The sequence below is a fragment of the Dyella sp. genome, assembly GCF_035685805.1.
Lineage (GTDB): Bacteria > Pseudomonadota > Gammaproteobacteria > Xanthomonadales > Rhodanobacteraceae > Dyella_A.
On record NZ_DASSAB010000050.1, the window covers coordinates 1 to 92,010 of the forward strand.

Sequence of the window (92,010 nt, forward strand, 5' to 3'; positions counted from 1 at the left end):
TGCTGGACCCGCTGTTCCGGCCCAATCCGGAGATGCCGAACCTGGCCGCGGAGCCGCTGGAGCCGCTGCCGTACATCGTGATCATCATCGACGAGTTCGCCGACATGATGATGATCGTCGGCAAGAAGGTCGAAGAGCTGATCGCCCGCCTGGCGCAGAAGGCGCGTGCCGCCGGCGTGCACCTGGTGCTGGCCACCCAGCGCCCGTCGGTGGACGTGATCACCGGCCTGATCAAGGCCAACATCCCCACCCGCATCGCGTTCCAGGTGTCGAGCAAGATCGACTCGCGCACGATTCTCGATCAATCCGGCGCTGAAGCGCTGCTCGGCCACGGCGACATGCTCTACCTGCCGCCGGGCACCGCCACGCCCGAGCGCGTGCACGGCGCGTTCGTCGACGATCACGAGGTGCACCAGGTGGTGGGGTGGCTCAAGTCGCAGGGCGCGCCGCAATACATCGAGGGCGTGCTGGAGGAAGTGCAGGCGACCAGCGACGGCAAGTTCATCAACGACTCCGGGCTGCCGCAGGACGGCGAGGAGGGCGGCGATGCCGATACCCAGCTGTACGACAAGGCCGTGGCCATCGTCACGCAGACGCGGCGCGCCTCGATCTCCGGCGTGCAGCGCCATCTGCGCATCGGCTACAACCGGGCCGCGCGGCTGATCGAGCAGATGGAGGCCGACGGCGTGGTGAGCGGGCCGCAGCACAACGGCAACCGCGAGGTGCTGGCCCCGCCGCCGCCGAAGTGACGGTCGCGCCATCTTGCGTCGCGATTAAGCCGCCGCTCCGCACACTTTCCCGCATTGCCTCCCACGCCTTAGGTTTACCATGAAGCGTCTTGTCTCCACTGTTGTCGCGGTTGTGGCGTTCTCGCTGGCCAGCCTCGTCCACGCGGCCACCGGCCCGGGCCGGGCGCGGCTGGACGCGTTCGCGCACGACCTGCACTCGCTGACCGGCCATTTTTCGCAGAGCCTGACCGACCCCAACGGGCGCAGCGGCAAAGGCAGCGCGGGCACCCTGGCGCTGGAGGCGCCGCGGCAGTTCCGCTGGGAGACGACCACGCCGTACCGTCAGACGATCGTCGCCGACGGCAGTCGCGTGTGGCTGTACGACCCCGAGCTGGAGCAGGTCACGGTGCGCATACAGAGCACCGCCGAGTCGCACAGCCCGCTCACCGTGCTGACCGATCTGAAACAGATGGATCGCGACTTCACCGTGACCGAGCAGGGCGAGCATGACGGCTTGGCCTGGCTGCGGCTGACCTCGAAGGAAAAGGACGCGCAGTTCGACTACGCCGAACTCGGGTTCAACGACCAGGGGCTGGCACGCATGGTGTTTCGCGACCAGCTCGGCTCGACCACCGACATCCGCTTCTCGGACTGGCAGCGCAACCCGTCGATCGCTCCGGATACCTTCAACTTCGTTCCGCCAGAGGGCGCCGACGTGATCGGCGACCTGCCCGTGCTCAGCACCCGGCCGTTGCAGAACTGACCGGCCGATGCTGCGCAAGCTGCCGCCGTGGGCCTGGGTCGGCGGTGGCGTGCTGTCGTTCATTGCCGGCAGCATCAACGCCGTGGGCTTCCTCGGTTTCCGGCACCAGCCGATCACGCACCTGACCGGCACCACCACTGCGCTGGGAGTGGCGGTGGCACAGGGCGATCTGGCCGAGGCGTGGCACTGGCTGGCCGCCATCCTTTCGTTCGTCGCCGGGGCCGTCATCAGCGGGTTCATCGTGCGTCACGAGGTGCTCCGGCTCGGCCGCCGCTACGGCGTGGTGCTGGTGCTGGAATCGCTGCTGCTGCTGACAGCGGTACCGCTGCTGCACGGGCAGAGCGATCTGGGCCTGTACCTGGCCGCCATGGCCTGCGGTCTGCAGAACGCCATGGTCAGTACCTACAGCGGCGCGGTGTTCCGCACCACCCACGTCACCGGCATCTTCACCGACCTGGGCATCTATCTGGGCCAGCGGCTGCGCGGCGAGGCGCTGGATCCGCTGCGTTTGCACCTGTACTTGCTGGTGTCCGGCAGTTTCCTGGCCGGCGTGGTCGCCGGCTCGTTTGGCTACGCGCGCTGGAGCGAACGGACGCTGCTGGGGCCGGCGGTGCTCACCGGCATGGCCGGGCTGGCCTACGCGCTGTACCAGCATCACCGGCTGGTCAGCGCCCGCCGCGAGGCGGCGCAGGCGGACTGAGCCGCTCAGTCAGGGCGCCAGCACCGAACAGTTGCGCCCGCGCCGTTTCGCCTCGTACAGCGCCTCGTCGGCGCGCGTCAGCCATTGTTCGGTGGCCTCGCCGCGGCGGATCGCCGCCACCCCGATGCTGGTCGTCACGCGGATCGCATGGTCGCCGAAGCGCACTTCGGCGACGGCCAGCGCATCGCGGATGCGCTCGGCCGCCTGCTGGCCCTGCGGCGCGGTGCAGTCGGGCATGCAGATCACCAGCTCCTCGCCGCCGTAGCGGCCGACGATGTCGCCGGGGGAGCAGTGGCCGACGATGATGTCGGTGACCGTGCGGATCACCGCGTCGCCGGCCAGGTGCCCGTGGCCGTCGTTGATCAGCTTGAACCGGTCCAGGTCCAGTACCGCCAGGCACGCGTCACCGTCCTCGCTCAGCTCGCGCACGCCCTCGAGCATCTGCAGGAAGCGCCGGCGGTTGTAGACGCCGGTGAGCTCGTCGGTACCGGCAAGCTGGTCCAGGCGGGCGTTCGCGTCCTGCAGGTCCCGCGTACGCTCGTCCACCTGCTGCTGCAGACGCAGCGCCTGGCGGCGCAGGTACAGCGTGCGCAGATGGATCACCGCGGCAAGCACTGCCGCGCCCAGCAACAGCATGAGCGCACGCAGCCAGAGCGACTCGTACCAGCGCGGCTCCACCAGAACCGGCAGCGCAGCCTCGCTGCGAGAGGCGTGCATGCCGCTGGTGCTGGCGCGCAGGCGCAGCGTGTACTGCCCGTGCGGCAGGTTGGTGTACACGGCGCTGGGCGGCGTGCCGGCGGGCACCTCGGTCCAGGCGTCGTCGAAGCCTTCCAGCCGGTAGCTGTAGCGTGTTTCGCTGGCGGCGCGGTAGTCGAGCACGGCGAAACCCAGCCGCAGGCTGCGGCTGCCGCGCTGCAGCCGGATCGTCGTATCGCTGTCGGGCAGGTCGCCGAACGGCTGCGCGACACCGTCGATCCGCGCTTCGGTGACGGTGGGGGCGGGCACCGCCACGGCAGGTGCGCTGGCGCGCGGGTCGCGCACGATCGTGAGGCCGCCGAGGCCGCCGAACAGCAGTGCGCCGTCGGGCGCCCGTGCAGCGGCCACGTAGATGTAGCTGGGGATGTGCAGGCCGTCGCGCGCGCCGAGGTTGTAGACCGTGCCGGTGGCGCTGTCGACCATGGCCACGCCGGTGGACATGCTCACCCAGACGTGGCCGTACGGATCGGGCTGGACGGCATTGATCTTGTCGCTGGCCAGTCCGCTCTCGGTGCCGAACACGCGGAAGCGGTATGGCGGCTCGAGCCGGTGGTTCTCCAGCATCGCCAGCCCGCCGAAGGTCGCCAGCCACAGGCGCCCCTGCGCGTCGGCGGCGATCGAGCCGATAAAGTCCTGCGGCAACGGGGTGCGCTCGGCATCGCGATGGCTGATGTGCTCGAAGCCGGTGTCGTCCTGGGCGCTCCGCGCCACGCTCATGCCGCGCGTGGTGCCGTACCAGATGCGGTCGTCCAGCCGCGCGATCTGGCGCACCGTGTCGCTGGCCAGCGAGCCGGGATCCGTGGCGCTGTGGCTGAAATGCTCCAGCCGGCCGCTGTCGGGGTAGTAGCGGTAGACGCCGTCGTAGGTGCCGGCGAGCAGCATGTCGTCGACCTGCAGCAGGCTCAGCACCGGGTGCGCGAGCAGGCGTGGCTCGACATTGGCGGTGATCGCCAGGGTGTCCGGATCGATGCGCGCCAGCCCCTGCGTGCCTACCCAGATGGTGCCGTCCTCGGCTTCGAGCAGCGCCTGCACGTCGCGCCGACGTTGCGCTCCCTCGATCTGCAGGTGAGTCATGCGGCCGCTGCCCAGATCGATGAGATCGATCCGGCCGTTGCCCAGGCCGAGCCAGATGCGACCGCGGCGATCGACCAGCACGGCATGCACATTGCTGTCGGACAGGCCGTGCGAACGGGTCGGCGAGGGCAGCAGCGAGCACACGGTGCGGGCCAGCGGGTTGGTGTGAGCGATGCCCAGGTTGGTGGCGACCCACAGGTTGCCGGTGGCGTCGTGCAGCAGGCCGCGCACCGAATCGCCCGGCAGCGAGGAGGGCACCGCGGCATCGTGCGTGATGGAGTGCACGTCGCTGTCGCCGGCGCGGTAGGACAGCACGCCGTTGCCATCGGTGCCGATCCACTCCGTGCCGTCGCCGTTCTCGGTCAATGCACGCACCGTGGCGAAGCCGTCCTCGCGCGGCGATCCGCTGTAGCCGGGGACCGCGTGCCAGCGGCCGTCGGTGTCGCGGTAGGCCGCGCCGGCCTGACCACTGCCGATCCAGATCCGGCCGGCCGAATCCTCGTGCAGCGCCCATATCTGGTTGCGCAGCACGATCTGGGCATTGCGGTCGGCGGGCGCGCTCGCGCGCACGAACGTGTGCTGCCCTGCCGCCCGGCGGAACAGGCCGCGATCGTTGCCCAGCCACAGGGTGCCGTGGCGATCCTGCAACACGCTGAAGTTGCGGGCGGCGATCTCTCCGGAGCCGGTGTCCACCCGGGTCAGCACGTCGCTGGCGAAATCGAGGTAGTCCAGCCCCCGGTCGGAGGCCACCCATGCACCACGTTCGCCGTCGGCCGCCAGCGTGTAGATCTTGCCGTCGGCGGTGCCGCCCCGTCCGATCGCGTAGGTATGGAAGCGGTTGGTGCGGGGGTCCAGCCTTGCCAGGCCGCCGGCGTTGGTTCCCACCAGCACGCCGCCGTCGGGCAGGGCCAGCAGGGTGCGCACGTAGGCGTCCGGCAGCTCGCCGGCCGCGCCCTGTGCCTCGAACACCTGCACGCGGTAGCCGTCGAAGCGGGTCAGCCCGCCCATGGTGCCGATCCATACCAGCCCGCGCCGGTCCTGCGCGACGGCCGTGGTGACCGAGTGGGGCAAGCCGTCGGTGGTGCCCACGCGCTCGAACCACGGCGACAGGAACGGCGCCCACGGATCGTAGGACTGGGCCCGCGCTGCGCCGGCACCCAGCATGATCCCGATCACGAGCAGCGCCAGCAGGCAGTGCAGGGCGCGTTGCGTGCCTGCCTTCATGCGGTCGACATGGCCCGGCCCGGCGGCGTGCGCGGGCCCCGTGCGAAAGGCCCGCGGATTGTGGCGTCGTTACGAGCCATGGCGCTCTGAAGAGAGTGGAAAAACGCAAGGCTGACGATCGCCCCCAGCCGTCATCATAGCGGTAGCGACCGGCGCCGGGACCGGCCGGCGCTGCTGCCGCGATGCCTTATCATGGCGGCATGTCCCGTTCCCCCATGACGCCAGGCGGCGGCCTTTTCGCCGAGCCGCAGGCCCTCAAGCCGCTGGCAGAACGCATGCGGCCCCGTACCCTGGATGAAATTGTCGGCCAGCAACGCATCGTCGGTCCCGACAAGGCGCTGCGGCGTGCGCTGGAGGCAGGCAAGATCCACTCGATGGTGCTGTGGGGCCCGCCCGGTTGCGGCAAGACCACGCTGGCGTTGCTGGTGGCGCACTATGCCGACGCCGACTTCAAGGCCATCTCCGCGGTGCTCTCGGGTCTGCCGGATGTGCGCAAGGCGCTGGCCGAGGCCGAAGGCAACTTCGCCCAGGGCCGGCGCACCGTGCTGTTCGTGGACGAGGTGCATCGCTTCAACAAGGCCCAGCAGGATGCGTTCCTGCCGCACATCGAACGGGGCGCGATCATCTTCATCGGTGCCACCACCGAGAACCCCTCGTTCGAGCTGAACTCGGCGCTGCTCTCGCGCTGCCGCGTGCACGTGCTCGAGTCGCTGTCGATCGAGGACATCGTGCAGGCCCTGCGCCGCGCGCTGGCCGATCGCGAGCGGGGGCTGGGCGATCTGCAGCTGGAGGTGCCCGAAGCCTCGCTGCGGATGATCGCCCAGGCTGCCGATGGCGACGTACGCCGCGCGCTGACCCTGCTGGAGATCGCCGCCGAGCTGGCCGACGGTGGCAGCATTGGGGAGGCCACGCTGGAACAGGTGCTGGCCGACCGCACCCGCCGCTTCGACAAGAACGGCGAGCAGTTCTACGACCAGATCTCGGCGCTGCACAAATCCGTGCGCTCGTCCGATCCGGACGCGGCCGTGTACTGGCTGACCCGCATGCTCGATGGCGGAGTTGACCCGCTGTATCTGGCACGCCGGATGACCCGCATGGCGGTGGAGGACATCGGCCTGGCCGAGCCGCGCGCATGGCGCATGGCGCTGGATGCTTGGGATACCTACGAACGCCTGGGCAGCCCCGAGGGCGAGCTGGGCCTGGCGCAGCTGGCGATCTGGCTGGCCATCGCGCCCAAGAGCAACGCCGCCTACATGGCCTACAACAAGGCGCGCGCCGCGGTACGCGAGGGCGGCACGCTGGACGTGCCGATGCACCTTCGCAACGCGCCGACCAAGCTCATGAAAGGCCTGGGCTACGGCAAGAACTACCAGTACGACCACGATGCCGAGGGCGGCGTGGCGCTGGATCAGCAGTGCCTGCCCGACGAGCTCGCCGGTACCGTGTTCTATGACCCGGTCGATCGGGGACTGGAGACCCGGCTGCGCGAGAAGCTGCTGGCGCTGCGCGAGGCGCGCCGCAGGGCACGGGACGATCGCGCCGACTGACCCCTTGCTTGCCGTGACCAGGCGGCAGGCATAGCCTCCGCGAAACGAACGGGAGGGTGGCCATGCGCGTGCTCGTGGCGGGACTGATCGGCGGTCTGGTGATGTTCGTCTGGGGCGTCGCGGCCCACATGGCATTGCCGCTGGGGCAGGTCGGCATGCGCCAGCCGGTGGCGGAGAACGCCGTGCTGGCGGCGCTGCCGCAGGCGCTCGGCGAGCAGCCGGGTATTTTCCTGCTGCCCTCGATCGATCCGGATCGCGCCGGGGATCCGGAAGTTGCCAAGGCATATTCGGCCAAGAGCCTGGCCTCGCCTTTCGCCTTCATCGTCTACCAGCCGCGGGGTACCGATCTGATGGCGATGGGCCCGCAGATCGCGGGCCAGTGGCTGTCCGATACGCTCGCCGCGCTCGCCGCGCTCGCCGCGCTCGCCGCGCTCGCCGCGCTCGCCCTCGCGTTCGTGTTCTCGCTGGCGGGCGGCGGCATGCGCCGCCGGCTCGCGCTGGCCGCGGCCGTGGCGGGGTTCGGCTGGCTCAGCCTGCTGGTGCCTTACTGGAACTGGTATCGGTTTCCGCTGGATTTCACGCTCGCCGCCCTGATCGAGCAGGTGCTCGGCTGGCTGCTCGCGGGCGCCGCGATGGCATGGTGGATCGGGCGGCACGAGCGCGCGCCCGGCCGCTGAGCGCGGCTGCGCCGATGGTGGTGCATTGCGGGTGCTGCATCGCGACAGCGATAATCCGGTGTTTACGCTGATCCCGGACGTCCGCCCATGCTCGATCCCGCCCTGCTGCGCTCGCGCCTCGCCGAAACTGCCGCCGTCCTGCACGACACCCGTGGCTACACTCTCGATGTTGCCGCCGTGGAGTCGCTCGAGAGTGAGCGCAAGCGCCTGGCGACCGAGACCCAGGAGCTGCAGAACCTGCGCAACACCCGCTCCAAGGCCATTGGCCAGGCCAAGGCCAAGGGTGAGGACGTGGCGTCGCTGATGGCCGAGGTCGCCGGTATCGGCGACAAGCTCAAGGCCAACGAAACCGCGCTGGCAGAGGTGCAGGCCAAGCTGGCCGACATCGCGCTGGGTATTCCCAACATTCCTCATGAGTCCGTGCCTCGGGGCAAGGACGAGCACGACAACCGCGAGATCCTGCGCTGGGGCACCCCGCGCAGTTTCGATTTCGCCATCAAGGATCACGTCGACCTCGGTGCCCGTCACGGCTGGCTCGATGCCGACGCCGGCGCCAAACTCTCCGGCGCGCGCTTCACCGTGATGCGCGGCCAGCTGGCGCACCTGCACCGCGCGCTGGCCCAGTTCATGCTCGACCTGCAGACCGGCGAGCACGGCTACCTCGAGTGCAACGTGCCGCTGATCGTCAACGCCGACGCCATGCAGGGCACCGGCCAGTTGCCCAAGTTCGAGGAGGACCTGTTCTCCACGAACGTGGCCGAGACGAAGCGCTACCTGATTCCCACCGCCGAAGTGGCGCTCACCAATCTGGTTCGCGACTCCATCGTCGAGGCCACCGAGCTGCCGATGCGCCTCACCGCGCACTCCATGTGCTTCCGCGCCGAAGCCGGCAGCTACGGCCGCGACACCCGCGGCATGATTCGCCAGCACCAGTTCGAGAAGGTGGAGATGGTGCAGTTGGCTACGCCGGAGCAGTCGTTCGACCAGCTCGAGGAGATGGTCGGCCACGCCGAGGCGGTGCTGCAGAAGCTCGGCCTGCCTTATCGCAAGGTGCTGCTGTGCACCGGCGACATGGGCTTTTCCGCGGTGAAGACCTACGACCTCGAAGTGTGGCTGCCCAGCCAGAACACCTACCGCGAGATCTCCAGCTGCTCCAACTGCGGCGACTTCCAGGCCCGCCGCATGCAGGCGCGCTGGCGCAACCCGGCCACCGGCAAGCCCGAGCTGCTGCACACGCTCAATGGCTCCGGCCTGGCGGTGGGGCGGACGCTGGTCGCGGTGATGGAAAACGGCCAGAACGCCGACGGTTCGATCACGGTGCCCGAGGCGCTGCGCCCCTACCTGCGCGGGCTGGATCTGCTGTCGTGACCACACCGCTCGTCGCAGGCGGCAAGTGGAGCCGGGTCGAGCTGTTCGCCAGTTTCAGTGCGCTGGTGCTGCTGGCCACGGTTCTGGTGACCCGGCTGAGCTTCGCTGGCGTCTGGCAGCTGCCGACCGCCGACCTGGTGCTCAGCTGGGTTGCACTGGCGTGGGTTGGGCTGGCCGTCATGTTCGGCCTGCGCCGTCGCTGGTTGCGTTTCAGCGCGGTTGCTTTTGCCAGCGCGACGCAACTGGTGCCGATGGTGGTGCGCCAGCCCGCACTGCTGGTCCCGCTGGCAGGCGCGGTGGTGCCGGTGGCGATCCTGGTGGTGGCGCTCGCCGCGCTGTCGCGCAAGCAACGCGAGGCCCCGCCACCGCGATCCTGATACCATCGCGCCGCCGCGTCGGAGGGACCAGACCGCATCCACCGCGTCATGACGGTTCACAGCGTGCGGCGACGTTGCAACAACAAGATCTGGAGAGATGGCCGAGTGGTTTAAGGCAGCAGTCTTGAAAACTGCCGTAGGTGCAAGCCTACCGTGGGTTCGAATCCCACTCTCTCCGCCACCTTGCCGAGGCGCCCCAGGGGCGCCTCGTGCTTTTCACGGCCCGAGCCGGTAGCCGCGGGCAGCAGCACGGCCCCCGCGGTCGCGGCGACCACCGTTTTGCTATCCCGCAGATGCGGGCGGACAGGTACACTGGCGGGTGGCGGCAGGGTCCCACGCGCCGCAAACCTGGGGAGAGAACCATGGGCGCCGAAAAGGTGGTCCTGATTGTCGATGACGATCCGTCGGTGCTTGAAACCATGCGCATCCTGCTCGAAGGCAAGGGCGGATTCCGCGTCCACGGCGCGCTTGGTTCCCACAGCGCCCAGCGATTGCTTGGGCTGGTCGCGCCGGATGTACTGATTGCCGATGTGGTGCTGGCGGGCGAGACCACCGGCATCGACGTGTGCGAGGAAGCGCTGCGGATGCAGCCGGAGCTGGCGCTGGTGGTGATTTCGGCCGACTCGCGCGCGGACGCGGCGGTCATGCCCAGAGGCAGCGTCTACCTGCGCAAGCCGTTCGGCGGCGTGGAACTGCTGGGCGCCATCGATGCGGCCGTGCAGCGCGCCCGCGCCCGCAGCGCGAGCGACAGCACCATCTAGCCGCCTGCGAGCTCCGCCGCCAGCGCCACGCAAAGGGCGACGCGGGCGGCGCGCGTCAGTTGGGCGCAGTGGCGGTCACTGGCGCGCGATCCACGTACCCTGTGCCCTTTGCCGGGTGAACTGAACTTCATGTCCCTCGCCATCGTATGGCTGCGCCGCGACCTGCGGCTGGCCGACAACCCCGCACTGCACGCGGCCTGCGCCGCCCACGACCGGATCGTGCCGGTCTACATCCATGCTCCGGACGAGGAGGGCGACTGGCCGCCCGGTGCCGCCAGCCGCTGGTGGCTGCATCATTCGCTCGCGTCGCTCGCGGCGTCGCTGCACGGCCATCACGCCACGCTGCACCTGCGCGCCGGCGACAGCCTCGGCGAGCTGACCACGCTGATCCGCGCTACCGGTGCCGAGGCGGTGTACTGGAACCGCTTGTACGAGCCGGCCGTGATCGAGCGGGACAAACGGGTCAAACAGGCGCTGCGCGAACAAGGGGTGGCCGCCCACAGCTTCAACGCCGCGCTATGGCGCGAACCATGGCAGATCGCCACCAAGACCGGCGACCCGTACCGCGTGTTCACCCCGTACTGGCGCAACCTGCGCACGCAGATCGACGACGCCGACCCGTTGCCGGTGCCGCAGCCGCTGCGCGGGGCGACCGCCGATGGCGGCGTATCGATCGAGTCACTCGAGCTGCTGCCGCGGATCGGCTGGGATGCCGGCATGGCCGCGGCGTGGACGCCCGGGGAGCGTGGTGCGCAGGAATTGCTCGAGCTGTTTGCCGACGATGCGGTGAACGACTACGCCGAGGGCCGCGACATCCCCTCGCGCCACGGCACCTCGCGGCTGTCGCCGCACCTGCACTTCGGCGAAATCTCGCCACGGCAGGCGCAGGCCGGGCTGAAGGCGCTGCTGGACAGGCGCGGCGGCAAGCGGCCGGACGTGGAGCCGTTCCTGCGCGAGCTGGGGTGGCGGGAGTTCGCCCATCACCTGTTGTTCCACTTTCCGGACACGCCCACGGGCAACTTCAACGCCAAGTTCGACCGGTTTCCGTGGGCCGAAGCGGACCAGGCGCTGCTGGAGCGCTGGCAGCGCGGCCGTACCGGCATACCGCTGGTGGATGCCGGCATGCGCGAGTTGTGGCACACCGGCTGGATGCACAACCGCGTGCGCATGGTAGTGGCCAGTTTTCTCACCAAGAACCTGCGCCAGCACTGGCATCACGGCGCGCGCTGGTTCTGGGACACCCTGGTGGATGCCGACCTGGCGAACAACTCCCTGGGCTGGCAATGGGTGGCCGGCTGCGGCGCCGACGCCGCGCCTTACTTCCGCGTATTCAACCCGGTCAGCCAGTCGCACAAGTTCGACGCGAAGGGCGAGTACCTGGCGCGCTGGATTCCCGAGCTGGCGAGCGCCGCACCGGCGCTGCGCCACGAGCCGTGGAAGGATCCCTCGCTGCTGCGACGCTCGGGCTACCCGGCGCCGATGGTCGATCTGGGCGAATCGCGGGCGGCGGCGCTGCAGGCGTACCAGGCGGTGAAGGGCTGAGCGCTGCGCACTGCGGGTAATTGCCCCAACCGCCGTCACGCGGCCGGCGGATCCCGCTTGAGCAGCATGGCCAGCACCGGCGGCGTGACCATCGCGGTCAACAGCGACATCGCCACGATGATCGCGTAGACGCGCTCGTTGAACACGCCCGCGGTCAGGCCCAGTGCCGCAATCACCACGCCCACCTCGCCGCGCGGCACCATGCCGAATCCGACGATGGCGGCACTGCGCCGGCCCAGCGACAGCGCTCCGAGGAAGCCGCCGGCGAACTTGGAGATGATCGCGATGACGGTGACCACGGCCAGCATCACCAGCGCGTCCACGCTGGCCAGCTCGGACAGGTTCACCTTGGCGCCGGTCACCACGAAGAAGAACGGCGTCAGGAACGACAGCAGCGGCATCGTCTGGTGTTCCAGGTCCTCGCGCTGGCGGGTCTCGGAGGCGATCATGCCGGCCAGGAATGCGCCGATGATGGCCGCCAGCCCGAACCGGGTGGACAGCCACGCCAGCCCGAGGCAGATCGCCAGCACCAGGGTCAGCGGCGAGTGCGGGCTGATCGGCTTGTCCAGCCAGGGCGAGCCGCGGCGCATGACCTTGGTGCCGGCCCAGCCGAACACGGCGACGAAGCCGACCGCCCCGGCCAGCGTGAGCAGCAGCGACTGCAGGTTCAATTCGCCGCCGCCCTGCAACGAGGAGACCACGCCGAGCAGCAGCATCGCGAGGATGTCGTCGATCACGGCGGCGCCGAGGATCACCCGGCTTTCCACCCGCGACAGCACGCCCAGCTCCTGCAACACCCGTGCGGTGATACCCGCCGAGGTGGCGACGAAGGCCGCCGCCACGAACAGCGACTTGATCCAGTCGTAGCCTTCGCCATGGGCCCACAGTGCGCCTAGGCCGAACGGCACCACCACGCCCAGCACGCCAACCAGGAAAGCGCTCTTGCCGACTTTCTTCAGGTCGTCCAGGCGGGTCTCCAGGCCGACCGAAAACAGCAGCATCACCACGCCGATCTCGGCCATCACATCCAGCGGCGTGCCCGGCAGGATCTCCGCCGGCGTGAGCCAGCCCAGCAGCGACGGGCCCACCACGCAGCCAGCGGCGATCTCGCCGACCACGCCGGGCAGTTTCATCCGCTGCGCGACCTCCGCGCCGATCTGCGCGGCGATGAAGATGATGAACAGGGTGAGCAGGATGTCGGCGGCGTGGTGCATGCGTCGGTCGCTCTTGCGGGTCGGTCCCGCATGCTACATGGCACGCACGCGGCGCATCAGCCGTTGAACACGTGACTGGCCAGCCAAAGGTGCAGCGCGATGCTGGCGACGTAGCCCAGCGCAATCGCCCAACTCCAGCGCAGGTGGCTCATGAACGTGTAGCGTCCACGCGAGGCGCCCATCAGCGCCACGCCCGCGGCCGAACCGACCGAAAGCAGGCTGCCGCCCACGCCCGCGGTGAGCGTGATCAGCAGCCACTGGGCCTGATCCATCGGCGGATCCATTTTCAGCACCGCGAACATGATCGGGATGTTGTCCACCACCGCCGAGGCCACGCCCATGATCGCGTTGGCGATGGTGAAGCCGAGGTTGCCGTAGAGCTGGTGCGAGGCCAGCTCGAGGTACCCCAGCGCCGCAAGGCCGCCGACGCAGGCGAACACGCCGTAGAAGAACAGCAGCGTGTCCCATTCGGCGTTGGCAATGATCTTGAAGATCGAGTAGCCCTTTTCCTCGGCCCCCTGCGCCAGCGCGTAACTGCGCTCGCGCCGGTCGATGCGGGTGGCGACCATGTTGAGCAACGCCAGCCCGGTCAGCATGCCGTAGGTGGCCGGCATGCCCAGCAGCTGACGCCCGGCGACGGTGATCGCGATGGTCACGCCGAACGTCAGCACGATGCCGATGCCGCCGGCCTTGATCCGGGTGTCGCCGGTGGCGCACTCGGGTTCGCCGCGGGGCAGGGCGAACGCCATCGCGATCGCCGGCACCAGCCAGTTCACCAGCGACGGCGCGAACAGGCGGAAAAAGTCGAAGAAGCCGCTCTTGCCGGCCTGCCACACCATCAGCGTGGTGATGTCGCCAAACGCACTCCACGCACCCCCGGCGTTCGCCGCCACCACCAGGTTGATCATCGCCAGCGTGATGAAACGCTGGTTGCCGCCGCCCACGGCCAGGATCACCGCCGACATCACCAGCGCGGTGGTGAGGTTGTCCAGTACCGGCGACAGGAAGAACGCGATCAGTCCGGTGATCCAGAACAGCGCGCGGAAGCTGTAGCCGCGCCGCGTGAGCACGCCGCGCAAGGCCTCGAAGACGTTGCGCTCGCCCATGGCCGTGACGTAGGTCATCGCCACCACCAGAAAGAAGAAGATCTCCGCGTACTCGAGGAACATCGACTCGAACGCCGCCGCGGCGGGCGATTCACCACCGCCTCCGCCGCCGGTGGCCCACGCGATCAGACCCCAGATCAGGCCGGCCGCCAGCATCACCGGCTTGGACTTGGCCACGTTCAGGCGCTCTTCGAAGATCACCGCCACGTAGGCCAGCACGAACAGCACCAGCGCGCACCAGCCGATCGGGTGGCTGGCCAGGTGGAAGTTCATGTCGGCCGGTTCGGCGACAGCCGGTGCGCTGGCGAGCAGCGCAGCCACAGCAATGATCCAGCGCATCGATAAACCCTTGGCATCCACGTCTTGGCGACTCAAGCGCCGAAGCGTATCAGGCCCTCGCGGCACCCGGCACGCACAGACAGCACGGTGATGAAGTACCAGCGGTGTCGCCTGCGCGCGTCTTGCTGCCGGGTGTGGTCGGGCCGATCAGCGCGCAGCGCGAGCCGGCGCGCGTTCCTGGTTGCGGTCCGGCCGCAGCCGCAGGAACACCAGTGACGCCAGCGCTGTGGTCCCCGCCAGCAGCAGCACCGCGCCATGGAATGCGCCCACATAGGCGCGGGCGACGTGCGGGTCGTCGCCCAGGAACAGCTCCATCAGCAGCGACGCCAGCGCGATGCCAAAACTCATCGACAGGTACTGTGCGGTAGACGCCATCGACGAGGCCATCGACGCGTGACGGATGTCCAGGTCGGTGTAGACCAAGGTGTTCATGGCGGTGTACTGCAGGCCCATGAAGCTCCCGTATACGAACACCAGCACGGCGATCAGCCAGATCGGCGTGGCGTGGTCCAGCAGCGAGAACGAGGCGATCAGCAGCGCCACCATCAGGGTGTTGCCCAGCAGCAACCGGCGATAGCCCAGCCGCGCGAGCAGGCGGTTGATCACCCACTTGGCGCAGATCGAGCCCAGCGCCTGGGGCACCATCATCAGGCCGGCCATGGTCGGCGACCAGCCGCAGCCGACCTGCAGGAACAGCACCAGCAGCAGGAACATGCCGGACACGCCCAGCCGGGTGAACAGGTTGCCGCTTAGGGCCACCCATACGCTGCGCACCCGCAGCAGGGTGAGGTCCGCCACCGGGTACGTCACGCGGCGGCTGTGCCGCACGTACAGCACGGCCAGCACGGCAGCCGCAGTGGCGCATGCCGCGATCAGCCCCCACCGGTGTTGCGGCCCGCCCGCCTGTTCCGACGCCACCAGCAGCAGCGCGGAGGCGGCGGCGAACATCGCGAAGCCGCCGGCATCGAAGCGGCGGGCGTGGTCGAGCCGGTAGTCGGGCATCTCGCGCCGGTTGAGCCACAGCCCGATCAGGCCCACCGGCACGTTGATCAGGAAGATCAGGCGCCAGGTAGTGAACTCCACCAGTGCACCGCCCAGCAGCGGCCCCAGTACTGAGCCGAGCAATCCGAACGTGGCCACCGTGCTCATGGCGCGGATGTAGTCGCGCTTGTCGATCGATCGCACCAGCACGTAGCGCCCCACCGGCATCAGCGAGGCGCCGCCGATGCCCTGCAGCACCCGCGCCGCGACCAGTTGCGGCAGGCTCTGCGCGAGCCCGCACAGCAGCGAGCCGACCCCGAAGGTGGCGATGGCCGCGGCAAACACCCGCCGCGTGCCGAAGCGGTCGCACAGCCACGGACTGGCGGGAATCAGAATCGCCAGCGTCAGCACGTAGCTGGTCAGGGCGCTGCGCATGCCCAACGGTGTCACCGCGAGCGCCCCGGCCATCGCCGGGACGGCGGTATTGACGATGGTGGAGTCAAGCGCCTGCATGAAGAACGCCGCGGCCACCAGCCACAGCAGCCCGCGGTAGCGCGCCCGGGAGGAGACGGTGGCCGCATCGGCGCCTTCGGTCGGGGGCGCCGACGGCGTGGCGGGAAGGGGAGACATCGCCCGCCATGATACTTGCTGCGGCAGCTATCGCATCGGGCCGCGTTACCGCGGGTCAGTGCGCTTTCATCCCGGCACGCGTGTGCCGGGCGCGGTTCGCTAGACTTGCGTGACCCGAAACGCCGGTGACACACGCCCCATGACTTCGCCCCCGGACATCGCCGCCCGCGCCGACACGCTGCGCGCGCAGATCGAACAGGCCAATTACCAGTACCACGTGCTCGACGACCCGCGCATTCCCGACGCCGAATATGACCGGCTGATGCGCGAACTCGAGGCGCTGGAAGCCGCACACCCCGCGCTGGCGACCAGCGACTCGCCCACCCGCACCGTCGGTGCCCGGGCCCAGGGCGGTTTCGCCGAGGTCCGCCACGCGATGCCGATGCTGTCGCTGGGCAATGCGTTCGGCGAGGAGGGCGAGAGCGATCGCGAACGCTTTCGCGAGGTCGCCGAGTTCGAGCGCCGCATCGAGCAGACGCTGGACCGGCGCGGGGCCGACGGCGGCCCGGTGTTTTCGGTGGAGCCGAAGCTGGACGGGCTGGCGATCAGCCTGCGCTACGAACACGGAGTGTTCGTGCAGGGCGCCACCCGCGGCGACGGCGAAACCGGCGAGGACGTCACCGCCAACCTGCGCACCGTGCGTGCGATCCCGCTGCGGCTGCGCGGCACCGGCTGGCCCGAGGTGCTGGAGGTGCGCGGCGAGGTGATCATGCTGCGCAAGGATTTCGAGGCGTTCAACGCCCATGCCCGCGAGCACGACGAGAAGCCCTTGGCCAACCCGCGCAATGGCGCCGCGGGTTCCCTGCGCCAGCTCGACCCGGCCATCACGGCCCGGCGCAAGTTGAGTTTCTTTGCCTATGCGGTAGGCGTGGTGGAGGGCGGCGAGCTTCCGCCCACGCACTCGCAGACGCTGAAGAAGCTGCGCGACTGGGGCTTCCCTGTCTCGCCGGAGGTGTCCACGGCGCAGGGCTTCGACGGCCTGATCGCCTACTACCGGCGCATCGGCGACAAGCGCGACCGCCTGCCGTACGACATCGACGGGGTGGTCTACAAGCTGGACGACTACGAGGGCCAGCGCGCGATGGGCTTCGTCTCGCGCGCGCCGCGCTGGGCGATCGCGCACAAGTTTCCGGCGCAGGAGCAGATGACCCGGCTGCTGGACATCGAGATACAGATCGGCCGCACCGGCGCGGCGACTCCACGCGCACGCATGGAGCCGGTGCAGGTGGCCGGCGTCACGGTGACCTACGCCACGCTGCACAACGCAGACCAGATCGCCCGTCTGGACGTGCGCATCGGCGACACCGTGATCGTGCGCCGGGCCGGCGACGTGATCCCGGAGGTGGTGCGCGTGGTCGAGGAGCAGCGGCCCGCCGGCACCGTCCCGTGGCAGATGCCGGCGCGCTGTCCGATCTGCGATTCGGCGCTGGTGCGCGAGGAAGGGGCCGCGGCGTATCGCTGTTCCGGCGGATTGATCTGCCCGGCGCAGCGCAAGGAGGCGCTGATCCACTTCGCCTCGCGCCGGGCGATGGACATCGACGGGCTGGGCGAGCGCTATGTGGATGCGCTGGTCGAGTTCGACATGGTGCAGACGCCGGCGGATCTTTACCGGCTTGGCGTGGATGACTTTATCGCCATGAAGCGCCGCGCCGACGAGCGCAGCGGCACCACGCCGGAAACCGTCAGGCAGGGCAAGGTCGCCACCAAGTGGGCCGAGAACCTGGTCGAAGCGATCGATGCCAGCAAGCGCACCACGCTGGCCCGTTTCCTCTTCGCGCTCGGCATCATGCACATCGGCGAGAGCACCGCGAAGACGCTGGCGGCGTGGCTGGGGCGGCTGGAGCTGGTCCGCAGCGTGCCGGCGGCGTTGCTGCGCGTATTGCCGGACATCGGCGGCGAAGTGGCCAGCTCGATCGCCGCGTTCTTCGCCCAGCGCGGCAACCAGCAGGTGGTCGACGCGCTGCTGACGGCCGGTATCGTCTTCAGCGACGAGGGCGACCCGTCACCGAGGCTGCGCGAGAAACTCGGGCTCGGCGTGCTGCTGGACATGGCGAACGTCGGCAAGCTCGGGCCCAAGAGCACCGCGTTGCTGGCCTCCCACTACGCCGACCTGAAGGCGCTGCGGGCTGCCGGCGAAGCGCACTGGATCGTCGCCGGGGTGCCACAGGTCGCGGCCAGCAATCTCGCCGCCTACCTCGCCGACGATGCCTTGCGCGAGGAGCTGACGCAGACCGAAGCGGCCATGCGCACACTGCTCGATGCACTGCCCGCGGGCGCGCCGGCGGACGCGGCGCCCCTGGCCGGCTGCACCATCGTGCTTACCGGCACGTTGCAGTCGCTCAGTCGTGACGAGGCCAAGGACAGGCTCGAGGCGCTGGGTGCGAAGGTGTCCGGGTCGGTATCGAAGAAGACCAGCTTCGTGGTGGCCGGCGAGGCGGCCGGTTCCAAGCTGGAGAAGGCCGCCGAGCTCGGGGTGGAAGTGTGGGACGAGGCGCGCCTGCAGGCACTGCTGGCCGCGCATGGAGCGACGCCGTGACGGCGGATCGGCCGCCACCATCGCTGCGTGATCGCCTCGTGCTGCGGGCGCAGCTGTACGCGCTGATTCGCCGCTTCTTCGCCGAACGCGACGTGCTGGAGGTGGAGACGCCCGTGCTCTCCGCCGCCGGCAACACCGATCCTAATATCGAAAGCTTCCATACCCGCTTCAGCGGCCACGTCGACGCTGGCGCAGCGCAGCGCTGGCTGCGCACCTCGCCGGAATTCCCGCTCAAGCGCCTGCTCGCCGCTGGCGTGGGCGATTGCTACGAGCTGGGCCGTGTCTTCCGCAACGGCGAGGCGGGCGGTCGCCACAATCCCGAATTCACCATGCTGGAGTGGTATCGCGTCGGCTGGGACGATCGCCGCCTGACGGACGAGACGGTGGCACTGGTGCAGCGGGCGCTGGCGCTGGTCGATCGCCGCGCCGAGGTGGCCGTGACCAGCTACCGCCAGCTGTTCCTGGACGCTCTGGGCATCGATCCGCTGCGAGATCCGCTCGCCGTGCTGCAGGCACCGCTGGAGGAGTTCGGCATCGGGCCGGCCGGGCTGGAGCGCGACGACTGGCTCGATCTGCTGATGACCCATCGGCTGCAGCCGCACTTTCCGCGCGACCGCATCACGGTGGTCCGCGATTACCCGGCAAGCCAGTGCGCGCTGGCGAAAATCCGGCCCGGCATGGTGCAGGTGGCCGAGCGCTTCGAGCTGTACCTGGGCCGTCACGAGCTGGCCAACGGCTACCACGAGCTCAACGACGCCGCCGAGCAGCGCCGGCGCTTCGAGCACGACAACGCCCGCCGGCGCGCCCGCGGGCTGCCCGAGGTGCCGCTGGACACGCGCCTGCTCGACACGCTCGCGGCACTGCCCGACTGCGCCGGCGTGGCGCTGGGCATCGAGCGCCTGCTGATGTGCCTGGCCGATACCGACGCCATTGCCGACGTGCTGGCCTTCGCCTTCGCCGAAGCCTGAGTAGCCGCAGCCGCGCATGCAGGGCCGCCCGAGGGCGCGGGTATACTCGACGGCGAGGCGTCGCTGCGGTGGCGCCGGGGAATGCCACGCAGCCAGCGTGTGCAGCGTCTGATGACCATCAGGGGGACATCGTGAGCAACACTTTCGTCAAAACGGCATGCCGCATCGGCACGCTGGTCGCATTGTTCTGGGCACCGTGGATGACGACGCAGGCAGCGGACGCCGCGGCCGCCACGCTGCCGGTGACCGACTTCGCCAGGAACGGCTCGTTGAGCCATCCGGCGCTGTCGCCGGACGGGCAGTATCTCGCCCTGTCGCTGCACAACGACCAGGCCAAGTGGGGCGAGCCGGACTATCAACTGGTGGTGCTGCACATGCCGGACCTGGCCTACGTCAGCCGGCTCGACATGGTGCGCAGCTACCAGCCGGCGCAGATCGTGTGGGTGAACAACACCCGCATGGTGGTGCCACTGGCCTACACCAGCAGCGCACTCGAGGCGCCGCAGTCCACTGGCGACATCATCGCGGTGAACTTCGATGGCAGCCAGAAGCAGACGCTCTACAGCCTGCGCCACCGCGGCACGCTGCAGGCGGGCCCGCACTCGATGGACATGCCCAAGGGGTTCCCGTCGATCGCGGGGATGCCGTTTCCGCGCAATGGTCACGTCTACGTGCAGATGAGCGTGCTGCCGGAACGCAACGCGAACGGCGATTGGGACGCCCATCAGAGCCAGATCTACGACGTCGACAGCCTCAACGGCAAGCCTGCGCTGATCGGCAGCATCGACCGGGGCAGCATGTCCTTCGTGGTTCATGACGGAGTGGCCCGGGTTGCCTACGGCTCGAGCGATGCTCTGACAACCGATGTGTTCACCCGCGCCGACGCGTCGTCGCCATGGATCCGTCTCAGCGACGCAATTACCGGCAAGCACCTTACCCCGCTGGCGATCAGCCGCGACGGCCTGACGCTGTGGTCGCTCTTCAGCGATGACGGCGGCCCTGCGTCGCTGATGGAAAGCCGTCTCGACGGCACCGACCTGGTGACCCTGTCCAGCGACAAGTTCGGCTCGGTAAGCGACGTGCTGTGGGATACGCAGACGGGCAAGCCGTACGCCACCATATTCGAGGACGGCAAGCCGCACTTCGACTATCTCGACGACGGTGTGCACGCCAAGGTGCTCAAGGCGCTGAACGACAAGTTCGCCGACCATGTGGTGACCATCGGCGGCATGACCGAGAACGGCAACCGCATGCTGGTGGTGGCGCAGAGCGACCGCGATCCCGGCAGCCTGGCGCTGTTCGACACCGACACCATGAGCCTGCGCCCGCTGTTCCAGTTCGAGCCGTGGATCCACCCGGAGAAGATGGCCTCGCGCAAGCCGTTCCGCTTCAAGGCGAGCGACGGCCTGGAGCTGGACGGATATCTCACGCTCCCCAACGGCACCGACGGCAAGGCGCTGCCCACGATACTGCTGCCGCATGGCGGTCCGATCGGCCCTCGCGACGGCTGGACCTACGACACCGATGCACAGTTCCTGGCCAGCCGCGGCTATGCCGTGGTGCAGGTCAACTACCGCGGCTCGGGCGGGCGCGGGCCCGGGTTCGAGAAGGCCGGCTACACCCACTTCGGCGACCGCATCCAGCAAGACCTGCGGGAGGGCCTGGAGTGGGCGATCGCGCAGGGCTACGCGGACAAGAGCCGGCTGTGCGTCTACGGCGGCAGCTTCGGCGGATATTCCGCGCTGATGCAGCCGATCCTGGCGCCCGGGCTGTACAAGTGTGCGATCGACTATGCCGGCGTTTCCGACTGGAGCATCGGCTTCGAGCGCAGCGACACCTCGCACATGAAGCTCGGGCGCACGTACTTCGCCCAGGCCGTCGGCACCGAGGCCACCGCCAGGGCGATCTCGCCGCTCTACCAGCTGGACAAGTTCAACGTGCCGGTGCTGATCGCCCACGGCGAGGACGACCCGCGCGTGCCGTACCAGAACGCGACGCGCCTGCGCAGCGCGCTGGACAAGGCGAACAAGCCGTACGAGTGGTTGAGCAAGCCAAAGGAAGGACACGGCTTCTACGCGGAGGAAAACCGCGAGGACATGTACCGCCACATGGAAGCGTTCCTGGGCAAGTACCTGGGCAAGTAGCCGCGTCCTGGCGAGGCAAAGCCGGCCGCCCCGCGGGGCGGCCGGCTGATTCCTACGGCTGGGCGAAACGCAGCGCCAGCGCCCTGCGCTCCACCGTGCTCACGGCCGGCTGGTCCTGCAGGCGCAGGTCGCGCAGCTCGTACGGTGCGCTGATACCGGCCAGGCTGGCGGGATCGAAATGCAGCACCAGCGCGCCGTCGCCCGGGGCGACCCAGGCAGCGGACTGCGCATACGCACCCGCAACCAGATGGCCATCGCCCCCGCGTCCGTAAAGCACGCCGGAGACGGCGAACCGGCTGCCGCTGGCGGCGATCAGTCCGAGCGTGATGTCGATGCCGCGATCGGCCGCGCGTCGGGTGCTCGCCAACCCGCTCAGGCGGGCGTCGGGCACTGCCACCGCAAACACGCTGGTGGTGTCGCGTCGCACGGCATGGCCCTGGCCGTCATCACCAACCGTGAAGCTGTGCAGCTCCCACAGGCCAGGCACGCCGCTGGCGTGCAGCGGAACCGCATCCACGCTGAAGTGGCCGGCCCCGTCGTCGCGGTAGTCGAGCACGGTGGTGGTGCCATCGGGCGAACGCAGGAAGCCGCCGGCCGCCTGCAGTGGCCGCGTCCGGTCGCCCTCGCGCAGGCTCACCTCCACGTGCAGGCGCTGGCCGAGCAGCAGGTCGTCCCGATCGGCCAGGGCGGTCACCGTCAGCGCACTGCGAGGCTCGAACACGTGCACCACGTAACGGCCGCTGGCGCCGGCGGCCTGCAGCCGCACGGGACCGGCGCCCAGCTCGGGCCGCAACTGCATCACCAGCGAAGCTTCCGGCACGGTCATGCCAGTGGCGGCGAGCGTCCGCGCGCCGGCGACGGTGCGCGATGCGCGGGTGCCACTGAGCGTGTGGCCGCCGATGCGCAGCTGCACGCCGTCGGCCTGCAGGCGGCCACCGCGCACGTCACTCGGGCTGAGCCGGATCACCGCGCCGGGTGCCGTCAGCGGCAGCTCCACGCCGCGCTGAAGTTCGGTGGCCGAGACATCCGTCCAGTACTCGCGGCTGGGACGGGCGAACGGTTGCGGCACCGGCTGCAGCGCCGAGCCGGCGGGCAGGGCCCAGCTGACGTGCACAGGGCGGCGCTCGATGCGCATGCGCGGCGCGCGTGCGTCCAGGCGACCTGCCGCCGCCGGCTCGCTGGCTAGCAGGTGCGTCGGCACCAGGTCACCGGCGGTCGCCGGAAGCATGGCGCGGTCATCGGCCCGGACTGGACCGGCAACCAGCAGGGCGAGCAGGCTGGCGAGAAGAATCTGCTTTTTCATGGTCATCATTCCCTGATGTCGTTGGCGAGGATCGACGACAGCCCGAAGCAGGCCCGGCGACTCTGGTTGTGGTTCAGTACCGCGCCGCCGCTGGTGCGGCTCCTGTCCTTGAACCACAACGTGCCGGCGGCTTGCGCGCTGGAGCACTCGATGAATCCGTCGGAGCAGCTGCTCAGCCAGTTCTGCGTGATCTCCAGGCCGACACTCTGGGTATAACCGCCGCAGTACGCCTGGCTGCTCCAGATCGCCGACACCACGTCGCTGCCGACCACATCCCGGAAGGCCACCGGCAGGGCGGGGCGACCGCCGGTGCCGAGCAGGTACTGCTGGTTGTATGTGGCCATCCAACCGAGCTGCTGCTGTCGCACCGCGTCGCTCTTGTAGCCGAGCAGCCAGCCCAGCGAGGTCTCGAAGACGTTGCCGGCGATCGCCGCGTCCGCCAGCGGCGTACCGGCACTGGAGGGAGCGATCGCGTCGACCTTGACGATCCGCCGGATGATCTCCGGATAGCGCGCGTCCCAGGTCGGGTTGGACAGGATCCAGCGCATCACGTTGCCGCCGTTGGAGTGCGTGATGACGATCAGCCGATCGATGTTCCGGTTCTGGATGAAGTTGGTGAGCTGCCCGGCGAGGCATCCGGCTGCCCGGTCGTCCCACATGTACTGCTCGAAATCACAGTTCACCACCAGCAGGTTGTTGCGGTCGGCGAGCCCGTTGCGGATGCCCTCGACCATGTCTGCCTGCCAGTAATCGCCATAGGCGTTGGTCTGTTTGCCGGTGCCATGAACCAGCGCCACTCCCGTGGCGGCGTGCACCGTCGCGCTGGCTGCAGCCAGCATCCCCATCAGCATCATGCGTTGCATGGTGTGTCTCCCTCGTGGCGGCCGCGGCCGCGTGCGGGGTCCGCCGGCAGCGCACGAGGCGTTCCACCCTCCATGGCATGGCAGCGTGACCTTCCCTGAGTGCCGCCCCCTCGGCACGGCGTGCACCGCCCGGCTCCCCTCGACCATGCGGTGGCGGATGGAATGTAGCAGCGCCTCCGGCGCGGGTCTTGACGCGCTGCAGCTGGCGCGGCGTCGCGGCGGACGTGGCCGTGGGCTATCGTGTCGCCCCCTGTTCTGCTGGCGTTGTCACCGCATGACCACCACGGCCCCCGCAGCCGCCACACGCACCGACAGGCTCGGCCGGCGTGACGTGCGCACGCTCATGCTCGCCGCGCTGGGCGGCGCGCTCGAGTTTTACGACTTCGTCGTGTTCGTGTTCTTCGCGCTGCCGCTGAGCGAGCTGTTCTTCCCGCCCGGCACCGCCCCTTGGCTGGCGCAGTTGCAGGTCTACGGCATCTTCGCGGCCGGCTATCTGGCGAGGCCGCTCGGCGGCATCGTGATGGCGCACTACGGCGACACGCTGGGGCGCAAGCGCATGTTCACGCTCAGCGTGTTCCTGATGGCGCTGCCCACCCTGTGCATCGGCCTGCTGCCGGTGTATGCGCAAGTGGGCGTGCTGGCGCCCTGCTTGTTGCTCGCGCTGCGCGTGCTGCAGGGCATCGCAGTGGGCGGCGAGGTGCCGGGTGCGTGGGTGTTCGTGGCCGAGCACGTGCCGCCACAACGCATCGGTGTGGCCTGCGCGAGCCTGACCTCCGGGCTCACCATCGGCATCCTGATCGGCTCACTGGTGGCCTCGGCGCTGAACCAGCGGCTGCCGCCTGACGCGTTCATGGCGTGGGGCTGGCGGGTGCCGTTCCTGGCCGGCGGCGCGTTCGGTTTCATCGCTGTGTGGCTGCGGCGCTGGCTCAGCGAGACGCCGGTGTTCCAGGCAATGCATGCGCGCCGGGAGTTGACGGCGGACCTGCCGTTGCGGCGGGTGCTGGTGGCGCATCGTCCGGCCGTGCTGCGCTGCATGCTGGTGACGTGGATGCTGACCGCGGCGATCGTGGTGGTGATCCTGATGACGCCCAGCCTGGTGCAGTCGGTGTTCCACCTGCCCAGGGCGAGGGCGTTGCACGGCAACAATCTGGCGTCGCTGGCGCTGGCGGTCGGATGCCTGGCCTTCGGCTGGCTGGCCGACCGGGCAGGGTATGCGCGCGCATTGATGCTGGGCGCGTTGGGAGTGGCCGCGAGCGTGCTGGTGCTGTACCTCGATCTGCGTGCGGGGGCGGCCTATTTCGACATGCTTTACACGCTGGCCGGGTTCGCGGTGGGCGCCGTCGCGGTGGTGCCTGCGGTGATGGTGACGGCGTTCCCGCCAGCGGTGCGTTTTTCCGGCCTGTCGTTCTCGTACAACGTGGCCTACGCCGTGTTCGGCGGCCTCACCCCGCCATTGATCGCGGCGATGATCCGGGGGATGGGCGTGCTCGCGCCGGCCTACTACGTGGCGTTCACCGGTGCGATTGCGATGGGTGTTGCGCTGCGGCTGCTCCTGACGGGCCGGCGCGCCGACCCGGCCTGAGCCCGGGCCGGGTGTTCAGAACTCCAGCTCCTGCGCAGCGCACAGATAGTCGACCAGCGGCGCGACGCGACGGTAGGTCTCCACCAAGGTCGGCAGCAGGCGCGGGGAGCAAGCCATCGCTTCGTCGAAGTGCTCGCCCACGGCGAAGTCCTTGCGCTTGAGGTCGTCGATCAGTTCGTGCGCCGGGTCGTAGCCCCGCGGCGGGCGCGTCAGTGATTCGCCCCAGAAGGTGAAGCGCTCGCGGAACGCCTTGCTCTGCACCGCTTTCTTCCATGCGGCGGGATTGTCGGCGATGAAGGCGCGGATGCGCTTGAGGTCGTCCGGCTCCGGGTGCCACATGCCACCGCCGGCGAAGCATTCGCCCGGCTGGATCTGCACATAGAACGAGGGCGCGGCGATTTCGTGCCGCCGCTCGTGGAAGAAGCGCGCGCCCTGCCACGACTTGTACGGCTGCTTGTTGTGCGAGAAACGCGTGTCGCGGTGGATGCGGAACAGCGAGCCGCCGGTCTTGCGCGGGTCGGCCCGGTAGTGCGGGCTGATCTTCGCCAGCGGGGCCTGCAGGTCGCCGATCAAGGCAAGGAATGGCTCGCGCACGTGCTGCTCGTAGTCGTGCTTGTGCTCGTGGAACCACTCGCGGCTGTTGTTGCGCTCCAGTGCGCGCAGGAAACGGAACGTGGCGGGCGTGAAGTAGGCGGTGGGCATGTCGGCTCGGAACACTGGGGCGATGGGAAGTGGAAAAGATGCGGGTGCGCGCTGGGCGCGCAAGGCCGGATCGACTTGGTCGGCCTGGTGCAGGCGCCCAGGTTGCGTCAGGCAAGTGGGGTGAGCTCGGCCTGGAGCTCGCGGCCCCATGCCTCCAGCTGGTCGAGCAGCGCCCGCCGGTCGGCCAGCGATGGATCGCTGCGCAACGTGTCGAGCCGGGCGAAATAGTCGTCGAGCGTCAGCCCGGTGAGCGTGGTCGGGCGGGTCAGCCGGTCGCGGCGGAAGGCGTCCCAGCGTTCGCGCTCCGGCGCGTCGAGCGTGTGCGGCCAGTTGCGCGCCCGGTAGCGGAACAGCAACGTGGCGTAGCGCGGATCGCGGAAGACAAACGGGCGACTGGCGAGCCCTTCGGGCGGCGTGCCGCGCACGTCCGCCAGCAGGCGCTTGTCGGCATCGGGCAGAAACCCGTCATACAACGCCAGCTCCGGATCCTCGGCCGGTGGCATGGCGGCGGCATGGCGGAATATTCGCTGCACTTTCTCGCGCAGGCCGGGCGCCTCGCGCAGCGTGTCGGCATGAGCGAGGCAGCGCCCGGGATCAAGCTGGAGTCGCGCCAGGTCGGCGCCGCCGAGCACCGAGAGCGGCGCCAGCGCGGGGGCGCGGTTCGCCCGCACGGTACGCAGCGCGATGCGCTCGATGCCTTCGGGGAGATCGGCGCGGGCGGTGAACACGCGATCGGCGATATCGTCCTCGTCCAGCGCGAGCAGTTCGGACGGGTCGAAGCGCAGGTCGTAGACGATCACTTCGCCGGGCCGCGCGGGATGCAGCGCCAGCGGCGCGACCAGCGTCAGGCAGTGCTGGCTGGCGGGATAACGCGATGACACATGCACCAGCGGCGTCATCGCCGCCACGTCGAGCAATTCGAACACGCGCTGCTTGCGTCGCAGCGCGAAGTGCCAGTCCCACAGCCGCGGCTGCCGCACGCGGATCAACCGGGCCAGGTCGATCAGTGCGTGCACGTCCGACAGCGCATCGTGCGCGCGCTCCTGTTGCAGATGGTTGGCACGGGCCAGGTGCTCCAGCTTGAAGCTCGGCGCGCCGTCTTCGCGCAGTGGCCATGTGATGCCCTCTGGTCGCAGTGCCTCGCACATGCGTACCAGGTCGATCAGATCCCAACGGGAGTTGCCGTTTTCCCACTCGCGCGCGTAAGGGTCGTGGAAGTTGCGGTAGAGCATCTGCCGGGTGAACTCGTCATCGAAGCGCAGCGAGTTGTAGCCCACGCCGCAGGTGCCCGGCTCGGCCAGCTGCTCGTGAACGCGCGCGGCGAACTCGGCTTCTATCAGCCCTTCGCGCTCGGCCTGCTGCGGCGTGATGCCGGTGACCAGGCAGGCTTCCGGGTGCGGCGGCATCTCGCGCGGCGGCCGGCCGAAAAACATCACCGGCTCGCCGATGATCTCCAGCTCCATCGTGGTGCGGATGCCGGCGAACTGCACCGGCCGGTCGCGCCGGGAGTCGGCGCCGAAGGTTTCGTAGTCGTGCCAGAAAAAGGTCTGCATCACCGGATGATCGCATGGTGCTCATCGGCCCTGCTGGTAGACTCCGCCGGCCCAGGAGGACGCATGAGCCAAGCCAACGACAACAACCTGATCTGGATCGATCTGGAGATGACCGGCCTCGACACGGACGCCGATTCCATCCTGGAGATCGCCACCGTCGTCACCGACAGGGACCTCAACATCCTGGCCGAAGGCCCGGTGTTCGCGATCCGCCACGAGCTCGACCGGCTGGAGGCGATGGACAGCTGGAACCGCAACCAGCACAGCCGCTCGGGACTGTGGCAGCAGGTGCTCGACTCGACCACCGACCACGCCGCCGCCGAGCAGGCGACGGTGGAGTTCCTCAAGGCGTGGGTGCCGTCGGGCAAGTCGCCGATGTGCGGCAACTCGATCTGCCAGGACCGGCGCTTCATGCATCGGCAGATGCCGCGGCTGGAGCGCTACTTCCATTACCGCAACCTGGACGTCTCCACCCTCAAGGAACTCGCGCGCCGCTGGGCGCCGCAGGTGGGCAAGGGCTTCAACAAGGACTCGGCCCACACCGCGCTGTCGGACATTCGCGACTCCATCGAGGAGTTGCGTTACTACCGCCAGCACATGGGCGCGCTTGGCGGGCTCGCCTGAGGAGGCACGCATGACCGCTGCGGATCTGTTTGCCACCGTGCTCGACTGCAACGGGCGGCCGCTGACGCTGGACCGGCCGCGCGTGGTCGGCATCCTCAACGTTACCCCCGACTCGTTCTCCGACGGTGGCCGGCACGCCACGCCGGACGCGGCGGTGGCGCGTGCCGTGGAGATGCTGGAGCAGGGTGCCGACATGCTCGACATCGGCGGGGAGTCGACCCGGCCGGGTGCGGCCGATGTCTCCGTCGACGAGGAGTTGTCGCGGGTGATCCCGGTGCTCGAGGCGCTGGCCGCACGCACCGACAAGCCGCTCTCGATCGACACCTCCAAGCCGGAGGTGATGCGTGCCGCGGTGGCTGCCGGCGCCGGCATGATCAACGACGTCTATGCGCTGCGCCGGGACGGCGCGCTGGATGCGGCGGCGGCGCTGGGCGTGCCGGTGTGCCTCATGCACATGCAGGGCGAGCCGCGCAGCATGCAGGACGCACCGGCTTACGACGACGTGGTCGGCGAGGTGCACCGCTTCCTTGCCGATCGCCTGTTCGCCTGCGAGCTGGCCGGCATGGATCGGCGCAAGGTGCTGGTCGACCCGGGCTTCGGCTTCGGCAAGACGCTGGAGCACAACCTGCAGCTGCTGCGCGAGCTGGGGCGCTTTGCCGGTCTCGGCAGTGGCGTCTACGCGGGCCTGTCGCGCAAGTCCATGATCAGCGCCATCACCGGCCGCACGCAGCCGCACGAGCGCACGGCCGGCTCGGTCGCAGCCGCGATGATCGCGGTGCAGAACGGTGCCAGGCTGGTGCGCGTGCACGACGTCGCGGCCACCGTCGACGCGCTTGCGGTGTGGCATGCGGTCGATTCGCAGCGTCCGGCGCGGCGGGTCGAGGCTGCACCGGCCGCGCCGCGCTGGCCCGACGACGATTGATCGCCGGTGCCCGCCGGACCGGCGGGTACGGCATTCGAATGAAGGAATCATCCATGACACAACGCAAGTACTTCGGTACCGACGGCATTCGCGGCCGCGTCGGCCAGTGGCCGATCAGCGCCGACTTCATGTTGCGCCTGGGACGCGCCGCCGGCGCCGTGCTGGCCGGCCAGAGCACGCAGCGGCGTCCCGCCGTGGTGATCGGCAAGGACACGCGGATCTCCGGCTACATGTTCGAATCCGCGCTGGAAGCCGGGCTGGTGGCGGCGGGCGTCGACGTGCGTCTGCTCGGCCCGATCCCGACGCCGGCCGTCGCCTTCCTGACCCGGTCGCTGCGGGCACAGGCGGGGATCGTCATCAGCGCCTCGCACAACCCGTACGACGACAACGGCATCAAGTTCTTCTCCGCCACGGGAGAGAAACTCTCCGACGAAATCGAATCAGCGATCGAGGCCGAGCTGGAACGCGATTTCGCAACCGTACCCTCCGAGCGTCTGGGCAAGGCCAGCCGCGTGGACAACGCCGTGGCCCGCTATGCCGAATCGTGCAAGGCCACCCTGGCGGAGGACTTCAGCCTGCGCGGCATGAAGATCGTGCTCGATTGCGCACACGGCGCCACCTACCAGGTGGCTCCCCAGGTGTTCGCCGAGCTGGGCGCCGACGTGAGCGCCATCGGCGACGAGCCGGACGGCTTCAACATCAATCGTGAGGTCGGCTCGACCCACCCGCAGGCGTTGTGCAAGGCGGTGGTGGAGCAGGGGGCGGATATTGGCATCGCCTTCGACGGTGACGGTGATCGCGTGTTGCTGGTCGATCGCTACGGCGTGCTCGCCGACGGCGACGACATTCTCTACGTGCTGGCGCAGAGCTGGCGTTCGCGCGGATTGCTCAAGGGCCCGGTAGTCGGCACGTTGATGAGCAATTACGGTCTGGAGCAGGCGCTGGAATCGATCCAGGTGCCGCTGATCCGCGCCAACGTGGGCGACCGGTTCGTGCTGCAGCAACTGCGCGCCCACGACGGCGTGCTGGGCGGCGAAACGTCCGGCCACATCCTGTGCCTCGATCGTGGCACCACCGGCGACGGCATCGTCGCTGCCCTGGCCGTGCTGGAGGCGCTGGCGCATGCCGGGCAGGATCTGTCGGAAGCGCGCCGGGAGCTGGCCAAGCTGCCGCAGGTGATGCTGAACGTGTGCGTCAGCGGCAATGCGCGCGAGGTGCTCGAGCATGGTTCGGTCACCGCGGCGTTGAGCGAGGGCCAGCGCCAGCTCGAAGGGCGGGGGCGGGTGTTCCTGCGCGCGTCCGGTACCGAGCCGGTGGTGCGCGTGACGGTCGAATCCGCCGACGCCGCCGAGGTGCAGGCGTTGGCGCAGGCGCTGGCGGACGTCGTAAAATCCGCAGCCGAACGCTCGTGAGCCTGCTGTTGCCGTAACCCAGGTCGCCAAGGATTGGCCCGACGTGCCCCGCCCGCTGCGGTGGCGGATCAAATCGACCGCACGCCAACCTGGAGTTGCCTCATGAAAAACGTTCCCACCCTCGATATCCGTCGCTACGACACCGATCGCGAAGCCTTCGTGGCCGAGCTCGGCGCGGCGTACCGGGAGTTCGGCTTCTGCTGCATCAGCGGGCACGGTATCGACCGGGCGCTGATCGACGGCGCCTACGAGGTGTTCCAGCGCTTCTTCGCGCTGCCGACCGAGACCAAGATGAAGTACCACGTGGCCGGCTCCGGTGGCGCCCGCGGGTATACGCCATTCAAGGTCGAGACCGCCAAGGACAGTGCGCACCCCGACCTGAAGGAGTTCTGGCACATCGGGCGGGAGATTCCGCGCGACTCGACCTTCGCCGACGTGATGCCGCCGAACCTGTGGCCAGCGGAGGTGCCCGACTTCAAGGCCTGCGGCTATGGCCTGTTTGAGGCGCTGGACCAGCTCGGTAGTCGCGTGTTGCGCGCGCTGGCCCTGCATGTGGGACTGCCGGAGAACTACTTCGAGGACAAGACCGACCTCGGCAATTCGATCCTGCGGCCGATCCACTATCCGCCGATCACCCAGGACGATATCCCCAACGTGCGCGCCGGCGCGCACGAGGACATCAACTTCATCACGCTGCTGGTGGGCGCCAGCGCAGAAGGTCTGGAGGTGCTTACCCGCGAGGGCGAGTGGCTTCCGATCACCACGGAAGGCGACGCGATCGTGGTCAACATCGGCGACATGCTGCAGCGGCTGACCAACCACGTGTACCCGTCCACCACTCACCGCGTGGTCAATCCGCAGAACGAGAACGCGCGCAAGCCCCGCTACTCGGTGCCGTACTTCCTGCACCCCAATCCCGACGTCGTGCTCGACCCGGTGCCGGAGTGCATCAGTGCGGAGAACCCGAGTCGCTACGAGAGCTCGATCACGTCGCACGAGTACCTGCTGCAGCGTCTGCGCGAGATCAAGTTGATCTGATCGCGCTCGGGGCGATGCGGCAGGGCCAAGTAGCCGTACACAACCGTCGGTGTGGTGTATGCCGGCGGGCTCTCGCGTTCGTGCCGGCGAGCGCGGACGCTCAGGCCATCCAGAAGAACACCGCGGTCATTCGCTTGGAGGCCATGCCGTCCAGGCCCCAGTAGGCCGATGCGCTGTGGATGATGTTGGCCTTGTAGACCAGCAGTCGGTTGTATCGGTGCGCCACCCGGACGTCCTCCACGAATGCCGTGGGCGCGACGAAGCGGTTGCCCAGCGCGTCGACCAGGTTGCGGTGCGGCGGCATCACCATGTTGCCGCTCAGCTGTCCGTTGGGCATGCGCTGGCGAAAGAAGCTGGTGCCGCAGCGGTCGGGCACGTCCGGGTTCAGATAGAGCACGGCGGCGTAGCGGCACAGGTCGAGCGAATCGGTATGTGGCTTGATCGCTCCCTCCGCGGAACCGACCACCTGCACACAATTGTGGTTCAGATGCTGTCCCTGCGCCGTCTGCCCGACCCACAGCCGCTTCGCCCCGGTCAGCTCGCACACCCGGGCCTCCAGCGGCGTGAGCTCGTCCGCCAACAGCGCCTCCGGTGCGCGCATGCCCGGCCAGACTTCACCGGTAGTGGGATAGCCGTATTCCCATTCGGTCTTGTCCAGGCAGCGCTGGCGCACCTTCGCAGGCTGCGCCAGCACATCGTCGATGACCCAGTAGTCGCGCCCCTCGGTCGGCTTCCGATAGGGCAGGGGGCGCATCGCCGGATGCTGCGGAAACAGGGACATGGGGCACTCGTTTCGGGGCACAGGCGCCACACGTTAGCGCAAGCCTCGTCGGCGGGGCAGCGCCGGCGGCGGGTCAATCCTGCTGATTGCGGTAGCGGGCCGACTCCCGTGCCGACAGCCACAGTGTCAGGCGGTCAGGCATGCACTGCGCCAGCGCCTTGATCACCCGGTTGATCCGACCGGGCACCCAGGTCACGCGGCCGCGCTCCACGGCGTCGATGCCCTGGCGTGCGACCTCGTCGGCGCCAAGCCACATGAAGCGCGGCATCGCGTTCATCTTTTCACGCGTCCCGGTGACGTCGTGGAATTCGGACCACGTGAAGCCCGGGCACAGGGCGCAGACGTGGACACCGGCCGCGCGGTTCTCGAGCGCGAGTGACTGGGACAGCGTGATCAGGTAAGCCTTGGACGCGCCGTAAAGCGTGTGGCCGGCGGTGCCGGGTACATAGCCGGCGAGAGACGCGACGTTGATCACCCGGCCGTAGCCGCGTTCGCGCATGCCCGGCAACAGGTGCCAGGCCAGCTCGGTGGGTGCGGTCATCATCACCTGGACAAACGCCGCATGGGCTGGCCACGGGTTCGCCACCAGCGTGCCGGGCAGGCCGTAGCCGGCATTGTTGATGAGCCAGTCCACTTTCAGTTGGCGCGCGTTGAGTTCTTCCGCGAGCCTGGCTGGCGCGTCGGCATCGGCGAGGTCCGCCGCCAGCACCGTGCAACGGGTTCCATGGGCAAGCAACAGTTCGGCGGCCAGCGTCTCCATGCGCTCTGCCCGCCGCGCAACGAGCACCAGATCGTGTCCCCGCGCGGCGAGTGCCATGGCGAACGCCCGCCCGATGCCGGCAGAGGCACCAGTGACAAGGCTGAGAGGTCGCACGGGCGTCATGGCGTTCACCTTGAAAGAAGACCGCCATCTTGCCGGCGGGTGCCAACGCAGTGCCAGCCCCGATTGCCCGCGGACGGGATGCATCGCTAAGCTCGCATCTTTTTGCGGAGCCCACCATGCGCAAGAAGCTGGTCGCTGGAAACTGGAAAATGCACGGCAGCCGCTCGATGGCCGCGGCCCTGGTGCGGGAGCTGGCGACCCAGCGCCCGGACGACGTGGACGTACTGCTGATGCCGCCGTTTCCCTATCTCGCGCTGGTCGATGAGCTCGCCGGCGGGTCCGGCATCTCACTCGGCGCCCAGGACCTGAGCGAGCACGAAGGGCAGGGCGCGTTCACTGGCGAGGTTTCCGCGGCAATGCTGGCCGACGCCGGCGCCGCCTGGGTGCTGGTGGGCCACTCGGAGCGTCGGCAGTACCACGGTGAGAGCGATGCGCTGGTGGCAAGGAAATTTGCCGCCGCCCGCGCCGGTGGACTCACGCCGATCCTCTGCGTGGGCGAAACGCGGGAAGAACGCGAATCCGGCAGCACCGAGCAGGTTATCCAGCGCCAGCTGACGGCGGTGATCGAGGCGATTGGCATTGCGGCATTCGATACCGCCGTGATCGCCTACGAGCCGGTGTGGGCGATCGGTACCGGGCTAACCGCCAGCCCCGAGCAGGCGCAGCAGGTGCACGCGTTCATTCGTAGCCAACTCGCGAAGTACGATGTTATGATCAGCGGTCTGACTCGCCTGCTTTACGGCGGCAGTGTCAAGGCAGCCAACGCGGCGGATCTGTTCGCGCAGCCGGATGTCGATGGCGGCCTGGTCGGCGGAGCCTGTCTCCAGGCCGGCGAATTTCTGGGTATTTGTGCGGCCGCACACAGAGCGCAACGGAATCCATAAACGATGTTCGTCATCTTCAGCGTCTTTTACATCCTGGTCGCCGCATCGATGATCGTGTTGATCCTGATGCAGCGCGGCGCAGGCGCCGATGCCGGCTCCGGCTTCGGCGGCGGCGCGTCGGCCACGGTGTTCGGCGCCCGCGGCTCCTCCAACTTCATGAGCCGTGCTACCGCGGTGCTGGCCGGGTTGTTTTTCCTGCTCAGCCTCGGCATGGGCATCTATCTCAGCCGTAGTGGTGCGCCGCAGGCCTCCAGCGACGACCTCGGCGTGATGGCGGGGCTTGCCAAGAAGGCGCCGGCAACCCAGAATGCGCAGCCCGCCGCTCCGGTGAACAGTGATGTTCCCCAGGCAGCGAAGCCGGCTGGTAGCGACGTACCTGCCGCACCGGCGGCAAACGATGGCAGCGTGCCGGCAGCGGCGGCTTCCTCGAAGTAGAAAGGCAAGACACCTGCCCAGGTGGCGGAATTGGTAGACGCACTACCTTGAGGTGGTAGCGACTTAGGTCGTGGGGGTTCGAGTCCCCCCTTGGGCACCAACAGACAGCACCCGGCCTCGTGCCGGCGAAAGCCGCCCCATCGGGGCGGTTTTTTTGTGTGCGGCGGGTCGCGATAGCGGCGTCGGACGGTTGTGCAGACGGTGTGAAGGCTTGCTAGGATGCAGGCACGGTCGCGCAGGGGCGTCCGTGGAGAGTTCACATGCAGACATATCTTGCGCAGTCCGCGTTTCGCCGCGGCCTGCGGTTGTTTGCAGGGATGCTGGCCGGCCTTCGGGCGCGACCGTCGACGCATGAAGCGCCTCAACCGGCCAATGACCTGGTGTCCTGGTGCTCGCCCGCGCGTACGCGGCGTGGCGACGAGATGGCGCGGAGCCGTCAGATGGAATCGCTGCACTAGCCGACATTCACTTTGCGGGCAGATGCTGCGGGTAGATCGCCTGCGGCGCGACCTCGTGCCATCCGTTGTCATCGCCGGCCGCGTCGGCGGTCAATGGAGCACGATCACTGTAGGTCGATGCTGACAGCGCGCTATGCTTGCAACTGGCAATCTCCCGGATGCGCTGGTCAGGGAGCACGATCCGGCGCGCCATGCAACGCTGAGATTCGGGATCTTCGCCGGATAGGTCGCAGGAGTCCCGCGACCGCCTGGCGCTCAGCGCCTACACATGCTGCGGCTGCCGGGTACGGCACCGCGCTCATCACCCAAGGAGGGTAGAAGTGATCAATGTCGTGTTGGTGGACGATCACGAGCTGGTTCGAACCGGCTTTCGGATGATTCTGCAACAGCAGCCCGATATCCGGGTTCGTGGCGAGGCCGGTAGCGCTGAGGAAGGGCTGCGCCTGATCCGCACGCTGGCGCCGGACATCGCGCTGGTCGATGTGCACATGCCTGGCATGAGCGGGATCGAGCTGACCGAGCGGGTATGCCGGGCAAAGCTGCACACGCATATCGTGATCGTCACCGTCGTGGACGATGCCCGGTTCCCCAAGCGGCTGCTGGACGCCGGTGCGCTGGGTTATCTCACAAAGGGCTGTTCGGCTGACGAACTGCTGGCGTCGGTACGCCAGGTCGCCAGCGGGCGACGTTATCTTGCCCCCGCGGTGGCCCAGCAGCTGGCGCTGGCCACGCTGGACGGCAGCGAATCGCCGTTCGACACCCTCTCCAGCCGGGAGCTGGAAGTGGCCATGATGCTGGTACGCGGAAAGCCGCTTACGCTGATTGGCGAGCAGTTGAACCTGAGCCCCAAGACCGTCTCCACCTACAAGCAGCGGCTGATGGAGAAGCTCAACGTCGATCACGTGATCAGCCTGGCGCATCTGATGGCAGTGCACGGACTGATCGATACCTCGGCCCAGCGCGCCACCGCCTGAAGCCAAGGCGGAAACAACAAAAAAGCCGGGCGATGCCCGGCTTTTTTGTTGTCCTGGAGAGAGCGGATTACCCCGCGGGGGAGGCGCTGTCCGGCTTTGGCGGATATTCCGCCTCGTCCTTCTCTTCGCCTTCCGTAGCCTGCGGTGCAGCAGGTGCTGGAGCGGGCTTGGCCTGGCCGCCACCGAGCAGGTCGCCCTGCGCTGGTAGGACTTGCGCCGATGCGTTGCTGGACTCCTCCGTCACCTGAGCAACCGGCGTGTGCATCGACTGCATGGGGACCTCGGCATGCGCCACGTCCGCCACCGGCTCCGCTGCTGGTTGGGCCGCCGGGGCCATTGCCGGAGAGGGAGCAGGCGCCGCTTCCTGCACCTGCGCAGCGGCCGGCTGAGCCGCAGCAACCGTGACCGTATCGGCGGTGGACGCGGAGTCCGGGGTCGATTCCGCGCGCGGAATCGGTGGCAGCGTCGGCAGATTGAACGAAGCAGCAGCCACCGTCGCAACGGCCACCGCGGGTGCGGCGGTGATCGGCTGGGCAGGCGTGGCGGGAGCCGCTGCTTCCGCATGGTTTTCGCTTGGCTGGACAGCCGGTGCCGACGTGGGCGCCGAAGCGCGTGGGCTCGCCTCGGCTCCAGCCACGTCACCGTTGCCTTCCGACTCCGACGCTGCGGCAGCGGGGCCGCGAGCGCGCGCCGGGCGTTCGGGGCGCGGGGCGGGCGCTGCCGGATCACGATCCTCGTCATCCAGTGCCTTCGCCTGCTGGGTGGCGTCCTGATCGACGATCGGCGCGCCATTCTCATCGTGACGGCGACGACGGCGGCCGCCGCGGCGTCCACGGCGGCGACGCGACTGGCTGTTCTCACCTTCGGCTGCTGCATCGTGCGCGGCTCCGTCGGGTTTGGCAGCGCTCGGGCCTTCGGTGGCAGCAGCCGTGACGATCTTTGCCTCGTCTTCCGGGCGCTCCTGCGCGACCGGTGTCCGCGGCGCCGGCGCACGCTCCGCACGCGGCGGCTTTGCCTCGTGGGCGGCCGTCTCGGCGCGTGCCGGCTTGTCGGCGGCGGCGTCGCCGCGCTGCGAGGCGCCGTTGCGCGGCTGCCGTTCCGGCCGCGGTGTAGCTGCAGCCTGCGCCTGACGCGGCGTCTGGGCCTTCTCGGTATCACCGCCGCGCTGGCGGTTGCCGCGCGCCTGCGTTGCATTGCTGCCGCGGTTGCCGTTCTGGTTGCCGCTCTGGTCGCGACGCGACGCGTTTCCGCCGCGGTTGCCCGCACTGCCGGAATTTGCCTGGACTGCGCTGGTGCGGGAGCGGTCATCGCGACGTGCAGTCGAGTTCCGCCGTGCGTCGTTCTGTGGCTGGGCAGGTGTCGAGGGTGCCGGTTCGGCTGCGCTGCGGAACCAGCCAAGCAGACGGGAGATGACGCCGCCGGCCGGCGCGGGCGCCGCGGCAGCAGCCACCGGCGCCTGACGGCGGGCGGCGGGGGGCGCGGCCAGCGTCGGCGCAGGCTCCGGCTGTTCGTCGCGAACCGGTGCGGGCGTAGCGGGCACCACGCCGCTGACGGCAGGCTGTTCGCTGCTGCCCAGGGTCTGGCCCATCTTGGGTACGGCAGTTTCCTCGATCGCGGTCAGACGCTCGTAGCTGGGCTTGCTGTGCTCGCCCATCTCCGCTTCCTTGATCCGCTGGATTTCGATGTGCGGCGTTTCCAGCTTGTCATCGGCCACGATGACCACGTGCACCTTGTTGCGCAGTTCGATTTCGACCACGCTGGCACGCTTTTCATTGAGCATGAAGTTGGCCACCGGCGGCGGGGCCTGGACCAGCACCTGCCCGGTGTTGTCCTTCATGGCGTGTTCTTCGATCAGGCGCAGCGTCGACAGCGCCAGTGACTCGACCCCACGGATGTGGCCATGACCCTCGCAGCGGGGGCAGACCACCTGGGTGGCTTCGCCGAGGCTCGGACGCAGGCGCTGGCGCGACATCTCCAGCAGGCCGAAGCGCGAGATGCGCCCGATCTGCACGCGGGCACGGTCCAGCTTCAGCGCGTCCTTGAGCTTTTCCTCCACTTCGCGCTGGTGCCGCGGGCTGTCCATGTCGATGAAGTCGATCACGATCAGGCCACCGGCATCACGGATGCGCAGCTGGCGGGCGATCTCGACCGCTGCTTCGCAATTGGTGTTGAACGCGGTGTCCTCGATGTCCGATCCCTTGGTCGCCTTCGAGGAGTTGATGTCTATCGCGGTCAGGGCTTCGGTCTGGTCCATCACGATGGAGCCGCCGGAGGGCAGCCGTACCTGGCGGTCGAACGCGCTCTCGATCTGCGTTTCGATCTGGTAGCGCGAGAACAGCGGGGTGTCGTCCTTGTACAGCTTGAGCTTGCGCAGGGCGTTGGGCATCACCTGCTGCATGAAATCGCGCGCGTCGTTGTACAGCGATTCCTCGTCGATCAGGATCTCGCCGATGTCGTTGCGCAGGTAGTCGCGCAAGGCGCGGATGAACAGCTTCGATTCCTGGTAGATCAGGAACGGCGCCTTCTGCTTGCTCGCGGCCTCGGAGATCGAGCGCCACAGGGTGAGCAGATAGTCCAGATCCCACTGCAGTTCTTCGGCGTCGCGGCCCATGCCGGCGGTGCGCACGATCAGGCCGACGTCGTCGGGCACGTTCAGGTGGTCCAGCGCTTCCTTCAGCGCCTGTCGATCCTCGCCCTCGATCCGGCGCGAGACGCCGCCAGCCTTCGGGTTGTTCGGCATCAGCACCATGTAGCGGCCGGCGAGGCTGATATAGGTGGTCAGTGCAGCGCCCTTGTTGCCGCGCTCCTCCTTCTCCACCTGGACGACCAGCTCCTGGCCTTCCTTGAGCAGCTCGCGGATGTTCGACTTGTTCGGATCCAACCCCGGCGTGAAGTACTCGCGGGAGATTTCCTTGATCGGCAGGAAGCCGTGGCGCTCTGCGCCGTAGTCGATGAAGCAGGCCTCCAGCGAGGCTTCCACGCGGGTGATGCGTCCCTTGTAGATATTGGACTTCTTCTGCTCGCGGGACGGGATTTCGATATCGAGGTCGTAGAGGGTCTGGCCATCGACGATGGCCACACGCAACTCTTCGCGCTGAGTCGCGTTGATCAACATGCGTTTCATTGGATTGTTTCCTTCAGCCTGCCGCACGTCGCGATGGTCGGTGGCGCCACTTCGGGCGGCCTGCCGGCGATCGCGCCGCTGACGGTCAAGCGGCAAAAGTACGGCACCATTCCGGGTGCCGGCGATGATTCAGGACACTGCGCCGTAGCGAGCCGGACCGTGAAGGGACCGGGCAAACCACTGGCCGAACCGCTACGATGAAAGGGAGCTGCGACCGGCTGCCCGGGGAAGGCGGCCGGCGCAATCCTCGCCGACGAGACGGACGGGCCCTTCCGATCAACCAGAGCGGACGGGGCAAAGCGCCGGCCGAGTATCCTATCGAAGCGGATTTTTTTCAATGCAGACGGTAACTTCCCCCGACGTATCTCAAGGGGTGCGTCAAGTCGAGATCGGCCCGGAGCGGGACGGTCAGCGCATCGACAACGCGCTCATGACCCTGCTCAAGGGCGTCCCCAAGAGCATGATCTACCGCATCCTGCGCACCGGTCAGGTGCGGGTGAACGGCAAGCGCGCGAAACCCGACACGCGCCTGGCGGCGGGAGACATGCTGCGGATCCCCCCGGTTCGCGTCGCAGAGCGGCCGGAGACGCAGGGGCCCAGCCACGGGCAGATGGCGCAGGCGTCCGGGGCGATCATCTTCGAGGACAAGCACTTCCTGGTCATCGACAAGCCCTCGGGCATGGCCAGCCACGGCGGCAGCGGCGTCAGTCATGGAGCGATCGAGCTGATGCGGGCTGCGCGGCCGCAGGACCATCTGGAGCTGGTTCACCGGCTCGATCGCGACACCAGTGGGGTGCTCGTGTTCGCCAAGACCCGTGCCGGACTGACCGGCCTGCAGGCGGCGATCCGCGACAGCCAGGTGGTCAAGCAATACCTCTGCCTCATGGTCGGCCATCCCGCGAAGGCCAAGTTCGACGTCAACGCGCCTCTGGCCAAGTTCGTTCTGCAGGGCGGCGAACGCATGGTAAGAGTTGCCGATAACGGCAAGCCATCGCTCACTTTTTTCCGCGAGATGGACCAGTACCCCGGCGCCCGGCTGATGCAGGCGACGCTCGGTACCGGACGCACCCATCAGATCCGGGTGCACGCCGCGCATATCGGCCATCCGCTGGCGGGCGACCCCAAATACGGTGACCGCGAGGCGAACAAGCATTTCAAGGAGCGTGGCCTGGGCCGCCTCTTCCTGCACGCCGCGCACATGAGCTTCGAGCTGGACGGGCGCTCCTACAGCTTTTCAGCGCCGCTTCCAGAAGACTTGAAGTTGTTCCTGGACAAGCTTGTTTCTAAAAGAAAAAGCGCGCACTGACCTCAAGCGAGCGCAGGCCTTGGCCGACCAGGCCTGCGCCAACCAGCAGGGCGCACGCCGCATGCGCGAGCGCCACCGGCAGCACGCTGCGCGAGCGAATGAAGCACCAGGCCCACCATAATTCGGCGGCGAAACACAGCTGCATCAAGGCGCCGTTGGGCGTGTGGAGCGCGGCGAAGGTCGTGGCCGCCGCGAGTACCGCCCAGCGCGTGGCCGGCAGTAGCCGCTCGAACCGCGGCAGGATGAACGCCAGGATCAACCACTGCTGAAAACCGGCCCAGCCAAGGTAGGTGAGCGCGCGACCGGTCGTCGGTGGTGTCCACGCGTTCCCGGCGAGAATGCACAGCCCGCCCGCCACGGGTACAAGCGCCAGCGGCAACCACCAGGACCACGAATGCCAGGAGCCGATCCAGTGCCACGGGTGGGAGCGCTGCCGCCAACTGGTCCAGGCAGCGAAGCTTGTGCCGGCTGCGAACGCCACTGCGGCAGGAACCGAAGCGTGCAGTCCCCAGCGCAGGCCGGCAATGACCCACAGGGGGCCCGCAAGCGCCATGGCCAAGGTGATTGCCGCTCCCGCCGGACGCCGTGCCAACCAGGCGAGGCCGCACAGATAGCCGGCCAGCGCCATCCACTCGGCAGCTACGGGGACAATGGCGGCGGCCGCGCCCGGACGCGGACCCGCCGGCACGACGCGTGCGGCCGGACGCAGCGCGAGCACGCGATCACGCCAGGCGAGCATCTGCTCGGCGGACGCGCCAGCCGGGGTCTGCAACAGCGGCGACGGTTCGGCGGAAGCGGCCAATGCGGCACGCTGCCGGGGCCAACGCGCGGGATCGAGCAGTACCGCCCGGGATACGCCCGGCTGCGCAACCGCCTGGGGACGTTCCAGCGCCACGTGGCGCAGCACGAGTTCCGATCCGGTTGATGCAGTGATGCGCAACCGCAGCATGTCCGCGCGGGCGGGCAGCGTGCAGTCTTCAGCGGGCGTCGCTTGCCACGACAGCGTTCGAAGGTCGATGCGTGCCACCGGATCGGCCCAGGTTATCGGTTTAGACACGCACGACGGTCGCCCTTCAGCCGACCAGACGATCGACAGCAATACCGGCGTCCCGGGCGCACGCGTGGGCGCAAGAACAGGCCAATGCGCCAGATCGAGCCCTCGGTCGATCGGCCAGCCGAGCTCGAAGGGCTGACCGTCACGGCTGGTCAACCGCAGGCCGTTCATTGCCGTCGTGATTTGCGCGTTGCCGAAGGCCCGCTGGGCGACGAGGTCGTGACGGCTGCGTGGCGACCATTGCCAGGGAGTGCGTCCCGCTTCCAGCGCCGTTTCGATGGCGCCGGCCTGTTGTTCCAGATAGCGCGCGGTGTAGCGAGCAGCCACTTGTCGGCAGGCGAGCAACGCCAGCGCGACCAGCAGGGCGAACCCCACAAGGCCAAGGGCCTTCTCGACGCGCGATGGCAACGTCAGCGCGCCAGCAGCGCCTCCACCCTTGCCGCACAGATGAAGTCGTTGAGGGACAGACCGCCCACATCGTGGGTCGACCACAGTACCTGGCAGTGGCCGTAGCCCGCTTCGAGATCCGGATGGTGATCCTGGTGATTCGCCATGAAACCGACGGCGTTGATGAAGCCGAGGGTGCGATGGAAGTCCTCGAAACGGAAATCCTTGGCGATGGCCTTGCCGTCCGCGCGCAGCGTCCAGCCGGGCAGGGCGGCGAGCAGGTCGTCGACCTGGGCGCGGGTCAGCGCGTGTTCGCTGCCCTTGCGGGGTACGCAGTGCTGGCGGGCCAGTTCGATGGGTGCCATGGGTTCTCCGTGCGGTGTCTGGCGGGGACGCGAAGGGTCGAAGGTGCAGGTGCAAATGTCAAAGCAAGCATTCGACCGGAAACAGGACTAAAATGGTGCTGTTTTCAGTCCGGCGGGTGCCGGCAAGACTTTCGACCATTTCCGTGGAGCGTTCATGATCGATATTTCCGAGCGGGCGCAGCAGCATTTCAGGAAGCTGCTCTCGCAACAGGGTGGCGACGGCCTGGGCATTCGCCTCCGCGTGGTCGACGCCGGCACGCCAGCGGCCAACTGCGAGCTGGAGTTCTGCGAGCCGGTCGACCTGAGCGGCCGCGAATGGACGATCGAGTGCGTCGGCTTCAACTTCTACGTCGACGGCGACAGCGCGCGCTGGCTCGAGGCCGCCACGATCGACTATGAGCCCAACGCCACCGGCGGACAGCTCAACATCCGTGCGCCCGGAATCAAGGGCAAGCAACCCGGCGCCGATGCCGGACTGGTCGAACGCGTGCAGTACGTGCTGGAAGCGGAGATCAATCCACGTCTCGCCTCGCACGGCGGCCGCGTCAGCCTGCGCGAGATCGACGCCGATGGCGTGGTGCTGCTGCAATTCGGCGGCGGCTGCCACGGTTGCGGCATGGCCGACGTCACGCTGAAGCAGGGGGTGGAGAAGACGCTGCGCGAGCGGGTGCCGGAGGTGACGGCGGTGCGCGATGCCACCGATCACGCCACCGGCGCCACCCCTTATTACGACGGCAAGCAGGGGCAATCGGCGCTGGGCTGACCATGGCCAGACGCCGGGCCGCCACATGGCACAAAAAAAGCCCGCCGAAGCGGGCTTTTCTGCATCAGCGGATGCGCCGTCGTTACTTGTTGCTGCCGTCGCCCTGGATATGGCCCTGCAGGGTATCGAGCTTGGTCGGCAGGCTCGAGAAATACGCGGTGATGTCCTCGATGTCCTGATCCGACAGCGTCGCCGCGAAACCCTTCATGATGGCGTTGTTGCGACCGCCATTCTGGTACTCGTGCAGCGCCTGCTGCAGGTAGGCGTTGTACTGGCCGGCCAAGCGCGGGTACTGCGGGTCGACCGCGTTGCCGTCGGCGCCGTGGCAGGCGAAGCAGACCGCCGCCTTGGTCTTGCCGTTCTCGACATTGCCGCTGGCCATCAGCGAGGTGGATGCGAACGCCAGTGCGGCGAACGAAAGCAGGGTGAACGCACGGGTCATGCGGAATCCTCTGTACGGCTTACTTGGCAAGGCTGGAAAGGTAGGCGGCGATGTCTTCGATGTCCTTGTCGGACAGACTCTGCGCCTGCGCCATCATCGTCGGGTGGGTGCGCTCGCCGCTCTGGTAGCCGTGCAGCGCATTGATGATGTACTGCTCGTTCTGGCCGGCAATGCGCGGCACCGGGTAGTCCGGATAAGCGTTGGCGTAGCCTTCCACGCCGTGGCAGCCGTTGCAGGTATAGACGAGCTTGCGGCCAGCGGCCTTGTCGCCCTCGGCGTGCGCGCTTCCAACGGTGAACAGGGCGGCGGCAGCGGCAAAGCCGAGCAGTTGCAATCGAGTCATTGAGTTCTTTCCCACGAGTCGGGCAGTTACATGGCACTGAGTCGCGGAAGTATAGACGTGGCCCCGGGCAGCGACAACCGCGCCACCCGCGGCGCAGCGCCGCTGGCCAGGCATGCGCGGCATCGGCACGGCCTTGCGCGTCAGAACAGGCTCTTGAGGATGTGGATGCCCGCGCTGTATTCGCCCACCAGCGTGCCGATGCTGACCAGAAAGAAGTTGAGCAAGGTGCGCGCCACGCGGTTGCGCCACCAGCCACTCCAGTGCGAGACCTGATCACGCAGGGTTTCGAAGTCGCCCACACGCGGTTTGCGCACCCATGCTTCCGCCATCGCGCTGATGCCGCCGGCCGGGATGCCCGGCCGGAACGGCTTGATCGGCGCGGCGACGAACGCCGCCGCGATGCTCAGCGGATGCCCGCCAGCCAGCAGCGCGCCCAGCGCGGCGAAGCCGCCGGTGAACAGCACCCAGTTGCGCAACGCGTCCGCGCCCAGCGCGGGGTTGCGCACGAAGGCGTACGCGATCAGGGCGAACACCGCCAGCACCAGGCCCAGGGCCAGCCACTTCGGCCAACGCGCCTTCGGCGGCGTGCTGGCGAGCGCCGCCACCGTGGCAGCGGGGTCGTCCTGGCCCTCGCGCAGCGCGGTGGCGAGGCCCTTGAGGTGACCTGCACCAACGACCACGAGCACCTTGCGCGGTGGTGCCGCCGGATCGCGTGCCGCTTCCTCGCGCAGGCGCGCCGCCATATATGCGTCACGCTCGGCGATCAGACTGCGGTACAGCGGCTCGGACTGGCTGGCGAAATCGCTGAAGGCACTCTCGAGCAGGTCGCTCTGCTTGAGCTTTTCGATCTCGTGCTCGGCGATCTGCTCACGATCTAACACACTCGCCAGCAGGCTTCCGAGCAGGCCGAATCGTTGCCAGAAGCCCACGCTCCGCCAAGCCCGCTTGAGCGTGGTGCCGACCTCTCGATCAACCAGCCAGACACGCGTACCGGCATGCTCGGCGCCATCCATCGCTGCCTTCATCTCGGCGCCTGGCTGCACGCCGTACTGATCGCCCAGCCGCTGCTGGAACGAGGAAAGCACCAGGCTCGCCGCAACCATTCCCGCTTTGCCCTGGCGGATGACCTGAAAAAGGTCGGTGCGTCGAAAGGCTTCCGGATCACGCATGCCCTGCGCGCGGCTTTCGCACAGCTCCACCGCCACGGCGTCGAACGCCTCGTGCCCGAGCATGGTGTCGACCGCATCCACGCTCGCGCGCGACACGTGCGCCGTGCCAAGCAGCACGTACTCGGTGCCGTCACGGTGCACTCGTTCGATCGGCTGATCGGCCAGCATCTCGGGCAGGGCGTCACTGGCGATCGGGGCAAGGCTCATGCGCGGGGTGTGTCCATGAAAAGAAACCCAAGCATGGGGACCGTGCGGTCGACCCACAAGCATGCGAGCCGGATCGGTTCAGCCTTGCCGCGCGATCAGTCGCGGAAGCGGCGCAGCAGGTCGCCGTACGCGTCGATGCGGCGGTCGCGCAGGAACGGCCAGATCCGCCGCACCTGCTCGCTACGCGCCATGTCGATGTCCACCACGAGCAGATGGCGACCGTCGCTGCCCGCCTGGCCGAGGAACTCGCCCTGCGGCCCGGCGACGAAACTGGAGCCCCAGAACTCGATGCCGGCACCCACCTGGGTGGGATCCGCCTCGTAGCCGGTGCGGTTGCAGGCGAGCAGCGGCAAGCCGTTGGCGACGGCATGGCCGCGCTGCACGGTGATCCAGGCCTCGCGCTGGCGACCTTTCTCGGCTTGGTCGTCGGTCGGGTCCCAGCCGATTGCGGTGGGGTAGAGCAGGAGTTCGGCGCCGGCCAGCGCCATCAGCCGCGCCGCTTCCGGATACCACTGGTCCCAGCACACCAGCACGCCAAGGCGCCCGATCGAGGTGTCGATGGGATCGAAACCCAGGTCGCCCGGCGTGAAATAGAACTTCTCGTAGAACGCCGGATCGTCGGGGATGTGCATCTTGCGGTACTTGCCGGCGATCGCTGCCGACCGGTCGAACACCACCGCCGTGTTGTGGTACAGCCCGGTTGCGCGCTTCTCGAACAACGAGGCGACCACCACCAGCTTGAGCTCGTCGGCGAGCCTGCCGATGCGCTCGGTACTGTGCCCGGGAATCGTCTCGGCGAGGTCGAACTCGTCCACCGACTCGCGCTGGCAGAAGTACGGGCCGTTGTGCAGCTCCTGCAGCAGCACCAGTTCGGCGCCGGCGGCTGCCGCTTCGCGCAGACCGGCCTCGATCGCGTCCAGGTTGGCGTCGCGGCTGCCGCGGTGGGTTTCCTGCAGCAACGCGACCTTGAGGTTCTTTCGGGTCATGGAGTGTTCCTGTGAGCTTGCGACGCGGCCCGCGCTGCCGCCCGGGCGACGTGTCATGGGGATGCGCGACCGCTCAGGCAAGCAGCCCGGCCGGCAACTGCATCGTGATGCAGTGCAGGCTGCCGTTCTGCCAGATCAGCGGCCGGCAGGGCACCTGCACCACGACGCGGCCCGGATGCGCCGCGCCGATGATCCGCGCCGCTTCGTCATCCGCCGCGTCGCCATAGGCCGGCACCAGCACCGCGCCGTTGACGATCAGATAGTTCGCATAAGAGGCCGCCAGGCGCCGGCCCTCGTCGATGACCGGCCTGGCCCACGGCAGCGCGAACAGCGCATACGGGCGCCCGTCCTCCGTACGCAGCGCGGCCAATTCGTCGGCCATGCGCCGCAGCTCGTCGAAGTGGGGGTCGCTGGCGTCGTCGCAAGCCTGGTAGACGATCCGCTCACCCGGCGCGAACCGCGCCAGCGTGTCGATGTGTGCATCGGTGTCGTCGCCCTCCAGGTAGCCGTGCTCCAGCCACAGGACGCGGCGGGCGTGCAGCCCGTCGCGCAGGATAGCGTCCATCTGCTCGCGCGACTGGTCGGGGTGACGCTGGTGCAGGCAGCGCCACGTGGTCAGTACGGTACCCGCGCCGTCGCTCTCGATACCGCCGCCCTCCAGCGCCCAGTCGATCCGGCGGTGCATGGCGTCACCGAACACGCCGGCATCGACCAACCCGGCGATGACCGCGTCATCCTGTTCGGCGCCGAACTTGCCGCCCCAGCCGGTGAAGCGGAAGTCGGTCAGCTGGAAGCGGCCGGCGGCGTCGCTCAGGGTGATCGGGCCGGAGTCGCGCAGCCAGGTGTCGTCGTAGGGCAAGGCAACAAAGCGCAGTCGCGCCAGATCCGCGCCTGCAGCCCGCACCAAAGCCTCGGCACGGGCGTGTACTGCATCGTCGGGCACCACGATCACCAGCGACTCGAAACGGGTCACCGCAGCGGCGAGCGCGGCATAGGTGGTCTCCACCGCATCCAGTCGCTCGGCCCAGTCGGTGCCGGCGTGCGGCCACGCCACAAGCACCGCAGCCTGCGGTTCCCATTCCGCCGGAAGGCGCAGGGGAGAGTCATTCATCGGGGGACATTCGCACGTCGGCAAAAACAGACCGCGAATTGTAGGACACCGGCGTGGCCGGCGATGCCCCGGGCGAGGCCCGGGGCACGGTGTCAGTTCATCGAGGACGGATCGGTATTGTTGCCGGCCGGCGTGTTGAGCACGGCATGGATCACGTGACTCTTCTCGAAGTACACGATGAACTGTGCGTAATCCCAGCGGTTGATTACCGGGTGCTTCGAACTGTCACCGCCGCGCGGCGCAAGCTTGCGCTCCGGCGCGCCGTACTTCTTTTCCACCTGCGCCATGCTCATGCCGCGGGCGGGCAGGTTCATGCTCTTTTCCTGCTGTACGCGATTGATCAGCAGGTTGTCCGCCTGGGCGGCCATTGGCGCGGCCACGCCGACGGCCAACAGGCCCAGAAACATCAGGCCAAAACGACGATTGCTCATGATCCCCTCTCCCACGAATGCGGTGCCGCGTCGTTGTAGCAGAACCGCAGGCGCTTAGCCACGGCGTTTTGCGGCATATGCGATGGGTTGGGCGTTCGCCAGCGGCTATCATGTCCGGCTGCGGGTGCCCGATCACCCGGCTCAAGGACATCCTTCCTCGCATGATCGCTTTTCGTCACTTCGCCCTGCGCCGCGGCAGCCGCCTGCTGCTGTCCGATATCGACCTGGTCATCCAGAGCGGCTGGCGGCTGGGCGTGATCGGCCGCAACGGCTGCGGCAAGTCCAGCCTGTTTGCCGCCCTGCAGGGCAAGCTCGAGGGCGACGCCGGCGAGCTGGACATGCCCGGCAAGCTGCGTCTGGCCTCGGTGGCACAGGAGACGCCGGCGCTGCCGGACCTGGCGATCGATTACGTGCTGGGCGGCGACGAGGAGCTGGCCGCCGCGCTGGCCGACGAGGCAGACGCGCAGGAGCGCGGCGACATGGAAGCGATGGCCCGCGCGCACCACCGCATCGAAGAGCTGCACGGTTACGACGCCCAGGCGCGCGCCGGTCGGCTGATGCACGGACTGGGCTTTCCGCCGGAAACCCACCATCGCACCGTGCAGGAGTTCTCCGGCGGCTGGCGCGGGCGGCTCAACCTGGCGCGTGCGCTGATGTGCCCGTCCGACCTGCTGCTGCTGGACGAGCCGACCAACCATCTGGATCTCGACGCGGTGCTGTGGCTGGAGGAATGGCTGCGCCGCTACCAGGGCACGCTGCTGATCATCTCGCACGACCGAGAGTTCCTCGACGGCGTGATCACCCACACGCTGCATCTCAACGACGGCAAGGCCAAGCTCTACACCGGCAACTACAGCGCCTTCGAGCGCCTGCGCGCCGAGCAGCTGCGCCAGCAGCAGATCAGCCACGAGCGCGAGCAGGCCGAGCGCGCCCACCTGCAGTCCTTCATCGACCGCTTCAAGGCCAAGGCGACCAAGGCCAAGCAGGCGCAGTCGCGAATGAAGCGGCTGGAGAAGCTCGCCGGCACCGAAGCGGTGCGCGCCGAGCGCCCCTTCAGTTTCCAGTTCCCCCAGCCCGATCGCGTGCCGGACGCAATGCTGCAGCTCAACGAGATCGAGGCTGGCTATCCCAGCGAGGATGGCCACGGCTTCACCACCATCCTGGCCGACGTCGGCTTCAGTCTCGAGGCGGGCGAGCGCATCGGCCTGCTCGGCCCGAACGGCGCGGGCAAGTCGACCCTGGTCAAGACGCTGGTGGGCGAGCTCGAGCCGATGGCCGGCGAGCGCAAGTTCCACAAGGATCTGAAGATCGGCTACTTCGCCCAGCACACGGTCGAGAGCCTGCGCGAGGGAGCCAGCCCGCTGGACCACCTGCAGGACAAGGTGCCCGGCGTCGCCAACCAGGTGATGCGTGATTTCCTCGGCACCTGGAATTTCGCCGGCGATCGCGCATTCGAGTCGGTCGACGGCTTCTCCGGCGGCGAGCGGGCGCGCCTGGCACTGGCGCTGATCGCCTGGGACAAGCCCAACCTGCTGCTGCTGGATGAGCCGACCAACCATCTGGACCTGGAGATGCGCGAGGCGCTGGCCGACGCGCTGTCCGATTTCGACGGCGCGCTGGTGCTGGTCTCGCACGACCGTCATCTGCTCGGCATGGTCTGCGACAGCTTCTGGCGCGTCGCCGACGGCGTGGTGGAAGCATTCGACGGCGATCTCGACGATTACGCCAAGTGGCTGCGCTCGCGCGGTTCAGCCAACAAGAAGGCCGGCAAGAAAGGCGCTGCGGCTAAACCGGTCGCACCGGTGGAGACGCCGGAAGCGCGCCGGCGTCAGTCCGCGGCCCAGCGCGAAGGCGACAAGACCACCCGCTCGCGGGTAAAGAAGATCGAAACCCGGGTGGCCGCGATCGAAGGCGATCTGGCCAGGCTGGAGGCGCGACTGGCCGATCCGGCCACCTACAACGGCCCGACCGCCGAGATGATGAAGCTGAGCCAGCAGCAGGCCGATCTGCGGCGGGAAAAAGAGACCCTGGAAGTGGAGTGGCTTGAACTCTATGAACAGCTGGAAGCCTGAGGCGACCGCGTGAGTGCCGGCCTGCCGCTCGAACTGTGGTTGCCGGCGCACCAGCGATTCTCGCCGGCACACCCGCTGCAGCGCCTGCTGGCGCGCGCGGACCGGCTCGATCATGGGCCGCGGGGGTATCTCGCGGGCCTGCAGCATTACTTTTCCTGCACCGGCGCCCAGCTGCCGGCAGCTGCGCTGACGCGGCAGCAACTTGCCGGCGACGCCGACGACGCGCTGTGGCTGAGCGCCGATCCGTGCTGGGTGCAGGCGGAGATGAACGGCGCTCGGCTGCTCGCCTGCGGTCAGCTGGGGCTGGACATGGAGCAGGCGCAGGCGCTCGCACAGCCGCTGCGGCCCGTGTTCGGCGATGCCGGCATGCAGCTGGAGCTGTCCTCGCCCGATCGCTGGCACCTGCGCCTGCCCGGCGGCAGCCCGATCCCGACCTTCGCCGCGCCGGAACAGGCGCTGGGTGAAGATCTCTTCCAGCATCTGCCGCAGGGCCCGAAAGGTCGACGCTGGCGGGTGCTCATCAACGAGATCCAGGTGCTGCTGCACCAGCACCCGCTCAACTCCGACCGTCGCGCCCAGGGCCTGCCGCCGGTCAACAGCCTCTGGCTGTGGGGTGGCGGCGTGCTGCCGCATCAGGTGTCGACCCGGTGGGCGAGCGTGGTCAGCGACGACCTGCTGCTGCAGGCGCTGGCGCGGAAGGCCGGCGTGGCCTGCCAGTCACGCTCGGCGGATGCGGTCCGCGCGGCGCAAGCCGGCACGCTGGTCGACCTGCAGGATCTGCCGGTGGCGCAGATCGAACAGGACTGGTGGCCGACGCTGGATGAACTCCTGCGGCGCCAGCCGGTCACGCTCGCTTTCGCCGACGGCGGGCGCTGGCGGCACGGGCCATGGCACCGGCTGCGCTTCTGGCGCGCCGGCCGCGCCCGTTGAGCGCGCAACGCCTGCGCCGGCGCGCTCCACTGGGGCCGCCGCAGGGATGGCCTGCGACGGTGCCGCCACTGCTGCAGGCCATCTACGCAGCGCGCGGCGTGTTCGGGCCAGCGCAGGCCGAGCACCGCCTGGCGCGCCTGCTGTCGCCGGCCGATCTCGGCGGCATGGCCGCGGCGGTCGATTTGCTGGTGGAGGCAATCACCGGCCACTGGTCGATCGTGATCGCCGGCGACTACGACTGCGATGGCGCCACCGGCACGGCCGTGGCAATACGCGGCTTGCGGCTGCTGGGAGCCGAGCGCGTCAGCTACGCCATTCCGAATCGCTTCATCCACGGCTACGGCCTCAGCGCCGCGCTGGTCGAGTCGCTGCAGCCCACGCCGCAACTGATCATCACCGTCGACAACGGCGTGGCCAGCGTGGCGGGCGTGGCGGCGGCCCGCGCCCGCGGTATCCGCGTACTGATCACCGACCACCATCTGCCCGGCGAGCAGTTGCCCGCCGCCGATGCCATGGTCAATCCGAACCTTGCCGGCGACGCCTTCGAGAGCAAGGCGCTGGCCGGAGTCGGCGTGATGTTCTACCTGCTGCTGGCGACCCGCGCGCGGCTTCGCGACCAGGGACATTTCGCCGCCGGCCGCGAGCCGGATCTCTCGGCGCTGCTGGATCTGGTCGCGCTGGGCACCGTGGCCGACCTGGTGCCGCTGGACTTCAACAACCGCGTGCTGGTGGAGGCGGGGCTCAGGCGCATCCGCAGCGGGCGTGCCTGTCCCGGCATCACCGCGCTGATCGAGGCGGGCAAGCGGCAGGTGACCACCGTCTGCGCCAGCGACCTGGGCTACGCGGTGGGTCCGCGGCTCAATGCCGCCGGCCGGCTTGAGGACATGTCGCTAGGCGTGGAGTGCCTGCTCACCGACGATCCGGGGCAGGCCGCCGTGCTGGCCGACCGCCTCAACAGCATCAACCTCGAGCGGCGCGAGCTGCAGGCGGCGATGGTGGCCGAAGCCGAGCAGATGGTCGCGCAGGCGCGCACCGACATCGACGCGGTCGGCGTGGCGCTGTTCGAGCCGAGCTGGCATGCCGGCGTGATCGGGCTGGTTGCCTCGAAGCTGAAAGAGCAGCTGCATCGCCCGGTGATCGCCTTCGCGCCGGCCAGCGAGGACACCCCCGGCGACCTGCGTGGCTCGGCCCGATCGATCGCCGGGTTTCACATCCGTGATGCGCTGGCCGCGGTCGACGCGCGCCATCCGGGCCTGATCGAACGCTTCGGCGGCCATGCGATGGCGGCGGGACTGAGCCTGCGCCTGGCCGATGTCGATCGATTCGCCGCCGCATTCGATGCGGTGGCACGCGAGTGGTTGCAGCCCGAGCAGCTGCAGGCCGAGCTGGTGACCGATGGTGAACTCCCTGCGGAGGCTTTCACGCTGGAGCTCGCGCGCCTGCTGCGTCACGCCGCGCCCTGGGGTCAGGCGTTTCCCGAGCCGCTGTTCGACAACCCGTTCGAGTGCACCAGCTGGCGCGTGATGGGTGAGCGCCACCTGCGCCTGGACCTGCGTGACCCGCGCGACGGCCGCACGCACGAGGCGGTGATGTTCAACGCCTATCGCGGCGAGCCACCGCCGCCGGTGCTGCGGGCGGCATTCGAGTTGAGCGTAAACGACTGGCAGGGTCGCGAGAGCCTGCGCCTGCTGTTGCGGCACATCGAGCCGGCCTGAGCGGGCGCGGCCATCCTTCACACAGTGCTGCTTGCGCCCGCCGGCAGGACGCGGTGCGATGCGGGCTCATCGACAGGAGGGTGCCATGATCGAGCAAATCACCGACTTGCCCGCCGGCGTATTGGGTTTCCGCGCACGTGGCCGGGTGACGGCCGCCGACTACGAAAACGTGCTGGTGCCGGATGTCGAGGCCGCATTCGCGCTCAAGCCGAAGCTGCGCCTGCTCTATCACGCCGGCGAAGACTTCAGCGGGTTCGATCCCGGTGCCATGTGGGACGATGCGAAGCTCAGCATGCGGCACGTCAGCGGCTGGGATCGCGTGGCGCTGGTCACCGATGTTGGCTGGCTGCGGGCGGCGGCGAAGGCCATGGGATTCGCGATGCCCGGCGAGTTCCGGCTGTTCGGCAATGCGGAACTGGCACAGGCGCGGCAGTGGTTGATATCCCCTTGAGCGGCGGCGCACGGAGTGCGCGAAAAAGTTCTTGCACTGCATCAATCGCCGTGATCTAGTCGAAGCCATGTTCTTTACCGCAGCCACCGCCCGCTCGCCGATCGTCGACGCCCTCGCGTCGGCAACCCTGCGCGTGGCCGCTGAGCTGAACAACCGCAATGGCAATAACGCCGGCTCGACCGGGTGGGCCATCGCGTAGACGCAGCAAGCCGTCCTACCTACGCGAAGAAGGCCCGCCCCGTGCGGGCCTTCTTCGTTTCTGGCGCCACCAACGGCCGGTGTGGCGCCAGCCCGACGTGGTTTCCGGCCGCTCATCGACAAGGGGTGCGTCATGTGTTCGATCTTCGGAATGTTCGACCTGCAGCCGGGTGACGACCTGCCCGCACTGCGGCGCCAGGCGCTGGAACTGTCGCAGCGGCAGCGGCACCGCGGTCCGGACTGGAGCGGTGTCTACGTCGATGCGGGGGTGATCCTGGTGCACGAGCGCCTCGCCATCGTCGATCCCGCCAGCGGCTCGCAGCCGCTGCGCTCGCGTGACGGCGCGCTCGCGCTGGCGGTCAACGGCGAGATCTACAACCACCGCGAGCTGCGCGCGGCGACGAGCGGAAGCGTCGTCGACGGGCGAGGCGAAACCTCGGCGGGGCGAGCAACCGCGGTGGGCGATTTGCCAGCCCACGGCGGTGGTACCACAGGCCAGGCGCAGGCCGCGGCGGAAGGCGGGCAGCTGGTTTCGCCGGCCGCGTCGATCGGCGATACGCCGGCCCGCGGCTACGACTTCACCACCGGTTCGGACTGCGAGGTGATCAACGCGCTCTACCACGCGCTCGGTGCCGAGGCTTTCGCGAGAGAGGGCGTGGCCCGGCTCAACGGCATCTTCGCCTTCGCCTTGTGGGACGGCGCCTCGCGCCGCTACCTGATCGCCCGCGACCCGATCGGTGTCTGCCCGCTCTACTGGGGCCACGACGGTGCCGGACGCTTGTGCGTGGCTTCCGAGATGAAGGCGCTGGTCGGCGTGTGCGCCGATGTCTCGGCGTTCCCGCCGGGGCACGTCTATGACAGCGCCACCGGCGCGTTGACGAGCTACTACGCCAAACCGTGGCGCGACTATGCAGCCACCAGGGGACACGAGAGCGCACCGGGAGAACTGCGCGCCGCGTTCGAGCAGGCCGTGCACCGGCAGTTGATGACGGATGTGCCGTACGGCGTACTGCTGTCCGGCGGCCTGGACTCGTCGCTGGTTGCCGCCTGTGCGGCCCGGTTCGCGCGGCAGCGGGTCGAAGACGACGACCACAGCGAGGCGTGGTGGCCGCGACTGCACTCATTCGCCATCGGCCTGGAAGGCTCGCCCGATCTGGCTGCCGCACAGATCGCGGCCGACGCACTGGGCACGGTGCACCACGGCTTCGTCTATACCTTCTGGGAAGGGCTCGACGCGCTGCCGGAGGTGATCCGGCACATCGAGACCTACGACGTCACCACCATCCGTGCAGCCACGCCGATGTACCTGCTGGCGCGGCGGATCAAGGCGATGGGAGTGAAGATGGTGCTCTCCGGCGAGGGCTCGGACGAGCTGTTCGGCGGCTATCTCTATTTCCACAAGGCGCCCTCGGCCGAGGCCTTCCACGAGGAGACCGTGCGCAAGCTCGATGCGCTGCACAGCTACGACTGCCTGCGCGCCAACAAGGCGATGATGGCCTGGGGCGTGGAGGCACGGGTGCCGTTCCTGGATCTCGAGTTCATCGACGTGGCGATGTCGATGGACGCGGCGCACAAGATGGCAGGGCAGGGCAGGATCGAGAAGCACGTGCTGCGCGACGCCTTCGATGGCGCCTTGCCGGCGCAGATCCTGTGGCGGCAGAAGGAACAATTCAGCGACGGCGTCGGCTACGGCTGGATCGACGGTCTCAAGGCGCACGCCGAGCAGGCGGTGACCGACCGTGAATTCGCGGCAGCGGCATCGCGCTTCCCGTTGAACACCCCGGCGACGAAGGAGGCGTATGTCTATCGCCGCATCTTCGAGCAGCACTTTCCGGGCGAGGCCTGTGCCGCCACCGTGCCGGGCGGCAAGTCGATCGCCTGTTCCTCGCCCGCCGCGCTGGCGTGGGACCCGGCTTTCGCGGCGGCGGCCGATCCATCCGGACGCGCCGTGCGCGGAGTGCACAGTCAGGCGCTGGGCTAACCAGGGCAACGCCGTGAAGCCTGCCTCAAGGAAAACCTGTGCCCGCTAGGCGTTTCGCGCACGCATCGGGTGGGAGCCTGTGCGCCGACCGCATGCCCGGGCGCGGGGCGCATGACCCCACCAACCAATCTGCAGAGCGTGCTCGACAAGCTGGAGCAGGCCGTCGACGCGAGCGGCCAGACCACGGTGGGGTCGCTGGTGCAGGCAGCGGGCAGGCGCTCGTTCGGCACGTTGCTGCTGGTTCCCTCACTGATCCTGGCCTCGCCGATCTCCGCTGTGCCGAGCGTGCCTACCGCGATGGGTGTGCTGGTGGTACTGACCTGCGGACAGCTTCTGCTCCATCGCCAGGCGTTCTGGCTGCCGGGCTGGATCGTGCGCCGGCAGGTTCCGGAGCGGCGCTTGGCTCGCAGCATCCACCTGCTGCGTCCGCCGGCACGCTTTGTCGATCGGCTGCTGCGTCCCCGGCTGTTGTGGTTTACCGAGGGCTGGCGGGTGCATGTGATGGCAGCGATATGCCTGCTGCTGGCGCTCGGCACGACGCCACTGGAACTGATCCCCGGCGCCAACACCGCCATCGGTACCGCGCTCACCGCATTCGCACTGGCATTGCTGGCCCACGATGGCGTGCTGGCGCTGGTCGGCCTCACCGCATGCGCGGCGCTCGTGGGCACGCTTGGATGGCTGCTGTTCTGACCGCCACGCCCAGCACCCGGCCGCAATCGCCCGTGACGGATTTGCTACCATGTCGCGCTTCACGTTACCGGCACCGCAGACGGTGCCCCAGCACAGGCCAGACCATGATCGAGACCAATCCGATCCTTGCGCAGATCGCGGACCTTTCCGGCCGCGTCGAGTCGCTTAGGGGGTATCTTTGACTACCCGTCCAAGCGCGAACGTCTCGAAGAAGTAAGCCGCGAACTGGAGAATCCCAACGTCTGGGACGATCCCGCACGCGCCCAGGAGCTGGGCCGCGAGCGCGCCCGCCTCGAATCCATCGTCAACGGGATCGATGAGCTCACCGCGGGTCTCGCCGACGCCGGCGAGCTGGTGGAAATGGCCGCTGCCGACGGCGACGAGGAGACCGTGGCGTCGGTCGTGACGGACGTGGCCAAACTCGACGCGCGCATCAACAAGCTGGAGTTCCAGCGCATGTTCTCCGGCAAGATGGACGCAACCAATGCGTTCGTCGACATCCAGGCCGGCGCCGGCGGTACCGAGGCGCAGGACTGGGCCGAAATGCTGCTGCGCATGTATCTGCGCTGGTGCGAGTCACGCGGCTGGAAAACCGAACTGATGGAAGTCTCCGGCGGCGATGTCGCGGGCATCAAGTCGGCCACCTTTCGCGTGGAAGGCGACTACGCCTACGGCTGGCTGAAGACCGAGATCGGCGTGCACCGCCTGGTTCGCAAGAGCCCGTTCGACTCGGACAACCGTCGCCATACCAGCTTTACCTCGGTATTCGTCTCGCCCGAGGTCGACGACGACATCGACATCGAGATCAACCCGGCCGACCTGCGGACCGACGTCTACCGCTCGTCCGGCGCCGGCGGCCAGCACGTCAACAAGACCGAGTCGGCGGTGCGTATCACGCACATCCCCACCAATACGGTGGTGGCCTGCCAGACCGGGCGCAGCCAGCACGCCAACCGCGACACCGCGATGAAGATGCTGGCGGCCAAGCTGTACGAGCTGGAGCTGCAGAAGCGCAACGCCGAGAAGGACGCGCTGGAAGCGACCAAGTCCGACATCGGCTGGGGCAGCCAGATCCGCAACTACGTGCTGGACCAGAGCCGCATCAAGGATCTGCGTACCGGCATCGAGCGCACCGACACGCAGAAGGTGCTCGACGGCGACCTGGACGAATTCATCGAGGCCAGTCTCAAGTCGGGGCTCGAAGCCGGCTCCAAGCGCATCGACGCCTGATCGTGCAGTCGCCAGACGCCCCTGCGAATGCCGCTGCAATGGTTCGCACATGGTGTGTGCGGCTCATCGTGGCCCTGATCGTGGCGGGCGCTTGCACGGGTACCGTCCAGGCGCGGCAGAACAGCGCCGACGGCGGCATCAAGCATGACGGGAAGGCCGTGGGGAAGGACATCGGCCACGGCGCACGTACGGTTGGCCACGAGACCCGGCGCCTGGCGATCAAGGTCGGCCACGGCGCGCGGGATGCGGGCAAGGGCATCGGCCACGGCGCCCGCGACGGCTGGAACGCGACCAGGAAAGCGGTCAAGGGCATCTTCGAACACGACTGACGGCGGCCTGCTGCCGTCGCTGCAACCACTGTTGATTGAACCGATGCCGCCACTCCCGCGCAGCGTCGGCAGCTACGGAACCGAGCATGAGTGACCTGATCGAAACCCCGCCCGTCGACGAGAACAAGCTGATCGCCGAGCGCCGCGAGAAACTGAAGGCGCTGCGCGGGCAGGGCATCGCATTCCCGAACGACTTCACGGTGGACAGCTTCGCCGGCGATCTCAAGACCGAGTTCGCCGATGCGGCCGTCCATACGGCTGAAGCCATCGAGGCCGCCAGTCGCCGCGTCAAGGTTGCCGGCCGCATCGTGCTCAAGCGCGTGCAGGGCAAGGTCAGCTTCGTGCAGATGCAGGACATGACCGGTCGCATCCAGCTGTTCATCCATGCCGGCACCGTGGGTGACGTGTACGAGGCCTTCAAGGGCTGGGACATGGGCGACATCGTGGGTGCCGAGGGCACGTTGATGCGCACCAAGACCGGCGAGCTCTCGGTGAAGGTGGATGCGCTGCGCCTGCTCACCAAGAGCCTGCGCCCGCTGCCGGACAAGCATCACGGCATGGCCGACGTGGAGCAGCGCTACCGCCAGCGCTACGTCGACCTGATCGTCACCGAGGAAGCGCGCGACACCTTCCAGAAGCGCTCGCGCATCATCGGCACCATGCGTCAGTGGCTGGAGTCACCGGAGCGCCGCTTCATGGAAGTGGAGACGCCGATGATGCACGTCATCCCCGGCGGCGCCACGGCCAAGCCGTTCATCACCCACCACAACGCGCTGGACATGGATCTCTACCTGCGCGTGGCGCCGGAGCTGTATCTCAAGCGCCTGGTGGTCGGCGGCTTCGACCGCGTCTACGAGATCAACCGCAACTTCCGCAACGAGGGCGTGTCGACGCGGCACAACCCCGAGTTCACCATGCTCGAGCTGTATCAGGCGTACGCCACGTACAACGAGATCATGGACCTCACCGAAAACCTGATCCGCGATACCGCGAAGCAGGTGATCGGCACCACCGAGCTGCACTGGGACGGCGCCAGCATCGATGTCGGCCCGGCGTTCCGCCGCTGGACCATGGAAGACGCGGTGCTCGAACACAACCCCGAGATCAAGCGCGAGGAACTGCGCGACCGCGCGGCGATGGCGGGACACGCCAAGCGCCTGGGCGTGCAGGTCAAGGACGGCTACGGCTGGGGCAAGCTGCTGCTGGAGATTTTCGAGAAGACGGTGGAGCACACGCTGATCCAGCCGACCTTCATCACCCAGCACCCGGTCGAGGTCTCACCGCTGGCGCGCGAGAACGACAACGATCCGGGCATCACCGACCGTTTCGAGCTGTTCGTCAACGGCAAGGAAATCGCGAACGGGTTTTCCGAGCTCAACGATCCGGAAGACCAGGCCGCGCGCTTCCAGGCCCAGGTCGACGCCAAGGACGCCGGCGACGACGAGGCCATGCACTTCGACGCCGACTACATCCGTGCGCTGGAAGTGGGCCTGCCGCCCACGGGCGGTCTCGGCATCGGCATCGACCGGCTGGTGATGCTGCTCACCGGCGCATCTTCGATCCGCGACGTGCTGCTGTTTCCGTACATGCGCCCGGAAGCCTGAAAGGCCTCCGGCGGCAGGCGGGCCGACTTGCTCGTCGCGCTGCAGTCGGCCGCCTTCTCGCCGTCATTCCCGCGAAGGCGGGAATCCGCCGGCCGGGATGTGCCGCCGTTTCCGTGCAGTCGGAAATCGATCGGGCGGTACGCATCCGCACGGCTTGGGTCGTCCGGCAAAAGCGCTCGCGACCTGGGCGCGAGCGCTGCGCGCAGTTTGTCCGGGGACAGGCATCGGAGCAATACCGGTACCAGCCGCGCGAAGCGCCTCCGCGGGTTAGTCAACCTCGGCAACAAGGCCGCCATTCAAGCGTGATCGGCGGCGCACCCGCTAAAATGCCGCATTGCCCAGAAGCCAGGAGCGTCATCGCATGTGGTTCGCCGTCCACGCCAAGGATCACCCGGACTCCCTCGCCAAGCGCATGGCCGCCCGGCCGGAGCATCTGGCCCGTCTCACCGCGCTGCAAAGCGAAGGCCGCCTGCTGCTGGCCGGCCCGTTTCCGGCGATTGCCTCGGAAGATCCGGGCCCGGCCGGCTTCACCGGCAGCTTGATCATCGCCGAGTTCGCCACCCAGGCCGACGCCGAGGCCTGGGCCAGCGCCGATCCGTACGTTGCCGCGGGCGTCTATGCGCAGGTCGAGGTCAAGCCGTTCCGCAAGACGCTGCCATGAGCGCGGCGATGGTCGGGCAGATCCGCGAGCGGCTGGTCGCCGCGCTGGCGCCGACCGAGCTGGAGGTGCTCGATGAAGGGCACAAGCACGCCGGCCACGCCAGTGCGGGCAAGGGGCATTTCCACGTGCGCATCGTCAGCGCGGCCTTCGCCGGCGTCATGCCGATCAAGCGCCACCGCATGGTGTACGCGGCGCTGGACGGCCTGATGGACCAGGGCATCCACGCCCTGTCCATCGATGCGCGGGCGCCAGACGCGTAAAATCAGCTGCTTGCAGCATCTTCTTCAAGTAGATTGCGCAGCCGCAACGCATTGCGGCGGCGCCTGCCGTTTGGCACAGTGCTTTGTCGCCCCACGCCCGTGCGGGCGTTCCATGGAATGTTGACCTGCCGATGCGCCTGACCACGATCAAACTCGCCGGATTCAAGTCGTTCGTCGATCCGACCACGTTGCACCTGCCCACCAACATGACCGGCGTCGTCGGTCCCAATGGCTGCGGCAAGTCCAACATCATCGACGCGATCCGCTGGGTGATGGGCGAGAGCGCAGCCAGCCGCCTGCGCGGCGATTCGCTGACCGACGTGATCTTCTCCGGCTCCACCTCGCGCAAGCCGGTGGGGCAGGCCACGGTGGAGCTGATCTTCGACAACGCCGACGGCTCGGTGCAGGGCGAGTACGGCCAGTACGCCGAGATCTCGGTCAAGCGTCAGGTCACCCGCGACGGCCAGTCCGGGTACTTCCTCAACGGCGCACGCTGCCGCCGCCGCGACATCACCGACCTGTTCCTGGGCACCGGGCTGGGGCCGCGCAGCTACTCGATCATCGAGCAGGGCATGATCAGCCAGATCATCGAAGCGGCGCCCGAAGACCTGCGCACCCATCTGGAAGAAGCCGCCGGCATCTCCAAGTACAAGGAGCGGCGCAAGGAAACCGAGAGCCGCATCAAGGCCACCCGCGAGAACCTCGACCGCGTGCGCGACGTGCGCGACGAGGTGGACAAGCAGCTCGAGCACCTCAACCGCCAGGCCCGTGCGGCCGAGCGCTGGAAGGCGCTGAAAGATGAACAGACGCGCAAGGAGGCGGAGCTGCGGGCGCTCGAGTACCGCGGCCTCAAGGGCGAGCACGACGGCCAGGGGCAGGGGCTTTCCGCGGCCGAGATCGAGATCGAGAAGCAGCTCGCCGGGCAACGCCAGATCGAGGCACAGCTGGAGAGCGTCCGCGAACGCCACAGCGGCGCCAGCGAGCATCTGAACGAGGTGCAGGCCGAGGTCTACAAGGTCGGTGCCGAGATCGCCCGGGTCGAGCAGCAGGTGCGCTACAACAAGGAAACCGCCGAGCGCCTGCAGCGGGCGCAGGGTGAGGCCGAGCGCGAACACGCCGAACTGTCCGCACATATCGCCACCGACCGCGAACAGATCGAGACGTTGGCGCTGGCCCTGGCCGAAGGCGAGCCGAAACTCGAGGCGCTGCAGCAACTGCAGGACGACACCGCCGAAGCCCAGCGCAGCACCGAAGCCAAGCTGGCCGACTGGCAATCGCGCTGGGATGCCTACACCCGTACCGCCGGCGAATCCAGCCGCGCCGCCGAGGTGGAGCGCACCAAGCTCAACTATCTCGATCGCCAGGCGATCGACCTGTCCAAGCGGCGCGAAGCGCTCGATGCCGAGCACAAGGCCACCGACGTGGCCGCGCTCGATGCCGCCGCGGACCAGCTGGAAACCGAACACGAGACCCAGCGCGAGCGCGTCGAGACGCTGGGCAGCCTGCTGGACCAGCACAAGTCCGCCCACGAGAAGGTGCTCGACGAAGAGCGCCAGGTGCAGTCGGCGCTGAACGAGGCGCGCCAGCAGTTGCAGACTGCCCGCGGCCGGCAGTCGTCGCTGGAGGCCCTGCAGCATGCGGCGCTGGGCCAGGAAGAAAGCGCCGCCAGCGGATGGTTGGCCGGGTTCGGCCTGGACAAGGCGCGGCGCCTGGGCGAATCGCTGCAGGTGGACGCAGGTTGGGAGTCGGCGGTGGAAACCGTGCTGGCCGGCCTGCTCGATGGCGTACTGGTGGACAACCCGCTGGCGCTGGCCGGCGATTTCCCCTCGCTGGGCGAAGCCGATCTGGCGTTGCTGGCGGCCGGCGACGGCGGGCAGGGCAGTGAAGGCACGCTGGCCGCCAAGGTGCGCGGCCCCGCCGCGGCGATGCAGCTGCTCGCACAGGTACACACGGCCGACACGCTGGACGAAGCGCGCCACCGCATCGGCACGCTGGCGCCCGCCCAGTCGATCATCACCCGCAGTGGCGAGTGGCTGGCGCCACAGTGGGCGCGCGTGCGCCGCGCCCAGGGCAATCAGGTGGGCGTGCTGGCGCGCGAGCGCGAGATCCGCCTGCTGGCCGAGCAGGTGGCCACACTGGAAGCGCGCATCGAGGAGGCCACCGGCCAGCTCGATGATCTGCGCACCGCCAAGTTCGAAGCCGAACGCGCCCGCGACGACGCGCAGCGCGAGCTGTACAACGCGCACCGCCGCCAGTCGGAGCTGGCCGGCCAGCTGCAGAGCCACCGCGGCAAGGTCGAAACGGCCCGCGCGCGCTCGGAGAAGGTGGCCGGCGAGCTGTCCGCGCTGATCGAGCAACTGGACGAGCTGCAGTCGCAGACGCGCGAGGCACGCGCGCGGCTGGACGAGTCGGTCAACCACATGGGTGACCTCGAAGACCAGCGCCGCGAACTGGAGAACGAGCGGCGCGCGCTGCTGGAGGCGCGCGAGGAAGCGCGCATGAATGCCCGCGAGGCGGCCGACCAGGCCCATTCGCTGGCCCTGTCGATGGAGTCCAAACGCTCCTCGCTGGCCTCGCTGGAACAGGCGCTCGCGCGACTGGATGCGCAGGTGCGCCAGGTCGAGGCCCGCCGCAGCGAGATCGAAGAGCAGCTCGCCTCCGGCGCCGATCCGATCGCAGAGCTCGAGGCGGAACGCCAGACGTACCTGGACCAGCGCCTGCTGGTCGACCGCCAGCTGGTCGAAGCGCGGCGTGCACTGGAAGATTGCGACATCGAATTCCGCAAGCTCGAACAGCAACGCCAGCTGGCCGAACACGGGCTCGCTGCGCTGCGCGAAAGCCTTTCGGAAAAGCGCCTCGCCGCGCAGGCATTGCAGTTGCGTGCGCAGCAGCTGGCCGATGCCATCGTCGCCTCGGGGCTGGAGCTCGATCCGCTGCTGGCGGAGCTGCCCGACGACGCCGATGCCGACGCCTGGCGCCGCCAGCTGACCGACCTCGGGCAGAAGATCGTGCGGCTGGAGCCGGTCAATCTCGCGGCCATCCAGGAACACGCCGAGCAGAGCGAGCGCAAGACCTATCTGGACAACCAGCTCAACGACCTCGTCAGCGCCATGGAGACGCTCGAGGGCGCGATCAAGAAGATCGATCGCGAGACCCGCCAGCGCTTCAAGGAGACCTTCGACAAGGTCAACGCCGGCGTGCAGGAACTGTTCCCGCGCCTGTTCGGCGGCGGTCATGCCTACCTGGAGCTCACCGGCGACGACCTGCTCAACACCGGCGTGGCGATCATGGCGCGCCCGCCCGGCAAGCGCGTGTCCAACATCACGCTGCTGTCCGGCGGCGAAAAGGCGCTCACCGCGGTGGCGCTGGTGTTTGCCATCTTCGGCCTGAACCCGGCGCCGTTCTGCCTGCTCGACGAGGTCGATGCGCCGCTGGACGAAGCCAACGTGGGCCGGTTCTCCAGCCTGGTGCGCGAAATGAGCGAGCAGGTGCAGTTCATCTTCATCAGCCACAACAAGGCCACCATGGAAGCGGCCACCCAGCTGTGCGGCGTCACCATGCGCGAGCCGGGCGTGTCCCGCCTGGTGCAGGTGGATCTCGCCGAAGCGGCTAAACTGGCCGGCGCCGCCTGAGGACTTTGCCGATGAATCTCGATCCCGTGCTCGCCCTGGCCTGGAATGCCAACGTCGGCATTCCGCTGTTGATCGCCGGCATCATCGTACTGGTGCTGATCTGGCTGTTCGGACAGCCCAGGAAGGAGCAGGGCAGGCGTCGTGCGTCGACCGAACCGGCCGGCACGGGCGAGCGGCGCGAACCCACGGTGGGCGAAGCCAGCCTCGCCGACGATCCGTTCTTCACCACGCTTGATCGGGATTACCCGCAGGCCACCGCCACGCCGGCGAAACCGGCGCAAGGCGAACTCGACATGGGACTGCGCGAAGAGCTCGAGAAGCTCGGCGCCACGCTCGCAGGCAAGCGTGGCGCCGACGCGCCGGCGGGCTCCCCGGCACCGCGCCCGTCCAGCCAGGCCGCCTCGATCATCGAGGCGCTGCGCGCGCCAAGCCAGCCCGAACCGTCGGTGGCCGACGCCCCGCAGCCCGTCACCAGTACACCGCCGCCACGACCCACGCCGCATTCGGAGCTGGGCAAGCGACCGCCGCAGCTGCCGGTGGAGCGCATCGTCACGCTGTTCGTGGTGGCGCGCGACGGCCAGACGTTCAACGGACCGGACCTCATCGTGGCGGCGGAGAAGGCTGGCCTCGATTTCGGCGACATGGGCATCTACCACCGGCTGATCGACGGCAAGCGCGAGCTCGGACCGATCTTCAGCGTGGCGAACATGCTCAAGCCGGGCAACTTCGACCTGGGCCGGCTCGAAACGCTGCGCACGCCAGGGCTGAGCTTCTTCATGACGTTGCCGGCGCCGATTCCCGCTCTCGACGCCTGGGACGCCATGCTGCCTACCGCGCAGCGCATGGCCGAGTTGCTCGACGGCCACGTGCTGGACGAGGAACGCAACGCGTTGGGGCGCCAGCGCATCGCCCACATCCGCGACGAGCTGCGCGGCTGGGACCGCGATCACGAAGGCCAGGAAATCATCTTCGGCCGCTGAGGCGTCTGTTGCTGACCCAACAAGAAGGGCCGCGTCGTGCGGCCCTTTTTGTTCCTGCAGATCGGCTGGCCTCAGCGGATGTTGGTGTAGTTCACCGGCACCCACTCGTAGGCCGCACCCTTGCTGCGCACGTGCCCCAGCCCCGGAAAGGCGATGTGCGCATCAGCCACCAGGTAGCCCTGCTTCGCGGCCCGGGCGAACTCGGCCTTGCGCTCGGCCTCGGCCTTGGCCGGCGTGCTGTCGAAGTGGATCGTCACCGACGGCTGCGCAAACTGCACCGCCTGCACGTGCACCAGATCGCCCCAGATCATCAGTTTCTTGCCGTTGCTCTCCACCAGGTAAGACGTATGGCCCGGCGTGTGGCCCGGGGTAGACACCGCGCGGATGCCCGGCACGATCTCGGTGGCTCCCTCGAACGGCTGGAACCGATGCGCCTCGACATACGGATTGAGCGACGCCATCGCGCCCTGGAAGAAGCCCTTGTCGGCCTCCGCTGCCTTGTCGAGGTTGGCCTTTGACAGCCAGAAGTCGGCGTCACGCTTGTCCGCGCGTACCACTGCGTTGGGGAAGGCGATCTCGCCATCCTTGATCAGGCCGCCCACATGGTCGGGGTGCATGTGAGTGATCACGATCTCGTCCACCTGCTCCGGCTGGTAACCGGAGGCCCGAAGGCTATCCAGCAGCTTGCCGAGCGTGGGACCGAACAAGGTGCCGGCGCCGGTGTCGATCAGCACCAGCTTGTCGCCGGTGTTGATCAGGTACGCGTTCACCGACGTCTCCAGCGGCGACTTCTCGAACGACGCGGCCAGTGCCTTGTCCACTGCGGCCGGCGTGGTGTTCATCAGCAGCTGGTCGACCGGCAGATCCACGGTGCCGTCCGAAAGCGCGGTCACCTCGAAATCGCCCAGCATCACGCGGTAGTAGCCGGGCGCTGAGGTCTTCACCATGGGGGCGGCGGCCTGTGCGGTTTCCACCGGGGCAAGGGCGAGGCCTGCGCCGGCAACGAGTGCGGCCATCAGTGCCGAGCGGATCAAGGTGCGCGTTTGCATCATGCGGAAACTCCTGGAGTCGCAACGAGGGAAGGGAAGACCGCGCACGTCACCGCGGTATCCCCTCGGTGCGCGCGCGATCTTGAATTACGGACTGAATGGTCCAGAATGGCCTGCATGGTGTCAATCCGTACCAACGTCGACCCTCGCCAGCCAGGCGGACCCGGGCGTCCACGCGGCTTCTCGCCCGAGCAGGCGCTTGCCGGCGCGCTGGAGCTGTTCTGGCACCAGGGCTACGAAGCCACGTCGCTGGACGACCTCATGCGGTCGATGGGCCTCAGCAAATCGAGCCTCTACGCGTGCTACGGCTCCAAGCATGGCGTGTTGATGGCGGCACTGCAGCAGTACACGGACGACTTCATCGCCAGCGTCACGCCGCTGACTGCCTCCGAGCCGGACCCGCTGCGCGCCATCGACCAGGTGCTCGAACGCATGGCCGATGTGCGCGGCGGCTCGCGCGGCTGCTTCTTCATCAACGCCGTGGTGGAACTCGCACCCCACGAGCCGGCACTGGCCGAATTCGCCCGCGGCCACCTGGCCCGCATCGAAGCGCTCATCGCGAGGCTGCTTCGCCAGTCCGGGCTGGCGCGTCGGCCCGCGCGCGAGCGGGCCAGCGCAGCGATGGCACTGGTGATGGGCACCGTGATGCTGCGCAAGGCTGGCGTGCCGCGGGCGCGCCTGCAGGCAATGCTCGATCAGGTGCAGTTGCTGACCCGCGCGCCGATCGATTGATGCGCCCGTCTGGCATCGCTGGCGACGCTGACCAGCCCGTTGCCCACGCTCGCCGTTGAACCATGCAGCAGCGTCTTTGGCCTTCGATTCGCGATGCGCGACAGCGGGCTCGGTGAACGGGCAGGGCAGTCGCGAAAGCGTCGGCAACTGTCGCAAAGTGGATGGCCGGGCGGGCTTGGTGCCACCTCGAACTCGATTCTCGGGCGGGCGGTTGACCATCCTGGTGACTGCGGCACACTGCGTGCCTCCATCCCGGCCGGCGAACGGAAAACGCGCATGACCATAGAAACCCAGGACGATGTCGACGCGCTCAAGCGAATCGGAAGAGTCGTGTCGTTGACCCTGCAGACCATGCTGGAGGCGGCAAGATCTGGCATGACGACCCGCGAGCTCGACCGGATCGGTGCGCGGTTGCTTGAACAGCATGGCGCGCAGTCCGCGCCACGACTCACCTACAACTTCCCCGGGGCCACCTGCATCAGCATCAACGAGCAGGCCGCGCACGGCGTTCCCGGGGATCGCGTCATTCGAGCGGGTGACGTCCTGAACGTGGATGTGTCTGCCGAGCTCGATGGCTACTTCGCCGACAACGGAGGAACCGTCGTGGTGCCCCCGACCACCGCCCAGAAGACCCGGCTGTGCCACGCCACCCGCATGGCGCTGAGCGAAGCGATGAAGGTGGCCAGGGCAGGCCAGAAGATCAGCGCCATTGGCGCCGCCATCGAGCGTACTGCGAAGGCGCATGGCCTGAGGGTCATCGAGAATCTGGGCAGCCATGGCGTGGGCCGTTCGCTGCACGAGGAGCCGGAACACATCCCCGGTTACTTCGACCCGGCGGACCAGCGCATCCTGCATGAAGGCATGGTCATCACCATCGAACCGTTCCTGTCGACCAAAAGCCGTTCGGTGTCTGAAGCGGCCGATGGCTGGACGCTCGAAGGCGCAAAGGGAAACCTGTCCGCGCAGTACGAGCACACGATGATCATCACCTGGGGTGCTCCGATCGTCGTGACTGTTCATTGACGGCGCGCCACCGCGCAGGAGGCGCAGCGAAGACGCCAACGCGCCATTGCGAAAGCCTGTAGAAGGCCCGGGCCACGCCGGGTACAGACGCGCCGGACCTCACGACGAGCTGGAGCGTTAAGGCGTGGCATGGCACCAGCTCGACGAACGGCTGCGCCGACGCAGTGCGCTGCTCAACACAAACGGACCACCTACAGGTTCATCTCCAATTGCGCATAATGTATATTATGTAAAATAACGAATGGCCGGCAAGTGTTGACGTCAGGCGCTACGGTTGCCCCGTTCGCGTCCGATTTGAAGCACGACGCTATGTGAGCGCCCGGCGATTTCTTCAACTCTCGCTGCGGCCGCGACCGGTTCGCCAACTACGATCGTCTCGCGGGATCGTCAGTCTCCGTCCAGATGCGTTCTAGTGCTTGCCGCGTTCGCCCCGGAACTGCCGCAGTTCTTCGGCTTGTCTGTCACACAGAGCCTGCAGCCGATCCTTCTGCTGGATCAGGTCGGCGAGCAACGCATGGCTGTCCTGCAACTGGCTGTCCACGGTGGCACAGCCGTGTTCGGCCAGGTCACGTGCGGTTTGCGCATGAGCGAGTTCCGATTCCGCAGCGCCAAGGCGGCTCTGCCAGGTTGTGCGTTCCCGGGCCAGCTCGGCCCGGGCCGTTTCGAGCGCGGCATGCATCTCGCCAAGACGGTCAGCCAACGCTTTCTCCGCGCGCGCGATTGCCAAGCGCCACAGGTCGGTCATCGCCTGGCCCACGGCATCGGGCACCTCCGGGAGTGCACGATGCTGGGTCAACCGCTCGCCGAGCTGGTGCCGCCAAATACCGAGCATGCGGGTGATCGTATTGGGCGAGCCGGTCCCGAGCCTGGCGCGAACCTTCTCGACGGTCGGATTCTCGCCGGCGCCGAGGATCGCGTCCGCCGCGCCGTCGACCTGGTCCTGTGTGACGCCCCGACGCATGTGCTGTTGTCTCCCGTCGGCACTCAGCGCGACACGTCTACTGGCGATAAGTGATGATAATCGTCTTCACCCAGAGAGTTTCTCCTCTACGCCAAAGGCCAAGTCGCCTCGCTCGGTGTTCCGGAGACGCGCGACGCGCTGGCCGAGACCGGCGAAACGGTGATCTTCAACGTCAGCGACCCTATTTTGGGGATGTTTCACCCTGCCCCTGGGCACGCCAACGGCACGGCCGTGATTATTGCCCACGGAGGCGCCTTTGTCGGGTTGGCTTACGAAGGTGGCGGAACGGCGATCGCGCGCCAGCTGGCACGGCGCGGCGTGACTGCGCTGGTGCTCAAGTACCGCACCGTGCGCAGTCCGGATACGGCGATGCATATGCCAGCGGTGCACATGAAAGAGATGGAGCTGATCATGGCCCGCGCCAAAAGCGGCCTGCCGCTCGAGGTGCCCCGTTTTGCCGGTGAAAAGCATGCCGTGGAGGATGGTGCGCGGGCGATGACCCTGGTACGCGCTTCGTCCGGGGCGTTTCTCGCCGTGGATCTGGCGATTGGAAACAAGCTGACCCGGCCCGATTTCGTCGGCCTGATCTACGGTGGGCTGCGTACGCCCGTTCCCACCGATGCCTCCCCTGCCTTCATCGCCGCCGCGGCTGACGACGCTTACTTGCCCGGTGACAGCATGCAGCTTTACGCGGCCTGGCGCCGGTCAGGCGTGCCGGCCGGACTTCACGTGTATGAGCGCGGTGGTCATGGGTTCGAGCTCGATCCGAAGGGAACGACAAGCGACCACTGGTTCGACAAATGGCTGTGGTGGATGCAATCCCGGGGGCTGATGCCGGCGCCCGTCAAGCCGGCGCCGGGGCGCGGACGGTGAATTGTCATCCGGCCTCTCATGCGTCTGATCGAATTCGTTCGCTCCGTGGCACAACGCCGCGACAGTCGCCGTTGCCATGCGATGCCCATGACATAATCCGTCGCTTGATCTGAAGCATCCGACCTCGGGGATGATCGTGTTCCGCAAACGCAGCCGCCGGCGCCTCGTTGCCTGGATGGCCATCGCAGCCATGGGGCTGCTGATGGTGCTGCCGACGGTGTCGCGCTCGCTGGAAGCGTTGTCCCTGGTGCCCGCGATGGGCGCCATGCAAGGCGCCATGGACATGTCCATGGCGCCGGAGTGCCCCGCGCACCAAGCTGGCGAAAACCACCATCACGGAACGCCGGCAGCCCCGTCGACGGATGCCTGCGGTTACTGCTCGCTGATGTTCCATAGCCCGGCGTTGGTCTGGGCCACGCTTCCACTGTTGCCGGCCTTGCCGTCCACGCCGTTGCGCGCGCAAAGCGTGGTGCCGGATGCGCCGACGCTGCCACCGCTGACCCGGCGCTCCCGCGGCCCACCGCTGGCCTGACCTTCCCTCGTCTGATGATGTGTGCCTGCGCAGCTTGCGTGGGCCTCTTGCGTGCGTCTAAGCGCTTGGTCGCGCTTGCCGTGCGTGCACCCCATTTCGGATTTCCCTGTCATGACCACGTCCACCCGTGTGCGCGCGGCTTTCGCGTGCCCCCTGCCGATGCCGCTGTCGGCGTTCTCTGTTGCCCTGCTCGCCGCCGGCCTGGCGGCCGTGCCGGTATCCGCCCTGGCGCTAACGCAAGCGCAGGCCGCCGGTGGGTCGCCATCACCGCGTGCCAAGTCGTCCCAGCACAAGTCGACCTCGCAAGAGAGCACCACGCTCTCGACCGTCAATGTGTCGGGACACGCCATGCGACCGCTGCCGCCGGCGCTGGCCAGCGCGCCCGCGGTGGTCGAAAGCGTGACCGCCGCGCAGATCCACGACACCGTCAACCTGATGACCACGGCGGAGGCGTTGAAGTACCTGCCCAGCATCGAGGTGCGCGAGCGCTTCATCGGCGACCGCAACGGCATTGTCGGCACCCGCACCACCGGCACGGTGTCCAGCGCCGAATCGCTGGTCTATGCCGATGGCATGCTGCTCTCCAACCTGCTGGGCAACAGCTACGCGTTTCCGCCGCGCTGGGGCCTGGTCTCGCCGAGTGAGATCGAGCGGGTGGATGTGATGTACGGGCCGTTCAGCGCGCTCTATCCGGGCAACTCGATGGGCGGCGTCATCACGCTGGAGACGCGCATGCCGACACGGCGCGAGTTCCACGCCGCGGTTATCGGTTCGCTGGAGCGCTTCAACCTCCACGGCACGCATCAGCGCAATGGCAGCGGCGATTTCAACCTCGCTGCCGGCGATCGCTGGGGCGTGTTCTCGCTTTGGGCGACCTACGATCACCTGGCCGCCCAGGGCCATCCGGCCAGCTTCTCCACGGCCGCCGTGTCGGATAAGACCGCCAGCGGCGATGCCACCGTCGTGGCCGGCGCCCGCCAGGACATCGACCAGAACGGCCAGCCACGCAAGGTCTTCGGCGCCTATGCGATCGACCACTCGGCCCAGGACCTGGGCAAGCTCAAGCTCGGCTGGGACATCAGCCCGGCATTGCACGCTTACTACACCCTGGGCGTGTGGCACAACGATTCGCAGACCGCCGTCAGCAGCTACCTGACCGACCTGGCCACCGGCCAACCGTTCTACAACGGCAGCGTCAGCATCGACGGCAACGCCTACAAGGTCTCCGGGCTCAATCCGGGCACGGCCGACGAGACACACTTGCTCAACGCGCTGTCATTGGGCACCGACACGCACGGTCCGTTCGACTGGAACATCGACTACAGCGACTACCGTTACCTGAAGGATGACGCCCGCTCGGCGTCCAACTACGGTCAGAGCGATGCAGGCAAGAACACCGTGATGGACGGCACCGGCTGGCAGACCGGCGAACTGCGCGGCACCTGGCGACCGGCGTCATGGCTGGGCCAGACGCATGTACTGACCTTCGGCTATCACATCGACGATTTCCGCCTCAGGCAGAGTACTTACGCATTGGCTGATTGGCGCAACGGACCGAACGGGGCACTCACCGCCGCCTCCGGTGGCCAGACCCAGACCCAGGCGCTGTACCTGCAGGACACATGGATGCTGGCGCCGCGCTGGACCCTCACCCTGGGCGGGCGCGAGGAATACTGGCGTGCGTTCGACGGGTTCAATCGCAACGTGTCGACCACGCCGACGCTGGCCAACTACGCCCGGCAGAGCCGTACCGACTTTTCCCCCAAGGCCGCGCTGAGCTTCGACTTCACCCCGTCGCTGATGACCCGCTTGTCGTTCGGTCGGGCGGTACGCTACCCGACGGTGACAGAGCTGTATCAGCAGGTCACCAGCGGCAATCAGCTGGTGCAGAACAACCCGAACCTCAAGCCCGAGGACGTGCGCTCCTACGACTGGACCACGCAGTACACACGCAATGAAAACGTATTCCGACTGTCGCTGTTCCAGCAGAACCTTCGTGACGCGCTGTTTTCGCAGACCGATACCACGGTGAGCCCCAGCCTCACAGCCATCGGCAACATCGACCGCGCACGTATCCGCGGTGCGGAAGGCGCGGTCAACGCCACGGATATCGGCGTGCCGGGGCTGGATCTTTCCGGCAGCGTCACCTATGCCCAGTCCGTCGTGCAGAAGGACACCCCCTCGCCCGCCGCGGCAGGCAAGCAATTCCCGCGCATTCCGCGCTGGCGCGCGCGGGCGACGCTCACTTACCACGCAGGCGATCGCCTCACCTACGCGCTGGGTTATCGCTATGCCAGCGGCGCCTACAGCACCTTGCTCAACACCGACATCGATCACGACACCTACGGTGGCATCAGCCGCTACAGCGTGTTCGACGCCAAGCTCAGCTACCGCCTGGCCACGCACCTCACCGCTTCGATCGGTGTCGACAACCTGGGCAACGAGAAGTACTACGTGAGCCCGCATCCCTACCCGCAGCGTACGGTGTTCGCCGGGTTGCGCTATGGCGACTGAATCCTCGCGCCCCCGCGGCCGCACCGACCCTGCGAGCAGCACCATGTCGACCTCCCCGTCATCGCCTTCCGCGCCCACCGGCGGCTCGGCCGGACCCTCGCTGTACCGGCTGATCTGGCGCTGGCATTTCTATGCCGGCCTGTTCTGCGTGCCGTTCGTGCTGTGGCTGGCAGTGACCGGCTCGATCTATGTTTTTCATCCGCAGCTCGATGCGCTGTTCGATCGGCCCTACAACCACGTCGACGCCAGCGCGCCGCGGCGCCCCGTCAGTGAGCAGGTCCAAGCCGCGCTGGCCACGGTGCCCGGTGCCGTGCTCAACGCCTACCAGTTGCCCGCCGGCCCCATCGCGTCTGCGCAAGTCCTGGTGGGCAAGCGCAATGACCTCAAGCGCGTCTACGTCGATCCGGTTACCGCCAAGGTGCTTCATGCCATGCCGGAAGATCACCGCTTTACCCAACGTGTGTTCCATCTTCATGGCGAACTGTTGATGGGTGCCTTCGGTTCGGCCCTGGTGGAGCTAGCTGCATGCTGGACGATCGTGATGTTGTTGTCGGGCCTGTACCTGTGGTGGCCGCGCGGACGTCGCCTGGCCGGCGTGCTGTATCCGCGCCTCGCCCAAAGTGGCCGGGTGTTCTGGCGCGATCTGCACGCGGTGACCGGCGTGTGGATCTCGGTGCTGGCGCTGTTCCTGCTGTTCACCGGGCTGCCCTGGGCCAAGTTCTGGGGCGGCGAGCTGAAACAAGTCAGGCACTGGGTCGCCGCCAACGCGCCGCAGCAGGACTGGACGACCGGCCGCGCCTCCGAACTGGCTCTGCGCCGTGCCCGGAACACGCCGGTGAGCGACGAGCACGCCGGCATGCCCGGCATGGGGGCGTCGGGCGCGAGTGCATCGCCCCACGCGCCCCTCAACTACACACCAATGAACCGGATCGTGCCGGTGGTTCAGGCCATGCAACTGCCTCCGCCAGTGCTGATCTCGCCGCCATCGTCGGCCATGCCACATTGGAGCGCGCGTTCGGATACGCCCGATCGCCCCGAACGTGTCGAGCTCGCGTTCGACCCGTCCAGCGGACAAATGCTGTCCCGTCGCGGGTTCGCCCAGCGCCCCCTGCTCGATCGCATCATCGGCTACGGCATTGCCGCACACGAAGGCCAGCTGTTCGGGCTGGCTAACCAGCTGCTCAGCGTATTCACCGCACTGGGCTTGATCACGCTCTCGACCAGCGGCTTGGTGCTTTGGTGGCGACGTCGGCCGCAGGGACAGCTCGGTGCGCCGTCGGCAGCAAGCGGCGGCCGCGTGCCGCTGGCAATCAAAATCCTCATTGTGCTGCTATGCATCTACCTGCCACTGCTGGGGGCTTCCCTGGTGCTGGTGTGGCTATTCGAACGGCTGGTGCTTTCGCGAATTGCGTCGACCCGACGATTTCTGGGACTGACCTAGGCAACGTCACGGCTCGACGGCATCGTCGGGAGACGGCCCCGTTTCGATCGCATGACGCTCGAGGACTTGGCCTATCGTGCCCCACCCCCGATCATGCGCCCTAATCGATCAGCTGCAGTTGCGTTTTCAAGCAAAAGAGGACTGAGTCAGATCCGGGTTATCTCGCCACCCGAGGGGGCGGCGTCCGGGGCGCTAGCCATCGGTTGATCGCGTCACGTCCTCCCATTCCTGGATTTCCGCGGCCATGGTGCCGAGCTTGTCGCGTACCAGCGACAGCGCGTCGCTTCCAAGCAGCAGGTGCGCGGGCGGCGACGGGTGGTCGATCAGGGTCAGGATGGCCTGTGCCGCCTTCGCGGGATCGCCGAGTTGCTTGCCGCTTTTCTCCTGCCGAGCATGGCGGATGGGATCGAACAGGGCGTCGTAGTCCGAGATGCTTCTCGGCGATCGCTGCATCGAGCGCCCTGCCCACTCCGTTCTGAAGCTTCCCGGAGCGACCGCAGTGACGTGTACGCCGAATGGCTTCAGCTCCTTGCCGAGCACCTCGCTGATACCCTCCAGCGCGAACTTGCTCCCGCAGTAATACGAGATCCCCGGCATCGTGATGTAGCCGCCCATCGACGTGATGTTGACGACGTGGCCGCGGCGGCGCTGGCGGAAGTGCGGCACGACCGCGCGAGCCATCGCCACGGCACCGAACACGTTCACCTCGAACTGGCGGCGCATGGCGTCGAGCGGCGATTCCTCGAAGATGCCCTCGTGCCCGTATCCGGCATTGTTCACAAGGACGTCGATCGCCCCCACGCGGGATTCCGCATCGGCAACGACACCTGGAATGGCATCGATGTCGGTCACGTCAAGCATGACGGCATGGGCGCGGGTGCCGTGCATCGCCTCGAACGCCTGCCGTGAACCCTCGCTACGAACGGTTCCGATCACCTGATGGCCAGCGGAAAGGGCTTCGCGAGCAAGCGCGAGTCCGAACCCGCTGCTGACGCCGGTGATGAAAAGGATTTTGTGGGACATATTCGGGTTCCTGGCAAGACACAGGAGTGATCCTAGGTGTCGGCCACCATGGCGCCCATGGCCGTCGATATGACGCGCTTGCCTGATCCTATGAGACCGGCTTGCAGCGGGAGTGGCCAACCCCGAGAGTGGCGCCATGGACGCATCCCGACGCCAGCGCATAATTGATCTTCTTCGCGAACTGGCTCCCGCAGAGGGCTATACGCTGACCACGTTGCCGGACGTTCGACTACTGCGTTCCGACCGACCGTTGAGCCGCACGCCAGTGCTTTACGAGCCCGGCGTCGTCGTTGTCGCCCAGGGCCGCAAGCGGGGACTTCTCGGTGATGAGGCTTTTATATACGACGACCAGCACTATCTGGTTGTCTCCGTACCGGTTCCTTTCACGATGGAAACGGACGCCTCGGCAGACAAGCCGTTGCTGGCGATCTATTTCCGCCTCGATCACGTAGTCGCCGCCGAAGTCTGCATGCAGATCGACGAGCAATACGGAGCGTCGCCAGCACAGCCACGTGGGCTTTACGCGTCCCCCATGGAAAATCGACTCGAAGCATCGGTGCTACGCCTGCTCGAGGCCTTCGCGAGCCCACCCGATGACGCGATCCTCGGTCCTGCCCTGTTGCGCGAAATCTATTACCGGATCCTGGGCGGCGCCCAGGGCGGGTCGATGCGAGCGGCGCTCGCGCAACAGGGCAAGTTCGGCATGGTGGCTCGCTCGATCCGCCTCATCCACAACCACTATGCCGAGACGCTGAGCGTAGACCGGCTCGCATCCGAAGCCGCGATGAGCCCGCCCACCTTCCATGCACACTTCCGCGCGATGACAGGCACCTCACCCATGCGCTACGTGCAATCGACGCGCCTGCACCAGGCGCGCCTGCTGATGCTCCGGCAACAGCTCACGGCGGCAGCGGCCGCAGCCGCCGTTGGCTACGAGAGCGCGTCGCAGTTCAGTCGGGAGTTCAAGCGACTCTTCGGCAGGCCACCGCTCGAGGAGGTGCAGCGGATGAAACACGGTTTCGCCTTGCCGGCCGCGCAGGGGCAGTCTCAATACGTCTCTTCGCACTGATGCCTGACTGCCGCCCGCTCGCTGGCCACGCAGCGCGGTTTAGCATCCGGACACCAGAGTGACCGCACAACCCCATGCCTTCGCAGGCAGTCCGCTCCTCGGCAACCAATCTGAAGGCACGTCACTTGGGCGTTCTTGTCGCAATGAACACGGATGGTCGGCGTGGCGATGCTCAACGGCATCGTGCTGGTGAGCTTCCTCAACGGGCAGCGCGACCACGGCCTGTCGGTGCGCGAAGCCGTGCTGCGCGGTACCGCATTGCGGCTGCGGCCGGTGCTGATGACCGCCAGCGTGGCGATTCTCGGCCTGGTGCCGATGCTGCTCTCCAGCGGTGTCGGCGCGGAAACCCAGCGTCCACTGGCGACCGTGGTGGTGGGCGGCCTGATCACGTCGACGCTGCTCACCCTGGTGCTGCTGCCGGTGCTGTATGACTGGATGGAGCAGCGCGTCGCCCGGCGGCACGCCGGTGACGACGTGCCATGACCAGCAGGCACGGTGACGCGGGCGCCCGCAACGTTCGCGGACGCCCGGGACCCGCTGCTTTGCCCTGCAGCCATGAAAAAAGCGCCCGGTTGCCCGGGCGCTCGATCGACACGGGGAGTTGGTCGATCAGAACCAGATGCCCAGGGTCATGCCGTAAGTGCGTGGCGGCAGGTACTGGGAGGTATAGATGAAGCTGCCGTCACCCAAGGCGAAGCGGCCTGCGCTGGTGCGCACGCGGCCGTCGGTGACGTTCTGCACGTACGCCGTGAGCCACCAGCGATCCTGCGGCTCGGAGTAGCGCACCGACAGATCCGTGCGCACGTGGGCGCCCTGCTTGTCGCCCTCGCCCAGGTTGAAGGTGCTCAGCCACTGCGAGCTCTGGTACTGCGAGCTCAACCGCGGCGTCAGGCGGCCACCGTTGCCCAGGTGGAAATCGTGCTCGTAGATCGCGGTGAGCGCAGTGGTCGGGGCGTGCGGCAGGTCGTTGCCGGAAATGTCGATGCAGCTGGCAATGCCGGAGGCCGGGTCGCACGGCGGCAGCCCCTGGTAGTCGTTGCTGCCGGCGTAGCGCAGCGTGCCGAGCTCCTTCTTCGGGATCACCGACAGCACCAGGTTGGCGCGGTCGTCCTGGCCCTGCAGCGCCAGCTCCGACTCGATGCCCATCACCTTGGTGGTGCCCTGCACGTTCGAGAAGCCCAGGCCGCGGTTGCCGTTGGGGAAGGTGATGGGTGCGGACAGCTGGAAGTTCTTGAACTGCTCGTAGTAGACCGCGTTGTTCCAGGTCACGTGGCCGTCCATGAAGCTGGACTTGGAGCCAATCTCGTAGTTGGTCAGCGTCTCGGGCTTGTACAGCGCACCGGCATCCTGGGTACCGCCGGCCTTGTAGCCGGTGGACACGCTGGCGTAGAGCAGGCTGTGTTCGCCCAGGTCGGTGTCCAGTCGGGCCAGCCAGGTGACCTTGCCCTTGCTGTACTTGGCGTCGTTGAGGGTGGACACGCCGAAGCCGGTGCCCGGACCGGGCTCCACGTCCGGGGAGATCGGGTACTGCGGCACGGTCGGGTCGTAGGCCCAGGCCCAGCCGATGCCGCCCTTGTTCTCCTTCTTGTCGTGCGACCAGCGCGCACCGCCGGTGAGGCGCCAGTGCTCGCTGAGGTTCCAGGTGGCCTGGCCGAACACCGCGGTGGACTCCACCGTCTCTTTCGGCTGCACGAACGAGCCCTGCCAGCTGACGGTGCCCTGCGGGGTGCCGTTGAGGATCGGGATGTCGAAGCGGATGTTGTTGTCTTCGGCGGCGTAGTAGGCGCCGAGGATCCAGTCGACGGTGTTCTCGCCGGTCGACTTCAGGTCCAGTTCGTGGCTGCTGCTGGAGTAGTTGGAGTAGTTGGTGCGGTCGGCCTGGTAGGTGGCGCCGGTGGTGAAGCTGGTGGGCACCTGCACGCCGGTGTCCTGGTCGAAATTGCCCTTGCCGGAGAAGCGGTTGAAGCCGGCGATGTAGCTCAGCTCCATGGCGTCGCCGAGCTTGAAGTCCATCCGGCTGCGCACCGTGTGCGAGTCACGCTTTAGGTAGGGCGCGGTGTCGATCAACGCGGACCAGAAATCCTGCCCCTCACGCGGATGCTGCATCAGGCTCATGCTCGGCGTGCCGCGATCGCGGAAGTACTCGTACGAGAGGTTCCAGGTGAACGCATCGCTGGGCTGCCACAGCGCGCTGACGCGGGCGGCGCTCTGGTCCTGGGCGTTGTATTTGTCGCCGGCGGTGACGAAGTTGGCCGGGTTGATCGGCTGGAAGGTCGCCAGGGTGCCGCCGCTGGCCAGGTAGGCCGCCTGCTGCTGCGCCACCGAGGGCAGCTGCCTGGACGGGTTCTGGTAGTCGACGTAGCCGTCGTGCTCCTCGTGCGCCACCGCCACGCGCATGGCGAAGGTCGAGCTGATCGGCAGGTTGACGGTGGCGCGGGTGCCGGTGTGGCTGTAGTTGCCGGCCTCGATCTGCGCGTTGCCGTAGAAGCCGGAGAGGTCGGGCTTGGCAGTCTCGAAATTGACCACGCCGGCGGTGGAGTTGCGGCCCCACAGCGTACCCTGCGGGCCGCGCAGCACTTCCACCTTGTCGATGTCGAGCAGCAGGCCGGCGGCCGCTTCCGGACGCGGCGCATAGACGCCGTCGATGAAGAACGCCACTTCCGGATCGGCGTATTCGGTCTTGGCGCTGTCGTTGCCGATGCCGCGCAGGGTGAGCGTGACCACGCCGTGGTCGCCCTGCGCCGTGCCCTGGAAACCCGGCACCAGCTTGGTGATGTCCTGCACGGTCATCACCCGCTCCTTGTCGAGCGTGTCGGCGCTGATCGCGCTGACCGCCACCGGGGTTTTCTGCAGCGACGTGGAGCGCTTGGTGGCAGTGACCTGGACCGAATCGAGGTCCTTGATCTGCTTGTCAGGCGCACTGTTTGCCGGCGTCGCGTCCTGCCCGGTGGCGTACGTGCTTCCCGCGGCGCACACCGCGCTGATTGCCATGGCCAGCGCCGAATAACGAAGTTTCATCTTTTCCTCTCCCCAAGCGTCGTGGAACTGCGGCTGTCGTAGGTGACAGCGCTGTCAGACCGCAAAATGAAAGCGCTATCATTGGGGCGATGCTACCGTGTCATCTGGCGATTAGCTTGCTGCTACGCAGCAACCCGGGGAGAGAGAAATATGGCGCGCATACAGCGGGTTCTGGTGGTCGGTGGCGGCGTGGCGGGATGGCTCGTCGCCTGCTACCTGGCCAAGACCCTGGGCGGTGCCCACGGCCGCGGCATCGCCGTGGATCTGGTGGAGTCGCCGCGGATCGGAATCATCGGCGTAGGCGAAGCCACCTTCCCTTCGATCCGCGGCACGCTGTCCGCGATCGGGCTGGATGAGCGGCACTTTCTCGCCGGCGCCGGCGCCACCTACAAGCAGGGCATCCGCTACGTCGACTGGGTGCGCCCGCCCGACAGCCCCGGCGCGCACCACTACTTCCATCCCTTCAGCCTGCCGAGCCAGCGCGACGGCAGCCCGGAGCTGCTGCCCTACTGGCTGCTGGGCGGCGCGCCCGACGGCATGGCATTTGCCGACGCGGTGACCATGCAGAGCACGCTGGCCGAGCGTGGCAAGGCGCCCAAGCGGCTGATCGACCCGGATTACCGTGGCCCGCTCAACCACGCTTATCACTTCGACGCGGTCGGCTTCGCCGCGGTGCTGGCCGAGCACGGGCAGACGCTGGGTGTGCGCCGTCACCTGGGCACGGTCGAGCAGGTGACGCTGGACGAGCACGGCGCCATCGCGCAGGTGGTCACGGCCGAACACGGCGCGATGACGGCGGACCTGTACGTGGACTGCACCGGCCAGGCGGCCACGTTGATCGGCGCGACCCTGCACTCGCCTTTCCACCCCTGCAACGACGTGCTGTTCGCCGACCGCGCGGTGACGCTGCAGGTACCGCATGCCAGCGCCGACGCGGCGATCGCGCCGTACACCCTGTCCACGGCGCAGGAGGCGGGCTGGATCTGGGACATCGCCCTGCAGCAGCGGCGCGGCGTGGGTTATGTCTATTCCTCCCGCCACTCGGAAGCGGCGCGGGCGGAGGCGACGCTGCGGCGCTACGTAGGCTCCGCCGGTGACGCGTTGCAGGCCCGGCACCTTCAGTTCCAGGCCGGCCATCGGCCGGAGCCATGGCGCGCGAACTGCGTGGCGATCGGGCTGGCGGGCGGGTTCCTCGAGCCGCTCGAATCCACCGGCATTGCCCTGATCGAACTGGGCGCCTACCTGCTCACGCACCTGATGCCGGGCGACAGCGCCGACCTCGGATACACGGCCGCACACTTCAACCGGATGATGGATGCGCGCTACACCCGCATCATCGACTTCCTGAAGATGCATTACTGCCTCTCCCAGCGCACCGACTCGGCGTTCTGGATCGACAACCGGCACCCGGGCAGCATTCCGCAAACGCTGAAGGAGCGCCTGGCGCTCTGGCGTCACCGCCCGCCGCACCGGCTGGATTTCGTCACCGATCTGGAGATGTTCCTGCCGGCCAGCTGGCAGTACGTGCTCTACGGCATGGAGTTCGTCACCGACCTCGAGCCCATGCGCGATGCCTACCCGCACATGGCGCAGGCACAGCGCGAGTTCGGCATGATCCAGCGCGCCGCGGCGCAGGCGATGTGCGACCTGCCGGACCATCGCGCCCTGCTCGATCGTCTGTGCGCCAGCGCCGCCAGCGCCGCCTGAGCCGCCCGCACGGCCCGCTGCGAACGGGCCGTCGGGCGACGCGCTAGTTCGACGGGCAGCTGAGCAGGTGGTCTGCCACCGTGCCCAGCGCAACCCGCGCGAACGCTACCCTTTCGCCGGCACCGCTGGTCCACGCGAACGGCGTGTCCAGCCGGCGCATGTCGGCGCCCGCGGCCCGGAAACACTTCAGCGGCACGCCGAGGCGCTGCCAGGTCTGCCGGGGCAGCCTGGCCAGCTGGCTGCCGATGGCCAGTTCGCCACGGCAGCCCTCGCCGCACGCCATCGCGATGCGGCTGCCCGCGGGCGACAGTGCATCGATGCGCAGCGTGGTGATCAGCAACACGTCGCCGTTGGTCTCGCGGTCCAGGTCCATTGGCGCATCCGCATGCAGGCGCAACGCGCCGGTGCTCTGCCCCGTCCACGCGACGCTGCGCGCATCTTCCTGGGCCTGGTAGTCCAGTCCCCGCATCCGCACGCTGCCGTCGGTACTGGCGCCCGCGTTGGCCGACACCGTGGTCGCCGCGCCATCGACGCCGACCAGCTGCATCGACAGTCCCGGCTCGGCCTTGCCACGGTCGAGGTAGACGCCAGCGCGCGCGCCGGTCAGCGGCATGCCCGGATCCTCCGGCAGGCGGTCGAGTTCGGCCGGTCGGGCATAGCTGAGCCCGTAGCCGAAGGCGAATTGCGGGTCATACCCGGGCTGCCCCACGTTCTGCGGTGGCTGCACCGCCGAGCGCGGCCAGGAGTAGGCCAGCGTGCCGCGGAAATCGTGCGCGACGGCACCTGTAGCAGTGCGCAGCAGCACATCGGCCACGCCCTCGCCTTCGCTGCCGGGCAGCCAGCCAACCACGAACGCGTCCGCGGCGTTGATCTCGCGATTCACCCACAGCGGCCGGCCGGTGAGGAACACTGCCACCACCGGGATGCCCTGCGCGTGGAGTTTCCGCAGCAGCGCCAGCTCGTGGTCATCGCCGGGATGGAACGCCAGGTTGGGCAGGTCGCCCTGGAACTCGGCGTAGGGGTCCTCGCCGAACACCACGATGGCCGCATCCGGCCTGTGCGTGAAGCGGCCATCGGCAGAAAGCTCGGCGCTGCCGCCGGCCGCTTCGACCTGCCGGCGGACGCCCTCCCAGATCGACGTGGCGCCGGGGAAATCGGCGTTGCTCAAGCCCGTGCCCTGCCAGGTGAGCGTCCAGCCGCCGTTCTGCCGCGAGATGTTGTCGGCGCTGTCGCCGGTCACCAGCAGATGCTTGCGTGGATCGAGCGGCAGCAGCCCGTGGTTGTTCTTCAGCAGCACCAGCGATTCCCGCACGGCCCGGCGCGCCAGCGCGCGATGCGCGGGACTGCCGACGATCTCGCCTGCCCGCTGCGCCAGCGGCAGCGATGACGGCGGCCCCTGCTCGAACAGTCGCAGCCGCAGCTTGACCCGCAGGATCCGGCGCACCGCGTCGTCCAGCCGCGCCGGCGCGATGGTGCCGGCCTTCACCTCCGCCAGCGTGTGCTCGTACAGCCCGCGCCAGCTGTCCGGCGCCATCAGCATGTCCATGCCGGCGTGGTACGCGGCCGGGCAATCCTCGTTGCTGCACCCGGGCACCTGCCCGTGCGCGTTCCAGTCGCTGACCACGAAGCCGCCGAACTGCATGCGCTGCTTGAGCACGTCGGTGAGCAGCGCGCGGTTGCCGCTCATCTTGCGGCCCTGCCAGCTGGAGAACGAGACCATCACCGTCTGCGCACCGGCGTCGATCGCCGGCGGATAGCCGGCCGCATGGATGCGGATCAGCGCCTGCTCGCTGTCGGGGTTGTCGCCCTGGTCCTTGCCGTCGCGGGTGCCGCCGTCACCGAGGAAATGCTTGGCCGAGGCGATCACGTGCGAGCGGTCCAGGAACGCGCTGCTGCCGACCCGGCCCTGCAGCCCTTCGACCATCGCCGAGGCGTAGTCCGCCACGATGCGCGGATCCTCCGAGTAGCCCTCGTAGGCGCGCCCCCAGCGATCGTCCTGCGGCACCGCCAGCGTGGGCGCGAAGCTCCAGTTGAGGCCGGTGGCACGCACCTCCTGTGCGGTGGCGGCACCAATCGCGCGGATCAGGTCGGGGTCGCGGGTGGCGCCCAGCGCCGAGTTCTGCGGGAACAGCGTGGCGCCGAGCGTGCTGTTGTCGCCGTGCACCGCATCGACGCCGAACAGCACGGGAACGGCGAGATGGCCGCCGCGGGTATCGATCGAGGCGGCGTGGAACGCGTCCGCCGCCGCCTGCCATTGCGCCGGCGTGGCGGTACGGCGGCCGCCGGGCTTGGAGTTGCCGCCGGCGAGAATCGAGCCGAGCCGATAGCGGCGCACGTCCTCCGGCGTCACGCTGCCGATGTCGGCCTGAATCGTCTGGCCGACCTTTTCCTCCAGCGTCATGCGCGTGAGCAGGGCTTCCACCCGCGCTTCCAGCGCGGGATCCGGTGGCAGCGGCCAACGGGCCTGCGGCCACAGTTCGGGATGAACGGTCGGTGCGGCGTCCCCGGCGCGCGCCGGGGCGGCAGCGGCAAGCGTGCAGGCCATGACGACGACAGCCACGGCAAGACGCTGCGGCAAGGCGGTGCGGGCGAGAGAGGACACGGCAGATTCCCTGGCTGCGCGGATCGGCGCGCGGCCAAGCATGCCACAGATGAAAGCGCTTTCAACCAGCTGCAGTGCGGGCTGCCCGGGGCGGCCGGATCAGCCCGGAGGCATCGTCGACTGTCGCAACTCGAGCGAGAAAGGAACCTGCACCAGCTCGCCGGTGCCGCGCCCGCGCAGTGATTCCAGCAACTGCGCCGCGGCGATCTTGCCCATCTCGCGACTGGGCTGGCGCACCGTGGTCAACGGCGGCCACAACTGCCGGGCCAGCGGCACGTCGTCGAAGCCGGCGACCGAGAGATCCTGCGGCACCCGCAGGCCGACCTCCCCGGCCGACCAGATCAGCCCCGCGGCCATGTCGTCGTTGGCGGCGAACACGGCAGTGGGGCGCGGATCCAGGCGCAGCAACTGGCGCCCCGCCTCGAATCCGGTGGTGAAGGTGAACCCGCCTTGCACGACCAGCGCGGGGTCCACCGTCAGCCCGGCGGCCGCCATCGCCTCGCGATAACCCGCCTCGCGCCAGCGCGAGGCGCCGTGGCTGGGCAGACCGGTGACATGGGCAATGCGTCGATGGCCCAGCGACAGCAGGTGCTCGACCATCGCGCGCGCCGCCTGCTGCTCGTTCATCGCCACGCCGATCACCCCCTCGCCGTGCTGCGGCGACACGCTGGCGAACGGCAGTGCACGCTCGTGCAGGAACGCCACCAGGGGCGCGAAGTCGGTCAGCGGCGGCGTGAGGATCAGCCCGTCCGGGTGGTGGTCCGACACTAGGGAATCGAGCCGACGCACCAGGTCGGCGTCGCGCATGCGCAGCGGCCGCACCATCATGCTGTAGCGCTGCGCGTCGCACGCCTCCAGCACGCCGTCCTGGATCTCGGCCAGGTAGGTGGAGGACGGGTTGTCGTTGTTGTCGTACAGCAGGGCGATCAGGAACGTGCGGTTGCCGGCCAGGCTGCGGGCCGACGCCAGCGGGCGATAATCGAGCGCCTTCATCGCATCGAGCACGCGCTGGCGGGTGGATTCGCTTACATTGTTTTCTTCGTTCATCACCCGCGACACGGTGGCGGGAGAAACCCCCGCCGCACGCGCTACATCTTCGATGCGTATCCGCATGAATCCCTCAAATGCTGCGTGCTGTGGATGGACAACCGGACCGCGCCGGCAACCGGGCGGGCGATTCCCGCGCGCACTGGCTGCAGGGCATCATAGAGGCGGCGTTTGCCGCTGGCGACCTGCCCCGCGCCGTGCTGCCATGGAGGCCTTGTCCTGAATCACCCTGACCCCCGTTCCGTGGCGCCGCGGCGCGAGCTGGCGCTGCGGCAGATCTGGAACATGTGCTTCGGCTTCTTCGGCATCCAGTTCGGGCTGGGGCTGCAGAACGCCAACATCAGCCGGATCTTCCAGACCCTCGGCGCGCAGCTGGACGACGTGCCGATCCTGTGGATCGCGGGGCCGCTCACCGGGTTGATCGTGCAGCCGCTGGTCGGCTACCTGTCCGACCGTACCCGCAGCCGCCTGGGCCGGCGGCGGCCGTATTTCCTGCTCGGTGCGGTGCTCTCGGCGATCGCCCTGATCGGGATGCCTCAGGCGCACACGCTTTGGTTCGCCACGGTGCTGCTGTGGCTGCTGGACGCCTCGATCAACATCTCGATGGAGCCGTTCCGCGCCATGGTGGGCGACCTCCTGCCGCTGCAGCAACGCGCCACCGGCTATGCCATGCAGAGCTTCTTTATCGCCACCGGCGCGCTGATCGCTTCGGCGCTGCCCTGGCTGCTGGCCACGCTGGGCTTGCCCAATACCGCGCCTGCCGGGGTCACGCCCGACACCGTGCGCTACGCGTTTTATATCGGCGCGGCGGTATTCGTCGCCGCGGTGGCGTGGACCGTGGCGACCACGCCCGAGCCGTCACTGACGCCACGCGAGCCGCTGCCGGAGCCGGCCGTGGCCACACGCGTTGCGCCGGCCCGGAGCCGCCGCGCCGGCCTGCGCTGGGCGGGTGCGGGCGCCGGCGCGCTGGCGTGGCTGGGGCTGAGCGGCTGGCCGCGCTCGCTGGGGGTGCTGGCGATCGGCGCATCGGGCTACGGCCTGGCGCTGCTCTGGCTCGCTCGCGGCACGCGCGACAACGTGTTCAGCCGCATCCTGACCGAGGTGCACGCCATGCCCGATCGCATGCGCCGGCTGGCCTGGGTGCAGTTCTTCTCGTTCTTCGCGATGTTCCCGGTGTGGGTCTACACCACCGCCGCGGTGACCGAAGTGCAGTTCGGCAGCTCCGATCCGCGCACGCTGGCATACAACGCCGGAGCCAACTGGGTGGGCGTGATGTTCGCCACCTACAACGCTGTTTCCGCGATCACCGCGCTGGCGATCCCGGCGCTGGTGCGTCGCTGGGGCCTGCGCGCCGCGCATGTGGGCAACCTGTGGCTGGGGGCGCTGGGGCTGGGGTCGTTCCTGCTCATTCGCGACCCGCGCTGGCTGCTGCTGTCGATGGCAGGCGTCGGCGTGGCCTGGGCGTCGATCCTGTCGCTGCCGTACGCGGCGCTGTCGCGCAGCGCGCCGGACGGCAAGATGGGCCTGACCATGGGCATCTTCAATCTGTTCATCGTGATCCCGCAGCTGCTCGGCGCCACGCTGCTCGGCCCGCTGCTCGACGTGGCCTTCCACGGCCGTCCGATCTGGGCGATGGCGGTCGCCGGCGCCAGCCTGTTTGCCGCCGGTCTGTGCACGCTGCGCCTGCGCGAGAGCGATCCGGGCCCGCCCGGCTGACCGGCTGCGGCCGGCGCCGTGACCCAGGCGCAGGCGACTCGCAGGCGGTGCTCACCGGGCGTTCGCGCAGCCGGGATATTCGTTCCCGCAAGGGCTGAACCTGTCGCTAGCGACGGCTTAACCCCCGGCGTGATCCATTCGCCTGCCGCAGTTCGCTGGAGGTTCCGATGCACCTGGCCATGGCCCGTTCCGGTCCCGCTGTCGCCGATGCCACCGAGCGCTGCGCGGGAGGTCGCGATGTCTGATATCGCCATCGTCGGCGGCGGTGCCGCGGGCGCCGCGGTGTTCGGCGAACTGCTGCGGCGCCCGCGCCGTTCCGGCACGCTGCACTGGATCACCGGATGCCCTTCGCCGGGCGTCGGGGTGGCCTACGCCACCGGGGATGAAAGGCATTTGCTGAATGTGCGCGCGGCGGGGATGGGGCTGTTTGCCGAGCACCGCGACGATTTCCTGCAGCACGCCGGGCGCAGCATCGGGCCAGTCTCGGGCGGCGATTTCCTGCCGCGCCGGGTGTTTGGCGACTTCGTCCAGGCGCAGATCCAAGCGCGCATGATGCAGGCGCACGCCTGCGGCGTGGACTTTCGCGTGCATCATCCCCGGGCGGTGTCGCTGGCCGGTGCAGCGCACGGCGGCTATCGCATCGTGCTGGGCGATGGCGAGGCGCTGGATGTGGACACGGTGGTGCTGGCGCTCGGCGCATTGGCACCGCGGGCGCTCAAGACAGTGTCCGCCGCGGCACTGGCCAGCCCGGCCTATGTGCTCGATCCGTGGGGCGAGCCGCCACCGGCGCCGGCGCCGCGTCGGGTGCTGGTGATCGGCACCGGGCTCACCGCGGTCGACACGATCATCTCCGCCAGCACGCGCTGGCCGGAGGCGGCGCTGGTGGCGGTGTCGCGCCACGGGCTGTTGCCGTTGCAACATCCCGCCGTGCCGGTGGCGCCGTATCCGTTCCAGCACGATCTCAACAACGCCTTGCTCGCCTGCGACGGCGCGGCGGCGATGTCGCGCCTGGTGCGCGAGGCGATCGCCGACCCGGCCTGCGCGAACTGGCGCGCCGTCATCGACGGCATGCGTCCAATCAACGCGCGGCTGTGGCAAGGACTGGCGCCGGCGCAGCGCCGACAGTTCCTGCGCCACCTGCGCTGGGTGTGGGAGGCCTCGCGCCATCGCGTGGCACCGGCATCAGCCGATGCGGTACAGGCGCTGCTCGCCACGGGCCGGCTGCAGGTGCACGCGGCCCGCGTACTGGCCGTGGACGGCAGCGGCCCGCTCACCGTCACCGTGCGCCATCGCACGAGCCAGGAGATCAGCGCGTTCGAGGCCGACCGGGTGGTGCAGGCAACCGGGCTCGATACGGCGGCCGCCTACGCAAGCGAGCCGTTGCTGGCGCACCTTCTGCGCAGCGGCCTGGCCGCACCCGACCCGTTGCAGCTGGGCCTGGCAGCGTGCCCGGACGGCCAACTGCTGGATGCACAGGGGCGGCCCCGGCAAGGCCTGTATGGGCTTGGCGCACTGCTGCGTGGCAGCTTGTGGGAATGCACCGCCATGCCGGAAATCCGCGCGGCCGCCCATCAGCTGGCGCAACGCCTTGCGCCGACGGACGAGCCGCGCGACGAACAGACGGCCGTCTAGCCGCCCGATCCAGGCGCCGCCGGCGTCGCATGCCGTCGCGCGCAGTTGACGAAGACGGCCATAGCCTCGACACCACGATGCGGCCGCGGCGCGCGTGCGTCAGACGTGGCAGGCAGGCCGGACGGCGCATCGAACTTTCCGCGCCGGGCGCCTGTCGCTGCGGGGCGACAGCGGCCCACGGGCGCCGACGGAGCGAGCACGGCATGAGTCTTCACGATTACCAGCGCAAGCGGGATTTCGCGCACACCCGCGAACCGGCCGCCGATGCCCGTGCCACGGGCGGTGAACGCAGCATCTTCGTGGTGCAGCTGCATCACGCCAGCCGTCGCCACTACGACTTCCGCCTGCAGATCGGCGACGTGCTCAAGAGCTGGGCGGTGCCCAAGGGCCCCAGCTTCGATCCCAAGGACAAGCGCCTGGCAGTGGAAGTGGAGGATCACCCGCTGGCCTATGCCGAGTTCACCGGCGACATCGACGAGGGCTACGGCAAGGGTCACGTCGATCGATTCGACCACGGGGTGTGGTCCACCCGTGGCGATGTGGAGGCGCAGCTGCGCAAGGGGCACCTGCGCTTCAGCCTGTTCGGCGAGCGGCTGCGCGGCGAGTGGCACCTGGTGCGCAGCCATCGCAAGGAGCGACAGCCGGCATGGTTCCTGATCAAGTCCGAGGATGCCTTCGCCGCCGAGGTGGAGGCCGATGACCTGCTCGACGCCACCATGCGCGAAAGCACCCGCAAGGCGGCCGGCAGGTCCGGCGGCGCACGCACGGCCGCGGCCAGGGCGCCGTCGCGGCGACGTGCGCCGCCGGGCGCCCGCAAGGTGGCCCGGGCGCCCCTGCTCAAGCGCATCAAGGCCACCGCGCAGGCGCGCGCCGCCGCCATCGAGGCGGACTTTTTCGAGCCGGAACTGGCTCGCCTGTACGCCCATCCGCCGGCCGGCGAAGAGTGGCTGCACGAAGTGAAGTGGGACGGCTACCGCATCCTTGCCACGATCCACGACGGCGCCGTCTCGCTGTGGTCGCGCAACGGCCTGTCGTGGACCGAACGGCTGCCCGAGATCGTCCAGGCCATCGCGGCAATGGGACTGGACTCGGCCCGCTTCGATGGCGAGCTGATCGCGCTGGACACCACCGGGCGCAGCGATTTCAACGCGCTGCAGAAAACGCTTTCCGGCGAGCGCAACGCGCCGCTGGTCTACATGATGTTCGACTGCCCCGCGCTCGAGGGCTACGACCTGGCACACGCGCGCCTGGACGACCGCAAGGCACTGCTCGCGCACCTGCTCAAGGACCGGCCCGCGCCGCTGGCCTACAGCACACACACGGCCGGGCACGGCGACGAGGTGTTCCGCATGGCCGCCGAACAGGCGCTCGAGGGCATCATGTGCAAGCGCGCCGACTCGACCTATCGGGCCGGGCGCAGCGATGAGTGGCGCAAGGTCAAACGCCTGCAGAGCGACGAGTTCGTGGTGCTCGGCTACACCCCGCCCAGCGGCAGCCGCACTGGCTTCGGTTCGCTGCTGCTGGGACGCCCGGCCGCCGACGGCAAGCCCGGCTGGATGTACGCCGGACGGGTCGGCAGCGGGTTCAGCGATGACGACCTCGCACACATCGCCGACACCATCGCCACCGGCGGCAAACCGCAGCCACCGGTGGCGGTGAGCGACGTCGACCCGCTGCTGCGCGGTGCGCGCTGGGTGTCGCCCAAGGCAGTGGTGGAAGTCTTCTTCCGCGGCCTCGGCGGCAACCATCTGCTGCGCCAGGCGAGCTTCAAGGGGCTGCGGCCGGACAAGTCCGCCGCCGACCTGCGCGATTCCGACCAGCCACCCCAGGAGGCCCGCATGGCTGCCGCTACCGACGCATCATCCGCCACTGTCGCCATCAGCCATCCGGACCGCGTGATCTACCCGGATGACGCGATCACCAAGCAGGACGTCGCCGACTACTACCAGGCCGTGATGGACTGGTTCCTGCCGGGCGTGCGCGACCGGCCCACCTCGGTGATGCGCTGTCCCGACGGCATCAACGCCACCTGTTTCTTCCAGAAGCACGCCATCGCCGGCCTGAAGCGCGTGAGCCTGGTGCCACTGGGCGAGGAGTCGGGCAAGCAGGCGGACTACCTGGTGCCGCGCGATGCTGCCGCGGTGATGGAGCTGGTGCAGTTCGGCGCGCTGGAATTCCATCCGTGGGGGGCGCTGGCCGGGGATCCCGACGACGCCGACCGGCTGGTGTTCGACCTGGACCCCGCACCGGACGTGGGCTGGGATCAGGTGGTGGCGGCGGCGCGACTGGTGCGGCGCAAGCTCGATCAGCTTGGCCTGCAGAGTTTCCTGCGCACCACCGGCGGCAAGGGGCTGCACGTGGTGCTGCCGCTGAACCCGGCCACCGCATGGAGCACCGCCAAGCCGTTCGCCCACGCGTTTGCCAGCTCGCTGGCACAGGCACACCCTACCGAGTTCGTCGCGGTGGCGGCCAAGGCGCAGCGCAAGGGCAGGATCTTTCTCGATTACCTGCGCAACAGCCGCGGCGCCACCAGCGTGGCGTCGTATTCGCTGCGGTCGCGTCCCGGCGCGCCGGTGGCGGTGCCAATCCGCTGGGAGGAGCTGGGCAAGATCAGCGGCGGCGATCACTACACGTTGCGCAACACGCCTGCACGGCTGGCCCGCCTGCGCCGCGACCCGTGGGAAGGCATCGACACGCTCAAGCAGGACCTGCAACAGGTGCTGGACACGCTCGCCGCCGAGGCCGACGACTGACGCGTCGCCGCCGGATACTCCTCCGGCAGCCGACGCGTCCATGCTCGACTTGCCGGGCTCAGCTTGCCTCGCTCGACCGGGCTGGCTCAGCTGGCCTTGCGCTTGCGCGCCGCGCCGGAGGAGCCGGCCGGCTTGGCGGATTTCTTCGACGCCTTGGCTGCGCTCTTGCGCGCGGCGGCTTTCTTCGGTGCCGCCTTGCTGGACGATTTCTTCGCCACCTCGGGCGTGTCCTGCTTGGCCGGCGTGCGCTTGTTGCTGTCCAGGCTCTTCTTCAGCAGCGCCATGAAGTCGACCACGTTGGTCGATGCATTCTCCGCCTGCGGCTCCTGCTCGTCCTCCTCTGCCATCACCGCACCCTTGGCCTGCAGGCGCTTCTCGATGATCTTCTTCAGGCGGTCGCGGAACTCGTCTCTGTAGTCGCCCGGCTTCCACTCGCCGGACATCGACTCGATCAGCTGCTCGGCCATCTCCAGTTCCTTCGGGGCGATGCGATAGTCGGCGGTGGCCTTCTCCGGCAGGCGGTAGTCCTCCACGTCGACCAGCTCCTGCGGATAGCGCAGCAGCACCAGCAGCAACGCGTTGCCCTGCGGCATCACCGCCGAAAGGTACTCGCGGGTGCGGATCACCACGCGGGCGATGCCGATCTTGCCGGTCTTGCGCAGCGTCTCGCGCAGCAGCACGTAGCCCTTCTCGGCCTTCTTGCCCGGCGTGAGGATGTAGGGCTTGTCGAAGTACTGCGGCGGGATGGACGCCGCGTCCACGAAGGTCTCGATCTCGACCGATTCGCGCCCGGTCGGGCTGGCGGACTTGATGTCGTCCGGCTCGAGCACGACGTAGTTGCCCTTCTCGTACTCGAAGGCCTTGACGATCTCGTTCCAGGGCACTTCCTCGCCGGTCTCGGCGTTGACGCGCTCGTACTTCACCGCCGCGTTGTTGCGGCCGTCGAGCATGCGGAAATGCAGTTCGTTGCGGCGCTCGCCGGTCATCAGCGAGACGGGGACGTTGAGCAGTCCGAAGCTAAGTGTTCCGGTCCAGATCGGGCGCGCTGCCATAAAACCTCCGTGGGAGGGTCATTGCATGCCCGTGGCGGTTAATCGGCACTGAAGCGGCCGGCCGCGGGCGCCGGAGGATTAATTCTCCGCGCCTTCCGGCCTTTTTCAAGGGCTTTGAAGCCTTCTTCGAGGGCTTTGAGGGCTTTGCGGCCTTCTTTGCCGGCGCGGACCCAGGATCGGTGCCCGGCTTGCCGCCATACAGCTTCTGGCAGTGCTCGCACCAGAAGGCACGGCGGTGCGTGCGCCCGAGGTGGGCGATGCGCAACCGGGTCCCGCAACGCGGGCAGGTGGACTTGCGGTGCGCCTGCCAGTGCTTGCGCAGCACGTAGGCCTTCTTCCACTCGAGGAAGCGGAAGCTGTAGTCGCGCGCGTCCTCGACCAGCTGGGCGAGCTTGCGCGGCGGCAGGGCCCCGACCGTGGACAGCGGGCTCACCCGGATGCGCCACAGGACCTCGTTCTTGATGATGTTGCCCACGCCGGCGAACACGTCCTGGTCGAGCAGCGCGTCGCACACCAGCGTGTCCGGCATCCCCCGCAGCTTCGCCCGGGCGAGCTTGGGGTCCCACTCGTCGGCCATGACGTCGCCACGCCAGTCGTAGTGGTCCTCGAGCCGGCCTTCCAGGTACCTGGCCGAGCAGGCGTAGAGGTTGAGCTCGCCGTTGGCGAAGCGCAGCGACAGTCGTGGCTTGGCATTCTCCTTGCGTTCGTCCACGCGGTAGCTGCCGAACAGCAGGAAATGCACCTTCAGCGCGAACCCGCTGAACTGCACGAGGAAATGCTTGCCCCAGCTGCGGATCGCCAGCGCCTTGCGGCCGACCATCCGCTGCGGATCGATGACCTTGGTATTCCCTCCCGCCTCGCGCACGGCCTTGCCGCGAAACTTCGCGACTTCCTCCGTGAGGATGACGATGGTCGGTCCCTCGGGCATCGGCCGATTCTCGCCGCGCGCGCCTGAACGCTACGACTCCGAAGGCATCTTGCGCGCGCGCATGC

The 92,010-nt window shown here is 68.2% G+C and carries 75 protein-coding genes, 2 tRNA genes and 1 pseudogene; 50 read left to right on the forward strand and 28 right to left on the reverse strand.

Going from position 1 to position 92,010, the window contains the following annotated elements; translation table 11 throughout:
* From VFG40_RS14920 to VFG40_RS14930, 3 genes are all read left to right on the forward strand, one after another.
* Window positions 1–749 (forward strand): DNA translocase FtsK (locus tag VFG40_RS14920; RefSeq protein ID WP_324898885.1); only part of this gene is annotated, 749 nt, incomplete at its 5' end.
* Window positions 750–828: 79 nt separating this feature from the next.
* Window positions 829–1,491, forward strand: coding sequence for an outer membrane lipoprotein periplasmic chaperone LolA (lolA, locus tag VFG40_RS14925; RefSeq protein WP_324898887.1), 663 nt, complete (start codon window positions 829–831; stop codon window positions 1,489–1,491).
* A gap of 7 nt (window positions 1,492–1,498) precedes the next feature.
* A complete protein-coding gene (locus VFG40_RS14930) occupies window positions 1,499–2,191 on the forward strand; it encodes a YoaK family protein (protein ID WP_324898889.1) in 693 nt (230 codons plus the stop codon).
* 9 nt (window positions 2,192–2,200) lie between these two features.
* On the opposite strand, the gene VFG40_RS14935 is transcribed toward VFG40_RS14930, so the two are convergent.
* Window positions 2,201–5,245 carry a ligand-binding sensor domain-containing diguanylate cyclase gene (locus VFG40_RS14935; RefSeq protein ID WP_324898892.1) on the reverse strand — a complete coding sequence of 1,015 codons (3,045 nt, stop codon included), beginning with the start codon at window positions 5,243–5,245 and terminating at the stop codon, window positions 2,201–2,203.
* 200 nt (window positions 5,246–5,445) lie between these two features.
* Between VFG40_RS14935 and VFG40_RS14940 the strand changes: the two genes are divergently transcribed.
* The 7 genes from VFG40_RS14940 to VFG40_RS14970 all read left to right on the forward strand — a co-directional run bounded on the left by VFG40_RS14940 (window position 5,446) and on the right by VFG40_RS14970 (window position 11,517).
* The gene (locus tag VFG40_RS14940; protein WP_324898894.1) at window positions 5,446–6,792 is read left to right on the forward strand and encodes a replication-associated recombination protein A; all 1,347 of its coding nucleotides are present in this window, start codon (window positions 5,446–5,448) and stop codon (window positions 6,790–6,792) included.
* Window positions 6,793–6,854: 62 nt separating this feature from the next.
* A complete protein-coding gene (locus VFG40_RS14945; protein WP_324898896.1) occupies window positions 6,855–7,469 on the forward strand; it encodes a hypothetical protein in 615 nt (204 codons plus the stop codon).
* An 87-nt stretch (window positions 7,470–7,556) separates the two neighbouring features.
* The gene (gene serS / locus VFG40_RS14950) at window positions 7,557–8,837 is read left to right on the forward strand and encodes a serine--tRNA ligase (protein WP_324898898.1); all 1,281 of its coding nucleotides are present in this window, start codon (window positions 7,557–7,559) and stop codon (window positions 8,835–8,837) included.
* On the forward strand, window positions 8,834–9,214 hold the full coding sequence (locus VFG40_RS14955) for an LrgA (protein ID WP_324898900.1): 381 nt from the start codon (window positions 8,834–8,836) through the stop codon (window positions 9,212–9,214). The genes serS and VFG40_RS14955 overlap by 4 nt, the downstream gene beginning before the upstream one ends.
* Window positions 9,215–9,305: 91 nt before the next feature.
* Window positions 9,306–9,395: transfer RNA gene (locus VFG40_RS14960), tRNA-Ser, on the forward strand.
* A 181-nt stretch (window positions 9,396–9,576) separates the two neighbouring features.
* Window positions 9,577–9,975, forward strand: a complete 399-nt coding sequence (locus tag VFG40_RS14965) for a response regulator (protein WP_324898902.1) — start codon at window positions 9,577–9,579, stop codon at window positions 9,973–9,975.
* Between the two features lie 129 nt (window positions 9,976–10,104).
* A complete protein-coding gene (locus VFG40_RS14970) occupies window positions 10,105–11,517 on the forward strand; it encodes a cryptochrome/photolyase family protein (protein WP_324898905.1) in 1,413 nt (470 codons plus the stop codon).
* 35 nt (window positions 11,518–11,552) lie between these two features.
* On the opposite strand, the gene VFG40_RS14975 is transcribed toward VFG40_RS14970, so the two are convergent.
* The 3 genes from VFG40_RS14975 to VFG40_RS14985 all read right to left on the reverse strand — a co-directional run bounded on the left by VFG40_RS14975 (window position 11,553) and on the right by VFG40_RS14985 (window position 15,787).
* Window positions 11,553–12,731 carry a cation:proton antiporter gene (locus VFG40_RS14975; protein WP_324898907.1) on the reverse strand — a complete coding sequence of 393 codons (1,179 nt, stop codon included), beginning with the start codon at window positions 12,729–12,731 and terminating at the stop codon, window positions 11,553–11,555.
* 56 nt (window positions 12,732–12,787) lie between these two features.
* Window positions 12,788–14,212: a sodium:proton antiporter NhaD gene (nhaD, locus tag VFG40_RS14980; RefSeq protein ID WP_324898909.1), complete on the reverse strand. Its 1,425-nt coding sequence runs from the start codon at window positions 14,210–14,212 to the stop codon at window positions 12,788–12,790.
* Window positions 14,213–14,323: 111 nt separating this feature from the next.
* A complete protein-coding gene (locus VFG40_RS14985) occupies window positions 14,324–15,787 on the reverse strand; it encodes an MFS transporter (protein ID WP_324898911.1) in 1,464 nt (487 codons plus the stop codon).
* Between the two features lie 139 nt (window positions 15,788–15,926).
* Between VFG40_RS14985 and ligA the strand changes: the two genes are divergently transcribed.
* From ligA to VFG40_RS15000, 3 genes are all read left to right on the forward strand, one after another.
* Window positions 15,927–18,323 (forward strand): NAD-dependent DNA ligase LigA, encoded by a 2,397-nt coding sequence (gene ligA / locus VFG40_RS14990; protein ID WP_324898913.1) that lies wholly within the window; start codon window positions 15,927–15,929, stop codon window positions 18,321–18,323.
* The gene (gene epmA, locus VFG40_RS14995; RefSeq protein WP_324898915.1) at window positions 18,320–19,291 is read left to right on the forward strand and encodes an EF-P lysine aminoacylase EpmA; all 972 of its coding nucleotides are present in this window, start codon (window positions 18,320–18,322) and stop codon (window positions 19,289–19,291) included. Before ligA ends, epmA begins: the two co-directional genes overlap by 4 nt.
* 131 nt (window positions 19,292–19,422) lie before the next feature.
* Window positions 19,423–21,435, forward strand: a complete 2,013-nt coding sequence (locus VFG40_RS15000; RefSeq protein WP_324898917.1) for an alpha/beta hydrolase family protein — start codon at window positions 19,423–19,425, stop codon at window positions 21,433–21,435.
* 52 nt (window positions 21,436–21,487) lie between these two features.
* Here VFG40_RS15000 and VFG40_RS15005 read toward each other — a convergent pair whose 3' ends face one another.
* Together VFG40_RS15005 and VFG40_RS15010 are read right to left on the reverse strand one after the other, a co-directional pair.
* Window positions 21,488–22,738: a DUF4785 domain-containing protein gene (locus VFG40_RS15005; RefSeq protein ID WP_324898919.1), complete on the reverse strand. Its 1,251-nt coding sequence runs from the start codon at window positions 22,736–22,738 to the stop codon at window positions 21,488–21,490.
* 5 nt (window positions 22,739–22,743) lie between these two features.
* A complete protein-coding gene (locus tag VFG40_RS15010; RefSeq protein WP_324899031.1) occupies window positions 22,744–23,592 on the reverse strand; it encodes a hypothetical protein in 849 nt (282 codons plus the stop codon).
* A gap of 283 nt (window positions 23,593–23,875) precedes the next feature.
* Between VFG40_RS15010 and VFG40_RS15015 the strand changes: the two genes are divergently transcribed.
* Window positions 23,876–25,183, forward strand: coding sequence for an MFS transporter (locus VFG40_RS15015; RefSeq protein WP_324898921.1), 1,308 nt, complete (start codon window positions 23,876–23,878; stop codon window positions 25,181–25,183).
* A gap of 15 nt (window positions 25,184–25,198) precedes the next feature.
* On the opposite strand, the gene VFG40_RS15020 is transcribed toward VFG40_RS15015, so the two are convergent.
* Window positions 25,199–25,885 carry a DUF2461 domain-containing protein gene (locus tag VFG40_RS15020; RefSeq protein ID WP_324898923.1) on the reverse strand — a complete coding sequence of 229 codons (687 nt, stop codon included), beginning with the start codon at window positions 25,883–25,885 and terminating at the stop codon, window positions 25,199–25,201.
* Between the two features lie 107 nt (window positions 25,886–25,992).
* Entirely contained in the window at window positions 25,993–27,438 is a 1,446-nt protein-coding gene (gene sbcB / locus VFG40_RS15025; RefSeq protein WP_324898925.1) for an exodeoxyribonuclease I, read from the reverse strand.
* 63 nt (window positions 27,439–27,501) lie between these two features.
* On the opposite strand from sbcB, the gene orn reads away from it, so the two are divergent.
* The 4 genes from orn to VFG40_RS15045 all read left to right on the forward strand — a co-directional run bounded on the left by orn (window position 27,502) and on the right by VFG40_RS15045 (window position 31,434).
* Window positions 27,502–28,062, forward strand: a complete 561-nt coding sequence (orn, locus tag VFG40_RS15030; RefSeq protein WP_324898927.1) for an oligoribonuclease — start codon at window positions 27,502–27,504, stop codon at window positions 28,060–28,062.
* Window positions 28,063–28,072: 10 nt separating this feature from the next.
* Window positions 28,073–28,984: a dihydropteroate synthase gene (gene folP / locus VFG40_RS15035; RefSeq protein WP_324898929.1), complete on the forward strand. Its 912-nt coding sequence runs from the start codon at window positions 28,073–28,075 to the stop codon at window positions 28,982–28,984.
* A gap of 53 nt (window positions 28,985–29,037) precedes the next feature.
* The gene (gene glmM, locus VFG40_RS15040) at window positions 29,038–30,396 is read left to right on the forward strand and encodes a phosphoglucosamine mutase (protein WP_324898931.1); all 1,359 of its coding nucleotides are present in this window, start codon (window positions 29,038–29,040) and stop codon (window positions 30,394–30,396) included.
* Between the two features lie 102 nt (window positions 30,397–30,498).
* Window positions 30,499–31,434: an isopenicillin N synthase family dioxygenase gene (locus tag VFG40_RS15045; RefSeq protein WP_324898933.1), complete on the forward strand. Its 936-nt coding sequence runs from the start codon at window positions 30,499–30,501 to the stop codon at window positions 31,432–31,434.
* Between the two features lie 100 nt (window positions 31,435–31,534).
* Here the strand turns inward: VFG40_RS15045 and VFG40_RS15050 are convergent, their stop codons facing one another.
* Window positions 31,535–32,215: a DUF6445 family protein gene (locus VFG40_RS15050; protein WP_324898935.1), complete on the reverse strand. Its 681-nt coding sequence runs from the start codon at window positions 32,213–32,215 to the stop codon at window positions 31,535–31,537.
* A gap of 73 nt (window positions 32,216–32,288) precedes the next feature.
* Complete coding sequence (locus tag VFG40_RS15055; protein WP_324899033.1) at window positions 32,289–33,098, reverse strand: SDR family NAD(P)-dependent oxidoreductase; 810 nt, start codon at window positions 33,096–33,098, stop codon at window positions 32,289–32,291.
* Window positions 33,099–33,214: 116 nt separating this feature from the next.
* Between VFG40_RS15055 and tpiA the strand changes: the two genes are divergently transcribed.
* The 3 genes from tpiA (at window position 33,215) to VFG40_RS15070 (ending at window position 34,517) form a co-directional block, all read left to right on the forward strand.
* Window positions 33,215–33,982, forward strand: a complete 768-nt coding sequence (gene tpiA / locus VFG40_RS15060) for a triose-phosphate isomerase (RefSeq protein ID WP_324898937.1) — start codon at window positions 33,215–33,217, stop codon at window positions 33,980–33,982.
* Between the two features lie 3 nt (window positions 33,983–33,985).
* Window positions 33,986–34,417, forward strand: a complete 432-nt coding sequence (gene secG / locus VFG40_RS15065; protein WP_324898939.1) for a preprotein translocase subunit SecG — start codon at window positions 33,986–33,988, stop codon at window positions 34,415–34,417.
* Window positions 34,418–34,432: 15 nt separating this feature from the next.
* A tRNA-Leu gene (locus tag VFG40_RS15070) sits at window positions 34,433–34,517 on the forward strand.
* A gap of 365 nt (window positions 34,518–34,882) precedes the next feature.
* Here VFG40_RS15070 and VFG40_RS15075 read toward each other — a convergent pair.
* A complete protein-coding gene (locus VFG40_RS15075; RefSeq protein WP_324898941.1) occupies window positions 34,883–35,068 on the reverse strand; it encodes a hypothetical protein in 186 nt (61 codons plus the stop codon).
* Window positions 35,069–35,195: 127 nt separating this feature from the next.
* Here VFG40_RS15075 and VFG40_RS15080 point away from each other — a divergent pair, with 127 nt between their 5' ends.
* On the forward strand, window positions 35,196–35,849 hold the full coding sequence (locus tag VFG40_RS15080; RefSeq protein WP_324898943.1) for a response regulator: 654 nt from the start codon (window positions 35,196–35,198) through the stop codon (window positions 35,847–35,849).
* Between the two features lie 67 nt (window positions 35,850–35,916).
* Here the strand turns inward: VFG40_RS15080 and VFG40_RS15085 are convergent, their stop codons facing one another.
* Entirely contained in the window at window positions 35,917–38,973 is a 3,057-nt protein-coding gene (locus VFG40_RS15085) for a ribonuclease E/G (RefSeq protein WP_324898945.1), read from the reverse strand.
* A gap of 337 nt (window positions 38,974–39,310) precedes the next feature.
* Between VFG40_RS15085 and VFG40_RS15090 the strand changes: the two genes are divergently transcribed.
* Window positions 39,311–40,279: an RluA family pseudouridine synthase gene (locus tag VFG40_RS15090; protein ID WP_324898947.1), complete on the forward strand. Its 969-nt coding sequence runs from the start codon at window positions 39,311–39,313 to the stop codon at window positions 40,277–40,279.
* Here VFG40_RS15090 and VFG40_RS15095 read toward each other — a convergent pair.
* Together VFG40_RS15095 and VFG40_RS15100 are read right to left on the reverse strand one after the other, a co-directional pair.
* On the reverse strand, window positions 40,257–41,741 hold the full coding sequence (locus VFG40_RS15095; RefSeq protein ID WP_324898950.1) for a CPBP family glutamic-type intramembrane protease: 1,485 nt from the start codon (window positions 41,739–41,741) through the stop codon (window positions 40,257–40,259). The genes VFG40_RS15090 and VFG40_RS15095 overlap by 23 nt on opposite strands.
* A 2-nt stretch (window positions 41,742–41,743) precedes the next feature.
* Window positions 41,744–42,085 (reverse strand): 4a-hydroxytetrahydrobiopterin dehydratase, encoded by a 342-nt coding sequence (locus tag VFG40_RS15100; RefSeq protein ID WP_324898952.1) that lies wholly within the window; start codon window positions 42,083–42,085, stop codon window positions 41,744–41,746.
* Window positions 42,086–42,239: 154 nt separating this feature from the next.
* On the opposite strand from VFG40_RS15100, the gene VFG40_RS15105 reads away from it, so the two are divergent.
* Entirely contained in the window at window positions 42,240–42,848 is a 609-nt protein-coding gene (locus VFG40_RS15105; RefSeq protein ID WP_324898954.1) for an NfuA family Fe-S biogenesis protein, read from the forward strand.
* A gap of 82 nt (window positions 42,849–42,930) precedes the next feature.
* Here the strand turns inward: VFG40_RS15105 and VFG40_RS15110 are convergent, their stop codons facing one another.
* The 6 genes from VFG40_RS15110 to VFG40_RS15135 all read right to left on the reverse strand — a co-directional run bounded on the left by VFG40_RS15110 (window position 42,931) and on the right by VFG40_RS15135 (window position 47,537).
* Window positions 42,931–43,290 carry a c-type cytochrome gene (locus VFG40_RS15110; RefSeq protein ID WP_324898957.1) on the reverse strand — a complete coding sequence of 120 codons (360 nt, stop codon included), beginning with the start codon at window positions 43,288–43,290 and terminating at the stop codon, window positions 42,931–42,933.
* 19 nt (window positions 43,291–43,309) lie between these two features.
* Complete coding sequence (locus VFG40_RS15115) at window positions 43,310–43,633, reverse strand: c-type cytochrome (protein WP_324898959.1); 324 nt, start codon at window positions 43,631–43,633, stop codon at window positions 43,310–43,312.
* Between the two features lie 140 nt (window positions 43,634–43,773).
* Window positions 43,774–45,009, reverse strand: coding sequence for a TraB/GumN family protein (locus VFG40_RS15120; RefSeq protein WP_324898961.1), 1,236 nt, complete (start codon window positions 45,007–45,009; stop codon window positions 43,774–43,776).
* Between the two features lie 95 nt (window positions 45,010–45,104).
* A complete protein-coding gene (locus tag VFG40_RS15125) occupies window positions 45,105–45,995 on the reverse strand; it encodes a carbon-nitrogen hydrolase (protein ID WP_324898963.1) in 891 nt (296 codons plus the stop codon).
* A 73-nt stretch (window positions 45,996–46,068) separates the two neighbouring features.
* The gene (locus VFG40_RS15130) at window positions 46,069–47,106 is read right to left on the reverse strand and encodes an agmatine deiminase family protein (protein WP_324898965.1); all 1,038 of its coding nucleotides are present in this window, start codon (window positions 47,104–47,106) and stop codon (window positions 46,069–46,071) included.
* Window positions 47,107–47,198: 92 nt separating this feature from the next.
* Window positions 47,199–47,537, reverse strand: a complete 339-nt coding sequence (locus VFG40_RS15135; RefSeq protein ID WP_324898967.1) for a hypothetical protein — start codon at window positions 47,535–47,537, stop codon at window positions 47,199–47,201.
* A gap of 161 nt (window positions 47,538–47,698) precedes the next feature.
* Here VFG40_RS15135 and VFG40_RS15140 point away from each other — a divergent pair, with 161 nt between their 5' ends.
* The 14 genes from VFG40_RS15140 to zipA all read left to right on the forward strand — a co-directional run bounded on the left by VFG40_RS15140 (window position 47,699) and on the right by zipA (window position 64,273).
* Complete coding sequence (locus tag VFG40_RS15140) at window positions 47,699–49,609, forward strand: ABC-F family ATP-binding cassette domain-containing protein (RefSeq protein ID WP_324898969.1); 1,911 nt, start codon at window positions 47,699–47,701, stop codon at window positions 49,607–49,609.
* 9 nt (window positions 49,610–49,618) lie between these two features.
* Window positions 49,619–50,539 (forward strand): phosphoglycerate mutase, encoded by a 921-nt coding sequence (locus VFG40_RS15145; protein ID WP_324898971.1) that lies wholly within the window; start codon window positions 49,619–49,621, stop codon window positions 50,537–50,539.
* Window positions 50,497–52,254 carry a single-stranded-DNA-specific exonuclease RecJ gene (gene recJ / locus VFG40_RS15150; protein ID WP_324898973.1) on the forward strand — a complete coding sequence of 586 codons (1,758 nt, stop codon included), beginning with the start codon at window positions 50,497–50,499 and terminating at the stop codon, window positions 52,252–52,254. Before VFG40_RS15145 ends, recJ begins: the two co-directional genes overlap by 43 nt.
* A gap of 85 nt (window positions 52,255–52,339) precedes the next feature.
* Window positions 52,340–52,705, forward strand: a complete 366-nt coding sequence (locus VFG40_RS15155) for a SpoIIAA family protein (RefSeq protein WP_324898975.1) — start codon at window positions 52,340–52,342, stop codon at window positions 52,703–52,705.
* A gap of 31 nt (window positions 52,706–52,736) precedes the next feature.
* Window positions 52,737–52,904 carry a hypothetical protein gene (locus tag VFG40_RS15160; RefSeq protein WP_324898977.1) on the forward strand — a complete coding sequence of 56 codons (168 nt, stop codon included), beginning with the start codon at window positions 52,737–52,739 and terminating at the stop codon, window positions 52,902–52,904.
* Window positions 52,905–53,036: 132 nt separating this feature from the next.
* The gene (gene asnB, locus VFG40_RS15165; RefSeq protein ID WP_324898979.1) at window positions 53,037–54,884 is read left to right on the forward strand and encodes an asparagine synthase B; all 1,848 of its coding nucleotides are present in this window, start codon (window positions 53,037–53,039) and stop codon (window positions 54,882–54,884) included.
* A 111-nt stretch (window positions 54,885–54,995) separates the two neighbouring features.
* Window positions 54,996–55,577, forward strand: coding sequence for an exopolysaccharide biosynthesis protein (locus VFG40_RS15170; protein ID WP_324898981.1), 582 nt, complete (start codon window positions 54,996–54,998; stop codon window positions 55,575–55,577).
* Window positions 55,578–55,681: 104 nt separating this feature from the next.
* Window positions 55,682–56,807 (forward strand): peptide chain release factor 2 gene (prfB, locus tag VFG40_RS15175; protein WP_324898983.1). Its coding sequence is split into 2 segments (ribosomal slippage): window positions 55,682–55,756 and window positions 55,758–56,807, totalling 1,125 coding nucleotides; the frame shifts between segments, so codons are not numbered across the junction.
* Between the two features lie 68 nt (window positions 56,808–56,875).
* Entirely contained in the window at window positions 56,876–57,136 is a 261-nt protein-coding gene (locus VFG40_RS15180) for a hypothetical protein (RefSeq protein ID WP_324898985.1), read from the forward strand.
* Window positions 57,137–57,222: 86 nt separating this feature from the next.
* Window positions 57,223–58,740: a lysine--tRNA ligase gene (lysS, locus tag VFG40_RS15185; RefSeq protein WP_324898987.1), complete on the forward strand. Its 1,518-nt coding sequence runs from the start codon at window positions 57,223–57,225 to the stop codon at window positions 58,738–58,740.
* 361 nt (window positions 58,741–59,101) lie between these two features.
* Window positions 59,102–59,401, forward strand: coding sequence for a YciI family protein (locus VFG40_RS15190; RefSeq protein WP_324898989.1), 300 nt, complete (start codon window positions 59,102–59,104; stop codon window positions 59,399–59,401).
* Complete coding sequence (locus tag VFG40_RS15195) at window positions 59,398–59,661, forward strand: BolA family protein (RefSeq protein ID WP_324898991.1); 264 nt, start codon at window positions 59,398–59,400, stop codon at window positions 59,659–59,661. The genes VFG40_RS15190 and VFG40_RS15195 overlap by 4 nt, the downstream gene beginning before the upstream one ends.
* Before the next feature lie 131 nt (window positions 59,662–59,792).
* Complete coding sequence (gene smc, locus VFG40_RS15200; protein ID WP_324898993.1) at window positions 59,793–63,293, forward strand: chromosome segregation protein SMC; 3,501 nt, start codon at window positions 59,793–59,795, stop codon at window positions 63,291–63,293.
* Window positions 63,294–63,304: 11 nt separating this feature from the next.
* Window positions 63,305–64,273: a cell division protein ZipA gene (gene zipA, locus VFG40_RS15205; RefSeq protein WP_324898995.1), complete on the forward strand. Its 969-nt coding sequence runs from the start codon at window positions 63,305–63,307 to the stop codon at window positions 64,271–64,273.
* Window positions 64,274–64,344: 71 nt separating this feature from the next.
* Here the strand turns inward: zipA and VFG40_RS15210 are convergent, their stop codons facing one another.
* Entirely contained in the window at window positions 64,345–65,325 is a 981-nt protein-coding gene (locus VFG40_RS15210) for an MBL fold metallo-hydrolase (RefSeq protein WP_324898997.1), read from the reverse strand.
* 114 nt (window positions 65,326–65,439) lie between these two features.
* Between VFG40_RS15210 and VFG40_RS15215 the strand changes: the two genes are divergently transcribed.
* Together VFG40_RS15215 and map are read left to right on the forward strand one after the other, a co-directional pair.
* Window positions 65,440–66,054: a TetR/AcrR family transcriptional regulator gene (locus VFG40_RS15215; protein WP_324898999.1), complete on the forward strand. Its 615-nt coding sequence runs from the start codon at window positions 65,440–65,442 to the stop codon at window positions 66,052–66,054.
* A 276-nt stretch (window positions 66,055–66,330) separates the two neighbouring features.
* Window positions 66,331–67,077, forward strand: a complete 747-nt coding sequence (gene map / locus VFG40_RS15220; protein WP_324899001.1) for a type I methionyl aminopeptidase — start codon at window positions 66,331–66,333, stop codon at window positions 67,075–67,077.
* A gap of 409 nt (window positions 67,078–67,486) precedes the next feature.
* Here map and VFG40_RS15225 read toward each other — a convergent pair whose 3' ends face one another.
* Window positions 67,487–68,038 carry a DNA-binding protein gene (locus VFG40_RS15225; protein ID WP_324899003.1) on the reverse strand — a complete coding sequence of 184 codons (552 nt, stop codon included), beginning with the start codon at window positions 68,036–68,038 and terminating at the stop codon, window positions 67,487–67,489.
* A gap of 159 nt (window positions 68,039–68,197) precedes the next feature.
* Here VFG40_RS15225 and VFG40_RS15230 point away from each other — a divergent pair, with 159 nt between their 5' ends.
* The 4 genes from VFG40_RS15230 (at window position 68,198) to VFG40_RS15245 (ending at window position 73,398) form a co-directional block, all read left to right on the forward strand.
* Window positions 68,198–68,911, forward strand: a complete 714-nt coding sequence (locus tag VFG40_RS15230; RefSeq protein WP_324899005.1) for an alpha/beta hydrolase — start codon at window positions 68,198–68,200, stop codon at window positions 68,909–68,911.
* 175 nt (window positions 68,912–69,086) lie between these two features.
* Window positions 69,087–69,443 (forward strand): DUF2946 family protein, encoded by a 357-nt coding sequence (locus VFG40_RS15235; RefSeq protein WP_324899007.1) that lies wholly within the window; start codon window positions 69,087–69,089, stop codon window positions 69,441–69,443.
* 111 nt (window positions 69,444–69,554) lie between these two features.
* Entirely contained in the window at window positions 69,555–71,957 is a 2,403-nt protein-coding gene (locus tag VFG40_RS15240; protein ID WP_324899009.1) for a TonB-dependent receptor, read from the forward strand.
* Window positions 71,958–72,000: 43 nt separating this feature from the next.
* Window positions 72,001–73,398 (forward strand): PepSY-associated TM helix domain-containing protein, encoded by a 1,398-nt coding sequence (locus VFG40_RS15245; protein WP_324899011.1) that lies wholly within the window; start codon window positions 72,001–72,003, stop codon window positions 73,396–73,398.
* Between the two features lie 192 nt (window positions 73,399–73,590).
* Here the strand turns inward: VFG40_RS15245 and VFG40_RS15250 are convergent, their stop codons facing one another.
* Window positions 73,591–74,421: an oxidoreductase gene (locus tag VFG40_RS15250; protein WP_324899013.1), complete on the reverse strand. Its 831-nt coding sequence runs from the start codon at window positions 74,419–74,421 to the stop codon at window positions 73,591–73,593.
* A 136-nt stretch (window positions 74,422–74,557) separates the two neighbouring features.
* Here VFG40_RS15250 and VFG40_RS15255 point away from each other — a divergent pair, with 136 nt between their 5' ends.
* Together VFG40_RS15255 and VFG40_RS15260 are read left to right on the forward strand one after the other, a co-directional pair.
* Window positions 74,558–75,490 carry an AraC family transcriptional regulator gene (locus tag VFG40_RS15255; RefSeq protein ID WP_324899015.1) on the forward strand — a complete coding sequence of 311 codons (933 nt, stop codon included), beginning with the start codon at window positions 74,558–74,560 and terminating at the stop codon, window positions 75,488–75,490.
* A 159-nt stretch (window positions 75,491–75,649) separates the two neighbouring features.
* Window positions 75,650–75,973, forward strand: a pseudogene (locus VFG40_RS15260) (efflux RND transporter permease subunit); the annotation flags it as partial.
* Window positions 75,974–76,099: 126 nt separating this feature from the next.
* On the opposite strand, the gene VFG40_RS15265 reads toward VFG40_RS15260, so the two are convergent.
* On the reverse strand, window positions 76,100–78,508 hold the full coding sequence (locus VFG40_RS15265) for a TonB-dependent receptor (protein ID WP_324899017.1): 2,409 nt from the start codon (window positions 78,506–78,508) through the stop codon (window positions 76,100–76,102).
* A gap of 150 nt (window positions 78,509–78,658) precedes the next feature.
* Between VFG40_RS15265 and VFG40_RS15270 the strand changes: the two genes are divergently transcribed.
* Entirely contained in the window at window positions 78,659–80,215 is a 1,557-nt protein-coding gene (locus tag VFG40_RS15270) for a tryptophan halogenase family protein (protein WP_324899019.1), read from the forward strand.
* A gap of 43 nt (window positions 80,216–80,258) precedes the next feature.
* Here VFG40_RS15270 and VFG40_RS15275 read toward each other — a convergent pair whose 3' ends face one another.
* Both VFG40_RS15275 and VFG40_RS15280 read right to left on the reverse strand, forming a co-directional pair.
* On the reverse strand, window positions 80,259–82,760 hold the full coding sequence (locus VFG40_RS15275; RefSeq protein WP_324899035.1) for a glycoside hydrolase family 3 protein: 2,502 nt from the start codon (window positions 82,758–82,760) through the stop codon (window positions 80,259–80,261).
* A 156-nt stretch (window positions 82,761–82,916) separates the two neighbouring features.
* Window positions 82,917–83,930 carry a LacI family DNA-binding transcriptional regulator gene (locus tag VFG40_RS15280; RefSeq protein WP_324899021.1) on the reverse strand — a complete coding sequence of 338 codons (1,014 nt, stop codon included), beginning with the start codon at window positions 83,928–83,930 and terminating at the stop codon, window positions 82,917–82,919.
* Between the two features lie 177 nt (window positions 83,931–84,107).
* Between VFG40_RS15280 and VFG40_RS15285 the strand changes: the two genes are divergently transcribed.
* The 3 genes from VFG40_RS15285 to ligD all read left to right on the forward strand — a co-directional run bounded on the left by VFG40_RS15285 (window position 84,108) and on the right by ligD (window position 89,965).
* On the forward strand, window positions 84,108–85,580 hold the full coding sequence (locus tag VFG40_RS15285) for an MFS transporter (protein WP_414649314.1): 1,473 nt from the start codon (window positions 84,108–84,110) through the stop codon (window positions 85,578–85,580).
* Between the two features lie 237 nt (window positions 85,581–85,817).
* Window positions 85,818–87,212: an FAD/NAD(P)-binding protein gene (locus tag VFG40_RS15290; protein ID WP_324899023.1), complete on the forward strand. Its 1,395-nt coding sequence runs from the start codon at window positions 85,818–85,820 to the stop codon at window positions 87,210–87,212.
* A 203-nt stretch (window positions 87,213–87,415) separates the two neighbouring features.
* A complete protein-coding gene (gene ligD / locus VFG40_RS15295; protein ID WP_324899025.1) occupies window positions 87,416–89,965 on the forward strand; it encodes a DNA ligase D in 2,550 nt (849 codons plus the stop codon).
* Window positions 89,966–90,051: 86 nt separating this feature from the next.
* Here the strand turns inward: ligD and ku are convergent, their stop codons facing one another.
* Entirely contained in the window at window positions 90,052–91,017 is a 966-nt protein-coding gene (gene ku, locus VFG40_RS15300) for a non-homologous end joining protein Ku (RefSeq protein ID WP_324899027.1), read from the reverse strand.
* A complete protein-coding gene (locus VFG40_RS15305; protein ID WP_324899029.1) occupies window positions 90,983–91,945 on the reverse strand; it encodes a DNA-formamidopyrimidine glycosylase family protein in 963 nt (320 codons plus the stop codon). The genes ku and VFG40_RS15305 overlap by 35 nt, the downstream gene beginning before the upstream one ends.
* Between the last annotated feature and the right edge of the window lie 65 nt (window positions 91,946–92,010).

Excerpts from the sequence above, each read along its gene's own strand:
- asnB (WP_324898979.1), top strand. The coding sequence starts at position 53,037 with ATGTGTTCGATCTTCGGAATGTTCGACCTGCAGCCGGGTGACGACCTG.
- lolA (WP_324898887.1), top strand. The coding sequence starts at position 829 with ATGAAGCGTCTTGTCTCCACTGTTGTCGCGGTTGTGGCGTTCTCGCTG.
- VFG40_RS15135 (WP_324898967.1), bottom strand. The coding sequence starts at position 47,537 with ATGAGCAATCGTCGTTTTGGCCTGATGTTTCTGGGCCTGTTGGCCGTC.
- VFG40_RS15015 (WP_324898921.1), top strand. The coding sequence starts at position 23,876 with ATGACCACCACGGCCCCCGCAGCCGCCACACGCACCGACAGGCTCGGC.
- VFG40_RS15050 (WP_324898935.1), bottom strand. The coding sequence starts at position 32,215 with ATGTCCCTGTTTCCGCAGCATCCGGCGATGCGCCCCCTGCCCTATCGG.
- VFG40_RS15110 (WP_324898957.1), bottom strand. The coding sequence starts at position 43,290 with ATGACCCGTGCGTTCACCCTGCTTTCGTTCGCCGCACTGGCGTTCGCA.
- glmM (WP_324898931.1), top strand. The coding sequence starts at position 29,038 with ATGACACAACGCAAGTACTTCGGTACCGACGGCATTCGCGGCCGCGTC.
- VFG40_RS15240 (WP_324899009.1), top strand. The coding sequence starts at position 69,555 with ATGACCACGTCCACCCGTGTGCGCGCGGCTTTCGCGTGCCCCCTGCCG.
- VFG40_RS15250 (WP_324899013.1), bottom strand. The coding sequence starts at position 74,421 with ATGTCCCACAAAATCCTTTTCATCACCGGCGTCAGCAGCGGGTTCGGA.
- VFG40_RS14940 (WP_324898894.1), top strand. The coding sequence starts at position 5,446 with ATGTCCCGTTCCCCCATGACGCCAGGCGGCGGCCTTTTCGCCGAGCCG.
- VFG40_RS14930 (WP_324898889.1), top strand. The coding sequence starts at position 1,499 with ATGCTGCGCAAGCTGCCGCCGTGGGCCTGGGTCGGCGGTGGCGTGCTG.
- VFG40_RS15090 (WP_324898947.1), top strand. The coding sequence starts at position 39,311 with ATGCAGACGGTAACTTCCCCCGACGTATCTCAAGGGGTGCGTCAAGTC.
- VFG40_RS15130 (WP_324898965.1), bottom strand. The coding sequence starts at position 47,106 with ATGAATGACTCTCCCCTGCGCCTTCCGGCGGAATGGGAACCGCAGGCT.
- VFG40_RS15075 (WP_324898941.1), bottom strand. The coding sequence starts at position 35,068 with ATGGCGCGCCGGATCGTGCTCCCTGACCAGCGCATCCGGGAGATTGCC.
- VFG40_RS15045 (WP_324898933.1), top strand. The coding sequence starts at position 30,499 with ATGAAAAACGTTCCCACCCTCGATATCCGTCGCTACGACACCGATCGC.
- VFG40_RS15140 (WP_324898969.1), top strand. The coding sequence starts at position 47,699 with ATGATCGCTTTTCGTCACTTCGCCCTGCGCCGCGGCAGCCGCCTGCTG.
- lysS (WP_324898987.1), top strand. The coding sequence starts at position 57,223 with ATGAGTGACCTGATCGAAACCCCGCCCGTCGACGAGAACAAGCTGATC.
- VFG40_RS15100 (WP_324898952.1), bottom strand. The coding sequence starts at position 42,085 with ATGGCACCCATCGAACTGGCCCGCCAGCACTGCGTACCCCGCAAGGGC.
- VFG40_RS15235 (WP_324899007.1), top strand. The coding sequence starts at position 69,087 with ATGGCCATCGCAGCCATGGGGCTGCTGATGGTGCTGCCGACGGTGTCG.
- VFG40_RS15280 (WP_324899021.1), bottom strand. The coding sequence starts at position 83,930 with ATGCGGATACGCATCGAAGATGTAGCGCGTGCGGCGGGGGTTTCTCCC.
- ligA (WP_324898913.1), top strand. The coding sequence starts at position 15,927 with ATGACTTCGCCCCCGGACATCGCCGCCCGCGCCGACACGCTGCGCGCG.
- VFG40_RS15085 (WP_324898945.1), bottom strand. The coding sequence starts at position 38,973 with ATGAAACGCATGTTGATCAACGCGACTCAGCGCGAAGAGTTGCGTGTG.
- VFG40_RS15170 (WP_324898981.1), top strand. The coding sequence starts at position 54,996 with ATGACCCCACCAACCAATCTGCAGAGCGTGCTCGACAAGCTGGAGCAG.
- orn (WP_324898927.1), top strand. The coding sequence starts at position 27,502 with ATGAGCCAAGCCAACGACAACAACCTGATCTGGATCGATCTGGAGATG.
- VFG40_RS15155 (WP_324898975.1), top strand. The coding sequence starts at position 52,340 with ATGATCGAGCAAATCACCGACTTGCCCGCCGGCGTATTGGGTTTCCGC.
- smc (WP_324898993.1), top strand. The coding sequence starts at position 59,793 with ATGCGCCTGACCACGATCAAACTCGCCGGATTCAAGTCGTTCGTCGAT.
- sbcB (WP_324898925.1), bottom strand. The coding sequence starts at position 27,438 with ATGCAGACCTTTTTCTGGCACGACTACGAAACCTTCGGCGCCGACTCC.
- VFG40_RS15210 (WP_324898997.1), bottom strand. The coding sequence starts at position 65,325 with ATGATGCAAACGCGCACCTTGATCCGCTCGGCACTGATGGCCGCACTC.
- VFG40_RS15105 (WP_324898954.1), top strand. The coding sequence starts at position 42,240 with ATGATCGATATTTCCGAGCGGGCGCAGCAGCATTTCAGGAAGCTGCTC.
- VFG40_RS15215 (WP_324898999.1), top strand. The coding sequence starts at position 65,440 with ATGGTGTCAATCCGTACCAACGTCGACCCTCGCCAGCCAGGCGGACCC.
- VFG40_RS15275 (WP_324899035.1), bottom strand. The coding sequence starts at position 82,760 with ATGGCCTGCACGCTTGCCGCTGCCGCCCCGGCGCGCGCCGGGGACGCC.
- ligD (WP_324899025.1), top strand. The coding sequence starts at position 87,416 with ATGAGTCTTCACGATTACCAGCGCAAGCGGGATTTCGCGCACACCCGC.
- VFG40_RS15270 (WP_324899019.1), top strand. The coding sequence starts at position 78,659 with ATGGCGCGCATACAGCGGGTTCTGGTGGTCGGTGGCGGCGTGGCGGGA.
- VFG40_RS14935 (WP_324898892.1), bottom strand. The coding sequence starts at position 5,245 with ATGAAGGCAGGCACGCAACGCGCCCTGCACTGCCTGCTGGCGCTGCTC.
- VFG40_RS15020 (WP_324898923.1), bottom strand. The coding sequence starts at position 25,885 with ATGCCCACCGCCTACTTCACGCCCGCCACGTTCCGTTTCCTGCGCGCA.
- VFG40_RS15290 (WP_324899023.1), top strand. The coding sequence starts at position 85,818 with ATGTCTGATATCGCCATCGTCGGCGGCGGTGCCGCGGGCGCCGCGGTG.
- VFG40_RS15225 (WP_324899003.1), bottom strand. The coding sequence starts at position 68,038 with ATGCGTCGGGGCGTCACACAGGACCAGGTCGACGGCGCGGCGGACGCG.
- folP (WP_324898929.1), top strand. The coding sequence starts at position 28,073 with ATGACCGCTGCGGATCTGTTTGCCACCGTGCTCGACTGCAACGGGCGG.
- VFG40_RS15055 (WP_324899033.1), bottom strand. The coding sequence starts at position 33,098 with ATGACGCCCGTGCGACCTCTCAGCCTTGTCACTGGTGCCTCTGCCGGC.
- VFG40_RS14945 (WP_324898896.1), top strand. The coding sequence starts at position 6,855 with ATGCGCGTGCTCGTGGCGGGACTGATCGGCGGTCTGGTGATGTTCGTC.
- VFG40_RS14970 (WP_324898905.1), top strand. The coding sequence starts at position 10,105 with ATGTCCCTCGCCATCGTATGGCTGCGCCGCGACCTGCGGCTGGCCGAC.
- tpiA (WP_324898937.1), top strand. The coding sequence starts at position 33,215 with ATGCGCAAGAAGCTGGTCGCTGGAAACTGGAAAATGCACGGCAGCCGC.
- VFG40_RS14965 (WP_324898902.1), top strand. The coding sequence starts at position 9,577 with ATGGGCGCCGAAAAGGTGGTCCTGATTGTCGATGACGATCCGTCGGTG.
- ku (WP_324899027.1), bottom strand. The coding sequence starts at position 91,017 with ATGGCAGCGCGCCCGATCTGGACCGGAACACTTAGCTTCGGACTGCTC.
- VFG40_RS15265 (WP_324899017.1), bottom strand. The coding sequence starts at position 78,508 with ATGAAACTTCGTTATTCGGCGCTGGCCATGGCAATCAGCGCGGTGTGC.
- VFG40_RS15010 (WP_324899031.1), bottom strand. The coding sequence starts at position 23,592 with ATGATGCTGATGGGGATGCTGGCTGCAGCCAGCGCGACGGTGCACGCC.
- zipA (WP_324898995.1), top strand. The coding sequence starts at position 63,305 with ATGAATCTCGATCCCGTGCTCGCCCTGGCCTGGAATGCCAACGTCGGC.
- VFG40_RS15125 (WP_324898963.1), bottom strand. The coding sequence starts at position 45,995 with ATGACCCGAAAGAACCTCAAGGTCGCGTTGCTGCAGGAAACCCACCGC.
- map (WP_324899001.1), top strand. The coding sequence starts at position 66,331 with ATGACCATAGAAACCCAGGACGATGTCGACGCGCTCAAGCGAATCGGA.
- recJ (WP_324898973.1), top strand. The coding sequence starts at position 50,497 with ATGGCACCGGCTGCGCTTCTGGCGCGCCGGCCGCGCCCGTTGAGCGCG.
- VFG40_RS15255 (WP_324899015.1), top strand. The coding sequence starts at position 74,558 with ATGGACGCATCCCGACGCCAGCGCATAATTGATCTTCTTCGCGAACTG.
- VFG40_RS15115 (WP_324898959.1), bottom strand. The coding sequence starts at position 43,633 with ATGACTCGATTGCAACTGCTCGGCTTTGCCGCTGCCGCCGCCCTGTTC.
- VFG40_RS15120 (WP_324898961.1), bottom strand. The coding sequence starts at position 45,009 with ATGAGCCTTGCCCCGATCGCCAGTGACGCCCTGCCCGAGATGCTGGCC.
- VFG40_RS15005 (WP_324898919.1), bottom strand. The coding sequence starts at position 22,738 with ATGAAAAAGCAGATTCTTCTCGCCAGCCTGCTCGCCCTGCTGGTTGCC.
- VFG40_RS14985 (WP_324898911.1), bottom strand. The coding sequence starts at position 15,787 with ATGTCTCCCCTTCCCGCCACGCCGTCGGCGCCCCCGACCGAAGGCGCC.
- VFG40_RS15245 (WP_324899011.1), top strand. The coding sequence starts at position 72,001 with ATGTCGACCTCCCCGTCATCGCCTTCCGCGCCCACCGGCGGCTCGGCC.
- VFG40_RS15195 (WP_324898991.1), top strand. The coding sequence starts at position 59,398 with ATGAGCGCGGCGATGGTCGGGCAGATCCGCGAGCGGCTGGTCGCCGCG.
- VFG40_RS14975 (WP_324898907.1), bottom strand. The coding sequence starts at position 12,731 with ATGCACCACGCCGCCGACATCCTGCTCACCCTGTTCATCATCTTCATC.
- VFG40_RS15190 (WP_324898989.1), top strand. The coding sequence starts at position 59,102 with ATGTGGTTCGCCGTCCACGCCAAGGATCACCCGGACTCCCTCGCCAAG.
- secG (WP_324898939.1), top strand. The coding sequence starts at position 33,986 with ATGTTCGTCATCTTCAGCGTCTTTTACATCCTGGTCGCCGCATCGATG.
- serS (WP_324898898.1), top strand. The coding sequence starts at position 7,557 with ATGCTCGATCCCGCCCTGCTGCGCTCGCGCCTCGCCGAAACTGCCGCC.
- VFG40_RS15305 (WP_324899029.1), bottom strand. The coding sequence starts at position 91,945 with ATGCCCGAGGGACCGACCATCGTCATCCTCACGGAGGAAGTCGCGAAG.